91 protein-coding genes and 4 pseudogenes (1 of these 95 only partly in view) are annotated in these 96,081 nt (G+C 70.8%); 31 read left to right on the forward strand and 64 right to left on the reverse strand.

Annotated features, from left to right (window positions below; all coding sequences use genetic code 11):
• Nucleotides 1-1,255, reverse strand: partial view of a DNA helicase RecQ gene (recQ, locus tag ACZ3IG_RS27775; protein WP_467435443.1) — the 5' portion only. The gene continues 764 nt to the left of window position 1, outside the view; only the first 1,255 of its 2,019 coding nucleotides appear in the window; its start codon is at nt 1,253-1,255; the stop codon falls past the left edge of the window.
• A gap of 247 nt (nt 1,256-1,502) precedes the next feature.
• Between recQ and ACZ3IG_RS27780 the strand changes: the two genes are divergently transcribed.
• Entirely contained in the window at nt 1,503-2,102 is a 600-nt protein-coding gene (locus ACZ3IG_RS27780) for a Uma2 family endonuclease (RefSeq protein WP_467435445.1), read from the forward strand.
• Nucleotides 2,103-2,168: 66 nt separating this feature from the next.
• Here the strand turns inward: ACZ3IG_RS27780 and nuoN are convergent, their stop codons facing one another.
• The 14 genes from nuoN to ACZ3IG_RS27850 are packed head-to-tail and all read right to left on the reverse strand — an operon-like array spanning nt 2,169 to nt 18,234.
• On the reverse strand, nt 2,169-3,818 hold the full coding sequence (gene nuoN, locus ACZ3IG_RS27785; protein WP_467435447.1) for an NADH-quinone oxidoreductase subunit NuoN: 1,650 nt from the start codon (nt 3,816-3,818) through the stop codon (nt 2,169-2,171).
• Nucleotides 3,815-5,386, reverse strand: coding sequence for an NADH-quinone oxidoreductase subunit M (locus ACZ3IG_RS27790; protein WP_467435448.1), 1,572 nt, complete (start codon nt 5,384-5,386; stop codon nt 3,815-3,817). The genes nuoN and ACZ3IG_RS27790 overlap by 4 nt, the downstream gene beginning before the upstream one ends.
• 5 nt (nt 5,387-5,391) lie before the next feature.
• Nucleotides 5,392-7,356 (reverse strand): NADH-quinone oxidoreductase subunit L, encoded by a 1,965-nt coding sequence (gene nuoL, locus ACZ3IG_RS27795; RefSeq protein ID WP_467435449.1) that lies wholly within the window; start codon nt 7,354-7,356, stop codon nt 5,392-5,394.
• Nucleotides 7,357-7,370: 14 nt separating this feature from the next.
• Nucleotides 7,371-7,670 (reverse strand): NADH-quinone oxidoreductase subunit NuoK, encoded by a 300-nt coding sequence (nuoK, locus tag ACZ3IG_RS27800; protein WP_004927567.1) that lies wholly within the window; start codon nt 7,668-7,670, stop codon nt 7,371-7,373.
• Nucleotides 7,667-8,506, reverse strand: coding sequence for an NADH-quinone oxidoreductase subunit J (locus ACZ3IG_RS27805; RefSeq protein WP_467435451.1), 840 nt, complete (start codon nt 8,504-8,506; stop codon nt 7,667-7,669). Before ACZ3IG_RS27805 ends, nuoK begins: the two co-directional genes overlap by 4 nt.
• Nucleotides 8,503-9,150 carry an NADH-quinone oxidoreductase subunit NuoI gene (gene nuoI, locus ACZ3IG_RS27810; RefSeq protein ID WP_467435452.1) on the reverse strand — a complete coding sequence of 216 codons (648 nt, stop codon included), beginning with the start codon at nt 9,148-9,150 and terminating at the stop codon, nt 8,503-8,505. The genes ACZ3IG_RS27805 and nuoI overlap by 4 nt, the downstream gene beginning before the upstream one ends.
• The gene (gene nuoH, locus ACZ3IG_RS27815; protein WP_467435454.1) at nt 9,143-10,543 is read right to left on the reverse strand and encodes an NADH-quinone oxidoreductase subunit NuoH; all 1,401 of its coding nucleotides are present in this window, start codon (nt 10,541-10,543) and stop codon (nt 9,143-9,145) included. Before nuoH ends, nuoI begins: the two co-directional genes overlap by 8 nt.
• Entirely contained in the window at nt 10,540-13,044 is a 2,505-nt protein-coding gene (locus ACZ3IG_RS27820; protein WP_467435455.1) for an NADH-quinone oxidoreductase subunit G, read from the reverse strand. Before ACZ3IG_RS27820 ends, nuoH begins: the two co-directional genes overlap by 4 nt.
• Nucleotides 13,041-14,393 carry an NADH-quinone oxidoreductase subunit NuoF gene (gene nuoF / locus ACZ3IG_RS27825; RefSeq protein ID WP_215165219.1) on the reverse strand — a complete coding sequence of 451 codons (1,353 nt, stop codon included), beginning with the start codon at nt 14,391-14,393 and terminating at the stop codon, nt 13,041-13,043. The genes ACZ3IG_RS27820 and nuoF overlap by 4 nt, the downstream gene beginning before the upstream one ends.
• Nucleotides 14,390-15,259: an NADH-quinone oxidoreductase subunit NuoE gene (gene nuoE / locus ACZ3IG_RS27830; RefSeq protein ID WP_467435456.1), complete on the reverse strand. Its 870-nt coding sequence runs from the start codon at nt 15,257-15,259 to the stop codon at nt 14,390-14,392. Before nuoE ends, nuoF begins: the two co-directional genes overlap by 4 nt.
• Nucleotides 15,256-16,578, reverse strand: a complete 1,323-nt coding sequence (locus ACZ3IG_RS27835; RefSeq protein WP_467435457.1) for an NADH-quinone oxidoreductase subunit D — start codon at nt 16,576-16,578, stop codon at nt 15,256-15,258. The genes nuoE and ACZ3IG_RS27835 overlap by 4 nt, the downstream gene beginning before the upstream one ends.
• Entirely contained in the window at nt 16,575-17,309 is a 735-nt protein-coding gene (locus tag ACZ3IG_RS27840; RefSeq protein WP_467435458.1) for an NADH-quinone oxidoreductase subunit C, read from the reverse strand. Before ACZ3IG_RS27840 ends, ACZ3IG_RS27835 begins: the two co-directional genes overlap by 4 nt.
• A complete protein-coding gene (locus tag ACZ3IG_RS27845) occupies nt 17,306-17,860 on the reverse strand; it encodes a NuoB/complex I 20 kDa subunit family protein (protein WP_029381065.1) in 555 nt (184 codons plus the stop codon). Before ACZ3IG_RS27845 ends, ACZ3IG_RS27840 begins: the two co-directional genes overlap by 4 nt.
• Before the next feature lie 14 nt (nt 17,861-17,874).
• Nucleotides 17,875-18,234 (reverse strand): NADH-quinone oxidoreductase subunit A, encoded by a 360-nt coding sequence (locus tag ACZ3IG_RS27850; RefSeq protein WP_003992243.1) that lies wholly within the window; start codon nt 18,232-18,234, stop codon nt 17,875-17,877.
• Between the two features lie 721 nt (nt 18,235-18,955).
• Between ACZ3IG_RS27850 and ACZ3IG_RS27855 the strand changes: the two genes are divergently transcribed.
• On the forward strand, nt 18,956-19,795 hold the full coding sequence (locus ACZ3IG_RS27855) for a C40 family peptidase (RefSeq protein ID WP_467435459.1): 840 nt from the start codon (nt 18,956-18,958) through the stop codon (nt 19,793-19,795).
• A gap of 118 nt (nt 19,796-19,913) precedes the next feature.
• Entirely contained in the window at nt 19,914-20,540 is a 627-nt protein-coding gene (def, locus tag ACZ3IG_RS27860; RefSeq protein WP_467435460.1) for a peptide deformylase, read from the forward strand.
• Nucleotides 20,541-20,636: 96 nt separating this feature from the next.
• Here def and ACZ3IG_RS27865 read toward each other — a convergent pair whose 3' ends face one another.
• The gene (locus ACZ3IG_RS27865; protein ID WP_467435461.1) at nt 20,637-21,920 is read right to left on the reverse strand and encodes a geranylgeranyl reductase family protein; all 1,284 of its coding nucleotides are present in this window, start codon (nt 21,918-21,920) and stop codon (nt 20,637-20,639) included.
• Nucleotides 21,921-22,019: 99 nt separating this feature from the next.
• Here ACZ3IG_RS27865 and ACZ3IG_RS27870 point away from each other — a divergent pair, with 99 nt between their 5' ends.
• Together ACZ3IG_RS27870 and ACZ3IG_RS27875 are read left to right on the forward strand one after the other, a co-directional pair.
• Nucleotides 22,020-22,526, forward strand: coding sequence for a GNAT family N-acetyltransferase (locus ACZ3IG_RS27870; RefSeq protein WP_467435462.1), 507 nt, complete (start codon nt 22,020-22,022; stop codon nt 22,524-22,526).
• Between the two features lie 178 nt (nt 22,527-22,704).
• A pseudogene (locus ACZ3IG_RS27875) lies at nt 22,705-22,965 on the forward strand (PASTA domain-containing protein); the annotation flags it as partial.
• Nucleotides 22,966-23,246: 281 nt separating this feature from the next.
• Here ACZ3IG_RS27875 and ACZ3IG_RS27880 read toward each other — a convergent pair.
• Genes ACZ3IG_RS27880 through ACZ3IG_RS27895 form a run of 4 tightly spaced genes read right to left on the reverse strand, consistent with a single transcriptional unit; the run spans nt 23,247 to nt 28,025 of the window.
• Nucleotides 23,247-23,942: a demethylmenaquinone methyltransferase gene (locus ACZ3IG_RS27880; protein WP_467435463.1), complete on the reverse strand. Its 696-nt coding sequence runs from the start codon at nt 23,940-23,942 to the stop codon at nt 23,247-23,249.
• 56 nt (nt 23,943-23,998) lie between these two features.
• Nucleotides 23,999-25,309, reverse strand: a complete 1,311-nt coding sequence (locus ACZ3IG_RS27885) for an acyltransferase family protein (RefSeq protein ID WP_467435465.1) — start codon at nt 25,307-25,309, stop codon at nt 23,999-24,001.
• Nucleotides 25,306-27,630: a bifunctional polysaccharide deacetylase/glycosyltransferase family 2 protein gene (locus tag ACZ3IG_RS27890; RefSeq protein WP_467435466.1), complete on the reverse strand. Its 2,325-nt coding sequence runs from the start codon at nt 27,628-27,630 to the stop codon at nt 25,306-25,308. Before ACZ3IG_RS27890 ends, ACZ3IG_RS27885 begins: the two co-directional genes overlap by 4 nt.
• Before the next feature lie 20 nt (nt 27,631-27,650).
• Entirely contained in the window at nt 27,651-28,025 is a 375-nt protein-coding gene (locus tag ACZ3IG_RS27895) for a hypothetical protein (protein WP_467435467.1), read from the reverse strand.
• Between the two features lie 307 nt (nt 28,026-28,332).
• Between ACZ3IG_RS27895 and ACZ3IG_RS27900 the strand changes: the two genes are divergently transcribed.
• Complete coding sequence (locus tag ACZ3IG_RS27900; RefSeq protein WP_467435469.1) at nt 28,333-29,361, forward strand: chitinase; 1,029 nt, start codon at nt 28,333-28,335, stop codon at nt 29,359-29,361.
• Nucleotides 29,362-29,395: 34 nt separating this feature from the next.
• Here ACZ3IG_RS27900 and ACZ3IG_RS27905 read toward each other — a convergent pair whose 3' ends face one another.
• The 4 genes from ACZ3IG_RS27905 to ACZ3IG_RS27920 form a co-directional block, all read right to left on the reverse strand.
• A complete protein-coding gene (locus tag ACZ3IG_RS27905; protein ID WP_467435470.1) occupies nt 29,396-29,839 on the reverse strand; it encodes an imidazolonepropionase-like domain-containing protein in 444 nt (147 codons plus the stop codon).
• A 7-nt stretch (nt 29,840-29,846) separates the two neighbouring features.
• Nucleotides 29,847-31,046 (reverse strand): cyclic dehypoxanthinyl futalosine synthase, encoded by a 1,200-nt coding sequence (gene mqnC / locus ACZ3IG_RS27910; RefSeq protein WP_215165201.1) that lies wholly within the window; start codon nt 31,044-31,046, stop codon nt 29,847-29,849.
• Between the two features lie 120 nt (nt 31,047-31,166).
• Nucleotides 31,167-31,895 (reverse strand): prepilin peptidase, encoded by a 729-nt coding sequence (locus ACZ3IG_RS27915; protein ID WP_467435471.1) that lies wholly within the window; start codon nt 31,893-31,895, stop codon nt 31,167-31,169.
• Between the two features lie 329 nt (nt 31,896-32,224).
• Entirely contained in the window at nt 32,225-33,073 is an 849-nt protein-coding gene (locus ACZ3IG_RS27920) for a menaquinone biosynthetic enzyme MqnA/MqnD family protein (protein WP_467435473.1), read from the reverse strand.
• Nucleotides 33,074-33,384: 311 nt separating this feature from the next.
• On the opposite strand from ACZ3IG_RS27920, the gene ACZ3IG_RS27925 reads away from it, so the two are divergent.
• Nucleotides 33,385-33,588 carry a cold-shock protein gene (locus ACZ3IG_RS27925; RefSeq protein ID WP_003974443.1) on the forward strand — a complete coding sequence of 68 codons (204 nt, stop codon included), beginning with the start codon at nt 33,385-33,387 and terminating at the stop codon, nt 33,586-33,588.
• Between the two features lie 137 nt (nt 33,589-33,725).
• On the forward strand, nt 33,726-34,358 hold the full coding sequence (locus tag ACZ3IG_RS27930; protein ID WP_467435474.1) for a class I SAM-dependent DNA methyltransferase: 633 nt from the start codon (nt 33,726-33,728) through the stop codon (nt 34,356-34,358).
• 20 nt (nt 34,359-34,378) lie between these two features.
• Here ACZ3IG_RS27930 and ACZ3IG_RS27935 read toward each other — a convergent pair whose 3' ends face one another.
• Entirely contained in the window at nt 34,379-36,319 is a 1,941-nt protein-coding gene (locus ACZ3IG_RS27935; RefSeq protein WP_467435475.1) for an AMP-dependent synthetase/ligase, read from the reverse strand.
• A gap of 281 nt (nt 36,320-36,600) precedes the next feature.
• Nucleotides 36,601-37,887, reverse strand: coding sequence for an acetyl-CoA C-acetyltransferase (locus ACZ3IG_RS27940; protein ID WP_467435476.1), 1,287 nt, complete (start codon nt 37,885-37,887; stop codon nt 36,601-36,603).
• 90 nt (nt 37,888-37,977) lie between these two features.
• Here ACZ3IG_RS27940 and ACZ3IG_RS27945 point away from each other — a divergent pair, with 90 nt between their 5' ends.
• Nucleotides 37,978-39,270 (forward strand): 3-oxoacyl-ACP reductase, encoded by a 1,293-nt coding sequence (locus ACZ3IG_RS27945; protein WP_467435477.1) that lies wholly within the window; start codon nt 37,978-37,980, stop codon nt 39,268-39,270.
• 1 nt (nt 39,271) lies between these two features.
• Nucleotides 39,272-40,108 carry a MaoC family dehydratase gene (locus tag ACZ3IG_RS27950; protein WP_467435478.1) on the forward strand — a complete coding sequence of 279 codons (837 nt, stop codon included), beginning with the start codon at nt 39,272-39,274 and terminating at the stop codon, nt 40,106-40,108.
• On the opposite strand, the gene ACZ3IG_RS27955 is transcribed toward ACZ3IG_RS27950, so the two are convergent.
• From ACZ3IG_RS27955 to ACZ3IG_RS27990, 8 genes are all read right to left on the reverse strand, one after another.
• Nucleotides 40,096-40,803, reverse strand: a complete 708-nt coding sequence (locus ACZ3IG_RS27955) for a TetR/AcrR family transcriptional regulator (protein WP_467435551.1) — start codon at nt 40,801-40,803, stop codon at nt 40,096-40,098. The two genes, ACZ3IG_RS27950 and ACZ3IG_RS27955, sit on opposite strands and share 13 nt — an antisense overlap.
• 103 nt (nt 40,804-40,906) lie before the next feature.
• Nucleotides 40,907-42,223 carry a dicarboxylate/amino acid:cation symporter gene (locus ACZ3IG_RS27960; RefSeq protein ID WP_467435479.1) on the reverse strand — a complete coding sequence of 439 codons (1,317 nt, stop codon included), beginning with the start codon at nt 42,221-42,223 and terminating at the stop codon, nt 40,907-40,909.
• Between the two features lie 303 nt (nt 42,224-42,526).
• Nucleotides 42,527-42,826 carry a DUF4229 domain-containing protein gene (locus tag ACZ3IG_RS27965; RefSeq protein ID WP_467435480.1) on the reverse strand — a complete coding sequence of 100 codons (300 nt, stop codon included), beginning with the start codon at nt 42,824-42,826 and terminating at the stop codon, nt 42,527-42,529.
• Nucleotides 42,827-42,935: 109 nt separating this feature from the next.
• Nucleotides 42,936-43,460: a GNAT family N-acetyltransferase gene (locus tag ACZ3IG_RS27970; protein WP_467435481.1), complete on the reverse strand. Its 525-nt coding sequence runs from the start codon at nt 43,458-43,460 to the stop codon at nt 42,936-42,938.
• A gap of 16 nt (nt 43,461-43,476) precedes the next feature.
• Nucleotides 43,477-44,115 carry a UdgX family uracil-DNA binding protein gene (locus tag ACZ3IG_RS27975; protein ID WP_467435483.1) on the reverse strand — a complete coding sequence of 213 codons (639 nt, stop codon included), beginning with the start codon at nt 44,113-44,115 and terminating at the stop codon, nt 43,477-43,479.
• A gap of 85 nt (nt 44,116-44,200) precedes the next feature.
• The gene (mqnE, locus tag ACZ3IG_RS27980; RefSeq protein ID WP_403533692.1) at nt 44,201-45,364 is read right to left on the reverse strand and encodes an aminofutalosine synthase MqnE; all 1,164 of its coding nucleotides are present in this window, start codon (nt 45,362-45,364) and stop codon (nt 44,201-44,203) included.
• A 42-nt stretch (nt 45,365-45,406) separates the two neighbouring features.
• Nucleotides 45,407-45,862 carry an Lrp/AsnC family transcriptional regulator gene (locus ACZ3IG_RS27985; protein WP_189423099.1) on the reverse strand — a complete coding sequence of 152 codons (456 nt, stop codon included), beginning with the start codon at nt 45,860-45,862 and terminating at the stop codon, nt 45,407-45,409.
• Nucleotides 45,863-45,931: 69 nt separating this feature from the next.
• On the reverse strand, nt 45,932-46,660 hold the full coding sequence (locus ACZ3IG_RS27990) for a UbiX family flavin prenyltransferase (protein ID WP_467435486.1): 729 nt from the start codon (nt 46,658-46,660) through the stop codon (nt 45,932-45,934).
• A gap of 92 nt (nt 46,661-46,752) precedes the next feature.
• Here ACZ3IG_RS27990 and ACZ3IG_RS27995 point away from each other — a divergent pair, with 92 nt between their 5' ends.
• Nucleotides 46,753-47,370 carry a rhomboid family intramembrane serine protease gene (locus ACZ3IG_RS27995; RefSeq protein WP_467435487.1) on the forward strand — a complete coding sequence of 206 codons (618 nt, stop codon included), beginning with the start codon at nt 46,753-46,755 and terminating at the stop codon, nt 47,368-47,370.
• A gap of 4 nt (nt 47,371-47,374) precedes the next feature.
• On the opposite strand, the gene ACZ3IG_RS28000 is transcribed toward ACZ3IG_RS27995, so the two are convergent.
• From ACZ3IG_RS28000 to ACZ3IG_RS28010, 3 genes are read right to left on the reverse strand one after another with little or no spacing between them, the layout of a single operon-like run.
• Complete coding sequence (locus ACZ3IG_RS28000) at nt 47,375-47,944, reverse strand: Uma2 family endonuclease (RefSeq protein ID WP_467435489.1); 570 nt, start codon at nt 47,942-47,944, stop codon at nt 47,375-47,377.
• A gap of 46 nt (nt 47,945-47,990) precedes the next feature.
• On the reverse strand, nt 47,991-48,896 hold the full coding sequence (gene mqnP, locus ACZ3IG_RS28005) for a menaquinone biosynthesis prenyltransferase MqnP (RefSeq protein WP_467435491.1): 906 nt from the start codon (nt 48,894-48,896) through the stop codon (nt 47,991-47,993).
• Nucleotides 48,893-50,344 carry a menaquinone biosynthesis decarboxylase gene (locus tag ACZ3IG_RS28010; RefSeq protein WP_467435493.1) on the reverse strand — a complete coding sequence of 484 codons (1,452 nt, stop codon included), beginning with the start codon at nt 50,342-50,344 and terminating at the stop codon, nt 48,893-48,895. Before ACZ3IG_RS28010 ends, mqnP begins: the two co-directional genes overlap by 4 nt.
• A 67-nt stretch (nt 50,345-50,411) precedes the next feature.
• Here ACZ3IG_RS28010 and ACZ3IG_RS28015 point away from each other — a divergent pair, with 67 nt between their 5' ends.
• A complete protein-coding gene (locus ACZ3IG_RS28015) occupies nt 50,412-50,750 on the forward strand; it encodes a PLD nuclease N-terminal domain-containing protein (RefSeq protein ID WP_467435495.1) in 339 nt (112 codons plus the stop codon).
• Between the two features lie 9 nt (nt 50,751-50,759).
• Here the strand turns inward: ACZ3IG_RS28015 and ACZ3IG_RS28020 are convergent, their stop codons facing one another.
• From ACZ3IG_RS28020 to ACZ3IG_RS28045, 6 genes are all read right to left on the reverse strand, one after another.
• Nucleotides 50,760-52,526: a protein kinase domain-containing protein gene (locus ACZ3IG_RS28020; RefSeq protein ID WP_467435496.1), complete on the reverse strand. Its 1,767-nt coding sequence runs from the start codon at nt 52,524-52,526 to the stop codon at nt 50,760-50,762.
• A gap of 73 nt (nt 52,527-52,599) precedes the next feature.
• Nucleotides 52,600-53,472 carry a hypothetical protein gene (locus ACZ3IG_RS28025; RefSeq protein ID WP_467435497.1) on the reverse strand — a complete coding sequence of 291 codons (873 nt, stop codon included), beginning with the start codon at nt 53,470-53,472 and terminating at the stop codon, nt 52,600-52,602.
• Nucleotides 53,473-53,489: 17 nt separating this feature from the next.
• The gene (locus tag ACZ3IG_RS28030) at nt 53,490-54,314 is read right to left on the reverse strand and encodes a helix-turn-helix domain-containing protein (protein ID WP_467435498.1); all 825 of its coding nucleotides are present in this window, start codon (nt 54,312-54,314) and stop codon (nt 53,490-53,492) included.
• A gap of 266 nt (nt 54,315-54,580) precedes the next feature.
• Nucleotides 54,581-54,772, reverse strand: coding sequence for a DUF397 domain-containing protein (locus ACZ3IG_RS28035; RefSeq protein WP_467435499.1), 192 nt, complete (start codon nt 54,770-54,772; stop codon nt 54,581-54,583).
• Nucleotides 54,773-54,779: 7 nt separating this feature from the next.
• Nucleotides 54,780-54,899, reverse strand: a complete 120-nt coding sequence (locus ACZ3IG_RS28040; RefSeq protein ID WP_467435500.1) for a DUF397 domain-containing protein — start codon at nt 54,897-54,899, stop codon at nt 54,780-54,782.
• Entirely contained in the window at nt 54,862-55,809 is a 948-nt protein-coding gene (locus ACZ3IG_RS28045; RefSeq protein WP_467435501.1) for a helix-turn-helix domain-containing protein, read from the reverse strand. Before ACZ3IG_RS28045 ends, ACZ3IG_RS28040 begins: the two co-directional genes overlap by 38 nt.
• A gap of 481 nt (nt 55,810-56,290) precedes the next feature.
• On the opposite strand from ACZ3IG_RS28045, the gene ACZ3IG_RS28050 reads away from it, so the two are divergent.
• Entirely contained in the window at nt 56,291-56,749 is a 459-nt protein-coding gene (locus ACZ3IG_RS28050) for a nucleoside deaminase (RefSeq protein ID WP_467435552.1), read from the forward strand.
• On the opposite strand, the gene ccsB is transcribed toward ACZ3IG_RS28050, so the two are convergent.
• From ccsB to hemL, 7 genes are all read right to left on the reverse strand, one after another.
• Nucleotides 56,734-57,837 (reverse strand): c-type cytochrome biogenesis protein CcsB, encoded by a 1,104-nt coding sequence (ccsB, locus tag ACZ3IG_RS28055; protein WP_467435502.1) that lies wholly within the window; start codon nt 57,835-57,837, stop codon nt 56,734-56,736. The genes ACZ3IG_RS28050 and ccsB overlap by 16 nt on opposite strands.
• Nucleotides 57,834-59,492: a cytochrome c biogenesis protein ResB gene (gene resB / locus ACZ3IG_RS28060; RefSeq protein ID WP_467435503.1), complete on the reverse strand. Its 1,659-nt coding sequence runs from the start codon at nt 59,490-59,492 to the stop codon at nt 57,834-57,836. The genes ccsB and resB overlap by 4 nt, the downstream gene beginning before the upstream one ends.
• Nucleotides 59,493-59,496: 4 nt before the next feature.
• Nucleotides 59,497-60,267 carry a cytochrome c biogenesis CcdA family protein gene (locus ACZ3IG_RS28065; protein WP_467435505.1) on the reverse strand — a complete coding sequence of 257 codons (771 nt, stop codon included), beginning with the start codon at nt 60,265-60,267 and terminating at the stop codon, nt 59,497-59,499.
• A gap of 13 nt (nt 60,268-60,280) precedes the next feature.
• Complete coding sequence (locus ACZ3IG_RS28070; RefSeq protein ID WP_467435506.1) at nt 60,281-60,940, reverse strand: TlpA family protein disulfide reductase; 660 nt, start codon at nt 60,938-60,940, stop codon at nt 60,281-60,283.
• Between the two features lie 66 nt (nt 60,941-61,006).
• Nucleotides 61,007-62,281: a polysaccharide deacetylase family protein gene (locus ACZ3IG_RS28075; protein ID WP_467435507.1), complete on the reverse strand. Its 1,275-nt coding sequence runs from the start codon at nt 62,279-62,281 to the stop codon at nt 61,007-61,009.
• Between the two features lie 228 nt (nt 62,282-62,509).
• Nucleotides 62,510-63,202, reverse strand: a complete 693-nt coding sequence (locus ACZ3IG_RS28080) for a histidine phosphatase family protein (protein WP_467435509.1) — start codon at nt 63,200-63,202, stop codon at nt 62,510-62,512.
• Nucleotides 63,199-64,515, reverse strand: a complete 1,317-nt coding sequence (gene hemL / locus ACZ3IG_RS28085; protein WP_467435511.1) for a glutamate-1-semialdehyde 2,1-aminomutase — start codon at nt 64,513-64,515, stop codon at nt 63,199-63,201. The genes ACZ3IG_RS28080 and hemL overlap by 4 nt, the downstream gene beginning before the upstream one ends.
• A 713-nt stretch (nt 64,516-65,228) precedes the next feature.
• Between hemL and ACZ3IG_RS28090 the strand changes: the two genes are divergently transcribed.
• A complete protein-coding gene (locus tag ACZ3IG_RS28090; protein ID WP_320783167.1) occupies nt 65,229-65,666 on the forward strand; it encodes a hypothetical protein in 438 nt (145 codons plus the stop codon).
• 77 nt (nt 65,667-65,743) lie between these two features.
• Here ACZ3IG_RS28090 and ACZ3IG_RS28095 read toward each other — a convergent pair whose 3' ends face one another.
• Together ACZ3IG_RS28095 and ACZ3IG_RS28100 are read right to left on the reverse strand one after the other, a co-directional pair.
• Entirely contained in the window at nt 65,744-66,289 is a 546-nt protein-coding gene (locus tag ACZ3IG_RS28095) for a flavoprotein (protein WP_467435513.1), read from the reverse strand.
• Nucleotides 66,286-67,557 (reverse strand): helix-turn-helix domain-containing protein, encoded by a 1,272-nt coding sequence (locus ACZ3IG_RS28100; protein ID WP_467435515.1) that lies wholly within the window; start codon nt 67,555-67,557, stop codon nt 66,286-66,288. The genes ACZ3IG_RS28095 and ACZ3IG_RS28100 overlap by 4 nt, the downstream gene beginning before the upstream one ends.
• Before the next feature lie 173 nt (nt 67,558-67,730).
• Between ACZ3IG_RS28100 and ACZ3IG_RS28105 the strand changes: the two genes are divergently transcribed.
• From ACZ3IG_RS28105 to ACZ3IG_RS28135, 7 genes are all read left to right on the forward strand, one after another.
• Nucleotides 67,731-68,171, forward strand: a complete 441-nt coding sequence (locus tag ACZ3IG_RS28105) for an ATP-binding protein (protein WP_467435517.1) — start codon at nt 67,731-67,733, stop codon at nt 68,169-68,171.
• Complete coding sequence (locus ACZ3IG_RS28110) at nt 68,171-69,487, forward strand: UDP-N-acetylglucosamine 1-carboxyvinyltransferase (protein WP_467435519.1); 1,317 nt, start codon at nt 68,171-68,173, stop codon at nt 69,485-69,487. Before ACZ3IG_RS28105 ends, ACZ3IG_RS28110 begins: the two co-directional genes overlap by 1 nt.
• Nucleotides 69,484-70,722, forward strand: coding sequence for a metallophosphoesterase (locus ACZ3IG_RS28115; RefSeq protein WP_467435520.1), 1,239 nt, complete (start codon nt 69,484-69,486; stop codon nt 70,720-70,722). The genes ACZ3IG_RS28110 and ACZ3IG_RS28115 overlap by 4 nt, the downstream gene beginning before the upstream one ends.
• A complete protein-coding gene (gene dcd / locus ACZ3IG_RS28120; RefSeq protein ID WP_031045339.1) occupies nt 70,719-71,258 on the forward strand; it encodes a dCTP deaminase in 540 nt (179 codons plus the stop codon). The genes ACZ3IG_RS28115 and dcd overlap by 4 nt, the downstream gene beginning before the upstream one ends.
• The gene (locus ACZ3IG_RS28125) at nt 71,255-71,791 is read left to right on the forward strand and encodes a dCTP deaminase (RefSeq protein WP_467435521.1); all 537 of its coding nucleotides are present in this window, start codon (nt 71,255-71,257) and stop codon (nt 71,789-71,791) included. Before dcd ends, ACZ3IG_RS28125 begins: the two co-directional genes overlap by 4 nt.
• A gap of 23 nt (nt 71,792-71,814) precedes the next feature.
• Nucleotides 71,815-72,903: a glycosyltransferase family 4 protein gene (locus ACZ3IG_RS28130; protein ID WP_467435553.1), complete on the forward strand. Its 1,089-nt coding sequence runs from the start codon at nt 71,815-71,817 to the stop codon at nt 72,901-72,903.
• 94 nt (nt 72,904-72,997) lie between these two features.
• On the forward strand, nt 72,998-74,041 hold the full coding sequence (locus ACZ3IG_RS28135; RefSeq protein ID WP_467435522.1) for a serine hydrolase domain-containing protein: 1,044 nt from the start codon (nt 72,998-73,000) through the stop codon (nt 74,039-74,041).
• A 521-nt stretch (nt 74,042-74,562) separates the two neighbouring features.
• Here ACZ3IG_RS28135 and ACZ3IG_RS28140 read toward each other — a convergent pair.
• Nucleotides 74,563-76,437 carry an ATP-dependent nuclease gene (locus ACZ3IG_RS28140; protein ID WP_467435523.1) on the reverse strand — a complete coding sequence of 625 codons (1,875 nt, stop codon included), beginning with the start codon at nt 76,435-76,437 and terminating at the stop codon, nt 74,563-74,565.
• 322 nt (nt 76,438-76,759) lie between these two features.
• Here ACZ3IG_RS28140 and ACZ3IG_RS28145 point away from each other — a divergent pair, with 322 nt between their 5' ends.
• From ACZ3IG_RS28145 to ACZ3IG_RS28155, 3 genes are all read left to right on the forward strand, one after another.
• Nucleotides 76,760-77,650: a phosphorothioated DNA-binding restriction endonuclease gene (locus ACZ3IG_RS28145; RefSeq protein WP_467435524.1), complete on the forward strand. Its 891-nt coding sequence runs from the start codon at nt 76,760-76,762 to the stop codon at nt 77,648-77,650.
• Nucleotides 77,651-77,784: 134 nt separating this feature from the next.
• Nucleotides 77,785-78,894, forward strand: coding sequence for an ImmA/IrrE family metallo-endopeptidase (locus ACZ3IG_RS28150; RefSeq protein ID WP_467435525.1), 1,110 nt, complete (start codon nt 77,785-77,787; stop codon nt 78,892-78,894).
• A gap of 2 nt (nt 78,895-78,896) precedes the next feature.
• Nucleotides 78,897-80,123 (forward strand): hypothetical protein, encoded by a 1,227-nt coding sequence (locus ACZ3IG_RS28155; protein ID WP_467435526.1) that lies wholly within the window; start codon nt 78,897-78,899, stop codon nt 80,121-80,123.
• On the opposite strand, the gene ACZ3IG_RS28160 is transcribed toward ACZ3IG_RS28155, so the two are convergent.
• Both ACZ3IG_RS28160 and ACZ3IG_RS28165 read right to left on the reverse strand, forming a co-directional pair.
• Nucleotides 80,093-80,722 carry a hypothetical protein gene (locus ACZ3IG_RS28160; RefSeq protein ID WP_467435528.1) on the reverse strand — a complete coding sequence of 210 codons (630 nt, stop codon included), beginning with the start codon at nt 80,720-80,722 and terminating at the stop codon, nt 80,093-80,095. The two genes, ACZ3IG_RS28155 and ACZ3IG_RS28160, sit on opposite strands and share 31 nt — an antisense overlap.
• Nucleotides 80,723-81,611: 889 nt before the next feature.
• Nucleotides 81,612-82,196 (reverse strand): TetR/AcrR family transcriptional regulator, encoded by a 585-nt coding sequence (locus ACZ3IG_RS28165; RefSeq protein WP_467435530.1) that lies wholly within the window; start codon nt 82,194-82,196, stop codon nt 81,612-81,614.
• 367 nt (nt 82,197-82,563) lie between these two features.
• On the opposite strand from ACZ3IG_RS28165, the gene ACZ3IG_RS28170 reads away from it, so the two are divergent.
• From ACZ3IG_RS28170 to ACZ3IG_RS28180, 3 genes are read left to right on the forward strand one after another with little or no spacing between them, the layout of a single operon-like run.
• Nucleotides 82,564-83,208 (forward strand): (2Fe-2S)-binding protein, encoded by a 645-nt coding sequence (locus ACZ3IG_RS28170; protein ID WP_467435531.1) that lies wholly within the window; start codon nt 82,564-82,566, stop codon nt 83,206-83,208.
• Between the two features lie 12 nt (nt 83,209-83,220).
• Nucleotides 83,221-84,204, forward strand: coding sequence for an FAD binding domain-containing protein (locus ACZ3IG_RS28175; RefSeq protein WP_467435532.1), 984 nt, complete (start codon nt 83,221-83,223; stop codon nt 84,202-84,204).
• Nucleotides 84,201-86,420, forward strand: a complete 2,220-nt coding sequence (locus ACZ3IG_RS28180) for a xanthine dehydrogenase family protein molybdopterin-binding subunit (protein ID WP_467435533.1) — start codon at nt 84,201-84,203, stop codon at nt 86,418-86,420. Before ACZ3IG_RS28175 ends, ACZ3IG_RS28180 begins: the two co-directional genes overlap by 4 nt.
• Here ACZ3IG_RS28180 and ACZ3IG_RS28185 read toward each other — a convergent pair.
• Nucleotides 86,398-86,619: a hypothetical protein gene (locus ACZ3IG_RS28185; RefSeq protein ID WP_467435554.1), complete on the reverse strand. Its 222-nt coding sequence runs from the start codon at nt 86,617-86,619 to the stop codon at nt 86,398-86,400. The two genes, ACZ3IG_RS28180 and ACZ3IG_RS28185, sit on opposite strands and share 23 nt — an antisense overlap.
• Nucleotides 86,618-86,821, reverse strand: a pseudogene (locus ACZ3IG_RS28190) (helix-turn-helix domain-containing protein); the annotation flags it as partial. The gene ACZ3IG_RS28185 and the pseudogene ACZ3IG_RS28190, both read right to left, overlap by 2 nt.
• Before the next feature lie 147 nt (nt 86,822-86,968).
• Between ACZ3IG_RS28190 and ACZ3IG_RS28195 the strand changes: the two are divergent.
• Both ACZ3IG_RS28195 and ACZ3IG_RS28200 read left to right on the forward strand, forming a co-directional pair.
• Nucleotides 86,969-87,673, forward strand: a pseudogene (locus ACZ3IG_RS28195) (SDR family oxidoreductase).
• A gap of 126 nt (nt 87,674-87,799) precedes the next feature.
• Complete coding sequence (locus ACZ3IG_RS28200; RefSeq protein ID WP_467435535.1) at nt 87,800-88,390, forward strand: cysteine hydrolase family protein; 591 nt, start codon at nt 87,800-87,802, stop codon at nt 88,388-88,390.
• Between the two features lie 225 nt (nt 88,391-88,615).
• Here the strand turns inward: ACZ3IG_RS28200 and ACZ3IG_RS28205 are convergent, their stop codons facing one another.
• Nucleotides 88,616-89,692 (reverse strand): alkene reductase, encoded by a 1,077-nt coding sequence (locus tag ACZ3IG_RS28205; RefSeq protein WP_467435536.1) that lies wholly within the window; start codon nt 89,690-89,692, stop codon nt 88,616-88,618.
• 158 nt (nt 89,693-89,850) lie between these two features.
• Here ACZ3IG_RS28205 and ACZ3IG_RS28210 point away from each other — a divergent pair, with 158 nt between their 5' ends.
• A complete protein-coding gene (locus ACZ3IG_RS28210; RefSeq protein ID WP_467435537.1) occupies nt 89,851-90,288 on the forward strand; it encodes a MerR family transcriptional regulator in 438 nt (145 codons plus the stop codon).
• A 28-nt stretch (nt 90,289-90,316) separates the two neighbouring features.
• On the opposite strand, the gene ACZ3IG_RS28215 is transcribed toward ACZ3IG_RS28210, so the two are convergent.
• From ACZ3IG_RS28215 to ACZ3IG_RS28225, 3 genes are all read right to left on the reverse strand, one after another.
• Nucleotides 90,317-91,084, reverse strand: coding sequence for an HD domain-containing protein (locus ACZ3IG_RS28215; RefSeq protein WP_467435539.1), 768 nt, complete (start codon nt 91,082-91,084; stop codon nt 90,317-90,319).
• Nucleotides 91,085-91,220: 136 nt separating this feature from the next.
• Nucleotides 91,221-91,421: a ferredoxin gene (locus tag ACZ3IG_RS28220; protein WP_215167398.1), complete on the reverse strand. Its 201-nt coding sequence runs from the start codon at nt 91,419-91,421 to the stop codon at nt 91,221-91,223.
• Between the two features lie 47 nt (nt 91,422-91,468).
• A complete protein-coding gene (locus tag ACZ3IG_RS28225) occupies nt 91,469-92,701 on the reverse strand; it encodes a cytochrome P450 (RefSeq protein WP_467435540.1) in 1,233 nt (410 codons plus the stop codon).
• Nucleotides 92,702-92,933: 232 nt separating this feature from the next.
• Here ACZ3IG_RS28225 and ACZ3IG_RS28230 point away from each other — a divergent pair, with 232 nt between their 5' ends.
• Nucleotides 92,934-93,395 (forward strand): MarR family winged helix-turn-helix transcriptional regulator, encoded by a 462-nt coding sequence (locus ACZ3IG_RS28230; RefSeq protein ID WP_467435541.1) that lies wholly within the window; start codon nt 92,934-92,936, stop codon nt 93,393-93,395.
• 215 nt (nt 93,396-93,610) lie between these two features.
• Here the strand turns inward: ACZ3IG_RS28230 and ACZ3IG_RS28235 are convergent, their stop codons facing one another.
• The 3 genes and pseudogenes from ACZ3IG_RS28235 to ACZ3IG_RS28245 all read right to left on the reverse strand — a co-directional run.
• Complete coding sequence (locus tag ACZ3IG_RS28235; protein ID WP_467435543.1) at nt 93,611-95,029, reverse strand: sensor histidine kinase; 1,419 nt, start codon at nt 95,027-95,029, stop codon at nt 93,611-93,613.
• A 3-nt stretch (nt 95,030-95,032) separates the two neighbouring features.
• A complete protein-coding gene (locus ACZ3IG_RS28240; protein WP_467435544.1) occupies nt 95,033-95,770 on the reverse strand; it encodes a response regulator transcription factor in 738 nt (245 codons plus the stop codon).
• A gap of 98 nt (nt 95,771-95,868) precedes the next feature.
• Nucleotides 95,869-96,081: pseudogene (locus ACZ3IG_RS28245) on the reverse strand (oxidoreductase); the annotation flags it as partial.

Below are 96,081 nucleotides of genomic sequence, written 5' to 3' on the forward strand. Positions count from 1 at the left end.
GGGTGAGGCAGGTGTCGCAGTTGCCGCAGCCGGACGCCTGCGGGTCCTGTCCGAAGTAGGCGAGGAGCTGGCCGCGCCGGCACTGGACGGTCTCGCACAGGGCGAGCATGGCGTCCAGGTGGGACTGGGCCCGCCGCCGGAACGCCTCGTCGCCCTCGCCGGACTGGATCAGCTTGCGCTGCTGCACGACGTCGTTGAGACCGTAGGCCATCCAGGCCGTCGAGGGCAGTCCGTCCCGCCCGGCCCGGCCCGTCTCCTGGTAGTAGCCCTCGACCGACTTGGGCAGGTCGAGGTGGGCGACGAACCGCACGTCCGGTTTGTCGATGCCCATGCCGAAGGCGATGGTCGCCACGACCACCAGGCCCTCCTCCCGCAGGAACCTCGACTGGTGCGCCGCGCGGGTGCCCGCGTCCAGGCCCGCGTGGTACGGCACCGCCTCGACGCCGTTGCGGGAGAGGAACTCGGCCGTCTTCTCCACCGAGTTCCGCGAGAGGCAGTAGACGATGCCCGCGTCGCCCGGGTGCTCCTCGCGCAGGAAGGTCAGCAGCTGCTTCTTGGGGTCGGTCTTCGGCACGATCCGGTACTGGATGTTGGGCCGGTCGAAGCTGGCCACGAAGTGCCGGGCCGCCGGCATGTTCAGCCGCTCGGTGATCTCCCGGTGGGTGGCGTGGGTCGCCGTCGCCGTGAGCGCGATGCGGGGGACGTCCGGCCAGCGCTCGCCCAGCAGGGACAGCGCGAGGTAGTCCGGCCGGAAGTCGTGCCCCCACTGCGAGACGCAGTGCGCCTCGTCGATGGCGAAGACCGCGATCTTGCCCCGGGAGAGCAGGTTGAGGGTGCTCTCCAGCCGCAGCCGCTCGGGCGCCAGGTAGAGCAGGTCCAGCTCTCCGGCGAGGAACTCGGCCTCCACCGTGCGGCGCTCGTCGAAGTCCTGCGTCGAGTTCATGAACCCGGCGCGCACGCCGAGCGCCCGCAGCGCGTCCACCTGGTCCTGCATCAGCGCGATGAGCGGGGAGATCACTATGCCGGTGCCGGGCCTGACCAGGGACGGGATCTGATAGCACAGCGACTTGCCGCCGCCGGTCGGCATGAGGACGACGGCGTCGCCGCCCGCGACCACATGCTCGATGACGGCTTCCTGCTCGCCGCGGAAGTCCTCGTACCCGAAGACCCGGCGCAGCGCGGCGACCGCCTCGCTGTCCCCGCCGTCCGGGGCCCTGGTCCCTGCCATCTCACCGATCACGCTCGTCCCGCCCATCGTCCCGTCCCCCGTACGTCCTGCCCCGTCTGTCTGGCCCGTCCGTCCTGCCCCGACCACTGCCTCCACGATAGGGGCTGGCACCGACAGCCACGGAGTTGTCCACAGGCCCCGGCCACCACCGCCCACTCACCGCCCCTCACCGTCGTCAAGGACACGAAGGTCGTTCACACGTTCGCGGGAGCCCTGCCCGTTTCCGGCCGATAGTCTGAATGCGCCCGCGAGACTCCGTCGCATGGGAGCACTGATGAGCGTCGCACCGAAGGCGTCCAAGCCCACCTGGCCGATCCCGCCGGAGGGCGGCTGGACCGCCGACGACCTGGACCGCCTCCCGGATCTTCCTCCGCACACGGAACTGATCGACGGGAGTCTCGTCTTCGTGAGTCCGCAGACACTTTTCCACTCACGCGCTGTCGACTTCTTCAACTGGCAGTTGCAGTCACTCGCCCCGGCGGAATTCGAGGTCGTCCGCGAGTTCACCATCGACATCGACCGGCAGAACCGGCCCGAGCCGGACGTGATCGTGATCAGCGCGGAACTGGTGGAGGACCCGGAGCAGACCCGTTACCCCGCCGCCTCCGTGCTGCTGGCCATCGAGGTCGTCTCCGCTGAGTCCGTGTCCCGCGACCGCGAGACCAAGCCCCTGAAGTACGCCCGCGCCGGCATCCCCCACTACTGGCGGGTCGAGAACGAGAAGGGCTTCGCCGTCGTGCACGCCTTCGAGCTGGAGCCCACGACCGGCGCGTACACCAGCGTCGGCATCTTCCGTGAGCGGATGAAAGTGGCCGCCCCCTTCCCGCTGGACCTCGATCTCACCGGCATCAAGCCGCGCCGCGGCTCCGCGTAGCGCGGCACGACAGCGGCCCGGCACCCCCCGTGAGAGTGCCGGGCCGCCGCGCTGTCGAAGGCCGGGTCAGCGCACGAACACCCCCGCCTGCCCCGCCAGATCCAGGAAGTACTGCGGCGCCACCCCCAGCACCAGGGTGACCGCCACGCCCACCCCGATCGCCGTCGTCGTCAGCGGTGACGGCACCGCGACGGTCGGGCCCTCGGGCCGGGGCTCGCTGAAGAACATCAGCACGATCACGCGGATGTAGAAGAACGCCGCGATCGCCGAGGAGATCACGCCGATCACGACCAGCGGGGCCGCGCCGCCCTCCGCCGCGGCCTTGAACACGGCGAACTTCCCGGCGAAACCGGAGGTCAGCGGAATGCCCGCGAAGGCCAGCAGGAACACCGCGAACACGGCCGCCACCAGCGGCGACCGGCGGCCCAGCCCCGCCCACTGCGACAGGTGCGTTGCCTCGCCGCCCGGGTCCCGCACCAGCGTCACCACCGCGAACGCGCCGATCGTGACGAAGGAGTAGGCCGCCAGGTAGAAGAGGACGGACGAGACGCCGTCCGGCGTGGTCGCGATGACACCCGCCAGGATGAACCCGGCGTGCGCGATCGACGAGTACGCCAGCAGCCGCTTGATGTCGGTCTGGGTGATCGCGACGATCGCGCCGCCCAGCATGGTGACGATCGCCACGCCCCACATCACGGGCCGCCAGTCCCAGCGCAGGCCGGGCAGGACGACGTAGAGGATGCGCAGCAGCGCGCCGAACGCCGCCACCTTGGTGGCCGCCGCCATGAACCCGGTCACCGGTGTCGGCGCGCCCTGGTACACGTCCGGCGTCCACATGTGGAACGGCACCGCGCCCACCTTGAACAGCAGGCCCATGACGATCAGCGCGGCGCCGACCAGCAGCAGCGCGTCGTTGCCCATGGTGTCGGCGAGCGCCGGGGTGACCTCCGTGATCGACCCGTCGACGACCTGCGCGATCGTGCCGTACGACATGGAGCCCGAGTAGCCGTAGAGCAGGGCGATGCCGAACAGGGTGAACGCGGAGGCGAACGCGCCGAGCAGGAAGTACTTGACCGCTGCCTCCTGCGACACCAGCCGCTTGCGGCGGGCCAGCGCGCACATCAGGTACAGCGGGAGGGAGAAGACCTCCAGGGCGACGAACAGGGTCAGCAGGTCGTTGGCGGCCGGGAAGACCAGCATGCCGGCGACGGCGAACAGGAGGAGCGGGAAGACCTCCGTGGTGGTGAACCCGGCCTTCACCGCCTTCTGCTCGCTCTCGCTGCCCGGCACGGACGCGGCCTGCGCGGCGAAGGAGTCCACCCGGTTGCCGTGCGCCGCCGGGTCGAGTCGCCGTTCGGCGAAGGTGAACAGGCCGACCAGGCCCGCCAGCAGGATCGTGCCCTGGAGGAACAGGGCCGGTCCGTCGACGGCGATGGCGCCCATCGCGGCGATGTGCGCCTTGGTGGTGCCGTAGCCGCCAGCCGCGAGCGCGACGACCGCTGCGAAGGCGGCGACGAGCGCGACGGCGGAGACGAACATCTGCGCGTAGTAGCGCGATCTGCGCGGTACGAACGCCTCGACGAGGACTCCGACGACCGCCGCTGCGACGATGATCAGGACGGGCGACAGCTGGCCGTACTCGATTTTCGGCGCGTCGATCCTGGTGATCGGATCGGCCGCCGTTGTCCACAGGCTGTGGACGGCTGTTGCGCTCACTTGGCCGCCTCCACCTCGGGCCGGGGGTCCTTCTGCTGTACGTCGGACATGGTCTGCTTGACCGCCGGGTCGACGATGTCCGTGACGGGCTTGGGGTAGACGCCCAGGAAGATCAGCAGCGCGGCCAGCGGCACGGCGACCGCCAGCTCGCGCACCCGCAGGTCCGGCATCGCGGCCACCTCCGGTTTCACCGGGCCGGTCATCGTCCGCTGGTAGAGGACGAGGGTGTAGAGCGCGGCGAGCACGATGCCGAAGGTCGCGATGATGCCGACCACCGGGTAGCGCGTGAACGTCCCGACCAGGACCAGGAACTCACTCACGAACGGCGCCAGACCCGGCAGCGACAGGGTGGCCAGACCGCCGATCAGGAAGGTACCCGCGAGCACCGGGGCGACCTTCTGCACGCCTCCGTAGTCGGCGATGAGCCGCGAGCCGCGCCGGGAGATCAGGAAGCCGGCCACCAGCATCAGCGCGGCGGTCGAGATGCCGTGATTGACCATGTAGAGCGTCGCGCCGGACTGGCCCTGGCTGGTCATCGCGAAGATGCCCATGATGATGAAGCCGAAGTGCGAGATCGACGCGTACGCCACCAGCCGCTTGATGTCCCGCTGGCCGACCGCGAGCAGCGCCCCGTAGAGGATGCTGATCAGCGCCAGCACGAGCACGACCGGCGTCGCCCACTTGCTGGCCTCCGGGAAGAGCTGGAGGCAGAAGCGGAGCATCGCGAAGGTGCCCACCTTGTCGACGACCGCCGTGATCAGCACGGCGACCGGGGCGGTGGACTCCTGCATGGCGTTGGGCAGCCAGGTGTGCAGCGGCCACAGCGGCGCCTTCACCGCGAAGGCGAAGAAGAAGCCGAGGAACAGCCAGCGTTCGGTGTTGGTCGCCATGTCGAGCGTGCCGTTGGCCCGTGCCTCGGCGATCTCGGTGAGCGAGAAGTTCCCGGCGACCACGTACAGCCCGATCACCGCCGCCAGCATGATCAGTCCGCCGGCCAGGTTGTAGAGGAGGAACTTCACCGCCGCGTACGAGCGTTGCGTCGCCGCCGTCTTCTCGCCGTGCTCGTGGGCCCGGTCGCCGAAGCCGCCGATGAGGAAGTACATCGGGATGAGCATGGCTTCGAAGAAGATGTAGAAGAGGAAGACGTCGGTGGCCTCGAACGAGATGATCACCATCGCCTCGACGGCCAGGATCAGGGCGAAGAAGCCCTGGGTCGGCCGCCACCGGCTGCTGCCGGTCTCCAGCGGGTCGGCGTCGTGCCACCCGGCCAGGACGATGAACGGGATCAGCAGGGCGGTCAGCGCGATCAGCGCCACCGCGATGCCGTCCACGCCCAGTTCGTAGCGGACGCCGAAGTCGGCGATCCAGGAGTGCGACTCGGTGAGCTGGTAGCGGTCGCCGTCCGGGTCGAAGCGGACCAGGATCACCAGCGCGAGGACGAGCGTGGCCAGCGAGAACAGCAGCGCCAGCCACTTGGCGGCGGTGCGTCGCGCGGCCGGCACGGCGGCCGTCGCGATCGCCCCGACGGCCGGGAGCACCGCTGTCGCTGTCAGCAGGGGAAAAGACATCGGTATCAGACCGCCCTCATCAGCAGGGTCGCGGCGACGAGGACCGCCGCACCGCCGAACATCGAGACCGCGTAGGAGCGCGCGAACCCGTTCTGCACCTTGCGCAGCCGCCCGGACAGCCCGCCGACCGAGGCCGCCGTGCCGTTGACGACCCCGTCGACCAGGGTGTGGTCGACGTAGACCAGGGAGCGCGTGAGGTGCTCGCCGCCGCGGACCAGGACGACGTGGTTGAAGTCGTCCTGGAGCAGGTCGCGCCGGGCGGCCCGGGTGAGCAGCGATCCGCGCGGGGCGACGGCCGGGACCGGGCGGCGCCCGTACTGCGCCCAGGCGAGCGCGACGCCGATCACCATCACGGCGACGGTGGACAGGGTGACCGTCAGGGCGCTGACCGGCGGATGCCCGTGTTCGTGCGCGGTGATCGGCTCCAGCCAGTGCATGAACCGGTCGCCGAGACTGAAGAACGCGCCGCCCGCGACCGACCCGACGGCCAGCACGATCATCGGGATCGTCATGACGCCCGGCGACTCGTGCGGGTGCGGAGGGGTGTACTCGCCGCGCGTCTCGGCCGCCGGCTCCACGTCCGGCTCGGCCGGGGACGGCGTCGGCGCCTTGCGCCAGCGCTCCTCGCCGAAGAACGTCATCAGCATCACGCGCGTCATGTAGTACGCCGTGATGGCCGCGCCCAGCAGGGCGCAGGCGCCGAGGATCCAGCCCTCGGTGCCGCCCTTGGCGAACGCCGCCTCGATGATCTTGTCCTTGGAGAAGAAGCCGGACAGGCCCGGGAAGCCGATGATGGCGAGGTAGCCGAGGCCGAAGGTGATGAACGTGACCGGCATGTACTTCCTGAGGCCGCCGTAGCGGCGCATGTCGACCTCGTCGTTCATACCGTGCATGACCGAACCGGCGCCCAGGAAGAGCCCCGCCTTGAAGAAGCCGTGGGTCACCAGGTGCATGATCGCGAAGACATAGCCGATCGGGCCGAGGCCCGCGGCGAGCACCATGTAGCCGATCTGCGACATGGTCGACCCCGCCAGCGCCTTCTTGATGTCGTCCTTGGCGCAACCGACGATCGCACCGAACAGCAGCGTGACCGCGCCGACGATGGTGACGACCAGTTGCGCGTCCGGCGCCCCGTTGAAGATCGCGGCCGAGCGGACGATCAGATACACGCCCGCCGTCACCATGGTCGCGGCGTGGATGAGGGCCGAGACCGGGGTCGGGCCCTCCATCGCGTCCCCGAGCCAGGACTGCAGCGGCACCTGGGCGGACTTGCCGCACGCGGCGAGCAGCAGCATCAGCGCGATCGCGGTCAGCTTGCCCTCGCCGGCCTCCCCGGCGAGTCCGGGCTCCGCCACCGTGCCGAGCACCGGCCCGAAGGCGAACGTCCCGAACCAGAGGAACATCAGCATGATCGCGATGGACAGGCCCATGTCGCCGACCCGGTTGACCAGGAAGGCCTTCTTCGCGGCCGTGGCGGCGCTGGGCTTGTGCTGCCAGAAGCCGATCAGCAGGTAGGAGGCGAGACCGACGCCCTCCCAGCCGACGTACAGCAGCAGGTAGTTGTCGGCGAGGACCAGGATCAGCATCGCCGCGAGGAACAGGTTGAGGTAGCCGAAGAAGCGGCGGCGGCGCTCGTCGTGCTCCATGTACACGACGGAGTACAGGTGGATCAGCGAGCCGACGCCGGTGATCAGCAGCACGAACGTCATCGACAGCTGGTCGAGGCGGAAGGCGACGTCGGCCTGGAAGCCCTCGACCGGGACCCAGCTGAACAGGTGCTGGGTCAGGGTGCGTTCCTCAGCGCCCTTGCCCAGCATGTCGGTGAAGAGGACGGCGCCGATCACGAAGGAGGCGGCGGCCAGCAGCGTGCCGAGCCAGTGTCCTGCGGCGTCCAGCCGGCGGCCGCCGCACAGCAGCACCGCCGCTCCGAGCAGAGGCGCTGCCACCAGCAGCGCGATGAGAGACTCCACGATTCAGCGACCCCTCACAGCTTCATCAGGCTGGCGTCGTCGACCGAGGCCGAGTGGCGGGAACGGAACAGGGACACGATGATCGCGAGCCCGACCACGACCTCCGCGGCGGCGACGACCATCGTGAAGAAGGCGATGATCTGGCCGTCGAGATTGCCGTGCATCCGGGAGAAGGCGACGAACGCCAGGTTGCAGGCGTTGAGCATCAGCTCCACGCACATGAACACCACGATGGCGTTGCGCCGGATCAGCACCCCGGTGGCGCCGATCGTGAACAGCAGGGCCGCGAGATAGAGGTAGTTGACCGGATTCACTGGGCCGCCTCCCCGCTGTTCGTGCGCTCCAGGCGCTCCTCGGCCCGCTGCTCCAGGGCCTTCAGGTCGTCGAGCGCGTCCGCCGACACGTCCCGGATCTGGCCCCGCTCGCGCAGCGTCCTGCTGACGGTCAGCTCGGAGGGGGTGCCGTCGGGCAGCAGACCCGCGATGTCCACGGCGTTGTGCCGGGCGTACACCCCGGGGGCGGGCAGCGGCGGGAGGTACTTGCCGTCCCGCACCCGCTCCTCGGCCAGCTCCCGCTGGGTCTTGGCCCGCTCGGTGCGCTCCCGGTGGGTGAGCACCATGGCGCCGACCGCGGCGGTGATGAGCAGGGCGCCGGTGATCTCGAACGCGAAGACGTACTGGGTGAAGATCAGGGCCGCCAGGCCCTCCACGTTGCCGCCCGCGTTGGCCTGTCCGACGCCGCTGAACTCCGTGAGGGAGGCGTTGCCGATGCCCGCGATCAGCAGGATGCCGAAGCCGAGCCCGCACAGCAGGGCCAGCCAGCGCTGCCCCCTGATGGTCTCCTTCAGGGAGTCCGCCGCGGTGACACCGACCAGCATCACCACGAACAGGAACAGCATCATGATCGCGCCGGTGTAGACGACGATCTGCACGACGCCGAGGAAGTAGGCGCCGTTGGCGAGGTAGAACACCGCCAGGACGATCATGGTGCCGGCCAGGCAGAGGGCGCTGTGCACGGCCCGTTTCATGAACACCGTGCACAGGGCGCCGATCACCGCGACCGTGCCGAGGATCCAGAACTGGACGGCCTCCCCGGTGGAGGTCGAGTAGGCGGCGACGGCAGTGGAGTGAGCGGCGAGCTGCGCGGTCATCGGCGGATCACCTTCTCCGACGCCGGTTCGTCCTCGCCGGAGGTCGAGGCGGCCTCCTGCGGGCCCTCGCCCTTGGAGACGGCGACCTGCCGCTCGGTACCGGGGGCGGCCTCGGTGACCAGGCCCCGGTAGTAGTCCTGCTCGTCCGTCCCCGGGTAGATCGCGTGCGGCGTGTCGACCATGTTGTCGTCGAGCCCGGCGAGCAACTGCTCCTTGGTGTAGATGAGGTTCGCGCGGCTGGAGTCGGCCAGCTCGAACTCGTTGGTCATCGTCAGCGCGCGCGTGGGGCACGCCTCGATGCACAGCCCGCACAGGATGCAGCGGGCGTAGTTGATCTGGTAGACGCGGCCGTACCGCTCACCGGGCGAGTAGCGCTCCTCGTCCGTGTTGTCCGCGCCCTCGACGTAGATCGCGTCGGCGGGGCAGGCCCAGGCGCACAGCTCGCAGCCGACGCACTTCTCCAGGCCGTCCGGATGGCGGTTGAGCTGGTGCCGTCCGTGGAACCGCGGAGCGGTGGTCTTCTCCTGCTCCGGGTACTGCTCGGTCAGCCGCTTCTTGAACATGGCCTTGAAGGTCACGCCGAAGCCGGCCACGGGGTTCTGGAAACCGGGCTTGGTCTCCTTGGGTTCCTGTTCCTCAGCCATCGGACGCCTCCTTTCCATCCGTAGATCCGCCCGCAGATCCGCCCGTGGATCCGCTCATGGGTCCGTCACTGTGAGTATCGACCCCACCACTGACAATCAGCTCCCGCTCACGGCGCGGACCGCGCCTGGGCACCGGCGGCAGCTCCTGTCCCGGCAGCGGCGGCACGGGGAACCCGCCGGCCATCGGGTCGAACGCGGCCGGCTCCTCGGCGGGCTGCTCGGCCCGTTTCCCCTTGTCCCGGAACAGGTCGAAGAGGAAGGACAGCAGCAGTACGGCGATCACGCCGCCGCAGACGTAGAGGGCGATGTCGGCGAAGTCGTAGTTCTCGTTCCGCAGGGCCCGGACGGTCGCGACCAGCATCAGCCAGACCAGCGAGACCGGGATGAGGACCTTCCAGCCGAGCTTCATCAGCTGGTCGTAGCGGACCCGGGGCAGCGTGCCGCGCAGCCAGACGAAGAAGAACAGCAGCAACTGGAGTTTGACGACGAACCACAGCATCGGCCACCAGCCGTGGTTGGCGCCCTCCCAGAAGGTGCTGACCGGCCAGGGGGCCCGCCAGCCGCCGAGGAAGAGGGTGGTGGTGACCGCCGAGACCGTCACCATGTTCACGTACTCGGCGAGCATGAACATCGCGAACTTGATCGACGAGTACTCGGTGTTGAAGCCGCCCACCAGGTCGCCCTCGGACTCCGGCATGTCGAAGGGGGCGCGGTTGGTCTCGCCGACCATCGTGACGACGTACAGCAGGAAGGAGACCGGCAGCAGCAGGATGTACCAGCGGTCGGCCTGCTGCTCGACGATCGCGGAGGTCGACATGGAGCCCGAGTAGAGGAACACCGAGGCGAACGCGGCGCCCATGGCGATCTCGTAGGAGATCATCTGCGCGCAGGAGCGCAGTCCGCCCAGCAGCGGGTAGGTCGAGCCGGAGCTCCAGCCCGCCAGGACGATGCCGTAGATGCCGACCGAGGCGACCGCCAGGATGTACAGCATGGCGATCGGCAGGTCGGTGAGCTGCATGGTGGTGCGCTGACCGAAGATCGAGACCTCGTTGCCGGCCGGTCCGAACGGGATCACCGCGAACGCCATGAAGGCGGGGATCGCGGCGACGACCGGCGCGAGGACGTACACCGCCTTGTCAGCGCGTTTGACGACGACGTCTTCCTTGAGCATCAGCTTCACGCCGTCGGCGAGCGACTGGAGCAGGCCCCAGGGACCGTGGCGGTTGGGGCCGATGCGCAACTGCATCCAGGCGACGACCTTGCGCTCCATGACGATGGCGATCAGTACGGTCACCATCAGGAACGCGAAGCAGAACACCGCCTTGACGACGACCAGCCACCAGGGGTCCTGGCCGAACATCGAGAGGTCCTCAGCGGCGAGGTACGCGCTCATGCCTCCACCTCCTCGGGGGCCGCGCCGACGGTCGTCGCCGGGCCGATGCGGACGAGGGAGCCGGGCAGCGCCCCGGCGTCGGAGGCGACGCCGGCGCCGGTGGAGTTCAGCGGCAGCCACACCACCCGGTCGGGCATCTCGGTGACCTGGAGCGGGAGTTCGACGACCCCCGCCGGGCCGGTGACCGCCAGGACGTCGCCGTCCTTGACGCCCGCCTCGGCGGCCGTGGCGGCCGACACACGCGCGCGTGCCGCGTGCCGGGTGCCGGCCAGCGCCTCGTCGCCGTCCTGGAGACGGCCCTGGTCGAGCAGCAGCCGGTGCCCGGCGAGCACCGCCTCCCCGGCGGCCGGGCGGGGCAGCGCGGCGGCCCGCTCCAGGGGCTCGGTGGCCGACGCCCCCTCCCAGGGTCCGAGCCGGTCGATCTCCGCGCGCACCGTCCGCAGGTCCGGCAGCCCCAGGTGTACGTCCATGGCGTCGGCCAGCATCTGGAGCACCCGCGCGTCGGTGAGCGCCGGGCGCCGGGTCAGCTGGTCGGGCTTGAGCGCGGCCTCGAAGATGCGGACCCGGCCCTCCCAGTTGATGAAGGTGCCCGCCTTCTCGGCGACCGCCGCGACGGGCAGCACCACGTCGGCCAGCTCGGTGACCTCGCCGGGCCGCAGCTCCAGCGAGACCACGAAGCCGGCCTCGGCCAGTGCGGCACGCGCGCGTGCCGGGTCGGGCAGGTCGGCGACCTCCACACCCGCGACCAGCAGCGCCTGGAGTTCGCCGTCGGCGGCGGCCTCGATGATCCGGCCGGTGTCCCGGCCATAGCGGTGCGGCAGCGCGGCCACGCCCCAGAGCGCGGCGACCTCGTCCCGCGCGCGCGGGTCGGTCGCCGGCCGCCCGCCCGGCAGCAGCGTCGGCAGCGCGCCCGCCTCGATGGCGGCACGCTCCCCGGCCCGGCGCGGGATCCACACCAGCCGGGCGCCGGTCGCCCGCGCGGTCCGTACGGCGGCGGTCAGGCCCCCGGCGACGGCCGCCAGCCGCTCGCCGACGACGATGACCGCGCCCTCGGCACGCAGCGCCTCGGCGGCCCGCGTCCCGTCGTCCTCCAGGCCGACACCGCCCGCGAGCGCGTCCAGCCACTCGGTCTCGGTGCCGGGCGCGGCGGGCAGCAGCGTGCCGCCCGCCTTCTCCAGACCGCGCGTGGCGTGCGTCGCCAGGGCGAAGACCCGCTGCCCGTGCCGGCGCCACGCCTTGCGCAGCCGCAGGAAGACGCCGGGCGCCTCCTCCTCGGCCTCGAACCCGACAAGGAGCACCGCGGGCGCCTTCTCCAGCGCCGTGTACGTCACCCCCGTACCGTCGAGGTCACGGCCCCGGCCGGCCACCTGGGTCGCCAGGAAGTCGGCCTCCTCGGCGCTGTGCACGCGCGCGCGGAAGTCGATGTCGTTGGTGTCGAGCGCCACGCGCGCGAACTTGCTGTACGCGTAGGCGTCCTCCATGGTGAGCCGCCCGCCGGTCAGCACCCCGGTACGGCCCCGCGAGGCCAGCAGCCCCTGCGCGGCGATCTGGAGCGCCTCCGGCCAGGAGGCGGGCTCCAGCTCGCCCTCCGCGTTGCGCACCAGGGGTGTGGTGAGCCGGTCCCGCTGCTGCGCGTACCGGAACCCGAACCGCCCCTTGTCGCAGATCCACTCCTCGTTGACCTCGGGGTCGTGCGCCGCCAGGCGCCGCATGACCTTGCCGCGCCGGTGATCGGTGCGGGTCGCGCAGCCGCCGGCGCAGTGCTCGCACACCGACGGCGAGGAGACCAGGTCGAAGGGGCGGGAGCGGAACCGGTACGCCGCCGAGGTGAGCGCGCCGACCGGGCAGATCTGGATGGTGTTCCCGGAGAAGTACGACTCGAAGGGGTCGCCCTCGCCGGTACCGACCTGCTGGAGCGCGCCGCGCTCGATCAGCTCGATCATCGGGTCGCCCGCGATCTGGTTGGAGAACCGGGTGCAGCGGGCGCACAGCACGCACCGCTCGCGGTCGAGCAGCACCTGGGTGGAGATCGGCACGGGCTTCTCGTAGGTCCGCTTCTTGCCCTCGAAGCGGGAGTCGGCGTTGCCGTGCGACATCGCCTGGTTCTGCAGCGGGCACTCGCCGCCCTTGTCGCAGACCGGGCAGTCCAGCGGGTGGTTGATGAGCAGCAGCTCCATCACACCCTTCTGGGCCTTCTCCGCGACCGGCGAGGTCAGATGGGTCCTGACCACCATCCCGTCGGTGCAGGTGATGGTGCAGGACGCCATCGGCTTGCGCTGGCCCTCGACCTCGACGATGCACTGCCGGCAGGCGCCGGCCGGGTCGAGGAGCGGGTGGTCGCAGAACCGGGGGATCTCGATGCCGAGCTGCTCGGCGGCCCGGATGACCAGGGTGCCCTTGGGCACGCTGATCGCCACGCCGTCGATGGTCAGCGACACCAGGTCCTCGGGCGGGACCGCGGCCTCTCCTCCGCCGGAGGGGGCGCTCGTGGTCACCGTCATGCCTTCACCTCCGTACGGTGGTCGGCCCAGGCCGTCGACTTCGCGGGGTCGAAGGGGCAGCCGCGGCCCGTGATGTGCTGCTCGTACTCCTCGCGGAAGTACTTCAGCGAGGAGAAGATCGGCGAGGCGGCGCCGTCGCCGAGGGCGCAGAAGGACTTGCCGTTGATGTTGTCGGCGATGTCGTTCAGCTTGTCGAGGTCTTCCATGCGGCCCTTGCCCGCCTCGATGTCGCGGAGCAACTGCACCAGCCAGTACGTCCCTTCCCGGCAGGGCGTGCACTTGCCGCAGGACTCGTGGGCGTAGAACTCGGTCCAGCGGGTGACGGCGCGGACCACGCAGGTGGTCTCGTCGAAGCACTGGAGGGCTTTCGTGCCGAGCATGGAACCGGCGGCGCCCACTCCTTCGTAGTCGAGAGGGACGTCGAGGTGCTCTTCGGTGAACATCGGCGTCGAGGAGCCGCCCGGCGTCCAGAACTTCAGGCGGTGGCCGGGGCGCATGCCCCCGCTCATGTCGAGGAGCTGGCGCAGCGTGATGCCGAGCGGCGCCTCGTACTGGCCGGGGCCGGCGACGTGGCCGGAGAGGGAGTACAGCGTGAAGCCGGGGGACTTCTCGCTCCCCATCGACCTGAACCAGTCCTTGCCCTTGTTCAGGATCGCGGGAACCGACGCGATCGACTCGACGTTGTTCACCACAGTGGGGCAGGCGTAGAGGCCGGCCACAGCGGGGAAGGGGGGACGCAGCCGCGGCTGACCACGGCGGCCTTCGAGCGAGTCGAGCAGTGCGGTCTCCTCACCGCAGATGTACGCGCCCGCGCCCGCGTGCACGGTGAGGTTCAGGTCGAGTCCGCTGCCCAGGATGTTCTCGCCGAGGAAGCCCGCCGCATAGGCCTCGGCGACGGCCGAGTGCAGCCGCCGCAGCACGGGGACGACCTCACCCCGCAGATAGATGAAGGCGTGCGACGACCTGATGGCGTAGCACGCGATGACGATGCCCTCGATGAGGCTGTGCGGGTTCGCGAAGAGGAGCGGGATGTCCTTGCACGTCCCGGGCTCCGATTCGTCGGCGTTGACCACCAGATAGTGCGGCTTGCCGTCCCCCTGGGGGATGAACTGCCACTTCATCCCGGTGGGGAACCCGGCGCCGCCGCGTCCCCGCAGACCGGCTTCCTTGACGTACGCGATGAGGTCGTCCGGGGACATGGCCAGCGCCTTGCGGAGCCCCTCGTAGCCCTCGTGCCTGCGGTACACGTCCAGCGTCCAGGACCTGTCCTCGTCCCAGAAGGCCGACAGCACGGGTGCGAGCAGCTTCTCCGGGCCGGTGTCCTTGATCTCGGCGGCCAAGGTCATCACTCCCCCTCCTCGGCAGTGGGCCCCGCCGGGTGGGAGGGGTCGGAGGCCGATGTGTCCTGCGGCGCGTCGTGCGAGCTGAGGTGTTCGGTCGGCGAAGGATCGTGCGGCGGCTCGTGCGGCGGTTCACCGTGCGGCGCCGCGCCGCGCGGGTGCACCACGCGCGCGGCGGACTCGCCCTTCGCCAGCCTGAGGCCGGCCAGGGAGGCGGGTCCCGCGCTGCCCCCGGCCTCGACGGCGCCCTCCCGCTCGTCGGGGAAGCCCGCCAGGATGCGGGCGGTCTCCTTGAACGTGCACAGCGGCGCGCCGCGGGTCGGCGTGACCGGCCGGCCGGCCCGCAGGTCGTCGACCATGCGGCGGGCGCCGGCCGGGGTCTGGTTGTCGAAGAACTCCCAGTTGACCATCACCACCGGCGCGTAGTCGCAGGCCGCGTTGCACTCGATGTGCTCCAGGGTGATCTTGCCGTCGTCGGTGGTCTCGCCGTTGCCGACGCCCAGGTGTTCCTGGAGCTCCTCGAAGATGGCGTCGCCGCCCATGACCGCGCACAGCGTGTTGGTGCAGACGCCCACCTGGTAGTCGCCGCTCGGCCGGCGCCGGTACATGGTGTAGAAGGTCGCCACCGCGGTGACCTCGGCGGTGGTCAGGCCGAGCAGCTCGGCGCAGAACCGCATCCCGGTGCGCGTGACGTGGCCCTCCTCCGACTGCACGAGGTGCAGCAGCGGCAGCAGGGCGGACCGGGAGTCCGGGTAGCGGGCGATGATCTCGCGCGCGTCGGGTTCCAGGCGGGCCCGTACGTCGGCCGGGTAGTCGGGCGCGGGCAGCTCGGGCATGCCGAGTCCGACGCCCCGCTGAGAGGAACTGGTGGTCACCGGTCGACGCCTCCCATCACGGGGTCGATGGACGCCACCGCGACGATGACGTCGGCGACCTGGCCGCCCTCGCACATCGCCGCCATGGCCTGGAGATTGGTGAAGGACGGGTCGCGGAAGTGGACCCGGTAGGGGCGGGTGCCGCCGTCGGAGACGACGTGCACCCCGAGTTCGCCCTTGGGGGACTCGACCGCGGTGTACGTCTGTCCCGGCGGCACCCGGAAGCCCTCGGTGACCAGCTTGAAGTGGTGGATCAGGGCCTCCATGGAGGTGCCCATGATCTTCTTGATGTGGTCGAGGGAGTTGCCCAGTCCGTCCGGTCCCAGGGCGAGCTGGGCCGGCCAGGCGATCTTCTTGTCGGGGACCATGACCGGTCCGGGCTTCAGCCGGTCCAGGCACTGCTCGACGATCCGGAGCGACTGCCGCATCTCCTCCAGCCGGATCAGGAAGCGGCCGTAGGCGTCGCAGGTGTCGGCGGTCGGGACGTCGAAGTCGTACGTCTCGTAGCCGCAGTACGGCTGGGACTTGCGCAGGTCGTGCGGGAGGCCCGTGGAGCGCAGGATCGGGCCGGTGGCGCCCAGCGCCATGCAGCCGGCCAGGTCGAGGTAGCCGACGTCCTGCATGCGGGCCTTGAAGATCGGGTTCCCGGTGGCGAGCTTGTCGTACTCCGGGAGGTTCTTCTTCATCTTCTTCACGAACTCGCGGATCTGGTCCACCGAGCCGGGCGGCAGGTCCTGGGCGAGGCCGCCGGGGCGGATGTACGCGTGGTTCATCCGCAGGCCGGTGATCAGCTCGTAGATGTCGAGGATCAGTTCCCGGTCCCGGAAGCCGTAGATCATGATCGTGGTGGCGCCCAGTTCCATGCCGCCGGTGGCGATGGCCACCAGGTGGGAGGACATCCGGTTCAGCTCCATCAGGAGCACCCGGACGATCGAGGCGCGGTCCGGGACCTGGTCCTCGATGCCGAGGAGCTTCTCGACGCCCAGGCAGTACGCCGTCTCGTTGAAGAACGGCGTCAGGTAGTCCATGCGCGTCACGAACGTCGTGCCCTGGGTCCACGTCCGGTACTCGAGGTTCTTCTCGATGCCGGTGTGCAGGTAGCCGATGCCGCAGCGGGCCTCGGTGACGGTCTCGCCCTCGATCTCCAGGATCAGCCGGAGCACACCGTGCGTGGACGGATGCTGCGGGCCCATGTTGACGATCAGGCGTTCGTCGTCGGCGCGAGCCGCGGACTGGACGACCTCGTCCCAGTCGCCGCCGGTGACCGTGTATACGGTGCCCTCGGTGGTCTCCCGAGGGGACGCGTGTGACGTGCTCATGAGTACGACCTCCGCTGGTCCGGAGCCGGGATCTGGGCGCCCTTGTACTCGACGGGGATGCCGCCGAGGGGATAGTCCTTGCGCTGCGGGAAGCCCTGCCAGTCGTCCGGCATCATGATCCGCGTCAGCGCCGGGTGGCCGTCGAAGACGATGCCGAAGAAGTCGTACGTCTCGCGCTCGTGCCAGTCGTTGGTCGGGTAGACCTCGAACAGCGACGGGATGTGCGGGTCGGCGTCGGGCGCGCTGACTTCCAGGCGGATCAGCCGGTTGTGGGTGATCGAGCGCAGGTGGTAGACGGCGTGCAGCTCGCGGCCCTTGTCGCCGGGGTAGTGGACGCCGCTGACGCCGGTGCACAGCTCGAAGCGCAGGGCCGGGTCGTCGCGCAGGGTGCGGGCGACGCGGACCAGGTACTCGCGTTCGATGTGGAAGGTCAGCTCGCCGCGGTCGACGACCGTCTTCTCGATGGCGTTGCCGGGGAGGAGACCCTGCTCCTCCAGCGCGCCCTCCAGTTCGTCGGCGACCTCGTCGAACCAGCCGCCGTACGGCCTGCTCGCCGGCCCCGGGAGTCGGACCGAGCGGACCAGGCCGCCGTAGCCGGAGGTGTCGCCGCCGTTGTTCGCGCCGAACATGCCGCGCTGGACGCGGATCTCCTCGCCGCCCTGGCCGCGCTGGCCGGGGAGGTTCTCGGCGGACAGCTCCCGCTCCGGGTTGGGCCCGTTGGCGTCGCTCATCGCAGCAGCCCCTTCATCTCGATGGTGGGCAGGGCCTTGAGCGCCGCCTCCTCCGCCTCGCGGGCCGCCTCCTCGGCGTTGACGCCGAGCTTGGAGTTCTGGATCTTGTGGTGGAGCTTGAGGATGGCGTCCATCAGCATCTCGGGCCGTGGCGGGCAGCCCGGCAGGTAGATGTCGACCGGGACGATGTGGTCGACGCCCTGGACGATCGCGTAGTTGTTGAACATGCCGCCCGAGGAGGCGCAGACCCCCATGGAGATCACCCACTTGGGGTTCGGCATCTGGTCGTAGACCTGCCGCAGTACCGGCGCCATCTTCTGGCTGACCCGGCCGGCCACGATCATCAGGTCCGCCTGGCGCGGCGAGCCGCGGAAGACCTCCATGCCGAAGCGCGCCAGGTCGTAGCGGCCGGCACCGGTGGTCATCATCTCGATGGCGCAGCAGGCGAGGCCGAAGGTGGCCGGGAAGACCGACGACTTCCGCACCCAGCCCGCGGCCTGCTCGACGGTGGTCAGCAGGAAGCCGCTCGGCAGCTTTTCTTCGAGTCCCATGACTAAAAGGCCCCTCAGTCCCATTCCAGGCCGCCGCGCCGCCATACGTACGCGTACGCGACGAAGACGGTGAGCACGAAGAGCAGCATCTCCACGAGCCCGAAAATCCCCAGGGCGTCGAAGGTGACGGCCCAGGGGTAGAGGAAGACGATCTCGATGTCGAAGACGATGAAGAGCATCGCCGTCAGGTAGTACTTGATGGGGAAGCGCCCGCCGCCGGCCGGCGTGGGGGTCGGCTCGATTCCGCACTCGTAGGCCTCGAGCTTGGCCCGGTTGTACCGCTTCGGACCGATCAACGTGGCCATGACCACGGAAAAGATCGCAAAGCCTGCCCCGAGGGCTCCCAGTACGAGGATGGGCGCATACGCGTTCACCGCTCCTCGCTCCTCTCAGTCGGCACTGACTGCTGGCGGTTTTGCCTGGGCTCACAGCCGCCTCAGCAGCCCCACGAGCCCCGCTGGTCCCGGCGAAGATCGCGAACATGTGAAGCAGGTCACAAGCCCAACTGCTCCGCATCTTATGCCTGTGGCTCTGTGATCTGCGACACGGGGTATCGCACAAGCTTTGTGATCTCCACCACCTGACGAAGGATCATGAAGTCGGATGAGCGGTGATCTTCACACAGGAAGCTTCCGACTGGTCACCAGTGGTGACATTTTCCCTCGTCGGCGCTGCTCAGCGGGGGCGTCTCAATATCAAGAAGAGTCCCGCGCATGCAAATTGGCGCTGGACTCGATCACTTGGTAGTGGAACCGCGTTCACACCCCGGGGGCGGACGAGGGGTCCGGTGTGAACGCGTGCGCGCGTTCACGAGCGGACGCGCGCGCCCGGGTGACCGTTCCGTGACCTCCGCCACATCCATGAGAGGGGCATGAGAAGCGGGCTTGGCCATCTGCCTCAACCAGTGGTAGGCGAGGAGCAATTCGGGCGTAACGATCAAAGACCGTGATCACAGGCTTGTTACAGCCGCCCGCTATGTCCGTTACGGCGTCAGAAAAGGGCAGTGTGCCGAGCTTTCGCGGTGCCGGCTGAACAACTGTGGCGCAGCACACGTTTCTTGTAGGTATGGAGGAGCTCCTGATACCGGTTGTACCCATGTCCCACACCGCTCACATACGCAGCCACCGGAAGCCCCGCCGCAGCGCGTCGACGACCGTCGCGATGCGGGCCGGAGTTGCCGGTGGCGTCCTCAGCACGCTGGCAGTGGCCGGAGCATCGGGTTCGGCGAACGCGGCCGAGCCGGTGACGCAGACCCTGGAGCTGCCCACCCTGACGGCCGAGATGGCCGCCCAGGTCGCGCAGTCCGCGGACGCCACGCAGCAGGCCGCCGCGAACTACGAGCTGCAGGCCGAGCGTGACGCCGCCGCGGCCAAGGCCGCCAAGGAAGCCAAGGCGGACCTGAAGGATGCCAAGGCGAAGGCCGCGGCCAAGAAGAAGGCCGCGCAGGAGGCCCGCAGGGACGCGGCGGAGCGCGCCGCCCGCGACGCCGAGCGCGCCACGCTGACCGTCTCGGCCGACACCGACACCGGTTCCGGCGACACCGGCGGCTCCTCCGCGAGCACCAGCACCTCCACGGCCACCGGTTCCGCCGCCGCGGTCGTCTCCTTCGTGCGGGCCCAGGTGGGCGCGGCCTACGTCTCCGGCGCCACCGGGCCGTCCGCCTACGACTGCTCCGGCCTGGTCCAGGCCGCCTACAAGCAGGTGGGCGTCAGCCTGCCCCGCGTCTCCCAGGACCAGTCCGTGTCCGGCACCCAGGTCTCGCTGGACAGCCTCCAGCCGGGCGACATCCTCTACTGGGGCGGCGCCGGCAGCGCCTACCACGTGGGCATCTACGTCGGCGACGGCATGTTCGTCGGCGCCCAGAACTCGTCCACCGGCGTCGTCGAGAAGCCGCTCTCCTACGACCCGCCGAGCGGTGCGGTGCGCGTGCTCTGACCTACGTCATCCACAGGCGAAGGGCCGTTGTCCACAGGGGCAGCGGCCCTTCGCCCTCTCCTGCCATGCTCGGTCTGTCGCCACGCCAGTCGGTGGCACCAGCCGAAGGAGAGAGACCATGCCGAGTGTGTTCGTACAGGGGCGGCCCGCCGCCGATTACCCGCCGTTCGCGCCCGAGGCCCGGCGCGGCAGCGTACGGCGGGTCACCGAGGTGGGCGAGGCGGTGCTGCACAAGCCCTGCCGGGACGTCACCGAGTTCGGGCCCGACCTCGCCGCGCTCATCGACGACATGTTCCTGACCATGTACGTCGCCGAAGGGGCCGGCCTCGCGGCCAACCAAGTGGGCGTCGACCTGCGCCTGTTCGTCTACGACTGCCCGGACGACGACGGTGTCCGACATGTCGGGCACATCGTCAATCCGGTGCTGGAGCCGGTCGGCCCGGACGGGCGGCGGCTGCTCGACGAGGGCGAGGGCTGCCTGTCGGTGCCGGGCGCCGTGATGGACGTACCGCGCCCGGACCGGGCGGTGGTGCGGGGGTTCGACAAGGACGGCGCACCGCTGCTCGTCGAGGGCACCGGTTACTTCGCCCGGTGCCTCGCCCACGAGACCGACCACCTGGACGGGCGGGTGTACCTGGACCGGCTCTCCGCGCGGGAACGGAAGGCGGCGCTGCGGCAGTCGGCGGACCGGCGCGAGGAGGTGTTCGCACGCCGGGCCACCAGAGCCGCGCGGTTCACGGGGTGACCGGGCCGGGGGGGGTGGCCGGGCCGGGGGGGTGACCGGGCCGGGGGTGACCGGGCCGGGGGCAGCGGGTGACCCGGTGGCCCCCGGCCGGGAGGCTCACGCCTTCGGGGCCACCTTGGTCAGTCCGTTGATGATGCGGTCCATCGCGTCGCCACCGGTCGGGTCCGTCAGGTTGGCGAGCATCTTCAGGGTGAACCTCATCAGCACGGGGTGGGTCAGACCGCGCTGGGCGGCGATCTGCATGACCTTCGGGTTGCCGATGAGCTTCACGAAGGCCCGGCCGAGGTTGTAGTAGCCGCCGTAGGTGTCCTTCAGGACGCGCGGGTAGCGCTGGAGGGCGGTTTCCCGCTGGGACGGCGTGGCCCGCGCGTGCGCCTGGACGATGACGTCGGCGGCGATCTGGCCGGACTCCATGGCGTAGGCGATGCCCTCGCCGTTGAAGGGGTTCACCAGGCCGCCGGCGTCACCGACGAGCAGCAGGCCGCGGGTGTAGTGGGGCTGGCGGTTGAAGGCCATGGGGAGGGCGGCGCCGCGGATCGGGCCGGTCATGTTGTCGGGAGTGTAGCCCCAGTCCTCGGGCATGGAGGCGCACCATGCCTTGAGGACCTCGCGCCAGTCCAGGTCCTTGAAGGAGGAGGAGGTGTTGAGGACGCCGAGACCGACATTGGAGGTGCCGTCGCCCATGCCGAAGATCCAGCCGTAGCCGGGGAGGAGGCGGTCCTGGGGGCCGCGGCGGTCCCACAGTTCGAGCCAGGACTCCAGATAGTCGTCGTCGTGCCGGGGGGAGGTGAAGTAGGTGCGGACCGCGACGCCCATCGGGCGGTCCTCGCGGCGGTGCAGCCCCATCGCCAGCGACAGCCGGGTGGAGTTGCCGTCGGCGGCCACCACCAGCGGGGCGTGGAAGGTGACGTCCCGCTTCTCCTCGCCGAGTCTGGCCTGGACGCCGGTGACGCGGCCGGTGCGGTCGTCCACGACCGGGGCGCCGACGTTGCAGCGCTCGTGCAGCCGGGCGCCGGCCTTCTGGGCCTGCCGGGCGAGCTGTTCGTCGAAGTCGTCGCGTTTGCGGACCAGACCGTAGTCGGGGAAGGAGGCGAGGTCGGGCCAGTCGAGCTGGAGGCGGGTGCCGCCGCCGATGATCCGCAGGCCCTTGTTGCGCAGCCAGCCGGCCTCCTCGGAGATGTCGATGCCCATCGCCACCAGCTGCTTGACCGCGCGGGGGGTGAGCCCGTCACCGCACACCTTCTCGCGGGGGAACGCGGTCTTCTCCAGCAGGAGGACGTCGAGTCCGGCCTTGGCCAGGTGGTACGCGGTGGTGGAGCCGGCTGGCCCCGCGCCCACGACGATCACATCGGCGGTGTTGTCGGAGAGGGGCTCGGTCACGGCGGGGTCTCCCACGGGTTCGGAATTCTGCGTGCCGACGGGCACCGGACATGGGCAGTCTATTCAGCGTCACCGATCACCCGGCTGAAGGGCTGCCCCGTGAAACGAGCTCTCCCCGCTGTACGGTTGCGTGTTCCCACCGACGAGGACGCCGTCGCCTGGCACCGGGCCTTCGACGACCCGGAGGTCATGGAGTTCCACGGCGGCCGGCCCGCGGAACTGTCCGTGTACGAGGAACTCACCGCCCGCCAGCGCCGACACGACGCCGAGCACGGCTTCTGCCTGTGGACCGTCCTCGACGAGCGGGACGAGGTCATCGGCTTCACCGGCGCCCAGCCGTGGCCGCGGGACTGGGGCCCCAAGGGTGAGATCGAGATCGGCTGGCGGCTCGCCCGGCCGCACTGGGGCAAGGGGTACGTGACGGCGGCGGCCCGGGAGACGGTGGGGCGGCTGCGCGCGGCGGGGCTGCCGGGGGTGGTCGCGATGGTCGACGCGGACAACGAGCGCTCCATCGCGGTGACGCGGCGGCTGGGGATGCGGCTGGCGGAGGTGTTCACCACACCTCGGTCGCAGCGTCAGGGGCACTGCTATCGCCTCGATCTGTGACGGAGGGTAACGAAAAGGAGAGATTTCGACTACGGATCGCTACAAGAAGCTTCCGGTGGGTGCGCGGCGGGGGTTACTCTGCCCGTACCGCTGGGGGTGAGGTTCTGTGCGCGACGCACCCGAGACACCCGACACATCCGAGACGCCGGAGGTACGCGTGCCGCGTCTGGTCGGCCTGATGGCCGTGGACGCGCGCCGCGCGGCCGAGGCGCGCGGGGTGCTGCTGGCCGCCCCCGACCGGCCCGAACTGCACCGCGTGGTCGTGGAGTACGTGGTACGGCAGTACCCGCCGCCCGGGGCCGAGGTGCCGCGCGGTGCCGCGGTCACCGTGTGGTTCGACTTCGGCGCGGGTGGGGGCGGCGGGGGCGCCGGGGTGCGCGAGCCCCGGACTCCGGCGCCGCCCGGCGGCGGGCTGCGCCGGGCACTGGACGAGCCGGGCACGCAGCGGCCCGCGGTGCCGGACGCGGCGGGGGGCGGGGCGGGTACGGCGGCGGGCAGGGTGGGCGCGGCAAGCGTGCCGAGCGCGGCCGCGGATACGGCGGGCGTGCCGGGTACGGCGAGCGTGCCGGGCGCGGAGGTCACACCGGTCGCCGTACCGTACGCGGCCCTGGACGCGTAGGCGGTCCTCGCCGCGCAGGCGGCCGTCGCCGTGCAGGCGGTCCTGGACGCGTGCGTGGTCCTCGGCGCGGCCTGAGGTCGGCTTCGCCGGGGGCTGCGAGGTCAGTTCTCCTTGAAGCCCCGGTGCAGGGCCACGATGCCGCCGGTCAGGTTCCGCCAGGCCACCTTGGACCAGCCGGCCTTGTGCAGCCGGTCGGCCAGGGCGGGCTGGTCGGGCCAGTCGCGGATGGACTCGGCGAGGTAGACGTACGCGTCCGGGTTGGACGACACCGCGCGGGCGACCGGCGGCAGGGCGCGCATCAGGTACTCGGTGTAGACCGTGCGGAACGGCGCCCACGTCGGGTGCGAGAACTCGCAGATGACGACCCGGCCGCCGGGCTTGGTCACCCGGTACAGCTCGCGCAGCGCCGCGTCCGTGTCCTGGACGTTGCGCAGCCCGAAGGAGATGGTGACCGCGTCGAAGACGTCGTCCGCGAACGGCAGCCGCGTCGCGTCGCCCGCCGTGAACGGCAGCCACGCGTGGCGCCCCTTGCCGACCTGGAGCATGCCGAGCGAGAAGTCGCAGGGGACGACGTACGCGCCGGTGCGGGCGAAGGGCAGCGAGGAGGTCGCCGTCCCCGCGGCCAGGTCGAGGACCTTCTGCGCGGGCCGGGCATCGACGGCCCGGGCGACCTCCTTGCGCCACACCCGGTCCTGGCCGAGCGACAGCACGTCGTTGGTGAGGTCGTACCGGGCCGCCACGTGGTCGAACATCGAGGCGACTTCGTGCGGCTGCTTGTTCAGGGAGGCGCGGGTCACCCGCCCATTCTTACAGGCCGCCCCCGCCGGACTCGCGGCCGGACTCACGGCCGGACTCACGGCAGGAGCCGCGGCCTCCTGCGCCCCGCCACGTCCTCCACCCAACCGCAGGCCAGCACGAACAGCGCGATCAGCACCCAGCCGACGCCGAACATGAACCACTGGCTCTCCAGCGGCAGGTACGTCTCGAACGCGGGCACCTTCCAGAACTGGTCGACCAGCGGCACGGCCAGGATCAGCGCCAGTTCGTGCCAGAGGTAGATCGTCACGGCCCGCGCGTTGAAGACGCCGACCAGCCGGTCCAGCCGCCGCAAGCGGGCCAGCCCCGCGAAGTCGACGTTCAGCCGGGCCTTGGAGTACATCAGCAGCGTCACGAAGCCGGCCGACCAGAACGCCTGGGCCAGCGGGATGTCGTCCAGGTCGTAGGTGCCGTACTCGGCCTGGTGGGCGAGGGCGTACCAGCCGCCGTAGGCGAGCGCGGTCAGCGACAGGAGCACGACCGCGGCCGGTTTCAGCCGGGCCAGCACCCCGTCGCGGTGCGCGAAGCCGAGGACCCAGCAGAAGAGGTAGGTCGCCAGGTCGAGCAGCCCGGTGCCGAACCGGTTGTCGGGCGGCTGCCAGAGGAACTGGAAGACGACGATCGGGGCGAGCGAGCCCAGCAGCACCGGGACCGGCGCCAGCCGGAACACCTTCAGCAGCAGGGGCGAGACGAGGACGAACCACAGATAGGTGCGCAGGTACCAGAGGATCTCCCAGGCCTGTTCGCCCCAGGCGTTGCCCGGCGGGTCGCCGAGCGGCACGATCCAGTAGACGATCTGCCAGCCCGGCATCCAGCCGTGGATCAGCATCGCGACGACGACGAAGAGGCCCCAGAACCAGAAGGGCGGCAGCAGCCGGCGGACACGGCTCTTGACCACCTTCAGGGCCGGGCGTTCCAGCGACTTCGCCATCAGGGTGCCGGCCAGGCCGAACATGATCCCCATGGACGGGAAGACCATCCCGGCCCAGGCCCAGCCGAAGGTGTGGTACGTCACGACGCGGACGAGGGCGACCGCGCGCAGGGTGTCGAAGTACCGGTCCCGGCCGGCGGGCCGGGCGGGCGGCGCCGTCTCCGGTTCCACCGGTCGCGGCTCCCGCGAGGGCTCCGGCTCCGCCCGGGGCAGCGGTGCCGTGGACTCGGCGGGCGGCACCTCCTGCTGGTAGCCGCCGTACGCGCCGTAGTGCTGCGGGTACGGCTGGGGCTGGACGTACGGCTGCGAAGACCCGTACGGCTGGGGCGGCACAGACGCCTGCCCCTGGTCGCCGTACCCGTCCCCCTGCCCATACTGCTGCCCATACTGCCCCTGCCCGTACTGATCCCAGCTCATCCGCCGGCCCCCGCCGGAGTGCCGACCTCACCCGTCCGCTTCAGCTTCTGCCAGCGCAGCCGGCCACCGGTGAGGGCGGTGACGCAGGAGTGGATCAGGACCAGGTACATCATCTGCCGGTAGGCGAGCTGCTGGAGCGGCATCATCAGCAGGTAGCGGTACTTCTCCCGGTCCAGCCGGAAGGCGTACGCCGCGCAGAACAGCTGGATGCCCAGCACCGCCAGCCACGCCAGCAGCGCGGCCTTGAAGTCGATGAAGATCATCGAGTACGCGGTGAAGACGTCGATCAGCGGCGCGAAGACCGGCGTGATGATCTGGAAGATCACCACCAGCGGCATGCCGACCCGCCCGAAGCGGCCCGAGGGTCCCTTGTCGGTGAGGGACTCGCGGTGCTTCCACAGCGCCTGCATGGTGCCGTAGGACCAGCGGTAGCGCTGCGACCACAGCTGCTTGAGCGAACCCGGCGCCTCGGTCCAGGCGCGGGCGTGCTCCTGGTAGACGACCCGCCAGCCCGCGCGGTGCATGGCGATGGTGATGTCGGTGTCCTCGGCGAGGGTGTCCTCGCTCATGCCGCCGACCTCCAGGACCGCCTCGCGGCGGAACGCGCCGATCGCGCCGGGGATGGTCGGCATGCAGCGCAGCAGGTCGTACATGCGCCGGTCGAGGTTGAAGCCCATCACGTACTCGATGTGCTGCCAGGCGCCGATGACGGTGTTGCGGTTGCCGACCTTGGCATTGCCCGCGACCGCGCCGACCTCGGGGTCGGCGAACGGCTGGACGAGGTGGCGTACGGTCTCCGCCTCGAAGACGGTGTCGCCGTCCATCATCACGACGATGTCGTGACTGGCGTTGCGCACGCCGTTGTTGAGGGCGGCCGGCTTGCCCGCGTTCTCCTGGCGGATGACACGGACGTTGGTCATGCCGAGCGCGTCGGCGGCCTCGCGAGCGATCTCGGAGGTGCCGTCCGAGGAGCCGTCGTCCACGATGATGACCTCGATCGGGTGGGTGCTCTTCGCCAGCGACTTCAGGGTGTTGGCGATGCACTCCTTCTCGTTGTACGCCGGGACGATCACGCTCACCGGGCGGGTGACGGTCGGGCCCCAGCTGAACCGGCGTTTGTTGCGCTGTCTGTAGTGCCGGCGGGCGAGGATCAGCATCATCCCGAAGCGGCCCATGACGGCGACGCCCACCACCATCAGCCCCACCGAGAGCGCCGGGACCGTCCACTCGGCGACACGGACGGCCGCGATGAGCGCCTTGCCCTCGTAGAGGGTCGTGCCGGTGGCCTCGCGGTGGGCGGCCTGGAGCTGCGATCCGCCGTCGGCACCCGTACCCGTACCGGTGCCGGTGCCGTTGTCGGTACCGGTGCCGCCCTGCGCGGCCTCGGCGCCCGGCGCCGTGCCCTGCCCGGCTCCGGCCGCCGCGTCCGGGGCGCCCGCGCCCTGCTCCGCCATGACACCGCTGATGGTGGTGAAGGTGTAGCCCTTCGCCCGCATCTTCTCGATGTACTTCGGCAGCGCCTTGATCGTCTGCGAGCGCTCCCCGCCCGCGTCGTGGAAGAGCACGGAGGCGCCCTCGCCGTCCTCCGGCGTCGCCCACTTGATGATCTTCGAGACGCCGGGCTTCTTCCAGTCGTCGCTGTCGGTGTCGATGAAGACGCTGGTGTAGCCGTCCTCACCGAGCTTCTTGTAGACCGGCCAGCTGTAGTTGTCGATGGCGTCCGTCTCCGAGGAGTACGGCGCCCGGAACAGCGTCGTGGTGATCCCGGCCGCCCCCGCCAGCGCGAGCTGGGTCTGCTCGATCTCCCGGGTGACGCGGGCGTCGCTCTGGTAGGAGAGGTCGACGTGGGTGAAGGTGTGGATGCCCACCTCGTTGCCCTGGTCGACCAGGTCGTCGACGATGTCCGGGTAGCGCGAGACCATCGACCCGACCATGAAGAAGGTGCCCGGAACGTCGTACTCCTCCAGGATCTCCAGAACCTGGGGCGTCCACGTCGGGTTCGGCCCGTCGTCGAAGGTCAGCGCGATCGTCTTGTCCGGTACGGAGACGGTGGTGGCCTGGCCGCCGCGGAAGGACAGGATCGGCCCGCCCTCCAGCACGTCGTCGGGGACGTCGCTGGAGCTGGCGCCGGTACGGACACGCTGGTCGCCGCCGACCTCGGCGCGCAGATAGCCGTCCAGCAGCATGACGCAGGTCAGGGCCAGCAGGAGCAGCAGGGCGAGGATGACCCGCGGCTTCTGCAGCGCGGCGGCCCGGCCGGCGGCGCGTTCCATCCGGCTCGGTGCGCGGCGGCGGCCGCGCGAAGGTGGTGTCGTGGTCATGGAGTTGGCTGCGATTCCGGTCAGTCGGCGGTCGCGGAGGCGGCCGGGGCGGAAGCGGAGGCGGAAGCGGTGTCGGAAGCGGTGTCGGAAGCGGAGGCGGAGCCGGTCGCGGCTCCGGTGGGCGGAACACCGGTGGGGGCGCCGGACGGAGCGCCGCTGGGCGCGCCGCTGGGCATCCCGGTCGGGGCGACGCCGCCCTGCGGCCGCATGCCGCCGCCGGGGGCGGAGGCGTTGCCGCCGCCCCCGAAGGGCAGCAGCGAGGACGGGTTGATCGAGGTGCCGATGCCCATGAAGGCCAGGCCCAGCACGACCGCGTACCCCACACAGACGACGCCGACGAGGATGCCGAGCCGGCGCAGCAGCTTGGCCCGGCGCCCGGAGTTGTCAACGAACACAGGACCGTCGACCGATGCGGCGGACCCGTTACCGCGTTTGCGGCGGCGACCGCGCACAGCGGCGCGGCTTTCGATGGCAGGCTCGGAATGCATTCCCCAGATGTTAGGAGCACTTCATGTGATCAAAACTCTGGCTTTCTTGTGAGGCGTCCATGAGAACCGGCCGGACCTGTCATTCCGCTGAGAAACCGCAGGAAAACGCGGCTCTTTGCCAAGAGAGGCACAGTCGCGTGTGGCACCTTTCCGGTTCGGAGACACGTTCTGTTTCCGTCCTGGGACATACATCTTGAGAGCGGGAGCGTACGCGATGAGGAGCCCACGAAAAGCCGCAGCAAGGCTGATCTGTCTGTTCGCCCTGGCAACTGCGGGCTGTTCCACGGGAAGTGACGACGCCACGGACGCGGCGCCCGAGGCCCCGTCCTCCAGCTCGCCGTCGGCGTCGTCCGGCACCCCGTCGGCCACCGGCTACGCCCCGTACGTGAGCGCCACCACCGCCGACGACCTGGACTCGGCGGGCTCCCCGGCGACGTACAACCTGGCGTTCGTCATCTCGTCGGGCAGCGGCTGCACGCCCGAGTGGAACGGCAGTCACGCCATCGACGACTCGTCGGTCGCCTCCCGTATCGCGGACCTCACCGCGGACGGCTCCTCGGTCCGGGTCTCCTTCGGCGGCGCCTCCGGCGACGAGCTGGCGGCGACCTGCGACAGCGCGGAGGAACTGGCCACGGCGTACGGCGAGGCGCTGGACGCGGCCGGGGGCGCCACCCTCGCCGACTTCGACATCGAGGGCGACGAGCTGACCGACTCCGACTCCGTCGACCTGCGTTCGGAGGCGATCGCGCTGCTCCAGGAGGAGCGCACGGACCTGACGGTCTCCTTCACCCTGCCCGTGATGCCCTCGGGGCTGGACGACGACAGCGTCGCGCTGCTGGAGTCCGCCAACAACCACGCCGTGCAGGTCTCCACGGTCAACCTGATGACCATGAACTACGGCGAGTCCTACGACGGCGACATGGGCGACTACGCCCTCGCCTCCGCCAGGGCCGCGCACACCCAGCTGAAGGAGATCTTCGGCCTCTCCGACGCGAACGCCTGGCGGGGCATGGCGCTGACCTCGATGATCGGCGTCAACGACGTCGACGGGGAGACGTTCACGCTCGCCGACGCGGCCGAGGTGCGGGCGTTCGCCGAGGAGAAGGAGATCGCCTGGGTGTCGATGTGGTCGACCTTCCGCGACCAGCGGTGCGACGACGACACCGACTCCGGCGACGCGGCGACGGACTGCAGTGGGGTCGACCAGGAGGCGGGCGCCTTCGGGGAGGCGTTCGCGGGCTGAGCCCCCTGGAGTCCGCCGGCTCACCTCCGCCGGCTCACCGCCGCCGGTGCACCAGCCGCCCCGCGCACACCGTGGCCAGGCACGCGCCGTCGGCGGCGAACACGGCGAGGTCGGCCCGTCCGCCGGCGGTCAGCGCCGGCCGGCGCGCGGCCGGCAGCACCGCCACGTCATTGCGCCCGGCGGCGGCCCGCAGCCCGGCGTCGACGTACTCCGCCAGCACGGCCACCGCCCCCGACTTCAGCACGGCGTGCACGCGTTCGCGCGGGCTCGGCGCCTCGGGCAGCGCCCCCTCGTGCACCAGCCCGGGGCCGAGGACGCCGGGCCAGCGCCGTACCCGCGCGCCCGGGAACCTCGCCTCGATCTCACCGGCGGGCCCCACCGCGACGATCCGCCCGCCGTCGACGGCGACCGCGCCGCCCGCCAGCGGCGACGCGTCCCAGTCGGCGCGGACCTCTTCGGCGGTGTGAATGGTCAGCACGGCCGGGTCAGTCGGCCGCGATCAGCTTCAGCTCGGGGTGCGCGGTGCCGCCCTCGATCGCCGTGGACGAGATGTGCGAGACGACACGCTCGTCGACCGGGTCGTTCGCCGGGTCGTCGTGCACCACCAGGTGCTCGTACGTCGTCGCCCGCTGCGCGGGGACCCGCCCGGCCTTCCGGATCAGGTCGATCAGCTCCAGCCGGTTGGAACGGTGCTTGGCGCCGGCCGACGACACCACGTTCTCCTCCAGCATGACCGAGCCGAGGTCGTCGGCGCCGTAGTGCAGGGAGAGCTGGCCGACCTCCTTGCCGGTGGTCAGCCAGGAGCCCTGGATGTGGGCGACGTTGTCGAGGAAGATCCGCGCGATGGCGATCATCCGCAGGTACTCGAAGAGGGTCGCCTGCGTCCGGCCCTTCAGGTGGTTGTTCTCGGGCTGGTAGGTGTACGGGATGAAGGCGCGGAAGCCGCCGGTGCGGTCCTGCACGTCGCGGATCATCCGCAGGTGCTCGATGCGCTCGGCGTTGGTCTCGCCGGTGCCCATGAGCATCGTGCTGGTGGACTCCACGCCCAGGTTGTGCGCGATCTCCATGATCTCCAGCCAGCGCTCGCCGGACTCCTTCAGCGGCGCGATGGCCTTGCGCGGGCGCGCGGGCAGCAGTTCGGCGCCGGCCCCGGCGAAGGAGTCGAGACCGGCCGCGTGGATGCGCCGGATCGCCTCCTCGGCGCTCACCTTGGAGATCCGCGCCATGTGCTCGACCTCGCTCGCCCCCAGGCTGTGGATGACGAGCTGCGGGAACTCCTTCTTGATGGCGGAGAAGTGGTGCTCGTAGTACTCGACGCCGTAGTCCGGGTGGTGTCCGCCCTGGAACATGATCTGGGTGCCGCCCAGTTCGACGGTCTCCGCGCAGCGGCGCAGGATGTCGTCGAGGTCGCGGCTCCACCCCTTCTTGGTGTCCTTGGGGGCCGCGTAGAAGGCGCAGAACTTGCACGCCGTGACGCACACGTTGGTGTAGTTGATGTTCCGCTCGATGATGTACGTCGCGATGTGCTCGATCCCGGCGTACTTCCGCCGGCGGATCGCGTCGGCGGCGGAGCCCAGCGCGTGCAGCGGGGCGTCACGGTAGAGGACGAGGGCTTCTTCCGGGGTGATCCGACCACCGGCGGCGGCGCGGTCGAGGACGGGCTGGAGGTCGGCCTTCTCGGTCACCGGGCGTCCCTTTCGTCAAGGGTTGTGGACAGATCGTCCCGTGTGGACGGACCGAACCAGCGTACGCCAGCGGTCTTCCCGGCCGGCATCAGGCCGTGGCGGACTTGGTCGCCGCGGGGTTCAGGCCGTGAAGGCCCCCACCAGCAGGCCGAGGAACACCCCGCCGATCAGGAACGGCCCGAACGCGATCTGGGTGTCGCGCGCGGCCCGCCGGGCGACGACGAGCCCGATGCCGTACAGCGAGCCGAGCAGGAACCCGGCGAAGGCGCCCAGGAGGAGCGTCGCCCAGCCGTACCAGCCGAGCACCGCGCCCGCCCCGAGGGCCAGCTTCACGTCGCCGAAGGCCATGCCGGAGGGGTTGATCAGGAACAGCGCGTAGTAGCCGGCGCCGAGCGCGAGGGTGCCGAGCAGGGCGGTGGTCCACGACCCGGCGTGCTCCGGGACCAGGGAGACCAGGCCGAGCAGCGCGAGGGCGGCGCCCGCCAGCGGCAGGGTGAGCGGGTCCGGCAGGCGCCGTACCCGGACGTCGACGACGGTCAGCAGCACCGCGACCGGCGCGAGCGGCAGCCAGACGGCGAGTTCGGGCCGGGTGCCGGTGGCGGCGGCGAGGGCGGCGCAGGCCAGGGCGGTGACGGTGGCGGGGACGGCGGCGCCGGGGCCGTACGCCGTCCCGTCCCGGGGGCAGCGGGCCCGTCCGAGCCACCCCTCGACCGGGTGCCCGGCCGGGCAGGTGCGCCGCCAGTCCTCGCCGGGAGGGACGGAGAAGCGGTAGGCCGCGCGGGGCAGCAGCGCGCCCGCCGCCGCTCCCCACAGCGCGGCCACGGCGACGACCAGCAGCTCGACGCTCATGCCGTGGGCCCATTCCCCGCGTGCGGCAGCCGTGCCCCCGGCCTCCGGCCTGAGCAGTGGCGGGCCGGGCAGTGGCAGGCCGGGCCACGACGGACCGGACAGAAGCCGACCGGGCCACGGCGATCCGGACAGAAGCCGACCGGGCCACGACGATCCGGGCAGCGGCGGACCATGCCGGCCGGACCCGTCCGGGCGGGCGTCCGGCAGGGCCCCTCGGCAGCAGGCCCCTCGGCGGCGGGCCCCTCGGCGGCGGGTCCGTCGGTCTCCAGCGGGCGCATCGTGTCCACCCCTCCCCCGGTACGCGGCCTGCGAGCAGGGTAGTGGCCCGCTCAGGACTGGAGCAGATCCACCGTCACATCCGCCGGGAACCCGGTCGTCGGCCCGACCCGGCGGGCGAACTCGGTGACCGCCGCGAGCTGCGGCTGTCCGAAGCGGAAGTCGAGCGTGGTGAAGTACTGCGCGAGGGTCGCCTCGTCGAAGTCCTCCCAGCGGGCGGCCTGCTCGGCGACCTTGTCGACCTCCTCCAGGGAGAGGTTGCGGGAGGCGAGGAACGCCTCGTGCACCTTGCGGGTGATCTCCGGCTCCCGCTCGGCGTACTCCTTGCGGGCCGCCCAGACCGCGAAGACGAACGGCAGGCCGGTCCACTCCTTCCACAGTGCGCCCAGGTCGTGCACCTCCAGGCCGAAGCGGGGCCCGTCGAGCATGTTGGCGCGCAGCGCGGCGTCACCGATCAGGACGGCCGCGTCCGCCTCCCGCATCATCAGGCTGAGGTCGGGCGGGCAGGTGTAGTAGTCGGGCCGCACGCCGAACCGCTCGGCGAGCAGCAGCTGGGCGAGGCGGACGGAGGTGCGGGAGGTCGACCCGAGGGCGACCCGGGCACCGTCCAGCCGCTCCAGGGGCTTCTGCGAAACGATCACGCAGCTCATCACCGGGCCGTCGCAGCCGACGGCGATGTCCGGGAAGGCGACCAGTCGGTCGGCGTGCTTGAGGAACTCGACCAGGGTGATCGGCCCGATGTCGAGATCTCCCCGCACCAGCTGCTCGCTGAGCTTCTCCGGGGTGTCCTTCGTCAGCTCGAAGTCGAGGAGCGTGCCCGTTCTCGCGAGCCCCCAGTAGAGGGGCAGGCAGTTCAGGAACTGGATGTGGCCGACACGCGGCCGGGTGCGAGAATTGTCCACATCGCGAGGCTAGCCCTCGGCGGAGGATCACCGGGCGCCGACCCCCGGGCGGTTCCCCAGGGCTCCGGGCGTCAGCCGGACGCCACGCGCGTTCAAACCTTCGAGTGAAGTGATCTTGAGCTCTGTTGCTTTCGGGTGCCTGCATGCTAGGCTCGCCGCAAGTTGCAGTTTGGTTTCCCTTGCAGTACAGAGCCTGCGGAGCATGTGACCGCGGGCTCTCGTCATTCTCAGACGTATGCAGTTGTGCAGAATTAAATCTTCACACTTGCTGGTTCTGGAGCAGGGCAACCCTTTGGGCCCAAGGAGGGCTTATGGCTACCGGAACCGTGAAGTGGTTCAACGCCGAAAAGGGCTTTGGTTTCATCGCCCAGGAAGGCGGCGGCCCCGACGTCTTCGTCCACTACTCCGCGATCAACGCTCAGGGATTCCGGTCCCTGGAGGAGAACCAGCAGGTGTCCTTCGACGTCACGCAGGGCCCCAAGGGTCCGCAGGCTGAGAACGTCACCCCGGTCTGATCTGATCAGTTGATCTGATCTCCCGATCCGGATCGAGTGCAGTACCCAAGGAGCCCCGCGCCCTGTGGCGTGGGGCTCCTGCCTTCCCGGCCGGGAACCACCGGCGTTGTCAGTGGGGGCCTCTACTCTCCTTGGCCATGACCACGACCGAGGCCACCCGCGCCTTCTACGACGCCATCGCCGAGGACTACGCCGACCGCTTCCGCGGCGCGGGCGCCGGCACCCCCCTCGACCGGGCCCTGATGGCCGCCTTCGCCGAGCTGGTGGGACCGGAGGGCGAGGTGGCCGACCTGGGCTGCGGGCCCGGGCAGGTCACCGCGTACCTCGCCTCGCTCGGCCTGCGCGTCTTCGGCCTCGACCTCTCCGCCGCCATGCTGGAGATCGCCCGTCGCGACCATCCGGACCTGCGGTTCGAACAGGGCTCCATGCTCGATCTCGACCTGCCCGACGGTGCCCTCGCGGGGGCCGTCTCCTGGTACTCGTCGATCCACACGCCCTGGGAGCGGCTGCCGGACCTCTTCGCGGAGGTGCGGCGTGTGCTGGCCCCGGGCGGGCATCTGCTGCTCGCCTTCCAGGTCGGCGACGAGCCGCTGCTCCTGGACCGCCCCTTCGGTCACCCGGTGACCCTGGACTTCGAACGCAGGCAGCCGGAGCCGGTGGCGGAGCTGCTGGAGCGGGCCGGGTTCACCGTGCTGTCGCGGACGGTGCGGATACAGGAGGAGGAGACCTCCTCGAAGGTCCCGCAGGCCTGTCTGATCGCCCGCCGCTGACCCCGCCGCTGACCCCGCCGTCAGCCGGTCCGGTACAGCCCCTCCACCACATCCGCGAAGTCCCGCATGATCACATCGCGGCGGAGTTTCATCGAGGGGGTCAGATGGCCCGCGTACTCCGTGAAGTCGTGCGGCAGGACGGCGAAGCGGCGGATGGACTCGGGGCGGGAGACGAGCTTGTTCGCCTCGTCGACCGCCCGCTGGAGGACGGCGCGCAGGTCCTCGTCGTCGACGAGCAGTTCCGGCGGCACGGGGTGCTTGCCGTTCATGCGGCGCCAGTGGGTGATGCCGTCGGGGTCGAGGGTGAACAGGGCGCAGACGTAGGGGCGGCGGTCGCCCACGACCAGGCACTGGGAGATCAGGGGGTGGGAGCGCAGCCAGTCCTCCAGCGGGGCCGGGGCCACGCTGGAGCCGCCCGCCGTGATGAGCATCTCCTTCTTGCGGCCGGTGATGGTCAGGTACCCCTCGTCGTCCAGGGCGCCGAGGTCGCCGGTCGCGAACCAGCCGTCCGGCGCGGCGGACACCACCCCGCCGGCCGCCGGGTCCCAGTAGCCGTGCAGCACCTGCTCGCCGGAGACGAGGATCTCGCCGTCCTCGGCGATCCGCAGCCGGGTGCCGGGCAGCGGCCAGCCCACCGTGCCCAGACGCGGCTTGAGCGGCGGTGTCACCGTCACCGCCGCCGTCGTCTCGGTCAGGCCGTACCCCTCGAAGATCTCGATGCCGGCCCCGGCGTAGAAGGCGGCCAGGCGGCGGCCCAGCGGGGAACCGCCGCAGATGGCGTACCGGACCCGGCCGCCCATGGCGGCCCGGATCTTGCGGTACACCAGCGGGTCGTAGAAGGCGCGAGCCGTCCTCAGGGCGCGTCCCGGGCCGCCGCCCGCACCGGTCTGGCGGGCCTCCAGCGCCTCGCCGTAGCGCACGGCCACGGACTCCGCGCGGTCGAAGGCCGCCACCCGGCCGCCGGACTCGGCCTTGGCGCGGGCGGTGTTGAAGACCTTCTCCAGCATGTACGGAATGGTCAGCAGGCACGTCGGCCGGAACGCCGCCAGGTCCGGCAGCAGCTCGTCCGGTTTCAGACTGGGGGCGTGGCCGAGGCGGACCCGGGCCCGCACGCAGGCGACGGCGACCATCCGGCCGAAGACGTGGGACATGGGGAGGAAGAGGAGGATCGAGGGTTCCTCGCCCACCGTCGCCTTGAACACCGGGTAGAGCAGCTCGATGGCGTTGTCCACCTCGGCGAAGAAGTTGCCGTGGGTGAGCGCGCAGCCCTTGGGGCGGCCGGTGGTGCCGGAGGTGTAGATGAGGGTGGCGAGGGTGCTGGGGCTGAGCATCCCGCGGCGGACGCCGATCTCGGCGTCGGGCACCCCGGCGCCCAGCTCCGCGAGCCGTTCCACATGGCCCTGCTCGATGATCCACAGGCGCTTGAGGTCGGGCAGCCGGTCCAGATCCGGCCCGAGGGCGGCGGCCTGGGCGGTGGTCTCGGTGACCAGGGCGACCGCGCCGGAGTCGTGCAGGATCCAGCGGATCTGGAAGAGGGACGAGGTCGGGTAGATCGGCACGGTCACCAGCCCGGCGGCCCAGGCGGCGAAGTCCAGGAGGGTCCACTCGTAGGTCGTCCGCGCCATCACGGCGATCCGGTCGCCCGGCGCCAGGCCCTCGGCCGTCAGGCCCTTGGCCAGTGCCAGCACCTGCTCGGCGAACTCCGCGGCCGTCACGTCGGCCCACCGCCCGTCCGCCGCCTTGCGGCCGAGCACCACCGACCCGGGGGCCGCGGCCGCGTTGTCGAACGGCAGGTCGGCGAGCGACCCGTGCCGTACCGGCGGGGCGAACGGCGGTACGTACACCTCCCGCACGGCCCCGTCCAGCCGCCGTGTCTCGGGCTCCACGAGGACGGGTCCGGGCGCGTCGCCGTAGGCGGCGGACGCGGCGGACGTGGCGAAGGAAGGTAGCGGAGTGGACACGGGCGGCTCCTGGGGCGGGCGGCGGCGGCTCCGCTCGGCTGCATGACGTACGCGTGCCGGCGTTCAGCGGTGGGACCGGTGCGACCGGCGGGACCCGGCGGACCGGTGGACCGACGGGGTGGCGGCCCCGCCGGTCGGCTTGGGGATCGTACGGGGCCCACGTGGGGAGTTGGTGCGGGTTCCGGGTCGGTCCGGGGCCGGGGTTGTGCAACCTCCGGAGTTACCTGTAAGTAGCCTCGGGAGTCACGTGTCAGCGGCCTCGCGCCGTCCCAGGGGGTGGGTCAGGCGCGTTCCAGGACGGCCGTCACGCCCTGTCCGCCCGCCGCGCAGACCGAGATCAGCCCCCGGCCCGGCGCCTCCCGTTCCGCCAGCAGTTTCGCCAGGGTGGCCACGATCCGGGCGCCGGTCGCCGCGAAGGGGTGGCCGGTGGCGAGCGAGGAGCCGGCCACGTTCAGGCGGGCCCGGTCCACGGGGGCCAGGCCCCGCTTCTCCCAGGCCGCCAGCGTGGCCAGCACCTGGGAGGCGAACGCCTCGTGCACCTCGATCAGGTCGAAGTCCTCGATGCCGTACCCGGTCCGCGCCAGCATCCGCGGCACCGCGTACGCCGGGGCCATCAGCAGCCCGTCCGCGCCCCCCGTCACGTCCCCGGCCACGAAGTCGACCGCCGCCGTCTCGTACGCGGTCAGGTACGCCAGCGGTTCCAGCCCGCGCTCGGCCACCCACTCCTCGCTCGCCAGCAGCACGGTCGCCGCGCCGTCCGTCAGGGGCGTGGAGTTGCCCGCCGTCATGGTCGGCGCGGGCCCGTCCGTGCCGAACACCGGCTTCAGCGCGGCGAGCTTCTCCGGCGTCGAGTCCGGCCGCAGGTTCTGGTCGCGGGACAGTCCCCGGAACGGGACGACCAGGTCCTCGAAGAAGCCCCGTTCGTACGCCGCCGCCAGCCGCTGGTGGCTGGTGGCCGCCAGTTCGTCCTGGGCCTCGCGGGTGATGCCCCAGGCCCGTGCGGTGACCGCCGCGTGCTCCCCCATCGACAGGCCGGTGCGCGGCTCGGCGTTGCGCGGGATGTCCGGGACGAGGTGACCGGGGCGGACGCGGGCGAGGGCCCTGAGCCGGGCGCCCGCCGACTTCGCCCGCCGGGCCTCCAGGAGGATGCGCCGGAGCCGGTCGTTGACGCCGAGCGGCGCGTCGCTCGCGGTGTCCGCGCCGCCCGCGACCGCCGACTCGGTCTGCCCGAGGGCGATCTTGTTGGCGGCGGCGACGACCGCCTGGAGTCCGGTGCCGCACGCCTGCTGGACGTCGTAGGCGGGCGTACGGGGATCGAGTACCGAGCCGAGGACCGTCTCGCGGGCCAGGTTGAAGTCGCGGCTGTGCTTGAGGACCGCGCCGGCGACGAACTCGCCCACCGCGCCGGGCCCGCGCAGCCCGTACCGCTCGGCCAGTCCGTCCAGGGCGGCGGTCAGCATCTCCTGGTTGGAGGCGGTGGCGTACGGGCCGTCCGAGCGGGCGAACGGGATGCGCGTACCGCCGACGACCGCGACCCGGCGGGCCCTCGGGGGCTCAAGGGGACTCATCTCGACCGTGCTCCTCATCCACGCGGCGACGACCACTTACCTCCGGTAACCTTACTCCACGGTAAGCAGACCGGACGCTGGGAGTCACGCATGGCCGACCGCTATCTGAGCTTCACCGGCACCGCGCCGGGCCGTTTCCTGACCCGTCGGCTCGGCCTGCCGCAGCCGGCGCCGCTGCGCCGCTGGTCGCCGGAGCGTCCGGCCCTGGAGGGCGAGGTGCTGCTGCTGACGGCGGGGAAGTCGGACCTGGACCTCGCGTTCGTGCGTACGGCGCCCTCCGACCGCCCCGCCGCCGTCGTCCTGGACGCCACCGGCGTCCAGGACGTGGCGGCGCTCGCCGAGGTGCACGCGGCCCTGCACCCGGTCGTCCGGTCGGTCACGGCGGGCGGGCGCGTCCTCGTGCTGGGCTCCCCGCCCGCCGCCGACGACCATCACCAGGCCGCCGCCCAGCAGGCGCTGGAGGGCTTCACCCGTTCGCTCGGCAAGGAGATCGGCCGGGGCAGGACCGTCAACCTGGTCCGTCTCACGGACGCCCGCGCCGCCGAGTCCACGCTCCGCTTCCTGCTCTCCCCCAAGTCGGCCTACGTCAGCGGCCAGGTCATCGCCGTCGGCCCCGGCGACGGCAGGCCCGCCGCCCCGGCCGACCCCGCCCGCCCCCTCGCCGGACGCACCGCCCTGGTCACCGGCGGCGCGCGCGGCATCGGCGAGGCGGTCGCCGGCACCCTCGCCCGGGACGGCGCCCACGTCGTCGTACTGGACGTCCCCGCGGCCGAGGAGGACGCCCGGCGCGTCGCCGAACGGCTCGGCGGCACCGCCCTCGCCCTCGACATCACCGCCGCCGACGCGGGCGAGCGGATCGCGGCGGCGGTCCCCGACGGGCTGGACGTCCTCGTCCACAACGCGGGCGTCACCCGGGACCGCCGGCTGGTCAACATGCCCGCCGACCGCTGGAGTTCCGTCCTCGACGTCAACCTCGCGAGCGTGCTGCGCACCACGGACGCGCTGCTGTCCGCCGGGGCGGTGCGCACCGGCGGCCGGATCGTGGCGACGGCCTCCATCGCGGGCCTCGCCGGGAACGCGGGCCAGACCAACTACGCGGCGAGCAAGGCCGGGATCGTCGGCCTGGTCCGCGCCCTGGCCCCGCGCGCGCGGGCCGAGCACGGGGTGACGGTGAACGCGGTCGCGCCGGGCTTCATCGAGACGAAGATGACGGCGGCGGTCCCGCTGTTCATCCGCGAGGCGGGCCGCCGGATGAACTCCCTCGCCCAGGGCGGCCTGCCCGTCGACGTCGCCGAGACCACCGCCTGGCTGGCGCACCCGGCCTCGGGCGCGGTCAACGGCCAGGTCGTCCGGGTCTGCGGCCAGAGCCTGCTGGGGGCCTGAGATGACCAGCACCCTGTCGACCGCCCCCGCCCTGCCGCCGCTGCTGGCCCGGGGCGCCCTGCTCTCCCCCTTCAAACGCCCCCGCCCGGACGCTGGCTTCCCGCGCACCCGGCTGCTGCTGCCCCGGCTGCGCGCCGACCTGACCCGGCTGACGGCGTACGAGCGGGTCTGCGGCTTCCCCACCGGCGAGGACACCCTGCCGGTCACCTATCCGCACGTCATGGGGTTCCCGCTGGCCATGCGGCTGATGAGCGCCCGGGACTTCCCGCTGCCGCTGCTCGGCCTGGTCCACACGTCGGTCGACATCACCCGGCGGGCACCACTGCGGGCCGACGCGGCGTACGACTTCGCCGTGTGCGTCACCGGGCTGGCACCGCACCGGCGGGGCACCGAGGCGACGGTGGTCACCGAGGTGCGGACCGGCGCAGGCGTCGTATGGGAGTCGGCCAGTACGTACCTGGCCCGGCACCGGACGGACCCGGCCGCCCCCGCGACCGCCCGCGAGGAGCCCGAGCCGCTGCCGGTCCGGGCCACCTGGCACCCGGCCGGCAGTACCGGCCGCCGCTACGCCGCCGCGTCCGGCGACCACAACCCGATCCACCTCCACCCGCTCACCGCCCGCCTGTTCGGCTTCCCGCGGGCCATCGCGCACGGCATGTGGACCGTCGCCCGCTGCCTGGCGGAGCACGGCACGCCGGACGCGGTCAGGGTGCGGGCACAGTTCCGGGCACCGGTGCCGCTGCCGGGGACGGTGGTGTACGGGGCGCGGGGCGGGCGGTTCGAACTGCGCGGCCCGCGTGACCGCGTCCACCTGACGGGCAGCGTCTACCCGGCCTGAGCGACCGCGTCCCCCTCGTGCTCGTCGGCGCCGGTGTCGTCGGTGTCATCGGTGTCGTCGGGCGCGGTCCAGGGCCGGTCCGCCATCAGGTTGCCGAGCCCGGCCCAGGCGAAGTTCATCAGGGTCGCCGCCGCCTGCTTGGCGGTGACGCCCTCGGTGGCGCCCGCCCAGTCGGCGAGCGACTCGGCGGCGCCGACCAGCGCCTCGGCGAGCCCCGCGACCTCGTGTCCGGGCAGGCCGGGGTCGCGGTGGGCCTCACGGGCCGCCGCGGCGATCAGCTCCGTCACGAACGCGACGATCTCCGCGCGCATCGCGGCGACCTCGGCGGCGAACGGGTCGCCGTGCGTGCGGGCCTGGAGGTGCAGCACCGCCCAGCCGTCCGGGTTGCGGGCGGTGTGGTCGAAGAACGCGCGCAGCCCGGACCAGAGCTGTCCGTCGGCGGGCAGTCCGCGGCGCACCCCGGCCCGCACCGCCGCGGTCAGCGCCCGTGCCTCACGGCGGATGCAGGCGGTGAAGAGGTCTTCCTTGGAGTTGAGGTACAGGTACACCAGCGGCTTGGACACGCCCGCCAGCTCGGCGATCTCGTCCATCGACGCGGCCCGGTACCCGCGCCGCCCGAAGGTGCGCACGGCGGCGTCCAGCATCTGCCGCTCCCGGACGGCCCGCGGCATCCGCTTGGTTCTTCCGCCGCCCACATCCACACCCGCACCCATACGCATCAGCGTACGGCCCGGACGGAGTACTCCCGCCCGGGCCGTATGCCTGATATATCCGTATCCGCTCCGATACGCCGCAGCGCTACGCGGCGGCCGGTACCTGCTCCGGCTCGCGGTCCCGTACGGGCTCCGGCTCGTCGATCGGGGAGCTGTGCGCCTTGTCGTACGCCTCGCGGTCGAGCAGGCCCTCGCGGGCCGAGACGATGACCGGGATCAGCGCCTGGCCGGCCACGTTGGTGGCCGTACGCATCATGTCCAGGATCGGGTCGATGGCGAGCAGCAGACCGACGCCCTCCATGGGCAGGCCCAGCGTGGAGAGGGTCAGGGTCAGCATGACCGTCGCGCCGGTCAGACCGGCCGTGGCGGCGGAGCCGACCACCGAGACGAAGGCGATCAGCAGGTAGTCACCGACGCCCAGCTGGATGTCGAAGATCTGCGCGACGAAGATCGCGGCGATCGCCGGGTAGATCGCGGCGCAGCCGTCCATCTTGGTCGTCGCCCCGAACGGCACCGCGAAGGACGCGTACTCCTTCGGCACGCCGAGCCGCTCGGTGACCTTCTGCGTCAGCGGCATGGTGCCGACCGACGAGCGGGAGACGAAGGCCAGCTGGATCGCGGGCCAGGCGCCCCTGAAGAACTGCAGCGGGTTGGCCTTGGCGACGCCCGCGATCAGCGCCGGGTAGACCACGAAGAGGACGATCGCGCAGCCGACGTAGATGTCGGCGGTGAAGGTCGCGTACTTGCCGATCAGGTCCCAGCCGTACGTCGCGATGGCGGTGCCGATCAGGCCGACGGTGCCCAGCGGGGCGAGGCGGATGACCCACCACAGGGCCTTCTGGAGGAGTTCGAGGACGGACTCGCTCAGGGTGAGGATCGGCTTGGCCTTCTCGCCCAGCTGGAGGGCTGCGATACCGGCGACGGCGGCCATAAAGACGATCTGGAGCACGTTCAGCTCGGTGAACGGCGTGATCACGTCGGTCGGCACGATGCCGGTGAGGAAGTCCAGCCAGGAACCGGTCTTCTCGGGCAGCTCACCATCCTTCGGGGTCAGGCCGGTGCCGGCGCCGGGGTTGGTGACCAGGCCGATGACGAGGCCGATGGCCACCGCGATCAGCGACGTGATCATGAACCAGAGGAGGGTGCGGGACGCCAGCCGGGCCGCGTTGTTGACCTTCCGCAGGTTGGTGATCGAGACCAGGATCGCGAAGAAGACCAGCGGGGCGACGGCCAGCTTCAGCAGACCGATGAAGACGCTGCCGATCTTGTCCAGGGTCGTGACCAGCCACGACACGTCCTGGCTGCGGGCGAGCCAGCCGAGCAGCACACCCAGGACGAGACCGGCGATTATCTGGGCCCAGAAGGGCACCTTGAAGGACTGCGTGCGTGAGGACACGGACATGCTCCGTTGAAGGGGGACGGGACGCGCTGAGCCGACGTCACGGAAGGGGGGAAGCGGGGGACGTCAGGGGCGACAGCTTGCGGACGCGCACCGGCAGAGGTCCACGTGCAGCCGCGCCACGAGCGGGACGCTCACGGGCAGAGGGGACACGGCTGCAGACTTCATGCATCCGACTTTAACACCAATACTTTGAGAGGCCCATAGCCTGACTTTGACAGGCCTCCGGCCGCCTTCTCCCGCACAACGCAAAGCGCCCCGGCGATCACCGGGGCGCTCATGCGCTACGCGCGTACTGCTCTGCCGCTACGAGGTCTGTCCCTGTGCCCGGGACGCGTCGTCGACGCCGTCCTCCTGGCTGCGGTTGGCCTCCAGGCCGGCCTTCATGCGGTCCACCTTGTTCACCACCTGGACGGAGGCCCGGTCGCGCTCCCCGCGCAGCGCCACGAAGCTGATCGGGGCCGAGATCACCAGCGCGAGCAGCACGATCCACATGCCGTTGGAGTCACCGAGGCCGCTCGGGAAGACCCCGGCGTAGACGAGGCCCCAGACGACCACGGCGCAGCCCACGAAGATCCCGAGGCGCATCAGCGTGTAGCGGAGCATCTCAATCCACACTTCCGTTTCCGGCACAAAGAGGCACCGTCCAGTGAAGCACGCCGGGCTGCCCGCGCGTCAGCGGGGGTACGGGAGGCGGTGCGGGGCGGTACGGAGGTCAGTTCAGCGGCAGCAGCATGATCACGTCGTCGCGGTCGTCGCCGGGGGCGACGCGGATCGCGCCGGGGACGCGGCCGACCTCCTTGTAGCCGCAGGAGGCGTAGAACCGCTCCAGGCCGAGACCGCCCCGGCAGGTGAGCCGTATCGCCTCGATGCCGTCGAAGGAGCGGGCCGCGTCGGCGGCGGCGGCCAGCAGGTCACGGCCGTACCCCTGGCCCTGGTACCGGGGGTGCACCATCACGGTGTAGAGCCACAGCCAGTGGGTCATCAGCCGGTGGGTGTTGCGGGTGAGGAACGCGGTGGCGGCCACTCGCCCCTCCTCGTCGTGCCCCACCAGCAGCCGGGCGCGGCCCTCCGCCATGGCCACCAGGTGCTTGACCAGCTCGGGGCGGACCGTCTCCCGCGTCACCGGCGGCACGAAACCGACGGAGCCGCCCGCGTTGGACACGTCCGTCCACAGGCCGAGGACGCCGTCACGCAGGTCGGTCGTGACGGCCGGGTCGAGAGTGAAAGTAAGAGGCACAGTGCAATAGTAGCTATTACCCGAGCGCGTCTGCCGCCACCGTCAGATCCGCGACCAGCCCCTGGTAGGCGGCCTCCCGGTCGTCCGCGCGCAGCACCGCCGAAGGGTGCACGGTCGGCACCAGCCGCTCCCGGCGCCCGTGGATCTCCTCCTCCAGCACCGTGCCGCGCACCTGGGTGACCCGGAACGAGGAGCCCAGCAGCGCCTTGCCCGCGGTCGCGCCGAGCACCACGATCAGCTCGGGTCCGACCAGCGCCAGCTCGGCGGCGAGCCAGGGGCCGCAGGCGGCCGCCTCGCGCAGGGTGGGAGCCTTGTGGATACGGCGCTTGCGGGGCTCCGCCCGCATGAACTTGAAGTGCTTGACGGCGTTGGTGACGTACGCGTCCGCCGGGTCCAGGCCGGCTTCGTCCAGCGCCCGGTCGAGCAGCTGGCCGGCGGGGCCGACGAAGGGCTTGCCCTGCCGGTCCTCCTGGTCGCCGGGCTGCTCACCGACGAGCATCACGCGCGCGTGCGGGTTTCCCTGTCCGAAGACCGTCTGGGTGGCGTCGCGGTGCAGGGGGCAGCCGCGGCAGCCGGCGGCGGCTTCCCGCAGGGCGGGGAGGCCGCCGTGGTCCGGAACGAAGGGGCCGGCCGTGTAGTCGTCCTCGGGGGGCATGGGGGCCGGGTACCCGCCGCGGGGACGCGGATGTGAGCCGGGTGCGGGCGAGTGGGGGCCGGTCGCCCGCACCCGGCGACGGGAGTCAGACCCGCATCGGCTGCGGCGCGTCCCGGCGCGCCGGGTCGGGGCCGTCGAACTCCCGGATGATCTCGTACCGCGTGTTCCGCTCCACCGGCCGGAACCCGGCGTCCCGGATCAGGTCGAGCAGGTCGTCGCGGGTCAGCTTGTTCGGCGTGCCGTAGTTGTCCGCGTCGTGAGTGATCTTGTACTCGACCACCGACCCGTCCATGTCGTCGGCCCCGTGCTGCAGCGCGAGCTGCGCGGTCTGCACACCGTGCATCACCCAGAAGACCTTCACGTGCGGCACGTTGTCGAACAGCAGCCGGGAGACGGCGAAGGTCTTCAGCGCCTCGGCCCCCGTCGCCATCTGCGTCCGCGCCTGGAGCCGGTTGCGTACCTTCCCGTCCTTCATGTCCACGAAGTCGTGCTGGTAGCGCAGCGGGATGAAGACCTGGAAGCCGCCCGTCTCGTCCTGGAGCTCGCGCAGCCGCAGCACGTGGTCCACGCGGTGGCGCGGTTCCTCGATGTGGCCGTAGAGCATGGTGCACGGGGTCTTCAGCCCCTTCTCGTGCGCCAGCCGGTGGATGCGGGACCAGTCCTCCCAGTGGGTGCGGTGGTCCACGATGTGCTGCCGGACCTCCCAGTCGAAGATCTCGGCGCCGCCGCCGGTCAGCGACTCCAGACCCGCGTCGATCAGCTCGTCGAGGATGTCGGAGGCCGACATGCCGGAGATGGTCTCGAAGTGGTGGATCTCGGTGGCGGTGAACGCCTTCAGCGACACGTCCGGCAGCGCGGCCTTCAGCTCGCGCAGCGAGCGCGGGTAGTACCGCCACGGCAGATTCGGGTGCAGCCCGTTGACGATGTGCAGCTCGGTGAGGTTCTCGCTCTCCATCTCCTTGGCGAGCTTCACCGCCTCCTCGATGCGCATCGTGTACGCGTCCTTCTCCCCCGGCTTGCGCTGGAAGGAGCAGTAGGCGCAGGACGCCGTGCACACGTTGGTCATGTTGAGGTGGCGGTTGACGTTGAAGTGGACGACGTCGCCGTTCTTCCGCGTCCGCACCTCGTGCGCGAGGCCGCCGAGCCAGGCCAGATCGTCCGACTCGTACAGCGCGATGCCGTCCTCGCGGGTCAGCCGCTCACCGGAGCGGACCTTCTCCTCCAGCTCGCGCTTGAGCCCGACGTCCATACCCACACCTTTCTCCGACAACTCGACCAACCGTACGCCTGCCTAGACCTCGTCCGGCAGCTCGCCCACCCGGTTCTCCCACTTGGTGGAGAGCACGACGGTGGTACGGGTCCGGGAGACGCCCTTGGTCCCCGACAGCCGGCGGATGATCCGCTCCAGACCGTCCACGTCGGTCGCGCGCACCTTGAGCATGTAGGAGTCGTCGCCTGCGATGAACCAGCAGTCCTCGATCTCCCGCAGCTCCTTCAGCCGCTGGGCCACGTCCTCGTGGTCGGCGGCGTCGGAGAGGGAGATGCCGATCAGGGCCACGGCGCCCAGGCCGAGCGAGGCGGCGTCCACCGTGGCCCGGTAGCCGGTGATGACACCGGCCGCCTCCAGGCGGTTGATGCGGTCGGTGACGCTGGGTCCCGACAGGCCGACGAGGCGCCCCAGCTCGGCGTAGGAGGCCCGGCCGTTCTCCCGCAGGGCCTGGATGAGCTGCCTGTCCACCGCGTCCATGGATCGAAGCCTTCCGATATGTGGATCTCGAAGAGTTCTGAGTTGTGTGGGGGGGGTGAGGGTGGGGCCTCAGAGGGGCGCACTCGAACCGGAACCGGAACCGGAACCGGGACCGCGTCCAGGACCGGACCCGCCGCCGAGTTCGCCCGCCCAGCGGCGGTAGAGCCGGTGCGGTACGTCCGCCGCGTCGAGGACCCGGCCGGCGACGAAGTCCACCAGGTCCTGGATGTGGGTGGCGCCCGCGTAGAAGGCCGGCGAGGCGGGCACCACGGCGGCGCCCGCGTCGTCCAGGGCCACCAGGTGCCGGAGGGTCTGCCCGTTCAGCGGGGTCTCCCGAACGGCCACGACCAGCGTGCGCCCCTCCTTCAGGGTGACGCTCGCCGCCCGCTGCAACAGGTCCTTGGACAGGCCGAGCGCGACCCCGGCGACACACGCGGTCGACGCGGGCACGATCAGCATGCCCTTGGCCGGGTACGAGCCGGAGGACGGCCCGGCGGCCAGGTCCCCGGCGTTCCAGTACCGCACCGCGTCGAGGTCGACGGCGAAGGTGCCGGGCTTGCCGTCGGCGCCCCGCGCGAGCCATTCCCGCAGGTCGTCACGCCAGTGGGCGTCCCGGAAGGAGATACCGGTCTCGTCGAGCAGGGTGAGCCGCGAGGCCCGGCTGACCACCAGGTCGACGCTCTCGCCCGCGGCGAGCAGAGCGCGCAGCACGGAGGCGGCATACGGAGTGCCGGAGGCACCTGACACCCCCACGATCCAAGGCGTACGCGCCGTCTCTCCTGGCTTGACTGGGTTCACGGTACCGAGCCTATCGGCAGCCGTGGGGCGGGAACCGGCCAAGGGGGTCCGGGCGTTGTCCGGAGGGGATGGGCGAGTGGGCGGGGGCCGGTATGACGGGCAAGGCACCGGGGACGCGCAGGCCGTACTGGTCACCGGGCGACCGGGCGAAGGCCGCGGCCAGGCTGATGGCCGCCTGGGTCGCGCTGCTGTGGCTGCTGGAACTGGCCGACGTGGCGAGCGGTCACGCCCTGGACCGCTTCGGCATCGTCCCGCGCACCCCGTCGGAGCTGGCGGACGTCGTCCCGGCGTCCTTCGTCCACTTCGGTTTCGCGCACGTCGCCGCCAACAGCGTGCCGCTGCTGGTCCTCGGCTTCCTCGCCGCGCTGGGCGGGATACGCCGGTTCCTCGCGGTCTGCGCGGCCGTCGTGGTGGCGGACGGGCTGGGCGTCTGGCTGGTCTCCCCGTCGGACACCAACACGGCCGGCGCCTCCGGCCTGATCTTCGGCCTCTTCGGCTTCCTGCTGGTCAGCGGCTTCGTCGAGCGCCGCCCGCTGGGCGTCCTGGCCGGGGTCCTGGTGGCCGCGGTCTGGGGCGGCTCCCTGCTCGCCGGCCTCGCCCCGACCCAGTCCGGCGTCAGCTGGCAGGGCCACCTGATCGGCCTGGCGGCGGGTGTCGCGGCGGCGTTCACCTTCCGGCACCGGGACCGGGGCCGGACACCGGCGGCCTGACGGGTCAGCGGGGCTGTGCGGCGGGGTCCACGGGGAGGCGGTCGGTGGGGATCTTCAGGGTGCCGAGGGGGGAGTCGACGGTCAGTGCCGCGCCGTAGGCGAGGGTGTCCCGGCCTCGATAGCCTTCCGGCCCGGGGTTCCACATCGTGACGGCCTGCCCTTGGAGCGGGTCGAGCAGCAGATAGTTGGCGATTCCCCGGGCTGCGTACCAACGGGGCTTGAGGTCGTAGTCCCGGCGGACGCTGCTCGGCGACACCACCTCGGCGACGAGTTCGATCAGGTCCGGTGAGTAGTCGCTGCGGTTCTCGGCCTCGGCCTCGACGGGAATGACCGCGATGTCCGGGCAGAACTCGTTGGCGTCGTCGAACGGAAAGGCCACGTCACTCACCAAGGCCCAGCCTGACGGCAACTGCTCCTCCAGGATCGTCCACAACCGCTGGATGCTTCGCCCGTGGAACGGCTTGACCGGATTCATCACGATGCTGCCCTCGACAATCTCTGTCAGATAGCCGGGGAACATGTCCTCCAGCCGGCTGAGCTGCGAGTGCAGGCGGTCAAGGTCCGAGACGGTCACGGTGGCCTCCCTGGGTTCCTGCCCTCGATAGTAGGCCGCACCGTAATCAGAGGGTCAGACCTCGAACCAGGAGATCCAGCAGCGCGCACACGAACAGGGCAATGCCGATGAAACCATTGACGCTGAAGAACGCCCGGTTGAGACGGGACAGGTCGTTGGGGCGGACGATGCTGTGCTCGTAGACGAACGCGCCCGCGACGATCAGCAGGCCGAGCCAGAAGAACGCGCCGGCGTCGGTGGCGAGGGCGTACCAGACGAACAGGGCCGTCGTCACGGTGTGGCAGCCCCGCGCGCCCCAGATCGCGGCCGGGATGCCGAAGCGGGCCGGGACCGAGCGGACGCCGACCTCGCGGTCGGTCTCCACGTCCTGGCAGGCGTAGATCAGGTCGAAGCCGCCGATCCAGATGCCGACCGCGAGGCCGAGGATCACCGCGTCCCAGGACCACTCGCCGGTGATGGCGAGCCAGCCGCCGATGGGACCCATCGCCTGCGCGAGACCGAGGATGGCCTGCGGGAAGTCGGTGAACCGCTTGCCGTACGGGTAGACCACCATCGGGATCACCGCGACAGGCGCCAGCGCGAGGCAGAGCGGGTTGAGCAGGGCCGCCGAGCCCAGGAAGACGACGACCGCGACGATCGCGCCGGTCCAGGCGTGCTTGACCGACATCGCGCCGGTGACCAGTTCGCGGTGGGCGGTGCGCGGGTTGCGGGCGTCGATCTCGCGGTCGATGATCCGGTTGACGGCCATCGCGAAGGTGCGCAGGCCCACCATGCAGACGGTCACCAGCAGCAGCCGGCCCCAGTGGATGTTGCCGTCCAGCTTGTACATGGCTGTCAGGGCGGCGATGTAGGCGAAGGGCAGCGCGAACACCGAGTGCTCGATCATCACCAGGCGCAGGAACGCCTTGGTGCGTCCGGGCTGCCGGGGCAGCGCGGCGGAAGCCGACGTCACAGTCCGTACTCCTTCCAGCGGCGGTCGACCTTCGCCGCCGTCTCCGGGTCGGACAGCACCATGTCCGGCCAGCCCCCGTTCCGGGTGTACCCCTCCTCGGGAAGCTTCTTCGTCGCGTCGATGCCCGCCTTGCCGCCCCAGAACTGCTGGTAGGAGGCGTGGTCGAGATGGTCGACCGGGCCTTCCGCGACGGTGAGGTCACGGGCGTAGTCCGTGTTGCCGAGCGCCCGCCAGGCGACCTCGTGCAGGTCGTGGACGTCGCAGTCGGAGTCGACGACCACGATCAGCTTGGTCAGGGACATCATGTGCGCGCCCCAGATGGCGTGCATCACCTTCTGGGCGTGTTTGGGGTACTTCTTGTCGATGGACACGATCGCACAGTTGTGGAAGCCGCCCGCCTCCGGGAGGTGGTAGTCCACGATGTCCGGCACGATGATCTTGAGGAGCGGAAGGAAGAAGCGTTCCGTCGCCCGTCCGAGCGGGCCGTCCTCGGTCGGGGGGCGGCCGACGACGATCGACTGGAGCAGCGGGCGCTTGCGCATCGTCACGCAGTCGATGGTCAGGGCGGGGAAGGGTTCCTGCGGGGTGTAGAAGCCGGTGTGGTCGCCGAAGGGGCCCTCGGGGAGCATCTCGCCGGGCTCCAGCCAGCCCTCCAGCACCACTTCGGCGTTGGCGGGGACCTGGAGCGGGACCGTCTTGCAGTCGACCATCTCGATCCGCTTGCCCTGCACGAACCCGGCGAACAGGTACTCGTCGATGTCCCCGGGGAGCGGGGCGGTCGAGGCGTACGTCACGGCCGGCGGGCAGCCGAAGGCGATGGCGACCGGCAGCCGCTCGCCCCGCCGCGCCGCCACCTGGTAGTGGTTCCGGCTGTCCTTGTGGATCTGCCAGTGCATGCCGATGGTGCGCTTGTCGTGGCGCTGGAGGCGGTAGAGGCCGAGGTTGCGGATGCCGGTCTCGGGGTCCTTGGTGTGGGTGAGGCCCAGGTTGAAGAAGGAGCCGCCGTCCTTGGGCCAGGTGAACAGGGCGGGGAGGCGGTCGAGGTCGACGTCGTCGCCGGTGAGCACGGTCTCCTGGACCGGGGCCTCCTTGACCTTCTTCGGCGGTACGTGCGTCATCGCGCCGAGCTTGCCGAACGCCTCGCGCACCCCGACGAACCCGTGCGGCAGCTCGGGCCGCAGCAGCCCGCCGATCTTCTCGGAGATGTCCTCGTACGACGTGAGGCCGAGCGCCTTCAGCAGGCGGCGGTCGGTGCCGAAGACGTTCATCGCCAGAGGAAGGTCGGAGCCCTTGACGTTCTCGAAGAGCAGGGCGGGGCCGCCGGCCTTGTTCACCCGGTCGACGATCTCCCCGACCTCCAGGCAGGGGTCGACCTCGGCCTTGACACGCTTGAGGTCGCCCTCGCGTTCCAGTGCCCTGAGCAGGGAGCGAAGATCGTCGTAAGCCATGCCGTCCAGTATCCCCGAGCGGCTACGCTGAACCCGTACCGCCCACCGCTTTCGCTGGAGAGGCCCCATGCTGCGGGTGCTGATGTTCCTCGTGCCACTGGCGTTGAGCGTCTACGCGTTCATCGACTGCATCAGCACGAAGGACGAGGACGTCCGTCACATGCCCAAGCCGCTGTGGGCGATCCTCGTGCTCCTCTTCCCGCTGGCCGGCTCGATCTCGTGGATCATCGCGGGGAAGAAGCGGCAGCCGGCCGGCGGACCGGGACGGTTCCAGGGCGGCGGCGGGGCCCGGGGCCAGTGGGTCGCCCCCGACGACAACCCGGACTTCCTCAAGTCGCTCGACGAGGACAAGGGCAAGGACAAGGGCCGGGGCGGGGACCGGGACGAGGACCCCAAGGGGGACTGACCGCCCCGGTCACATGAGGGTTCTGACGCCGGCGGGCGCGAGGGCCCGGTCGAAGACCCGTACGTCCCGCACGGTGCCCGGGAAGAAGTCCGTGGGCTTCCCGCCGTACCAGGCCCGGCCGATCACGAACGCGCCGTTCGACACGGTCGGCCTGGTGTCCTCGACGACCGCTTCCTCGACCCCGTCGACATACAGCCGCAGCGTGCGGTCGGTGCCGTCGCAAACGCCGGTCAGATGGGTCCAGACGCCCCCGGTGGGCGCGGTGCGGCCGACGGCCCGCAGGCCGGGGCGGGAGAAGGCCCATTTCCGGTCCGTGCCCGAGTACTGGAGGTAGAAGCCGCTGGCGCTGTCGGCGTCCTGGCTGACGGCGGTGGCGAAGGTGCCGGGCACGGCGGTGAGGCGGACCCAGGCCGCGACCGTGAAACTGCGGCCCGTCCCGGTCTCCAGCACCGGCCCGTCGGTGACGATCTGTCCGGTGCTCCCGTCGAACGTCGCGCCACCGCCGTCGGTCTGCCAGGTGACGCCGGTCGTGGTGCCGTCGTGGCCGCCCCGGGTGTCGTGGGCGACGGTTCCCGAGGTCTCGTCGAGGAGCCAGTGCCCGACGGGCCGTACGCCGCTCCCGGCGGAGGCGGAGGCGGAGGCGGTGGGACTGGGCGTCGGTGAGGCGGTGGCTGCGCCGCGGCCCGGCGTGGCCGGCCGGTTGAGCCAGAACCCGGTGCCGACACCGATCGCGGCGAGCGCTCCGGCGCCGGAGAACAGGAAGGCCCGTCTGCTGCGGCCCCCGGGCGGGGGCGGTGGGGGCGGCGCGGCCTGGACGCGGGTCGCGGGAGGCACCGGGGAGACGAGGGTGGGCTGGTGATCGGCGTGCTGGACGGGCGGCATCGGCCCGGCCACGGTCGGCCGCGCGGGCCCGGTCTCCCCGGCCTCCGGCGCCCACTGGCCGCCGTAGGACAGGACCGTACTCACCTCTCCGCCCTGCGGGCCGATCCGGGTGAGGATCTCGCGCGGGGTCGGGCGGGCGGCCGGGTCCTTGGCGAGGCAATCGGCGACGAGGGCGCGCAGGGCCGGGTCGGTGATGGCGTCGACGTCGGGGGCGTTGTGCACGACGCGGTAGAGGAGGGCGGGGGTCGGTCCGCCGCCGAAGGGGTTCTGGCCGGTGGCCGCGAAGGCCAGCACCGCGCCGAGACAGAAGACGTCGCTGGCCGGGGTCACGTCGCCGCCGTTGACCTGCTCGGGGGACATGAACCCCGGGGAGCCGGCGACCTGTCCGGTCGTGGTGAGGGAGGCGGCCTCGACGCTGCGGACGATGCCGAAGTCGATGACGCGGGGGCCGTCCTCGGCGAGGAGCACGTTGGAGGGCTTGAGGTCGCGGTGGACCAGGTGGGCGGCGTGGATCGACATCAGCGCCTCGGCCAGCCCGGCGGCGAGCGCGGTCACCGCCCCGCTGTCGAACGGCCCCCGCTCGGCGACCGCCTGATCCAGCGACGGCCCGGCGATGTAACTGGTCACCAGGTACGGCAGCGGCGCGTCCGGGTCGGCGTCGATGACCGGCGCGGTGAACGCGCCGCTGACCGTACGGGCGGCCTGCACCTCACGCCGGAACCGGTCCCGGAACTCCGGCCGCCGCACCAGCCCCTCGTGCACCACCTTGACCGCGACGAGCCGCCCGCCCGGCGACCGGCCGAGGTAGACCCGGCCCATTCCGCCGGCGCCCAGTCGGCCCACCAGCCGGTACTCCCCGACAGAGCGCGGATCGCCCGGCTCCAGCGCTGACACACGTGCCTCCCGGCGTACGACCGACCTTCGAGCGGGAGGCCCAGCATAGGGGTCGGTCGAACGCCCGGCCGACTCACTCCTCTTCGAAGATCGCCTCGGCTGTGGGGGCGGTGACGGCACGGGTGAGCCAGCGGCGGAGTACCGCGGAGTCGTCGCACTCCGTGACACGACTGCGTACCTCGTCAGAAATGGTCAGCCCGCGCTGCTCCAGGACGAGCAGGACGTCCTCGGCGCGGCTCTGGACGCGTCCCTCGTCGCGGATTTCTTCGGAGATGTACGACTTGTAGAAGGAGAGGTCCACGGCCACCAGGTTCCTCCAGAGGTGCTTGGCCGGGCGGTTGCCCAGGCCCTGTGCGGTGAATTCGACGATCGGGTCGAGAATGTCTTCGGGCACGTCACGCAACGCTGTGGACAGGGCCTTCAGTATCGCATTCACGGACGTGTCGGCGGCGTGTGTGATGGCCGCCAGGCTGGCCAGCAAGAGGTCGGCGCGGGCCTCTTCCGGGTCGGTGATCACGGGCATGTTGTGCGGGCCGACGACCAAGGGCTGGAGTCTGAGCGTGGGCAGCTCGGGCGGCCCGCTGTGCACCGCCCGCTGGGCCCACTTCGCCGTGGTGTGGTCCTGGCACACGACCAGCAGAGCCGTCGGCACCCGGTACTTCGTCCACAGGTACGAGACGTAGTACGCCCAGCTCGCGGGCTTGTCCGGGTCCTTCTTGCCCTGGGCCTCGACGGCCAGGAGGAAGGGGCCCTGCTCGGCCGTCTCGAAGCGCAGCAGCGTGTCGACGCGGCGTTCGACGGGGCTGGTCTCGGTGAGGTCGGTCGGCAGGGCCGTCGCGCTGACGGGCGTGGGGATGTCCACGCCCAGGTAGCGCGAGACCCGACTGAACAGCCCCGGGTCGTGCTGGAAGATGCGGTGCATCGCCTCGTGAGGCGGGCTGACCATGAGGTTCCTTTACGGTTTCAGTGCTGGGCTGTCGTTCGGCAGTCGCGGCAGCGGGTTCCGGGCTCGGCGGCCCGGATGCTGCGGTCGCAGCCGTCGCAGTTGCGCAGGGGATGGAGGACCGGCGGTGGTGCGGCCGGGGTGCGGAACGGTGGCGGAGGTGGCAGCAGCGCCGTCAGGCGGTGGGCCAGGAGGGCGGCCGGGCGGCGTACGCCCTCGGGTGGGAGGCCGTCGGTCAGGGCGTGGCGTACGGCGGTGGGGGTGACGTCCCGTTCCAGCCAGGCGGCGACGGCCGGAGCCAGGTGGGCCGTGTCGCAGGCGGACAGCAGGAGGCGGGAGTCCTGGTGGCGCAGGCCCGCGAGGAGGTCGGTGGCCTGCTGGAGCAGTGCCGGGGCCTTGCGGCTCGGCTGCGGTACGGCGGGCAGGGCGCGCTTCTTCGGCGTCCGGGGCGCGTGTCGCCGTTCCGGGGCCGGAGACGGAGCCGGGCGGCGGTGTCGGCGGGCGGCGGCTGCGGCGGGGTGGTTGCAGGAGACGGTCCGGGTGACGATCCGGCCCGTCGGGGTGCGTTCGCGCTCGCGACGCAGGTAGCCGTGGGCCTCCAGTTCGCGCAGGGCGGCGGCGATCCGGGTCGCGCCCTCCTTGAAGCGGGCGGTGAGGCTCTTGATGTCGACGTTCCGCCCCGTGGGCAGCGACTGGATGTGCAGGCCCAGGCCGATCGCCAGCAGCGACAACTCCGGGTGCTGGGCGAGGTGGTTGCCGACCACCGTGAAGTTGGCGGTGTGGCGGACATTGTCGTGGATTACGCCCCCGGTGTGCGGCGGCGCGATAAGGTCGGTGGTACCCATCAGGAAGCGCTCACTTCCTCGGTGGTCAGGCCCTCGCAGTGGGATCGCTAGTCCCGGCGGGGGCCGACGCATGCCTGCGGTCTTGTCGCCCTGAGCGTGCGGGAGTTGGGGACCGGAAATCCAGCCAGACCGCCGACATTCACCCACCCGAGTGAGACCGCCTCACGGGCGGGAGGGGTGGGGCTTGGTGGGGTTCTTTTTCCCCGAAGTACTTGGATGGGTAATCGTCCGCAGCACCGCAACGCGGAAATCCGCGTCCCGGTGCGTCAGCGCAGCGACGCGGTGAACGCCGCCCAGGCGGAACGGTTCAGCAGGAGGACGGGGCCGTCCGGGTTCTTGCTGTCACGAACGGGAACGGCGCCGGGGGAATCGGGGGCGATTTCGACGCAGTTTCCGCCGTTCTCTCCGCTGTAGCTGCTCTTGATCCAGCTCGTTGAGTTCGGTTCGGGCGTGTTCATGATCCCCCTACCAGCTCCGCATGGCCGACGTGAACGCCGCCCAAGCGGAACGGCTCAGCAACAGGACGGGGCCGTACGGGTTCTTGCTGTCACGAACGGGGACGGTGTCCATGAATCCGGGGGCCACCTCGACGCAGTCGCCGCCGTTGGAGCCGCTGTAGCTGCTCTTTATCCAGATCGCCACGTTCAGCTCGGGCATGTCCATGGTCCCCGTACCCTTTCGACAAGTCGCTGATCAGATCGGCGGATTCGGGTGCCGAGAGAGCATCCGCCCTGAGCACATCATAGGTCTGCGCGTGCCTTGCGTAGAGGGCCGGATCGTCGCTGAAGTGGCCACGGTCGAGCGACTCCGAGTACACCCACTCGTGCCCATCAGGCAGCTGGATCAGTGACATCGAGGCGTTGGGCCGATCCAGCCCGGGGCGACCAGCAGGGGCTACCTGGATACGGATGTTGGGGCGCCGCCCGGCCTCCAGCAGGTGCGCGCACTGATCGGCCATGACGCTCCGGCTCCCCACCACATTGCGCAGGCAGCTCTCATCGAGGACTGCGACAAGCAAGGGGCCGCCGGACTCCAGGAACCTCTGCTGTCGGCTCAAGCGGGCCCGCACGCGTTCGTCGATCTCCTCGCCGCTCGTCACCGGCGAGAACAGCGCTCGCGCATACTGCTCCGTCTGCAACAACCCCGGGACCACCCGCTCTTGATAAGCCCGCACGGCTACCGCCACCGCGTCCATATCGGCCCGGCGTTGAAACCAGTCCGGATGCTCCACCTGCGGATACCAGTCGATCCGCCGCCAAAGCCGCAGCAGCACCCCGCCCGTGCCCAGCAACTCGTCGCACGCCTTGGCGAACGTGTCCTGGGGCACCCGCGTCCCCGCTTCCACCCGCGCGACATGCGACCGGTCGCAGGGGATGCGTCTCGCCAGTTCGGCCTGCGTCAGGCCCGCCGCCTCCCGGAAATGCCGGAGCACCTCACCGAAGACAGCCGCCGTGGTGGCACCCGAGGCCGCCCCCTCCGCATTGCGCCGACTCACCCCAGGCCCTTCCCCTCCCCGACGTGACAGTGAACCAGTGTCACGCGCACAGCATTGCTCCCGATGATTCCCCTGCGCAACGCTCGCTACACGCAAAGTAACGAGAGGGAACGGCATGGAAGTAGGAGCGCTGCTCTACGACCCGCAGCGACGTCAGGTCGGTGAGTACCGGGACCGCCTCGGTCCCTACGTGATGCTCCGCCCTGTCGGCGGTGGCCGCGAGTGGCAGGCCGACCCGGCGGCGGTGCGTCCGGCCACGCAGGAGGAGCGGATGCTCGCCGGGGTGCGGGCCGCCAACGGCCGTTCCAGCACCGGCGTGGTGCGGGACCGGCCTCCGGTCCCGGTACCCGGCTGCGCCCCCTGCGCCGACCTGGCCGAGCGGCGCGAGCACGCGCGGGCGGTCGGGGACGTCAGCGCCGTGACCGACGCGAACGTGCTCCTGGACCGGCATCAGGGGAGCGAACACGGCACAGTTGACGGCATGGACCGAGAAACCGCACGCTCCTGGCTCACCACCGCCGTCGAGGAGGCCCGCGCCGGACTCGCGGAGGGCGGCATTCCCATCGGAGCCGCCCTCTACGGGGCGGACGGCACGCTGCTCGGGCGCGGACACAACCGGCGCGTCCAGGACGCCGACCCGTCCGCGCACGCGGAGACCGCCGCCTTCCGCGCGGCGGGACGGCAGCGGTCGTACCGGGGGACGACGATGGTCACGACGCTGTCCCCGTGCTGGTACTGCTCGGGACTGGTCCGGCAGTTCGGGATCTCGCGGGTGGTGATCGGCGAGGCCGCCACCTTCCACGGCGGTCACGACTGGCTGGCCGGCCACGGCGTGGAGATCGTGCTGCTGGACGACGCCGGCTGCGAGGCGCTGATGCGCGACTTCGTCCAGCTCCACCCGGACCTGTGGCACGAGGACGTCGGTCAGACCCCCGCGTAGGAGTGCTTGCCGGAGACGAAGATGTTGACGCCGTAGTAGTTGAACAGCCAGCAGGCGAAGGCGGCCAGCGCCAGGTAGGCGGCCTTGCGGCCCTTCCAGCCGGCGGTGGCGCGGGCGTGCAGGTAGCCGGCGTAGGCGACCCAGGTGATGAAGGACCAGGTCTCCTTGGGGTCCCAGCCCCAGTAGCGGCCCCAGGCGTCGCCCGCCCAGATGGCGCCCGCGATGATCGTGAACGTCCACAGCGGGAAGATCGCGGCGTTGACGCGGTAGCCGAACTTGTCGAGGGAGGCGGCCGAGGGCAGCCGGTCCAGGACGGAGTCGGCGAAGCGGCCGGGGGTGCCGCCGGAGGCGAGCTTGTTCTCGTAGGAGTCCTTGAACAGGTACAGGACGGTCGTGACCGCGCCGACGTAGAAGACCGCGCCGCACAGGATCGCCGTGGAGACGTGGATGTACAGCCAGTACGAGTGCAGGGCGGGGACGAGCTGGTCGCTGGCCGTGTAGAGGACGGTGACGGCGAGGCCGAGGTCCAGCAGGACCGTCGTGGTCAGCGGCAGGCCGAGCCAGCGGATGTTCTTCTTCAGGAGCAGCAGCACCACGTACACGCCGACGGCGACCGTCGAGAACGTGATGGAGAACTCGTACATGTTGCCCCACGGCGCCCGCCCGACGGACAGGGCCCGGGTGAGGACGCCGCCGAACTCGACCAGGAAGGCGAGCACGGTGAGGGAGATGGCGATACGGCCGTAGAGGTCGCCCTTCTCGGTGCCGCCGGCCGCGCCGGGGCCGTCCGGCACGTCACGGGCGCCGGCCGCGGACCGGACGACGACCTTCGGCCGTTCCAGTACGGCGGTGCCGCCGGCCTTGTTCACGGTGACGGCGGGGCCGGTCTTCGCGCCCGCGTCCTCCTGGGCGGTGAGCGCGGCGGCCGTCCGGCCGACCTTGCTGCGGCTGCCGAAGATCCACTCGGCGATGTAGGCGAAGAAGGCCAGGGTGTAGACCGCCATCGACGAGTAGATCAGCGTGTTGCTGATGTTCGCGAGGTTCTCGTTGGTCGCTGCGGCCAGCTGGGTCGCGTCGGCGAGAGTCACTTCTGCTCAGCCCTCTCGGGAGTGGATTCAGCGGTGGGTTCAGGGAACGTGTCGTACAGGACCCCGGCCAGATCGCCGAGTTCCTCGGGGAGCTTCGCGGACTCGCTGCGGCCGAGGCCCGCCATCTCGACGACGGTGACGCCGTCGGGGCCCGGGGCGGCCCGCACCCACACCCGGCGGCGCTGGATGAACAGGGAGCCGGCCAGGCCGAAGATGGCCACGAGCGCGCCGCCGAGCGCCCAGCCGCTGCCGGGCTGCGCGGTGACCTGGAAGCCGGCCCACTCCTGGATGCCCTCGAAGGTGACCGAGCCGTTGCCGCCCGGGAGCTTCATGGTCTGGCCGACCTTGAGCTGCTTCTTGTACAGCTCGCCGTCGGAGTCCTTGAACTCCTTCAGGTTCTTGTCGTCGAGCTGGTACACGCTCTGCGGGATGCCCGAGTCCACGCCGAGGTCGCCGTGGTAGGCGGAGAGCGCGAGCATCGGGTTGAGCAGCGCCGGGAAGGTGGAGAGCATCGTCGAGCCCTCGCCGCCGTAGGTCGGCAGGAAGAACGCGTTGAAGCCGAGCTGCTCCTTCTCGCCCTTGGCGTTGCGGTAGCCGTCCATCACCTTGATGGCGCCGGAGGAGGTGACGTTGGCGTCCAGCGGCAGCAGGGCGTACGCCTCGTGGTCGACGACGACGTCGCCGTCGGCGTCGCGCACGGTGACGATCGGGGCGTAGCCGTGGCTGACCAGGTAGACCTTGGAGCCGTCGATCTCCAGCGGCTCGTTGACCTTGACGGTGGTCGCCTTCTCCTCGCCGTAGGCGCCCTCGCTGTACGTGATCCTCGCTTCGAACGTGCGCGGGGTGCCCTTGTTGGGGCCGGACGCCTCGTAGGTGCCCTTGAAGTCCTTCAGGGTGAAGCTGAACGGGTCCAGGTCGTCCTGCGACCACAGGTTGCCGGACTTGAAGTCGTCGTACTGGGTGAGGGTGTTGGAGAAGCCGTCGCCCTCCAGGACCAGTTTGTTGCCCTCGTACTTGAAGAGCTGGCCCCAGGCGAACGCGGTCAGCATCACGATCAGCGCGATGTGGAAGGCGAGGTTGCCGACCTCCCGCAGGTAGCCCTTCTCGGCGGCGACGGCGTCGCCGTCCAGGTGGGCGCGGAAGCGGCGCTGCTTCAGCAGCTTCAGCGCGGCCTCGCGGACCTCCTCGGGCGCGGTGCCGGTGCGCCAGGTGGTGTAGGCGGGCAGCCGGGTCAGACGGCGGGGGGCGCGGGGCGGCCGGCCGCGGAGCTGGCCGACGAACTGCCAGGTGCGCGGGACGATGCAGCCGATGAGGGAGACGAACAGCAGGATGTAGATCGCCGAGAACCACACCGAGCTGTAGACGTGGAAGAGCCCGAGCTTCTCGTAGAGGGGCGCGAGGGTCTCGTGGTCCTGGTAGAACTGGTCGACCTTGGTGGCGTCGGTGCCGGTCTGCGGGATCAGCGAGCCGGGGATGGCGCCCAGCGACAGCAGCAGGAGCAGCAGCAGCGCGACCCGCATCGAGGTGAGCTGCCGCCAGAACCAGCGCGCCCAGCCGATGACGCCCATGGCGGGCAGGCTCGGCGCCTCCTCCTTGGGGGCGGTGGACAGCTGGGAGCCGGCCTCCGCCACATCGTCGGTACTGGTCTTGCTCATCGCGTCAGATCCCTACAGTGAAGCCGTTGGACCAGGTCTGCATCTGCTGCACGATGCTGTCCCACGCGCCGGTCAGCAGCAGCAGCCCGGTGGCGATCATCATGATGCCGCCGATCCGCATCACCCAGACGTAGTGGCGCTTGACCCAGCCGAAGGCGCCCAGCGCCTTGCGGAAGGCGACCGCGGCGAGCACGAAGGGGACGCCGAGGCCGAGGCAGTAGGCCACGGTCAGTATGGCGCCGCGCCCGGCGCTGGCCTGGTCGGAGGAGAGCGCCAGGACCGAGGCGAGGGTGGGGCCGATGCACGGTGTCCAGCCGATGCCGAACAGCGCGCCGAGCAGCGGGGCGCCGACCAGCCCGGCCGCGGGCCGCTTGTGGAAGCGGAACTCGCGCTGGGTGAGCCAGGGCATCAGGCCCATGAAGAAGACGCCCAGGACGACCATGAGGACGCCGAGCACCTTGGTCAGGACGGAGCGCTCCTCCTGGAGCGTCTGCCCGAAGAACCCGAACAGCGCGCCGCCGGAGACGAACACGGCCGTGAAGCCCAGGACGAAGAGGGACGCGCCGATCGCCATGCGCCCGCGCCGGGCGTCGGCGAGGTCGGTGCCGGTGACCCCGGTCACGTAGGAGAGGTAGCCGGGGACCAGGGGCAGCACGCAGGGCGAGAAGAAGGAGACGAGGCCGCCGAGGAGCGCGATCGGCAGGGCGAGCAGCAGCGCGCCGCTGCGTACGGTCTCGCCGGGGTCGGCGGCGAGGGTGGACAGGGCGGCAGTCACGTCACGTCCCCGCTCACTTCTCCGCCAGGACCGGCTTGAGCATCGTGCGCAGCTTCTCCTCGCTGAGGGCCTGGAGGGTGCGCGCGGCGATCTTCCCGTCGCGGTCTATGACCAGGGTGGAGGGGATGGCCTGCGGGTTGAGGGTGCCCTTCTCGAAGCGGAGCATCAGCTTGCCGGCCGGGTCGTACAGGCTCGGGTAGCTGATCCCGTACTCCTTCTCGAAGGCCTTGGCGGGGCCGGTGGAGGTGTCGCGGGTGTTGATGCCGACGAACTGGACGCCCTGGTCCTTGACGTCCTGGTAGACCTTCTCGAAGTTCTTGGCCTCGGCGCGGCAGGGCGGGCACCAGGAGCCCCATACGTTGAGGACGACGACCTTGCCCCGGTAGTCGTCGACGTCGAGCTGCTCGCCGTCGACGGTCTCGCCGGAGAGGTCGGGGATGGCGGTGCGGTCGCCCTTGTCCACCGTGGCGACGCCGTCCGCGCCGGTGATGTAGTGGGTGTCCCCGCCACCGCCCGAGGTCCCGCCGGAGCCGCACGCGGAGACGAGCAGCGCGCCGGCGACGGCACCGGTGGCCAGGGCGGCGCGGCGGCGGACGCGAGCGGTGGTGCGGTTCGAACCCAGGAGCCCCAGGGAGATCGAGGAACCCAGGGGGGAACGGCTGGCGGCACTCATGTGAAAAGTTTCGCATGTCCGTTCCGAGGATCTTGCGCACCCCCCTCGCGACCGCGTAACCGCACCTCAGGCGCTGGTGGGGGCCGCTTTCAGGAAGGTCTTCCAGCCGCCGGCCGGTGCGGTGCCGACCTCCAGCGTGCGCAGCTTGCCGAGCACCTCGGGCCGCTGGGCGTCCAGCCAGTCGGTGAACTGCCGGAAGGAGACCAGCCGGATGTCGCCGCCCTTCTCCTTCTCCCGCGCGATGTGCCGGAGCGCCTCTTCCACGGCGTCCATGTAGATGCCGCCGTTCCACTCCTCGAAGTGGTTGCCGATGAAGAAGGGGGCCCGGTTCGTCTCGTATGCCCGCTGGAAGCCGGATATGTACGACTGGGCGGCCTGCTCGCGCCAGCCCGGGTAGTTGGCGGGCGGGGCCTTGGTCGAGTTGACGGACTGGTTGGCCAGCATGTTGTAGTCCATCGACAGGACCTCGAAGGAATGTCCGGGGAAAGGTATCTGCTGGAGCGGCAGGTCCCAGATCCCGTCCCGCTTCACCGGCCACACCTGCCGGCCGCCGGGCGAGGAGGCGTCGTAGCGCCAGCCCAGCTCGCGGGCGGTGGGCAGCAGGTTCTCCTGGCCGAGCAGACAGGGGGTGCGGCCGCCGGCCAGTTCCTTGTCGTAGTCGAAGGGGAGGGCGGGCAGGTCGGTCCAGCCGGTGTGGGTGCGCCACTCGGTCACGAACTTCTTCGCCTGGTCGATCTCGTCGCGCCACTGCGCGGGGGTCCAGTGGGCGACGGAGCCGGAACCGGCGCAGAAGTGCCCGTTGAAGTGGGTGCCGATCTCGTGCCCGTCCAGCCACGCCCGGCGGACGTTCTTCAGCGTCTCCTTGATGTGGGCGTCGGTGAGGTAGCCGATGTCGGAGGCGCCGCGCGGGTTGTTCGGCGGTTCGTACAGGCGCTTCTTCGACTCGGGCAGGAGGTAGAGCCCGGAGAGGAAGAAGGTCATGTGCGTGTCGTGTTCCCGGGCGAGTTCGAGGAAGCGCGGGAAGAGGCCGTTGCCGACCTCGCCGGCGCCGTCCCAGGAGAAGACCACGAACTGCGGCGGCGCCTGGCCCGGCTCCAGCGGCTCGGGCGCGGCGGGCTGGTGGGGCTGCTTGCCGGTGAACTCCGTGGAGCCGTCGCCGAGGGGGCGGGCGGTCGCGGTCGGGGCCGGCGCCTGCCGGGTGGGGGAACCGGCCGCCTGTGGCCCCGGGCCGTCCGAGGTACCGGCGCCGCCGCAGCCCGTGAGTCCGACGGCCGCGGCGGCGCCCGCGCCGAGGCCGAGCGCGCTGCGGCGGCTGAGGATCCGGCGGGTGGTGGTGGGCATGGTGTCCCCGTTCGTCACGTCCTGTGCTGGTCACCCAGTGAGAGGACGCGACGAACGGGCGGGTTCCGGAAATACGTGCGGATTTCGTGACGTGACCTGCCGCGACGTGGGCAATGCCGGGCCGCGCCTCGGCACCCTGGGCCCTGGACCCTGGCCCGGGGCCCGAGGCACGAGGCCCGGGGCCCGGGGCCCGGGGCCCGGGGCCCGGGGCCCGGGGCCCTGGACCGCTCAGGCCCCGAAGGCCTTGCCCTTCCCCTTTACCGGCTTGGCGCCGGCGAGCAGGTGGGCGGGGACCAGGTCACGGGCGGGCTCGGAGTACCCGACCGACACGATCCGGTCGCCCTGGTACGTGAACGTCGTCAGGGACGCGAGCGTGCACTGCCGCTTGCGCGGGTCGTGCCACAGCCGGCGCCGCTCGATGTAGGACCGCACGATCCAGATCGGCAGCTGGTGGCTGACGACGACGGCCTCGTGCCCGCGGGCCCGGTCCTTGGCCGTGTCCAGCGCCGCCTTCATCCGCACCACCTGGTCGACGTACGGCTCGCCCCAGGACGGCCTGAACGGGTTGACCACGTGCCGCCAGTTGGCGGGGCGGCGCAGCGCGCCGTCGCCGATGCCGAAGGTCTTGCCCTGGAAGACGTTGGCGGCCTCGATGAGGCGCTCGTCGGTGTCCAGGTCGAGCCCGTGCTCCTTGGCGATCGGGGTCGCCGTCTCCTGCGCCCGCTCCAGCGGCGAGGCGACGACGTACGTCACGTCGCGCGGGGCGAGGTGCTCGGCGACCCGGTCGGCCATCCGCCGGCCCAGCTCGGAGAGGTGGTAGCCGGGCAGCCGGCCGTACAGCACGCCGCCGGGGTTCTCCACCTCGCCGTGCCGCATCAGGTGGACGACGGTGATGTCGTGGTCGCGGTCGGCGCTGCTCATGCGGTCGCCTCCGCCGCCGCCCGGGCCGCCGCCGGCAGGGCGTCGGCGATCCGCTGCACGGCCCGCTCGTCGTGCGCGGCGGACACGAACCAGGACTCGAAGGAGGACGGCGGCAGGTAGACGCCGTTCGCGAGGAGGGAGTGGAAGAAGGCGGTGAAGCGGAAGGACTCCTGCGCCTTGGCGTCCGCGTAGTTCCGCACCGGGCCGTCGGTGAAGAAGACGGAGAACATGTTGGAGGCGGTCTGGATCGTGTGCGCCACCCCCTCCTTGCCGAGCGCCTCGCCGACCAGGCCCTGGATCTGGGCGGAGGTGGCGTTGATCCTGTCGTACACCGCCTCGTCGAGGAGCCGGAGCTGGGCGAGGCCAGCGGCGGTCGCGACCGGGTTCCCGGAGAGGGTGCCGGCCTGGTAGACGGGGCCGGCCGGGGCGAGGTGCGCCATGACGTCCGCGCGCCCCCCGAAGGCGGCGGCGGGGAAGCCGCCTCCCATCACCTTGCCGAAGGTCATCAGGTCGGGGACGACGCCTTCCACCCCGTACCATCCGGCGCGGCTGGTCCGGAAGCCGGTCATCACCTCGTCGGAGACGAACAGCGCGCCGTTGGCGGCGCAGGCGTCCTTCAGCCCCTGGTTGAAGCCGGGCAGCGGCGGTACGACGCCCATGTTGCCCGGCGACGCCTCGGTGATGACGCAGGCGATCTCACCGGGGTGGGCGGCGAAGGCGGCGTACACGGCGTCGAGGTCGTTGTACGGCAGCACGATCGTGTCGCTCGCCTGGGCGCCGGTGACGCCGGGGGTGTCGGGCAGCGCGAAGGTGGCGACCCCGCTGCCGGCCGCGGCGAGCAGCGAGTCGACGTGGCCGTGGTAGCACCCGGCGAACTTGACGACCTTGGTGCGCCGCGTGAACCCGCGGGCCAGCCGGATCGCCGACATGGTCGCCTCGGTCCCGCTGGACACCAGCCGCACCTGCTCCAGCGGCGCGACCCGCTCGACCATGGCCTCGGCGAGCGCGACCTCCCCCTCGGCGGGCGTGCCGAACGACGTCCCGCGCGCGACCGCCTCCTGTACGGCGGCGACCACCTCGGGGTGCGCGTGCCCGAGGATCATCGGACCCCAGGAGCAGACCAGGTCCACGTACTCCCGGCCGTCGGCGTCGGTCAGGTACGGCCCGGTGCCGGACACCATGAACCGCGGGGTGCCGCCCACCGCGCCGAAGGCCCGCACCGGGGAGTTCACCCCGCCGGGCGTGACGGCCGCGGCACGGTCGAACAGCGCCTGCGAGGCCGGTGCTTCGTATGGATATGCCAGTTCGCTCATGACCTGCGACTTCTCCGACCTTCTCGACCTTCTCCGACTTCTCGGACTCCGGTTGCGGGGGTGACCTCCTCAGGGTAGGCCAGCGGACGGGTGGTGCCGGGGGCGGGCGTGGGGGGCGGGTGGGGGTCGGGAGGGGGCCGGAGGAGCATCCGCGGGCGACCCGTGATCCGGACCTCGATCCGACCGATGATCCGGACCGCGATCCGACCCGCGATCCGACCCGCGATCCGACCGATGATCCGGACCGTGACCCGACCCGCGATCCGACCGATGATCCGGACCGTGACCCGCCCGATGATCGGACAACCGTTACCGGAGCCGTGTCGTCTGCAAGACTGGGAGCGGACCGGAACAGGCCGTAAGCCGGAGACAGCTGATACAGCTGATACACCCAGTTCACAGGGGCGCGCGGACAGGATGTCTCACCGCACGTTTCGGCTGGCGGCCGTGGGGGAGGTCACTGACACGATGATCGGGTTGCGCGGCCGGGGCCACGCGTCCTAGAAAAGCAGTCGGGTGGAGATATGCATCGCGGTGGCGGACTGGGCGAGGGGACCGACGACCTGGGTCCTCGACGCGCCCGGCGGGGCAGGCACCGACGCGAGGCGGAGGAAACGACCGAGAGACGTCAGGCACACGCTGGACCGAATGAGCCCGAGCGGCTCGACCGCGGGGTCGACCGGCTCAGGGCCGGGAGCAGGAATGGTGGTCGGGTGGGGGTGACGTACAAATACTTCGGCGCGCCCGACGGCGCGACCGCGGCCCGCGTCCCGATCTCCATGCGTCCCGAGGAACTCGGCGGCGACGAGCTCGGCATGAACGGCATGTTCACCAAGATCAAGCCGGAGACCATGGCGGCCATGGTCCTCACCGGCATCGAGGGCGTCCCCCTCCACCGGGTCCCCCCGCTCGAACTCGTCGTCCTCCACCCCGACTACGCCGTCGTGAAGCTCCCGATGACCGTCGTCGACCCCCTGCGCGGCATTGGCGAGGAGGCGGTCGGCGCGGCGGCCTTCATCTGGTCGACGGTCCCGGACCGGGGCGGGCCGCGGGACGCGTTCAACGTGTACCAACTGCTGCACGAGTGGCAGGACTTCAGCCACCGGCTGCATGAGGCGGGGCATCAGGCGTACTGCCTGGTGTGGCCCTGAGCCGGTGGTCTCGATGGCCTCGGTGGGTACGGGCGGGGTCTGCGGATCCCGCCCAGCCGCGAGCACGGCGGCGCTGGTCACGACCGCGCAGACAGTCTGGGGGCGAGCAGTTCCAGCACCTCCTCCCAGCGGTAGCGGTCGGCCCCGCCGCCCGCCTTCGGCCGGTGAGGCTCGTAGGAGCCGACCAGGACACCCATCTCGCGCAGCCGTTGCAGACTCTGGTGGTACGCCGGGTGGGCGGCCTGGGCGGAGTTCAGATACGGCAGTACGGCGATCGGAACGCCCATGGCGGGCGCTTCGCACAGGATCCCCAGCGCGAGGTTGTCGGAGATCCCGGCGGCCCACTTGTTGACCGTGTTGAAGGTGGCCGGGGCGACCGCGATCGCATCCGCAGGCCGGCTCGGGCGTGGCTCACCCGGTGACCGCCAGGCCGAGCGGATGGGGCGGCCGGTCTGGGCCTCGACTGCCTCCGCGTCAAGGAAACCGAGTCCATGCGGGGTGGCTACGACGCCGACGTCCCACTGGCGTTCCTGGGCCGCGTTGATCAGCCGGCCGACATCGGCGGCGACCCCGGCCGCACAGACCACGATCTGGAGCAACGGCTTGTCGTGCTGGTCACTCACGCGGGCACTCCCAGTTGGCGGCTGAAGTGATGGAGCTCGGGCAGTGCCCGGCGGCGGTCGCGGGCTGCCATGTCAGCGACCAGTTCGCGTACGGCCGGGCGGCGGACGTCCTGTGCCGCGCAACTCTCGGCGATGCGCAGGGCCTGATAGCCGTCGGCGAGTCTGCCCTGCTGACTGTAGGCGCGGGCGGCCTCCACCCAGAGCGCGGCCCGTCGCTCGGGAACGGGGATATGCCGCCGCATGAGAGGTCGAGCGGTTCGGAGGGCGATTCCGGCGTCGCCGAATGAGACAGCCGCGCTGATCTCGTGCAAGGCTACGTTGGTCGGGCTGAAGTTCGCCCAGGCGTCCGGCCTGTCGAATGCGACGTAGCGGGCCACGTCTTTGGCCTCGGTGAGAAAGTCTTGGGTGGTGTCGCGGTCGCCGTTTCTGCTGGCGGCGGTAGCTCCGCGGAGCAGCAGCAGGCCGACCGATGCCAGGTATCGGGGCGAGCGTTGGTCATAGGAACCGCTGAGCTGGTCAACGGTGTGGCGAACCATGTTCACGGCTTGGGCTGTGTGCTTCTCCCGTACGAGCACGTGAGCGTGAACGCGGACGCTGGCGGCGAGCACGACAGGGTCCCCGGACCTTTCCGCCTCGGCCATGGCGCGGCCGGCCGCCAGCCAGGCGTTGCCCTGGTCGGCTCGCTTCAGCAACAGGCTCACCGACGTCTGATAGGCGGTCGCGAGCAACCCGGACGCCTCCGCCGAACCGGAGGAGCCGCCAACGACCTGGCGCAGGTCGGCGATGAGGCCCGGCAGAGCCTGCTCCAGTTTCGCGTAGTCGCACATGCAGAACAGCCGACGCACGGTCCGCGCTCGCTCCCGCAGCTCGTCGATACCGGAGGAGTCACCGGTGGCGGCGGGGCTCGGTCCCGGCAGCAGGACTCGGATCAGGTCGTGGTGTGCCACGGTTGGCGTCGGCGTTGCCGCGAGCGCGGTGACGCTCGCGGCAAGGAAGGTGCGGCGGTGCATGTCCTCGGTTCCGGGATCGCTGGGGCTGGCGTCGGGGGCAGCGGCGAGACCGAGGCGTTGCGGTGGGATGTCCAGTACCTTCGCGATCTCGCGCAGCACGCGCACGTCCTCCGTGCCCCTGCCGTTCTCCAGGCGGCTCACCTTCGACTGGTGGTAGCCCAGTGCGGTGGCGACGTCCTTCTGCGAGCGCCGCTGTAATACGCGTGCCTGACGGATGACTTCGCCGATCCGTCCGGCTTCACTCTGTGCGTCGGCCATCTGTGCCACGGCCCCTTCTGCCGTCGCCGCTCCTGCCTGATCAACTGAGCGTAACCGAGCATCGATTGGCCGCGATGCAGCTCCTGCATAAGTGATGCGGCCCCGGCACACGGCATGGTCCCGCTTGCCTCCGAAGCGGTTGCCTGGAGCAGCACCGATCCAGGAGGCAGCTCGTGAAAGCGCACCAGTTCGCACTCTCCGTATCCGCCACACCGACCGCGGTCACCGCCGCCCGGCACCGGGCCGTGGACGCGATAGAGGGCTGGGACACGGTGCTGGGCAACGAGGTGGTGCACACCGCCGAACTCGTGATCAGTGAGTTCATCACCAATGCGGTCCGACACGCCGAAGCCGGCCCGGTTTCCCTGTCCGTCCGTCTCGACGAGCAGTCACTGCGGATCGAAGTCTGTGACGACTGCCCGGAGCTGCCCCGGCCGGGTCTCCCGGATCCGTGTAGCGAGAGCGGCCGAGGTCTGTTCCTCGTGGCCGCGCTCGCGGATCGGTACGGCGTCGAGCCGACGGCGGTCGGGAAGTGCTGCTGGGCCGAGATCGCACTGCCCACCAACCCGGACCATCCGACCGTGTCCCCCCTTGTTGCACAGAGGAGTTGCTGATGACGACCACTCGCGTCCCCGGCGCGACCGCCGAGGTGATCGCCGTTCGTCCGGGCCCACCGCTCACCGGCACTGTGACTGTCGACGGCTCCAAGAACGCGGCGCTCCCGCTGGTGGCCGCCGCGTCTGCCCTCGGCTGTCCGGTCAGGCTGAACAACATCCCTGCCAACACGGACGTGCAGACCATGCTCGCGCTGCTCCAAGAGTCGGGCTGGCACGTAGCGCAGCCGGTCGGGGAGCCGACTGCGGCGGTGATTCTGCCGACTGAAAACCAGCCCGTGCGCCCCCACCTGCCCCAGGCCGCGCGTATCCGTGCCTCGTACTACCTGGTGCCGGCCCTGCTCGCCCGGCACGGAGAGGCACGGCTGCCGTGGCCGGGAGGCTGCCGGATCGGCGCACGCGGGATGGATCTGCACTTCAAGGTGTACGAGGCATTCGGCGACCGGAGTGTCTTGGATGACTCCGGATACCGCGTCGAGGCCGCCAGACGTCGCTATGGCACCGTGTCCCTGGTGCTGCCGTTCCGCTCGCGCGGGGCGACGGTGGCCGCCCTGCTTCGAGCCGTCACCACCGGCCGGCCTCTGCGGCTGGGCGAGCCCAATCTCTCGCCGGAAGTGCTGTATGTGCTGGAGGCCCTGCAGGCGGCGGGTTGGGAAACTCGGGCCGGCGAGCGCCTGCTCGCCCTCTCGCCGCCTTCCTCGGCACCGAGCGACGCCGCATGGGTAGTGCCGGGAGACAAGGTGGAGGCAGGGACACTCGCCTGTGCAGTCGCCACCACCGGCGGAAGCGCGCGCATCCGAGGCGCGCGAGCCGACGACCTGGGCCCCCTCGTGGCCGCCCTGCACCGACTGGGAATCTCCGCCGTCAGCGAGGCGGACACTCTCACCGTGAACGCCCAGGACGGCCGCTTGGCCAGCCGCCCTTTACGGGCCACCGCCTCGCTCAGGCCGGGCGGCTTGGACGCCGACTTCGAACCACCACTCATGGCACTGGCCCTCGGCCTGCCCGGTACCCACCTGTTCGCCGACGCCATCAACCCGGGTCGCCACGGCAATCTTCTGCCGCAGTTGGCCCGCCTCGGGGCGGATATCGAGGAAATCTCCTCGACCGAGTGCCGCCTTAGCGGTCCGCAACGGCTGACCGGAACGGGCGTGGAGGCCACCGACATCCGAACCGGATCCGCCCTCATGGTCGCCGGCCTCAGCGCCCACGGCGTCACCACCCTCGGCGGCCTCGACCAACTCCGTCGCGGCCACGCTGACCTGCCCGGCAAGCTCCACACCCTGGGCGCCGACATCTGCGAGGTCACCCCATGACCACCGACGGGCGCAACCTTGGCCAGATCGTTGCCACAACGGACGTCCACTCCGCCTTCGACAACGCCGCGCCGTTCCTGACCCACCTCCACTCGCTGCGGCCGACTTCCCTCATCGTGGACTGCGGTGACTTCTTCGAAGGCAGCGGGTACTACCGCCTCGCCCGCGGCACGATCGAGCGGGGGATCCTGCTCAGGCTGTATGACGTGCTGGCCCCCGGCAACCACGGCTGGCCCCACTACTTCGAACCCGACCTTCACCGGCGCACTGTCTGCGCCAATGCTGTGGATGCCAACACCGGCGACGTTCTGTTCCGCCGCCTGTGCATTGCCGACATCGATGGACGGCGCGTCGGCGTAACCGCGGTGATCGGCCGGCAAGCCTTCCACTCGATCCCGGCTGCCCAGCGAGCCGGCCAATGCGTCACCGATCCCCTGCAGTCCCTGCGCGAGGTCATGCGCGCCCACCACCACGAGGTGGACAGCTGGGTCCTGCTCAGCCATTCCGGCTTCGACGAGGACCGGAAACTCGCGGCGGCCTGTCCGTTCCTCGACGTGGTCTTCGCCGGGCACTGCCACAGCGATCAGTACGGACCGGTCCGAGTCGACGGCACCCTGGTCGCCAAGGGTCGGGAACTCGCCGACGGCTACGCGATCGCGACACCCGTAGGCACGGGATGGGGTGCCGGCACTACATCCTTCCCAAATCGGGCCCCGAGCCGCTTTCCCATGCAGCTTGCGGATCTGCGCTCCCTCATCGAAAACGTCAAACAGCAGCTGGCCGCCGTCCTCGGCCCGATCAGTCCGGCGTACCGCCACCAGCCCCTCGACCGGCGCAGCCTGCTCTTGGAGCTCACCGCCCGCCTGCGTACGGCACTCGGGTCAGACACGGTCATCCTCAACGAGACGGCACTACGTGCCGTCCCGCTCGGCGACACACTCACCCAGGGCGACCTGTTCTCCATCGAGCCGTTCGCCAACCAGCTGGTGCACGCCCACGTACCTGAGCCGGCACGCAGCGACCTCCGTGGCCTGCTGTCAGATCTGACCGCCCAGTCCGGTCCGCTCGTCACGGCCCCCTATCCCCTGCCGGACGCCATCACCACCGTGCTGACCACCGACTACCTCGCCGACACCTACCTCGGCGGACGCACACACGAGGCCGGCCTGCGCCTGGACCAGGCCGTCCAGCACGTCCTCACCGCTCCCGACACCGCGCAAGGAGACAGCGAATGATCCTCACCGGCCCGGAGATCACCGCTGCCGCTCACGACGGCCGCCTCCGCATCACCCCGTTCGCCGCCGACCAGGTCAACCCCAACAGCTACAACGTGCGTCTGGGCCCCACCCTGATCACCTACACGAGCACGGTCCTGGACCCACACCGGCCCAACCCCACAAACGCAACCAGCATCGGCTCCGACGGGCACATCCTCCAGCCAGGCGAGCTCTACCTCGGCCACACCCTCGAAGAGGTCGGCTCCGACACCTTCGTGCCACTGCTGTTCGGTCGTTCCTCCGTCGGACGCCTCGGCCTGTTCGTCGAGATCACCGCCCCCATCGGCGACATCGGCTTCCACGGCCAGTGGACGCTCATGCTCACCCCGATCCGACCGCTGCGCGTATACGAGGGCATGAAGATCGGGCAGATCATGTTCTTCGTCTCCACCGGCGCCATCGACCTCTACCGCGGCAAGTACCAGGCCGCCGCAGGACCGCAGCCCTCCGCCTACTGGCGAGACCTCGCCCGACTCCAGGCGGTGGCATCGTGATCCTCACCGGCCCCGCCATCGCCGCCGCCGTCCAGGCCGACGAGATCACCATCGACCCGTACGAGCCCAGCCGCCTCTCCCCCAACGCCTACGACTGGCGGCTCGGCGAAACGATCCGCGTCTGCGACGGCAACCTCGACGCCGCGACCCCCACCTCCTTCACCGAGCAGCCCATCCCCGACACCGGTCTCGTACTGCGCCCTGACCTGCTCTACCTCGGCATCACGCTGGAGCGGACCGGTTCGGAGACGTACGCGCAGCTACTGAACGGCGACCGCACCACCGGGTCCCTGGGCATCTGGGTTCACGTCTCGGCTCCGCTCGGACACCAGGGCCATGCGATCCGCTGGACGCTGGAGATCCGCGCCACGCGACCGGTGCGCGTGTATCCGGGCATGACCTTCGGCAAGCTCGTCTTCCTCACTGCCTTCGGCGCCCCGGCCAGCTACCAGCATCAGCCCGCCAAGTACGCGTCCACGGAAGGCATCGACGTCTCGCGCCTCTACGAGGAGATCGACGGAGGCACGCGGTGAACGCTCGCTCGGCCACCGGCCCGATGGCTGCCACCTTCCTGGACCTCCCCGTTGGAAGCCCCGGCGGCAGCGTCGAGCTCTTCATCGACCTCTACACCGGCCGACAACCCCTCATCCCGGCCCGCGCCTTCATGCTCGCACCACCTGATCACGCTCCCCGGCCACCCGCCGGACTCAGCGTGCTCCCAGTAGCAGGCAAATGTCTGGAAGGAACGGCCTTCAGCCGCTACGTCGCCACCCTGCGCAGAGCGCTCACAGCCATACTCGATCCCACGCAGATCGGCGTCCTCCACTTGCAGCACCTCGCATTCGGCGCCACTCCTGCCCTCATCCGCGCTCTGCCCGCGCATCCTCGGATCGCCCTCGTCCACGGCACGGACCTGCTCTTCGCCGAGACCCACCGAGACCAGCTCCAAGTGCTGCGCGAAACAGCCAGGGCCGCCGACGCCATCGTGGTCCCGACCAACGCAATGGCCGACCGCCTCCTCAAGCTCGCCCCGCAGATCGAACGCCGCAAGATCACCCACATCCCCTGGGGCATCCCCGACCACCTGCTCACCGCCCCACCCGCCCGGCCGGCACGCACCTCCAGCAGCCACCTGCGGCTCCTGTACGCAGGACGCCTGACCGTCGAAAAGGGTGGTGAGGCCCTGATCAAGAGTCTGGCCCCGGTGCCCGGTGTCGAGCTGAGCGTCGCCGCGCCCAGAGCCCAGTTCCACGCACTGGCCCCGCTGCTGCAACGAGCCGGCGTAAGAGTCCGCTACCTCGGCTGGCTGCGCCGCCCACAGCTGTGGAAAGCCTTCACCGAACACGACGTGCTGGTCATGCCGTCCACCACCCTGGAGGCCATGGGACTGGTCGCGCTGGAAGCCCAAGCGTGCGGGCTCCCCGTCCTTTACCAGCCTGTCCCCGGCCTCAGCGAGGCGCTCGCCGCTTCCGGTATGACCACCGACTTCACCCACTCCGCCGCCCTCGCACGGGATCTCGACCGGCTGATGAAGACCCCTGGGTTGCTGTCCGACCTGCGCCAGGCGGGCTATGCCAATGCGGCCCGCCACCCCCTCTCGGCAACCGCACGATCCCTGACCGACCTCGGCCGACAGCTCACCTGAACCGACCGTCAGACGTCCCGACACGTCACTACCCGAACCACTCTGCGAGCGTCACTACGCTGACCGACGGGATACCCCGGCGAAGAGGGAGACCATGACGTACGACCATGACCGCATCGAAGCCCTACTCGACGAGGGGGTCCGCGACAAGGTGTACCCGGGCGCCGTGTGGGCCCTCGGCGATGCCACCGGCATCCTCGACCAGGGTGCCACCGGCGTCCTCGACCCCGACGAGCCGGACGTGCCGATGCGCGCCGAAACCGTCTTCGACGCCGCCAGCCTCACCAAGATCCTGGCCGTCTGGTCCTCCATCGGCGCTCTGTACGAGGACGGAACCCTCGACCTCGACCAGCCGCTCGGCAGCTTCTGGCAGGAGGTCACCGGGCACTCACTCGGAGCCGTCACCACCCGGCATCTGCTGACGCACACCGCCGGCGTCCCACTGCGAGCCCAGCTGAAGAACCTCTACGGCACCAACCCGGACGACATCCGCCGCGGAGTACTGCACGAGGCACTCCACCGGGCACCCGGCGAAGCCGTCGAGTACACCGACCGAGCCGCCCTCATCCTCGGCTACCTCGCCGAACACCTCTCCGGCAGCCCCTTGGACCAGCTAGCCACCGCCCGCACCTGGCACCCGCTGGGCATGACCGGCACCCGCTTCGGCCCCCTGCCCGCCGACCTCGCCGCCCGCTGCGCTCCCACCGAACTCGACCAGGACACCGACACCCACCTCAAGGGAGTCGCCCACGACTTCTCTGCCCGCCTTCTGGGCGGCGTCTGCGGCATCGCCGGCGTCTTCACCGTCCTCGACGACCTCGCCATCTTCCTCCGGTACATGCTCGGCCCTGCCGCGTCCCATGTGCGAGCTGGTTTCGACAGCGAGTGGATCACACACTCCCTGACCATCGAGACTGGTGAGCTCCAGCCGGCTCGTGGCTTGTTCTGGCATCCCGCTCCCGGTACCACCGCCGAGGAGGACGTCTGGGTGCACTACGGCTTCACCGGCACAGGCATGTGGATCTCCCCCACCGGGGGCCGGTGGGCGGTGCTCCTGACCAACAAGCTTTACTACACAAGAGATCGTGGGCCATTAACCGAGATTCGCAGCACCTTCCGTGAACTCGCCTTCAGTTGATGTGTCAAGAAAAAGCCCAGGCCCCATCCGACGTCCACTGCCTCGTGTTGAGCGCCACGCTGCCGACCCACCCGCTAGAAGGCTGGCCTTATTCGGACAGCGATCACCGCCGGTGTACGAAGGTAAGCGGGCACACAGTGCGGTGCAGCTGAGACTGAACAAGCGCTGCCAATGCGACGGAGATAACAGAATCGGCTCGAGTAGCCCGCCTATTTCACCCGGTTTAGCATGGAATGTACCGCTCGTCGGCTAGGGGTGATGTCAGTGCCATAGGGAAGACTCTGGATGTGGGGGAGGGAGACTCATGACTGACCAGCAAAATGGCCCTGACCAGCGCATACCTGCTCCGAATGGCTGCCGATGGTGTGGGCTTGAGGCGCGGGAGCATGCGCAGCGCTGGAAGCCTCCGGTGGGCTGGCACAAGTGGGAACCGCCGACGTTGGAACAGCGCAAGGAACGCATGCTCGCACGGCGGCGGCGCCGTGGCGGTACCAGTGAGACCAGGTCAGCGCTACGCGCTCTTACCCTGCGGCCAGCTTTCTGATCTCGCCGAAGATCTCCCGCAGCTGTGCGGGCACCTGATCAGGGCTGGTGAGCGTGCTCACCAGCCCGAACATCATGTCGGGTTTGCCGCTGGGCCCGTTCGGGCTGTCATTGCGGAGCATGTTCAGCACTTCCTTACTGAACTTCTTGCCGCGCTGAGCGGTGAAGTCGTCCATGGTCCACGGCTCGCCGTCCTTCGGCCAGAGTTCGTTGGCGGTCGCGGCCCACAAGTCGTCCGGGAACAGTTCCTCCAGCTCGTTGAAGGCATCCGGCTCGCCCACGAAACGGACAACGTCGCTGAAAGCACTGCCGAAAAACTGTTGGAGTCGGACTTCCTTGAAGAGCCCTTTGGGCAAGGTGCGGCTGTCGGCGTCCACCATGAGCATCACGGAGCGGCCATGCGCGACCAGATAGTGAGCGAGGTGCAGGGCCCCCTCATTGTTGAAGCACGCCCACAAGGCGATGCCGGCCGACTGGAGAGACTGGCCCTCAGACAGCCGGAACAGCATGGGGATCACCCGCTGTTCGGTGTCGCCCTCGACAGCCAGGAAGCAACGCTCATGCAGCAGAACGGAGTTTCGAAGACCGACCGCTGCGGCTATGCGCCCCAGGTGCACGTCGATGTCGTCGTGAGTGTCGGCCCCCAGCCGCTCGATCACCGTCCGTCCGCACTCCAGTCGGAGATGCACGACGTCGGCGATGTCGACACCGTCGATGAGGTTCATGGAGTGGGTGGCGACGATTACGTTCACATGGGGCAGTGCGCTTTGGTCACGGATGAGCTGCATGATCTTGCGCTGGTGCCCGTAGTCGAGGTGCGTGTCCGGCTCGTCGTAGATCACGATCGTCTGTACCGGAGGCGGGACATCTTCGGTGGCCTCAGGGTCAGTTGAGGAGTCGATGTCGGCGAACTCCTCGCGCGTGAGCAGCTGGCTGTTCCACTCCCAGATCGCCAGGGAGATTCGTCGTGCGCTACCTAGGCCGGAACGATCCAGGCCCACGGTCTCGCCCTTCGTACGGGCGATTCGCAGCGGCGCACCCCGGAAACCATGAGTGAACGAGACCACAGGCTCGACATCAACGTCTGTGAGGTCGTCGCAACGACTCTGAATGTGCTCGCACAGGGACCGGGCGTCGTCCTGAAGTCGCTCTTTGATCCCAGCCTCGATCGACTGCAGCTGGCCCTCAAGCGTGGGGTCCGACATATGGGCCTGGTATCGGCCCATCAGCGCGGTCTTCACCGCAGCGTCGGGATCGTCCGACTTCCCGTCGAACGGCATCAGCCGGGGCATGCGGCGCTCCATCTCCTTCGGAGCAGGAACCCAGCCCGACGCGGAGGCGTGAGCCATGCCGTAATTGCAGAGGGCCGGCTCGATGTCGCCGCGTTTTATGGACGACAGCTCAGGGAGCAACTGCTTGGCGAGGGCTCTCACCTCGTTGAGGGACAGCTTGGAAGGGTCACGCAGTCGTTCGTCGTCCGCGAGCGGCGCCCAGCACTCAAGGACGGGCCCTTCACCGTTGACAGCGCGTCGCCGTACGCGCAACTCCTCGGTCGGGAAGCCGAACGATTCCAACTCCCAAGAGTCGAGGATGAACTGCCCCTCCACCCATGTGGTCGAACACCGCAGGAGAGGCGCCGAGTCATCGACGTCCACGCCATCCGAAGCGTCGAGCTCGTACGTACGATCGTCCTCGGTCAACCGCTCATTGCCCACAAGGAAGGCCAGCGCGGCAAGCACCGCGCTCTTACCGCCGTCGTTCTGGCCGGCGAGGATGGTAGGTGTGCTGACCGGAATGTCACGGACGTCCTTGAGGGATCGGAATCCGCACACGGTGAAGCTGTGCAGGTGCACCGTTCTCAGCCGCTCCGTTCCCTAAGCGCCTCGGGCAGACGCAAGCCACCAGGGGCGCCTTGCCCCAGACATTGAACTGGGCAACAGCCAACCCAGGCGCATCATCTTATGTCTTGTGGAGATAGCCTGTTGGCGCTGTGAGTGGATCTGACCGATTCAGACCGACACCGCGCGAAGCCTGCCTGCCTCGGGCTCCATGTCACGGCTGACGGGGCCTTCATCGCCCCCGAACCGCACCACGCCCGCGTCCCGTTCACAGGCACGCAGCCGTCCTGAGCAGTGTCCACACGTGAGCGGGCCGACCCGTCTACGATCAGCCGCCATGGACTGGCTGGAGCGGATCACGAAGCTGAGGCAGTGGACCAGGAGCGGTGCCCGCGCTCCGCACAAGCCGCTGCTGCTTCTGTACGCCCTCGGCCGGTTCCAGGACGATGCCGACGGCAGCCTGCGATATACCGCGGTGGAAGAGGACTTGCAGCGTCTGCTGACCGAGTACGGCCCACCCAACAAGACGACACCCGCCTATCCCTTCCACCACCTGGTCAGCGACGGGGTGTGGGAAGTGCGCACCGATCGTGGATCGGCAAGCCCTGGAAGCGGAATACGGGACCTCCGGGAAACGGGCGCCACCGGGCAGCTCGCGCCGGACTTGAGAGCGGCGCTGCGACGCGACCCGGACCTGCTCGGCAGAATGGCGCGATTGCTGCTCGACCTACACTTCCCACCCTCCCTGCACCGAGAACTGTGCGAAGCCGTCGGCCTGGAACTGGTGCTGGCGGAGGCCGGGCAGTTCTCGGCCATACGCAGGCAGCGGGACCGGAGGATGCGGGAGCTGGTGCTGACCGCCTACGAGTACCGGTGCGCCTTCTGCGGATACGACGGCAGTATCGCCGCGATGCCCGTCGGGCTGGAGGCCGCCCACGTCCGCTGGTGGGCGTTCGGCGGTCCCGACGACATCGAGAACGGGCTGTGCCTGTGCTCGCTGCACCACGTGCTCTTCGACAAGGGCGTCCTAGGCCTGGGAAATGACCAACGCATCCTGGTCTCACAACGCTTCGTCGGCCACAGCCCCGCCGCCCGCGACCACGTCATAGCCCTCGCGGGCCGCCCACTCATCGGCCCCCAGCCGGGTGCTCGCCCTGTTGCCGCAGTTCACTGCGACTGGCACGCCCAACAGGTCTTCCACGGCGAACCGCGCCCTGCCACTGCCTGAACGCTGCTGCGCCCACAATCAACTGTTCAGAGAGTGGCCCTCACTTGCAGGACTACTTTCATCATATGACGCTAAATCAGTCACGGAATATTTTGTGCTACTGTTTTGAGGTCTGATACGAGGTGGTGTCGTGTATGGCGATCACTGAGCTGCAGGCGCAGCCCGGGATGCTCGTGCTGGCGCGCGAGTCCCGCGGGCTGACGCAGGCTGAGGTCGCCGCGGCTATGACCAAGGCGTCGCCAGGCGGCGCCACGCCGGTTTCCCAGGGCTACGTAAGCCGAGCCGAGGCTGGTCGTCTCGTCGTCACACATGAGCGTCTTGAGCTGTACGCTGCCGCGCTTGGCTACCCTCCTGAGTTGCTGTGCCTGGATCCGCAGGTCAGCGGCATCGGGGTGGGCCTGGTCCACCACCGCAAGAAAGCAGCTCTGACTGCCTCCGCTCTGCGACGCGTGCACGCCCATGTGGCGCTTTCACGGATTCAGCTGAACGGCCTGGCGTCCGCAGCGGCATTGCCGCCAGTCACACATCGCTTCTTCAGGGTCCCCCTGGATGACCTCACCACCCCGAAGGACGCTGCTCGGCGAGTCCGCAGGGAGTGGAGCGTGGCCCCCGGTCCGGTACCCGACATGGTCGCGGTGCTGGAAAATGCCGGCGCACTGGTGGTCACCCGCGACCTGGACAGCGACCTGTTGGACGCCGTAAGCCAGTGGGAAGCGGGCGGGCATCCTCTGCTCCTGGTCAACACCCGGGCACCGGGCGACCGACGTCGCTTCAGCATCGCGCACGAGCTGGGTCACCTGGTGATGCATGACGAGCCGGGCACAGGGTCCACGCAGGAGAAGCAGGCCGACGCCTTCGCTGCCGAGTTCTTGATGCCTGCCTCCGATATCCGGCAGGCGATCGCCGGCGGCGTCGATCTGGCCAAGCTGACGGAGCTGAAGCGGGTTTGGGGTGTCTCCATGAGCGCGCTGCTGCGCCGCGCCCAAACGCTCAATGCCGTCAGCGAGTGGCAGTACCGCACCCTGATGATCGAGATGTCAGCGCTCGGCTACCGGACCGCAGAGCCTGTTGATGTCCTCCCTGAGCAGCCGCAGCGCCTCGTTGCCCTTGTCAACACCTTGCTGACCGACCGCCAGATGACTCTGGAGGATGCGGCTGCCTGCGCGCACCTGCTTCCTGAAGACTTCCAGCGCCTGTACGTCGAGGGCGCCGGTTCATCATCATTCCCGGCCTTCCGAAGGTGACCATGACCGACCGTTCCGCCCCGCTGCCTCGTCCGCGCTCCGAGCTGACCGAGCCTCCCGACGCCGCGGGTGCGCCAGACCGGCCAGACAGCCTGAACGGTCTACAGGGCCGCATGCTGATCCAGGTCAGCGCCGCCCGGCTCGGCTACGTCCAGGGGCAGGTCGACCCGGCACGCAGTGGACTCATCCTGTGTGGCACCGACGCCGTGAGGAAGGCCGGCGCCCTGCGATACAGGGAGGGTTACGCCGCTCCGCTCCTGATCGACCCGGCGGTGTACGAGGTCAGCGCCGCGACCGAGGAGAACCCCTTCCCTTACGACGTCGAGCCCACGCTCTTCCTCGACGATCCCCTGGAACTGTCTCTGGCCGAGCAGCGGGACGCCGGAGCAACGCTCCCCATGACCCCCACCGGCTACATCAGGGCCGAGGACTCCGATGCCCTCCGGGCCGCCGTGACCCGTGTCCTGGAACTCGACGACCCAGAGGTGATCTTCGCCGCTCCGGTGGATGTCTCCTGGCTACGCGACGAGGAACCGACCCGCCAGCTCATCGCCTACCTGCGGATGGTCAGGGGGCCGAAGGCCATCATGCTGGGCGGACAGATGGACCCCTTGGCGCGTTACGCCAAGGCCGTAAGCCATCTCAAGCAGGTCATCGAGGAAGTTCCCGGGGCTGCCCTGCTACGCACGGATCTCGCGGCATTCGGCGCGCTGGCCTTCGGTGCCGCCTTCACAGCCTTCGGCGCCAGCAGCCGCTACCGCCACGTCGTCGCCCCCGGCGAAAAGGCGCAGACCAACAAGAGCATCCCCGTCCAGTCACCGCACGTTCTCTTCCCTGACCTGATGGCCTTCTTCCTGGGTGAGACGATCGCCAAGCGTTACGGTGGCGCCGAAGCTCCGGTCTGCTTCTGCTCGGCCTGTGCCGGCAAGCTCGCACTGGACGCCTTCACAAGCAACCGCGGCGAGCTTCCTGCCGCAGCGGCGGCACACAACGTCGCGGTCCTCATGGAGTGGCTGCGTGCCCTGACTTCGGTCAAGCCCGGCACAGCACGCCAGCAGTGGTGGTTCGACCGCTGCCGTAAAGCTCTCGATCAGTACGAACTGATCAACACGTCCATCAGACAGCCGAAGGCGTTCAAGTCTCCGGCGCAGCTCGATCGATGGGCGTCAACCGCTCCCAAACCCGCCAAGACACCGGCTCAGACAGCCGCCGCCGAGCGTAGGCGCTGATACACATCCTCGACGAACCACCAGGCCGCAGCGGTGTGCCGGGGCGGCCTGTAGTCCTCCGGCTCCAGTACCAGCTCGACCTCGTCTCCTGAGGTGACGAACACGCCGGTGCCGTAGAAGTCGGCCTCGACGAGGACCTCATCCAGTCGGGCTGGAAGACGGTCCAAGAGCATGGCCCGGCGGCAGAAGGGAGCAAATTGGCCCGCTCGCTCAAGGCCCTGGCGCCACCCGGAAGCGCGAACCACAGCAAGATCCACCTGCAGGGGCCGCACGGCACGTCGGGTGACCGTCTTCCGGTCTCGCTCCACCGCTCCCGACGGCAGCCCTCGCACCGCCCGCCGCGCCGGCGAGTCCAGCGATTGCAGCGGAACAGGAACGTCCACCGGGAGTGTCAGCAGGCACTCAAGATCGGGCAGCTTATCTACCCGGGCGGCGGAGACCTTTTCGCGCCGCGCATGCTCACCCTCGTTCAGACGGTAGAAGCACAGCGCTTCGGCCCCGAAGATAGAAACAGTTCGGGCCTGCCCGCCCGGCTCCAGCAAGGCGCGAGAAGCCTCCCGCACAGAACCGCCCGTCAGGGAACTCGCCAAGGTCACCATGGCCCCCACCCTGCCTCACTGGGATTCGACCGCATGCAGCGGCCCCGCGTTCATCCAAGCCGTATGCGTACGGGTACACCTGCCAAACAGCTCAAGACGCCTCGCGGACACTGCCCGACTGGGATCCTTCTCCGCATCACTGCCCTCATCACGGCGCCCTAGGCGCGAAAGCTGGGCCTGAACGCGCCTCCCCAGCACGTCCCCGGAGGGCACATCCAGGGCACATGAGCCTGGGTAACGGCGTTGATCCGTGAGAACTACCGAGACGAGTTCCCGCAGGTCAACGCACGTTCCACCGAGAATGCACAGGTCACAACCCCGCCCCTCCCATTCGCTGCACGAGTGGCAGGACTTCTCGCATCGGTTGCACGAGGCGGGACACCAGGCTTACTGCCTGGTGTGGCCCTGAGCCGGGACTTCACTGGTAGCGGGCGGGGTCTTCGGGCCTCACCCTTTTCCGTGCGGGGAGGGGCCGTCGGGCGACCAGGGCACTGAGGAGCCGCACCGTTCGCAGGGCGATGGCGGCGTCGCCGAAGGAGACGGCCGCGCCGGCTCGCCGCGCGTGTGGCTCATCGCGACGTCGCCCGCTCGGTGGCGGCCGCAACCGCCGGATGACCGAGAACCGCGTCAGTCGGCGATCCGCTCTCGGGAACCGCCCTCTCAGAGAGCCATGCGCTGGAAGACCGCCCTGGACGCCTTCGGCATCACCTCCGGCGGCCGACTCTCCGAAGCCCGTCGGTAACCCCGGCCACCCTGGTTGCACCGTTCGTTTCGGATGTCCGTCCGGGGCCGTCCGCGTGAGCGGACCGGGTGTCGACCGCCCGAGCGCAGCCCGTCGGACCAGCACCGTCCGGCACGGGTCGCCGCCGCGCCTGCCCGGACGCGTGCCTCAGCCGGAGCCCCGCACCGCCGCCAGGCACTGGTCGTAGAGGTCTGCCAGGTCGAGTCGTCCGTCGTCGGCGACCCACAGCTCGGTCGCCGTGTCGGCGCAGGCGAAGACCGTCGCGATGATCGCCTTGGCACGCGGATCGGGGGCCGGGCCGGGGGCGGCTCCCAGCCGCGCCTGGACGACCGGGACGAGTGCGGCCTGCCAGCGCAGTCGTTTCTCGATGTAGCGGGCGTGCAGGGCGGGGGTGCCGAAGATGAGACGGGAGAGTTCCAGCGCCCGCTCGGGAGTGTGGTTGGCGGTCAGGAGGACCTCGAAGCCGGCGCGCAGGGCGTCCCAGGGGGAGACCTCGGCCGGCTGCCGCTCGACGGTCCGCGTCAGCACGTCGCCCAGCGCGTCCTGGTCCCCGCAGACCAGGTCCTCCTTGGTGCCGAAGTAGCGGAACAAGGAACGCTGCGAGATCCCCGCCTCCCGGGCGATCTGCGCGATCGTCGTCTGCTCGTAGCCCTGCTCGGCGAACAGGCGAACCGCCGTGTCCAGGATCGCCTCGACGGCGACCTGTCGCGAGCGGTCCCACAAAGTCGTCATGGACATCAGACTATCGCCCCTGGACAGGAGCCGCCTGCCTGGCATTAACTGCCAATAAGACAGTTAATGAAAGGAGGGCACACGATGACAGCAGTCGGTCACCGTGGACGGACCGCACCAATCACCGGATCCGGCATGGGCGTCGGCGCCGGGGCCGCCCGTCGCGAGGAGCGCCCGAAGGAGCCGGCCGCCCGATCACGCGCACACCGTCGCGTCCAGGGCCACGTCGTGGGGACGGACCCGGCCCCGGACGGCCCCGGGCCGTCGGCCGGCTCACCACCGAGGGGGACGACGACGCGGACCCGGTCCGCGTCCGCGCCCCCCATACAGCCGGCCGTCACCCCACCGCCGAGCCGGAGGCACGCACATGTCCGCTGAACCCACCGAGCCGGCCGCTCCTCCCCCTGCCGAGTCCCCGCCGACGCCGTCCCGGCGTACGTTCATCGCGACGACCACCGCGGCGGGCGGTGCCGTCGTCGCCGGCGGCCTGGCCGCGGGCACGCCCGCACTCGGCGCCGCACCGGCTGTCACCGGCGGGCCGCCCGGCGGTCGACTCTCGCTGACCGTCAACGGCGAGCGGCACACCGTCACGATCGACAACCGGACTTCGCTGCTGGACCTGCTGCGCGAGCATCTCGGCCTGACCGGCTCCAAGAAGGGCTGCGACGCCGGCGCCTGCGGGGCGTGCACGGTCCTGGTGGACGGACGCCGCGTCAACTCGTGTCTGACACTGGCGATACGCCTGGAAGGCGCCGAGATCACCACCATCGAGGGCCTGGCCCCGGGCGAGGACGGCGAACTCCATCCGCTGCAGAGCGCGTTCGTCGAGCAGGACGCCTTCCAGTGCGGCTTCTGCACCCCCGGCCAGATCATGTCCGGCATCGGGTGCATCCGGGAAGGCCACAGCGGCTCCGCGGAGGAGATCCGGGAGTGGATGAGCGGCAACATCTGCCGCTGCGGCTGCTACGTCAAGATCGTCAAGGCGGTCGCCCAGACCGCGCACGGGAAATGAGGTCCGGCCACCATGCACCCCTTCTCCTACACCAGGGCGTCCGACACCCGAAGCGCGCTGGCCGCCGGGCGGCGCGGCGGCCGGTACGTCGCCGGCGGCACCACCCTGGTCGACCTGATGCGCGAGACCGTCGAGCGCCCCCGCACGCTGGTCGACATCGGCGACCTGCCGCTGCGCGGGATCACCGGCACCGAACGCGGGGGCCTGCGCATCGGCGCCCTGGTGCGGATGGCCGAGGCCGCCGCCCACCCCTTGGTACGCACCGCCTACCCCGTCGTCTCACAGGCACTGGAGCTCAGCGCCTCCCCGCAGCTGCGGAACATGGCCACCATCGGCGGCAACATCATGCAGCGCACCCGCTGCGCGTACTTCCGTGACGTGACCGCCGCCTGCAACAAGCGCACCCCGGGCTCGGGATGCGCGGCGCGAAACGGCTTCAACCGCACGCACGCCATCCTCGGCACGTCCGGCCACTGCGTGGCCACCCACCCCTCCGACGTCGCCGTGGCCTTCACGGCCCTGGAGGCGACCGTGAGCCTGCTGGGCCCGGACGGGGGCGAACGCGGTGTGCGCCTCGCCGACTTCCTCCTGCGGCCCGGCAGCACCCCCGACCGCGAGCAGGCCCTGCGGCCGGGCGAATTGATCACGGCCGTGGAGATTCCGGCCCATCCCCGCCCGCTCGGATCGGGCTACCTGAAGGTTCGCGACCGGCAGTCGTACGAGTTCGCCCTCACCTCCGCGGCCGTCGCGCTGCACGTCCGCGGCGGGGTGATCCGGGAGGCGAGGGTCGCCGCCGGCGGCGTCGGCACCGTCCCGTGGAGACTCCCCGCCGTCGAGCGGCATCTCGTCGGCGAACGGCCCTCGAACGCCCTGTGGACCGAGGCCGCCGGGCGGGCAGCCGAGGGAGCCCGCCCGCTGGAGCACAACCGCTTCAAGACCGACCTGCTCAAACGCACCGTCGAACGCCAGCTGCGCGTAGTGGGAGGTACCAGGTGAGCCCCCAGCCGCAGACAGCCGTCGGGGCACCGCTCTCCCGGGTGGACGGACGGCTGAAGGTCACCGGCAGGGCCGCCTACACCGCCGACCACGACGTCAGGGGCGCGGTCCACGCGGTCGTCGTCGACAGCACCATCGCCCTCGGCCGCATCACCGCCGTCGACACCCGCGCCGCCCTGGCCCAGCCCGGTGTCCTGGGGGTGATCAGTCACCTCAACGCGCCCGGGCTGGAGTACCGCGACAACCCCGGGGCGGCCATGGACCCACCGGTCGGCGAACGGCTGCACGTCTTCCAGGACGACCGGGTCCGCTTCTTCGGACAGCCCGTCGCCGTGGTGGTGGCCCGGACGCTGGAGGCCGCGCAGCACGGGGCGGACCAGGTGAGAGTCTCGTACAGGGCGGAGAAGCCCTCGACCGACCTGACGGCGCCCGGCCTCCCGGTCAACGCACCCCTGCCCCCGCAGAACTACGAGCGCGGCGACCCGGAGGAGGCGCTGGCCTCCGCGGACGTGCGGCTGGAGCCGGCCTACCGGCTCGGCCGCATCCACCACAACGCCATGGAGCCGCACGCCACCATCGCCCGCTGGGACGGCGACAAGCTCACCGTCTGGGACAAGACCCAGTGGGTGCAGGGGGCGCAGGGCGAACTCGCCGCCGTGTTCGGCATCCCGCCGGAATCGGTGCGCGTCATCTCGCCCTTCGTCGGCGGCGCGTTCGGCAACGCCGCGCGGGTCTGGCCGCACTCCGCCATCGCGGCCCTCGCCGCCCGCGAGACCGGGCGCCCGGTGAAGCTCGTACTGACCCGCGAGCAGCTGTACTACGGGGTTGGCTACCGGCCCGCCTACGAGTACACACTGCGCCTGGGCAGCGACCGGAGCGGACGGCTGACCGCGATGGTCCACGGCATCAGGGCCGAGACGTCCGCGTACGAGCAGTTCCTGGAGAGCACGGTGACCGCGGGCCGGATGCTCTACGCCACGCCCCACGTCCGCCAGGCGTACCGGACCGTGCCGCTGGACGTGAACACGCCGACCTACATGCGCGGTCCCGGCTACGCGACCGCCGCGTTCGCCATCGAGTCGGCCCTGGACGAACTCGCCCACGAACTGGGCATCGACCCGATCGAGCTGCGGCTGCGCAACGAGCCGGAGGAGGACCCCTCCAACGGGCTGCCGTTCTCCACCCGGCGGCTGCGCGAGTGCCTCCGGGTGGGCGCCGACCGGTTCCGCTGGGACCGGCGCGACCCCGCGCCGCGTTCCACCCGTGACGGCGACTGGCTGATCGGTACCGGCGTGGCCGTCGGCTGCTACGACACCCTGCGGCTCGGGGCTCAGGCCCGGGTCAGGCTGGACGCCGACGGCACGGCCCTGGTGGAGTCCGCGTCCAGTGACATGGGACCCGGCACCTACACCTCGATGACCCAGCTCGCCGCGGACGCCCTCGGCCTGCACATGCGCAAGGTGACCTTCCGGCTGGGCGACTCCCTCATGCCGCCCTCCCCGCCCCACGCCGGCTCCCTCACCATGGCCAGCGTCGGCTCCGCCGTCCAGGACGGCTGCGACAAGCTGCGGCGGCAGGCGATCGGACTGGCCGTGGAGGACGAGGGCTCGCCCCTGTACGGCGCCGACGCCGACGACGTCGTCGTCCTCGGCGGCCGGCTGCGGGTGCGCGGCAACCCGGCGCGCACGGAGACCTACGGGCGGCTCCTGGCCCGCAACCACCGCGACCACCTCGAGACGCTCGGCTCCTTCACCCCGCCGTCGGGACCGGCGCGGTCCTCCCTGCACGCCTTCGGTGCGACGTTCGCCGAGGTCGCGGTCGACGTCCGCCTGGGCCTGGTGCGGGTCCGGCGGATGCTCGGCGTCTACGACGCGGGCCGCATCATCAGCCCCAAGCTCGCCGAGAGCCAGGCCCTGGGCGCCATGGTCGGCGGCATCGGCCAGGCCCTGCTGGAGCACACGGTCACCGACCACCGCGACGGCCGGATCGTCAACGCCGACCTGGCCGGCTACCTCGTCCCCGTCAACGCCGACGTTCCCGACCTGCGGGCGGTCTACCTCGACAACGGCGAGGACCTCGACGCCGCCCCCATCGGCGTCAAGGGCCTCGGGGAGGTCGTCGCCGTCGGCGTGGCACCCGCCATCGCCAACGCCGTCTTCCACGCCACCGGCCGCCGCGTCCGCGAACTGCCCATCACCGTCGAAGCCCTGCTCTGAGCCCGGGGCGGCCGGCGGGCCCGCCGGCCGCCCCGGACCGGAACCGGTACGTGTCCACGACCGTCCGCCGGCCGCCCGCCCCGCCGGGGCGCAGTCCGTCCAGCGCGAGGTCGATGAGGCGTTCGGCCTGATCGCGCTGGTCGGGTCTGGCCGAGGTGAGGGCGATGCCGGTGAGGGCGGCGAGCTTGTCGGCCGACACTGCGGCAGGCCGCCTCGACGAGGGCCTCGCGCGTGGGGAAGTTGCGGTAGAGGGTGCCGCTGCCGACGCCCGCTTCCTTGGCGATGCGTCCGAAGTGGGCGTCCAGTCCCTCTTCGGCGAAGACGCGCACCGCGGCGGCCAGGATCCTGTCCCGGTTGCGCCGGGCGTCGGCGCGCAGCGGACGGTGCGGGTCGCGGGGCATGGGGACCCTTCGGTGTCGCGGCTTGCTAAGTGGAGGCGTCACCACTTACGCTGACCTAAGTGGCGACGCCTCCACTTCGATTCCAGGACACGGGGCACCGTCGTCCTCGCACGTGTTCTGTCGGCACCGCCCGAAGGGCTTCTCAGCATGTCGGGAATCGCGGACAAGGTCGTGGCCCTCACGGGCACGGGCGGCGACATCGGTGAGGCGACGGCGCTGCTGCTCGCCGAGCAGGGCGCCGCGGTCGTTCTGGGAGCGCGTCGTACGGAGCGCCTGGAGGCGCTGGCCGCCCGTATCGAGCGGGCCGGTGGCCAGGCGGCCTGGGTCCGCACGGACGTGACACGGCGCGCGGATCTCGCTCTCGCTGGTCTCGTCCGCGTGGCGCGGGAGCGCTTCGGAAGGCTCGACGTCCTGGTCAGCAACGCGGGCGTCGGCCTGATCTCCCCCCTGGACGAACTGCGCGTCGAGGACTGGGAGGAGATGATCGACGTCAACCTCAAGGGCGTGCTGTACGGGATCGCGGCCGCGCTGCCCGTCTTCCGTGAGCAGGGGGCTGAGCATCAGCCCCGCGATGTCGGTGTACGCCGGCACGAAGAACGCCGTCCGCGCCGTTTCCGAGGGGCTGCGGCAGGAGGCCGGGAACAACCTGCGTGTCACCGTCGTCTCCCCGGGGTCGTCCGCACGGACTTCGCGGATTCCATGCTCCCTGAGCTGCGGGACCGGATCGTGGAACAGAGGGAGTGGATCGGACTGTCGCCGGACGCGGTGGCCCGCGCCATCGCGTTCGCCATCGAGCAGCCCGAGGGTGTCGACGTGGGGGACGTCGTCGTACGCCCCACCGCCCAGGCCTGAACCGTCCGGCCACCACGGGCGCCGGACGCGGAGACCGTCCGCGTCGCGCCTGTGCGCGCCCCCCTCACCGCACCCCGCGGTCGGCGAGACAGGCACGACCGTCACCCGAAAAGGAGGGAACCGACGATGCCCACCACCGCGGTCCTCGTCATCGACATGCAGAACGGCTTCGTCCATCGCGACGGCTCGCTGCCTCGAAGCGGGATGGCCGTCCCGGGCATCGACGCCGTCCTCGATGCCACGACCAGGCTCGTCGCCGCGGGCCGCGCCACAGGACTGCCGATCGTGTACACACGGCACGTCTACCGCAGGAACGCCCCGGAGATGTCCCCACGGGTCCGGGCGGCCTTCGCCCCCGTTCTCGCGACGCACCCGCACATGCTCACCCGCGGCACCTGGGACGCCGAGGTGGTCGACGTCCTCGCGCCCGAGCCCGACGACGTGGTCGTCGACAAGCATCACTACGACGCGTTCCTCCACACCGACCTGGAGCTCATGCTTCGGGCCCTGGGTGTCGACCGGCTCGTGGTCGGCGGGGTTCTGACGAACTACTGCGTCGAGTCCACGGTACGGTCGGGCGTCGAGCGGGGCTTCGACATGTCCGTCGCCGCGGACTGCACGGCCGCCTCCGCACGGTTTCATGGACCCTCGCTCGCCAGCATGGAAGCGATGTTCGCGACGGTCGGTCCATGGAACGAGCTCCTGCCCGCACCGTGACCTCCGCACCGTGACCTCCGTGCGAGGCTCCCCACCGTGACCTCCGTGCGGGGCTCCCCGGCTCCCCGGCCGAATCACGTCGCACCGGCCGGCCGCGCTCGTCGGCCGCGGGAACGAGCGGCCCACGTGCCCCGGCCGGGCCCGGCGCCCGCCAGGGGCCCCGACCCGGCTCGCCCGGAGTGACGAGGCGGGCGGCGGGACCGGGGAGGGTCTCGTGGAGGTGCGTCAGGCCGCCGTGTACCGGTACGTCGGGTAGGTGAGGTACCCGGCGTCACCGCCCTGGTAGAAGGTGCTCTCGTCGGCGGGGGCGAGGGGCAGGCCCGCGCGGAGGCGTTCGACCAGGTCGGGGTTGGCGAGGAAGCCGCGGCCGAAGGAGATCAGCTCGGCGCCCAGACCCAGCCAGTGGTCGGCCTCCGCCGGCCCGGTCCGCCGCGGGCCGCCCGGCATGACCGGATTGACGATGAGGGCGCCCGGCCAGGTCTTGCGCAGCAGGAGGAGGGTCTCCTCGTCGGCGGTGGCCTCCAGGTGCACGTAGGCGAGGTCGAGGCGGGCCAGCTCCGTCAGCAGGGCGGTGTTCAGTTCGGCCGCGTCGTCCTCGACGACACCCCAGAAACCGCCGCCGGGCGACAGGCGGATACCGGTGCGGGCGGCGCCCACGGCCTCGACGGTGGCGGTGACCGCCTCGACGGCGAACCGGATGCGGTTGGCGATCGAGCCGCCGTAGCGGTCGTCGCGCAGGTTGGCGTTGGAGGACAGGAACTGGGATATCAAGTAGCCGTTGGCGCCGTGCAGTTCGACGCCGTCGAAGCCCGCGTCGACGGCGCGGCGGGCGGCCTGCGCGTAGGACAGGGCGTGTTCGGGGACCTCGTCGGTCTTCAGGGCCCGCGGCACAGGCATCGGCTGCGGGCCGCTCGGCGTGAACACGTCGCCCACGCCCGGCACGGCCGACGGGCCGACCGGCTGGAGGCCGGTGGTCTCGTGGTGCGAGACCCGGCCGCCGTGCATGATCTGGGCGAAGACGCGTCCGCCGTTGACGTGGACCGCGTCGGTCACCTGCCGCCAGGAGTCCGCCTGCTCGTCGGTGTGCAGACCGGGCGTGCCCGGGTTGGACTGGCCGACGAGGCTGGGCTGGACGCCCTCGGTGATGATCAGACCGGCCGTGGCGCGCTGTGCGTAGTAGGTGGCCATCGAGGGGGTGGCCAGACCACCGGCGGCGGCCCGGACGCGGCTCATGGGGGCCATGACGGTCCGGTTGGGCAGCGTCAGCTCGCCGAGGCGGTAACTGCTGAACAGGGACGGCATGTCGGTTCTCCTCGCGTACACACGCGCTCCGGCTGCCGGGGCGCGTGTGTACGCTAAAACCTGACACCGGTGTCAGAGGCAACCGACAGAACACCGCGGCTCCGTGTGGGGTGCGCCACAGGCCCCGCCGTGCCGTGGACCACCGCCGGGAGGCAGTCATGCGGATCGGGGAACTCGCGGCACGCGCCGGAGTGAGCGTGCGGTCACTGCGGTACTACGAGCAGCGGGGCCTGCTCACCAGCACCCGCACACCGAGCGGGCAGCGGCGGTACACGGAGGACGACGTGGACCGCGTCCGCTTCATCCAGGACCTGTACGCGGCCAACCTCTCCAGCGGCACCATCGCCGAACTCATGCCGTGCCGTGACGCCCCGAGCATCCACAACTCCGACGCCACGCTGGAGCGGATGGCCCACGAACGCGAGCGGATCACGGCCCAGATCGACGATCTGCTGCGCGCCCGGAACACCCTCGACAGGATGGTGGCCCTGGCCCGCGCCCACCGCGCGTCCCTGCCGGAGCCGGCCCCTGGCCCGGACGGACCGGCGGTGACCGGGAGTTCCGCGCCGGGCTTGTCCGCGTCCGCCTCCGTATAAGCCGGAGGCCCCGCTCTCCGCTCCTCCCCTACTCCTCGAAAGGCGCCGCGAGCAGCAGGTCCTCCACGGTCGGGACCGGGAAGCCGGGAATGTGGCGGCGGCCGACCTCGGCGAAGGGGTGCATGAGTACCGACATGGGTTTGGTGCGGCACAGCGAGAGGATGGTGTCGATCGCCTCCCGCGTGAATCCTTCCCTGGGAAAAGCGGTGAGTATGTCCGCGAGGGCGTCGGCCGGAATCTGGTCCAGGCCGTTTCCGGTGAAATCGAGTCCGGAGCCCAGGGAGATCAGGGCGATCTCCGGTCTTTTCCTGGCCGCGATGCCGGCGTTGGTGTGCAGGGCGATCGCGTCCCAGACGACCGCCACGCGTCCGGCCGGCATGTTCTGCTCGCGCAGGAACCGCTGGGCGGCGTCGGCGCCGTCCACTTCGAAGCGCTCCGCCGGGCTCCGGTACTCCTCGACCAGGCCCAGGTCGTGCAGGGCCGCCGCGACGAACGCGAGTTCACGGTCGTAGCGGACACCGCGGCGGTCGAGGAGCAGGGAGCCGAACACGTAGGTGCGCATGACGTGGTTGAAGAGGGACGGCGTGGAGACGGCCCGTACGAATTCCGTGGTACGCCGGGTCAGTTCGGTGTCCGGGAAGCGGACTGTGGCGATCGTCGACGGCGCCGCCGCGGCGGGGGGACTGGAAAGGGTCGTGGCGAGGGTGGCCGCCGCGCTGATCGCGGCGACGCCGGCGGCGCGTCCCAGCGCCGTACGCCGGGTGACGCCCTTCACTTCATTGGTTTCTTCGGGCATGGGAACTGCCTTTTTTCTCGGCGGTTTTCTCGGCGGTTTCCGATGCCTGGAGAATATGAAGTGATCCCCTCGCGCCGACAGGGGCGAAAATGCCAAGGAGGGTTTGATTATTGCCTGGTGACGACGGCCGGGCCGGTCAGCCGGACTCGGTCACCTGGATGGCCGCGGTGGGGCAGACGGCCGCCGCCTCGCGTACGGCGTCGTGCCGGTCGGGCGCGGGCTCGGGGTCCAGGAGGGTGACGACGCCGTCCTCGTCGCGCTGGTCGAAGACCTCCGGCGCGGCCAGGACGCAGGCACCGGCGCCGCAGCACCTCTCCTGGTCGACGGTGAGTTTCATGGGGTGTTCCACCTCTCGTTCTCCTTCCGGTCGCCGTCCGGCCCGGGTCACCAGCTGACGGGGACTTCGCGCAGTCCGCCGACGAGGAGTCCCTCGGTCTTGCGCAGTGCGGTGGCGGGCACGGCGAGGCGGAGGGCGGGGACGCGGGCGAGCAGGGTTTCGAGGACGACCTGGAGTTCGGTGCGGGCCAGGGACTGGCCCAGGCAGGAGTGCGGCCCCACGCCGAAGGTCAGGTGGGGGTTGGGGGTGCGGGTGAGGTCCATGTCGGCGGCGCCGGTGAAGGTCCGCTCGTCGCGGTTGGCGGCCGGCATGCTGCACACCACGGTGCTGCCCCCGGGCACGAGGTGTCCGCCGATCTCGACGTCCTCCCCGATGTAACGGCGCACACCGAAGCCGAGGTTGGTGTCGAAGCGCAGGGACTCCTCCACGGCGGTGCGCACCAGCGCGGGGTTGTCCAGCAGCGTCTCCCAGCGGGTGCGGTCGCCGAGCAGCATGGAGACCATCTTGCCGATCATGTTGGCGGTGGTCTCGTGGCCGGCGACGAGCAGGCCGACGCCGGTGGCCACGAGTTCGTCGTCGCTCAGGCCGCCGTCCTCGTCGGCCTCGCTGATGAGGGTGCCCAGCAGGTCGTCGGAGGGTTCGGCGCGCTTGGCGGCGACGTGCCCGGCCATGTACTCGACGAACTCCCGCTGCGCGGTGCGGATCTCGTCGGCGGTGTAGCGGGTGACGCTCAGGAAGCTGTCGGACCAGTGGGAGAAGCGGTCCCGGTCGTCGGCGGGGACGCCGAGGAGGTCGCAGATGACGTAGACGGGGAACGGGAAGCCGAGGCTCGCCCGCAGGTCGGCGGGGGCGCCCTCGGCGAGCATGGTGTCGACGAGGCCCTCGGCGAGCCGGGCCATGCCGGGGCGCAGGGCGGCCATCCGCTTGGCGGTGAAGTACTTGCCGACCCGGCGCCGCCAGCGCTGGTGCGGCTCGCCCCGGTCGGGGATCGCGAAGGCGCTGCTGCCCGTGACGGCGGCCCCGCCGGCGCCCTCCGGGGCCAGCCGGGCGGCGTTGTCCCGTTCGGTGGGGCGGGCGAAGCGGGGGTCGGACAGCAGGGCCCGGACGTCGTCGTAGCGGGTCAGGTAGAGCGCCGTGTCGCCACTGGGCAGCGTGGCGTGGGCGACGGGGCAGCGGGCGCGCAACTCCTCCCACTCGGCGGGGGGATCGAGCGGGGCGTCGGTGGCCAGGGGGAGGGTCACGGGGAGGTCGGTGGGCTGGTGCACGGCCTGGTCGGTCATCTGCGCTCCTCGGAGAGGTGGAGGCGGTGGGGGCAGCGCGCGGACGGAACGCGCGCGCCGTGACTGCTGAAGGACCGGTGAAATGCACGGTACAACAAAAGTGCATCATGCACGTCCTGTGCATGATGCTTTAGTCATGAAACACGTATGACGGAATTCGGCCGAAAACAGGGGGCCGCGCACCTGGACATAGGGTAGGCGGCCACAGCTTTCGCACCCCGAGGAGGACGGCGTGGACGCACGGCAGGCAGGTGGCTGCATCGAGCGTGAGCTGCTGATCCTCACCCGGCACATGGAGATGACCTCCCCGCGCCGCGTCCGCAGCGGCGGCGGCGCCCTCGAACGCAGCGCCTATGTGCTGCTCAGCCGCCTGGAGGCGCAGGGGCCGATGTCCGTGCCGGACCTCGTCGAGGCGTTCGGGCTGGCGCCGTCCACCTTCACCCGTCAGACCACGGCGCTGCTGCGGGAGGGCCTGGTGGAGCGCACGCTGGACCCCAACGGCAGCATCGCCCGCAAGTTCCGCATCACCGACGAGGGCCGCGCGCGCCTGCACGCCGACCGCGACGCCATCGTCACCGGACTCGCCGACGTCCTCGGCGACTGGCCGGCGGACCGGCTGCGGCGGTTCATCGCCGACCTCGAACAGTTCAACACCGACATCGAGCGGCGCACGGGGCGGCCCTGGCCCCGCTGAGGCCCCGCCGCTCGTGATCAACACACCTGGCGCGTGTCGGCCAGGCCACCCCTCACGCGACGGTCTCGCCGACCGTGGAACTGGAGTCGGTGCGGGGCGAGGCAGCGGGAGCGCGGCTCCATGTCCGCCTCGATGCCGGGGCGCCGCTGGCGCCGGAAGCGGTACGGCGGTGACAGCTCGGCCTGCTCCTGCGGCACCGCCGGGCAGTGACCGGATCAGTTCCCCACGGTGAACCCGATCACCGTGCCGCCCCCGTCCCGCCGGTAGGCGAACGGCGCCCCGCCGTGTGCCAGGGCCACCTCCCGCACGATCGACAGGCCGAGGCCGGAGCCGGGGCGGGAGCGGGCGTCGGGGGCGCGGTAGAAGCGGTCGAAGACGCGGGTCAGGTCGTCGTCGGCGATGCCGGGCCCCCGGTCCAGGACCTCGACGCGGATGGTGCCGGGCCGCGCGGGCCCCGCGACGGCGACCTCGATGGGGGCGACGCCGTCCGGGTCGAACTTGGCGGCGTTCTCGACCAGGTTGGACAGCGCCCGCGTCAGCATGGCCGGCCGCCCCTCCGTACGGGTGTCCCCGCAGGTCCGCACGGTGATCTCGCGCCCGAAGCGGCGCCGGGCCAGCGCCGCGACGTCGTACGCGATCTCGGCGACGTCGACCCGTTGCGGCGGCTCGGTGTCGGACTGCCCGGCGGCCAGGTCGACCAGCTCGTTGACCAGGTCGGTCAGCTCCCGGGCCTCCTGCCCCAGGTCCGCGACCAGGTCGTCGCGCGCGCCGGGCGGCAGTTCGTCGATCCGCCGCAGCAGCGAGATGTTGGTCCGCAGGGAGGTCAGCGGGGTCCGCAGCTCGTGCCCGGCGTCCTGCACCAGCCGCCGCTGGTCCTCCTCCGACTGGGCGAGCCGCCCCAGCATCCGGTCGAAGGCGCGGCCCAGGCGCCCCACCTCGTCCAGCCCGCTGACCGGCACCACCTGGGTGCCGAGCCGCCGGGTGCGGGCGACGTCCTCGGCGGCGGAGGTCAGCGCCACCAGCCGCCAGGTGATGCGCCGGGCCAGCCACCAGCCGAACAGCCCCGCCGCGGTCACCACCGCCGCCATCAGGATCAGCGACTGCCGTTGCAGCACCCGCAGCAGGTCCTCGGTGTCGCTGAACTCCTGCGCCACCTGCACCGCGCCCCGGCCCCCGCCCAGCGCCACCGTCGCGATCCGGTACACGTCGTCGCCGACGTCGATGTCCTCGTGCTGCACCATCCGCCCGGCCGCCCGCGCCCCGGCCGTCTCCCGGTCCGTGCCGGTCACCGGCAGCCGGGGCCGGGACGCGTCGGTGACCGCGCCGTCCGGCCCCAGTACCTGCACGTCCGTGCGGGCCGGGCGGACGATGTCGTGACCGGGCGCGGAGGAGGAGAAGTCCTGCGGCGTCATCCGCTGCTGCCGGACCTCGTCCCGCAAATCCTGCACGATCTGCTCGAAGACGGTCTCCTGGTCGACCCGGACCAGCCGGGCGGCGGCGTTGTACGACACCACCCCGACCAGCACCGTGACCACGGCCGTGACCGTCGCGAACGACACCGCGAACGTGGTCCGCAGCGACGTCAGCCGGGGCCGCCGCCCGGACGCCGGCCACGGTCGGTCGTCCTGGGCCACGGGTCAGCCCTCCCGCAGCACGTAACCCACGCCGCGCACCGTCTGGATCAGCTGCGGCGCGTCCGGCTCGTCCAGCTTGCGGCGCAGGTAACCGACGTAGACGGCGAGGTTCTTCGAGCCGGGGCCGAAGTCGTAGCCCCAGATGCGGTCGTAGATGGTGGCGTGGTCGAGAACGACGCCGGCATTGCGGACCAGCAGTTCGAGCAGCTCGAACTCGGTCCGGGTCAGCTCCAGCTCCCGCTCCCCGCGCCAGGCGCGCCGGGCCTGCGGGTCCATCCGCAGCCCTACGGCCTCCAGGGCGTCGGAGGCGGGCTTCGGCACGTCGCCCGCCCCGGTGCCGGGGGCGGAACCCGTGCGCCGCAGCAGGGCGCGCAGCCGGGCGAAGACCTCCTCGACGTCGAACGGCTTGACCACGTAGTCGTCGGCCCCCGCGTCCAGCCCGGCGATCCGGTCGGCGGTCTCCACCAGCGCCGTCAGCATCAGGATCGGCGTCGGATCGCCCTCGGCGCGCAGCGTCCGGCAGACCTGGAGGCCGTCGACGCCGGGCATCATCACGTCCAGGACCAGCACGTCGGGCCGCTCGTGGCGGGCCTCGGCCAGCGCCTCGGCGCCGTCGGCGACCGCGACGACCCGGTAGCCCTCCAGGGTGAGGGCGCGCTCCAGGGCGTTGCGGATGGCACGGTCGTCCTCGGCGAGCAGGAGCGTCGGGGCCGCCTGGCTTGGCTGGGTTCTCTGCGACACGCCCCCAGTCTGCCAAGCGGACGGCCGGCGCACCGGGGCACGGGCCCCGGTGACCTCGCTTCTCACCGGCCTCTCACCGGGCGGCTCAGCGGCCGCTCCTACGGGGTCCGCAGTGCGGCGAGGCGTTCCGTGAAGGGGGTGACCTCGTCGAAGGAGTCCCGCCGGGGCTGCGGCACCGCGCGGGACAGTCCGGTCATCAGCTCCGCGAGTTCCCGCCCGGCCCGCGCGATCCGCCCGTCCAGGCCCTCGGCGCCCCAGTCCTCGGAGGCGGCGTAGACGCCGGTGGGGACGACGACGGCCTTGAGGTGGGC

It is taken from the genome of Streptomyces sp. NPDC016677 (assembly GCF_055562815.1).

Excerpts from the sequence above, each read along its gene's own strand:
- ACZ3IG_RS27780 (WP_467435445.1), top strand. The coding sequence starts at position 1,503 with ATGAGCGTCGCACCGAAGGCGTCCAAGCCCACCTGGCCGATCCCGCCG.
- ACZ3IG_RS27790 (WP_467435448.1), bottom strand. The coding sequence starts at position 5,386 with ATGTCTTTTCCCCTGCTGACAGCGACAGCGGTGCTCCCGGCCGTCGGG.
- ACZ3IG_RS27805 (WP_467435451.1), bottom strand. The coding sequence starts at position 8,506 with ATGACCGCGCAGCTCGCCGCTCACTCCACTGCCGTCGCCGCCTACTCG.
- nuoI (WP_467435452.1), bottom strand. The coding sequence starts at position 9,150 with ATGGCTGAGGAACAGGAACCCAAGGAGACCAAGCCCGGTTTCCAGAAC.
- nuoH (WP_467435454.1), bottom strand. The coding sequence starts at position 10,543 with ATGAGCGCGTACCTCGCCGCTGAGGACCTCTCGATGTTCGGCCAGGAC.
- ACZ3IG_RS27820 (WP_467435455.1), bottom strand. The coding sequence starts at position 13,044 with ATGACGGTGACCACGAGCGCCCCCTCCGGCGGAGGAGAGGCCGCGGTC.
- ACZ3IG_RS27835 (WP_467435457.1), bottom strand. The coding sequence starts at position 16,578 with ATGAGCACGTCACACGCGTCCCCTCGGGAGACCACCGAGGGCACCGTA.
- ACZ3IG_RS27840 (WP_467435458.1), bottom strand. The coding sequence starts at position 17,309 with ATGAGCGACGCCAACGGGCCCAACCCGGAGCGGGAGCTGTCCGCCGAG.
- ACZ3IG_RS27845 (WP_029381065.1), bottom strand. The coding sequence starts at position 17,860 with ATGGGACTCGAAGAAAAGCTGCCGAGCGGCTTCCTGCTGACCACCGTC.
- ACZ3IG_RS27855 (WP_467435459.1), top strand. The coding sequence starts at position 18,956 with ATGTCCCACACCGCTCACATACGCAGCCACCGGAAGCCCCGCCGCAGC.
- def (WP_467435460.1), top strand. The coding sequence starts at position 19,914 with ATGCCGAGTGTGTTCGTACAGGGGCGGCCCGCCGCCGATTACCCGCCG.
- ACZ3IG_RS27885 (WP_467435465.1), bottom strand. The coding sequence starts at position 25,309 with ATGAGCTGGGATCAGTACGGGCAGGGGCAGTATGGGCAGCAGTATGGG.
- ACZ3IG_RS27890 (WP_467435466.1), bottom strand. The coding sequence starts at position 27,630 with ATGACCACGACACCACCTTCGCGCGGCCGCCGCCGCGCACCGAGCCGG.
- ACZ3IG_RS27900 (WP_467435469.1), top strand. The coding sequence starts at position 28,333 with ATGAGGAGCCCACGAAAAGCCGCAGCAAGGCTGATCTGTCTGTTCGCC.
- ACZ3IG_RS27915 (WP_467435471.1), bottom strand. The coding sequence starts at position 31,895 with ATGAGCGTCGAGCTGCTGGTCGTCGCCGTGGCCGCGCTGTGGGGAGCG.
- ACZ3IG_RS27925 (WP_003974443.1), top strand. The coding sequence starts at position 33,385 with ATGGCTACCGGAACCGTGAAGTGGTTCAACGCCGAAAAGGGCTTTGGT.
- ACZ3IG_RS27930 (WP_467435474.1), top strand. The coding sequence starts at position 33,726 with ATGACCACGACCGAGGCCACCCGCGCCTTCTACGACGCCATCGCCGAG.
- ACZ3IG_RS27940 (WP_467435476.1), bottom strand. The coding sequence starts at position 37,887 with ATGAGTCCCCTTGAGCCCCCGAGGGCCCGCCGGGTCGCGGTCGTCGGC.
- ACZ3IG_RS27945 (WP_467435477.1), top strand. The coding sequence starts at position 37,978 with ATGGCCGACCGCTATCTGAGCTTCACCGGCACCGCGCCGGGCCGTTTC.
- ACZ3IG_RS27950 (WP_467435478.1), top strand. The coding sequence starts at position 39,272 with ATGACCAGCACCCTGTCGACCGCCCCCGCCCTGCCGCCGCTGCTGGCC.
- ACZ3IG_RS27960 (WP_467435479.1), bottom strand. The coding sequence starts at position 42,223 with ATGTCCGTGTCCTCACGCACGCAGTCCTTCAAGGTGCCCTTCTGGGCC.
- ACZ3IG_RS27965 (WP_467435480.1), bottom strand. The coding sequence starts at position 42,826 with ATGCTCCGCTACACGCTGATGCGCCTCGGGATCTTCGTGGGCTGCGCC.
- ACZ3IG_RS27975 (WP_467435483.1), bottom strand. The coding sequence starts at position 44,115 with ATGCCCCCCGAGGACGACTACACGGCCGGCCCCTTCGTTCCGGACCAC.
- mqnE (WP_403533692.1), bottom strand. The coding sequence starts at position 45,364 with ATGGACGTCGGGCTCAAGCGCGAGCTGGAGGAGAAGGTCCGCTCCGGT.
- ACZ3IG_RS27985 (WP_189423099.1), bottom strand. The coding sequence starts at position 45,862 with ATGGACGCGGTGGACAGGCAGCTCATCCAGGCCCTGCGGGAGAACGGC.
- ACZ3IG_RS27995 (WP_467435487.1), top strand. The coding sequence starts at position 46,753 with ATGACGGGCAAGGCACCGGGGACGCGCAGGCCGTACTGGTCACCGGGC.
- ACZ3IG_RS28010 (WP_467435493.1), bottom strand. The coding sequence starts at position 50,344 with ATGGCTTACGACGATCTTCGCTCCCTGCTCAGGGCACTGGAACGCGAG.
- ACZ3IG_RS28015 (WP_467435495.1), top strand. The coding sequence starts at position 50,412 with ATGCTGCGGGTGCTGATGTTCCTCGTGCCACTGGCGTTGAGCGTCTAC.
- ACZ3IG_RS28025 (WP_467435497.1), bottom strand. The coding sequence starts at position 53,472 with ATGGTCAGCCCGCCTCACGAGGCGATGCACCGCATCTTCCAGCACGAC.
- ACZ3IG_RS28030 (WP_467435498.1), bottom strand. The coding sequence starts at position 54,314 with ATGGGTACCACCGACCTTATCGCGCCGCCGCACACCGGGGGCGTAATC.
- ACZ3IG_RS28035 (WP_467435499.1), bottom strand. The coding sequence starts at position 54,772 with ATGAACACGCCCGAACCGAACTCAACGAGCTGGATCAAGAGCAGCTAC.
- ACZ3IG_RS28050 (WP_467435552.1), top strand. The coding sequence starts at position 56,291 with ATGGACCGAGAAACCGCACGCTCCTGGCTCACCACCGCCGTCGAGGAG.
- resB (WP_467435503.1), bottom strand. The coding sequence starts at position 59,492 with ATGAGCAAGACCAGTACCGACGATGTGGCGGAGGCCGGCTCCCAGCTG.
- ACZ3IG_RS28070 (WP_467435506.1), bottom strand. The coding sequence starts at position 60,940 with ATGAGTGCCGCCAGCCGTTCCCCCCTGGGTTCCTCGATCTCCCTGGGG.
- ACZ3IG_RS28075 (WP_467435507.1), bottom strand. The coding sequence starts at position 62,281 with ATGCCCACCACCACCCGCCGGATCCTCAGCCGCCGCAGCGCGCTCGGC.
- ACZ3IG_RS28080 (WP_467435509.1), bottom strand. The coding sequence starts at position 63,202 with ATGAGCAGCGCCGACCGCGACCACGACATCACCGTCGTCCACCTGATG.
- hemL (WP_467435511.1), bottom strand. The coding sequence starts at position 64,515 with ATGAGCGAACTGGCATATCCATACGAAGCACCGGCCTCGCAGGCGCTG.
- ACZ3IG_RS28100 (WP_467435515.1), bottom strand. The coding sequence starts at position 67,557 with ATGGCCGACGCACAGAGTGAAGCCGGACGGATCGGCGAAGTCATCCGT.
- ACZ3IG_RS28110 (WP_467435519.1), top strand. The coding sequence starts at position 68,171 with ATGACGACCACTCGCGTCCCCGGCGCGACCGCCGAGGTGATCGCCGTT.
- ACZ3IG_RS28115 (WP_467435520.1), top strand. The coding sequence starts at position 69,484 with ATGACCACCGACGGGCGCAACCTTGGCCAGATCGTTGCCACAACGGAC.
- dcd (WP_031045339.1), top strand. The coding sequence starts at position 70,719 with ATGATCCTCACCGGCCCGGAGATCACCGCTGCCGCTCACGACGGCCGC.
- ACZ3IG_RS28130 (WP_467435553.1), top strand. The coding sequence starts at position 71,815 with ATGGCTGCCACCTTCCTGGACCTCCCCGTTGGAAGCCCCGGCGGCAGC.
- ACZ3IG_RS28135 (WP_467435522.1), top strand. The coding sequence starts at position 72,998 with ATGACGTACGACCATGACCGCATCGAAGCCCTACTCGACGAGGGGGTC.
- ACZ3IG_RS28145 (WP_467435524.1), top strand. The coding sequence starts at position 76,760 with ATGGACTGGCTGGAGCGGATCACGAAGCTGAGGCAGTGGACCAGGAGC.
- ACZ3IG_RS28150 (WP_467435525.1), top strand. The coding sequence starts at position 77,785 with ATGGCGATCACTGAGCTGCAGGCGCAGCCCGGGATGCTCGTGCTGGCG.
- ACZ3IG_RS28155 (WP_467435526.1), top strand. The coding sequence starts at position 78,897 with ATGACCGACCGTTCCGCCCCGCTGCCTCGTCCGCGCTCCGAGCTGACC.
- ACZ3IG_RS28160 (WP_467435528.1), bottom strand. The coding sequence starts at position 80,722 with ATGGTGACCTTGGCGAGTTCCCTGACGGGCGGTTCTGTGCGGGAGGCT.
- ACZ3IG_RS28165 (WP_467435530.1), bottom strand. The coding sequence starts at position 82,196 with ATGACGACTTTGTGGGACCGCTCGCGACAGGTCGCCGTCGAGGCGATC.
- ACZ3IG_RS28170 (WP_467435531.1), top strand. The coding sequence starts at position 82,564 with ATGTCCGCTGAACCCACCGAGCCGGCCGCTCCTCCCCCTGCCGAGTCC.
- ACZ3IG_RS28175 (WP_467435532.1), top strand. The coding sequence starts at position 83,221 with ATGCACCCCTTCTCCTACACCAGGGCGTCCGACACCCGAAGCGCGCTG.
- ACZ3IG_RS28200 (WP_467435535.1), top strand. The coding sequence starts at position 87,800 with ATGCCCACCACCGCGGTCCTCGTCATCGACATGCAGAACGGCTTCGTC.
- ACZ3IG_RS28205 (WP_467435536.1), bottom strand. The coding sequence starts at position 89,692 with ATGCCGTCCCTGTTCAGCAGTTACCGCCTCGGCGAGCTGACGCTGCCC.
- ACZ3IG_RS28210 (WP_467435537.1), top strand. The coding sequence starts at position 89,851 with ATGCGGATCGGGGAACTCGCGGCACGCGCCGGAGTGAGCGTGCGGTCA.
- ACZ3IG_RS28215 (WP_467435539.1), bottom strand. The coding sequence starts at position 91,084 with ATGCCCGAAGAAACCAATGAAGTGAAGGGCGTCACCCGGCGTACGGCG.
- ACZ3IG_RS28220 (WP_215167398.1), bottom strand. The coding sequence starts at position 91,421 with ATGAAACTCACCGTCGACCAGGAGAGGTGCTGCGGCGCCGGTGCCTGC.
- ACZ3IG_RS28225 (WP_467435540.1), bottom strand. The coding sequence starts at position 92,701 with ATGACCGACCAGGCCGTGCACCAGCCCACCGACCTCCCCGTGACCCTC.